This is a genomic window from Sandarakinorhabdus sp. AAP62 (assembly GCF_000331225.1).
In the GTDB taxonomy this organism is placed as follows: Bacteria; Pseudomonadota; Alphaproteobacteria; order Sphingomonadales; family Sphingomonadaceae; genus Sandarakinorhabdus.
Window position 1 is genome coordinate 1 of record NZ_ANFY01000010.1, and the last position, 113,374, is coordinate 113,374.

111 protein-coding genes and 1 tRNA gene (1 of these 112 cut by a window edge) are annotated in these 113,374 nt (G+C 65.6%); 61 read left to right on the plus strand and 51 right to left on the minus strand.

All coding sequences use genetic code 11. The features are described 5' to 3' along the window. Positions 1–333: 333 nt before the first annotated feature. A complete protein-coding gene (locus tag D619_RS0110745) occupies positions 334–1,926 on the minus strand; it encodes an isocitrate lyase (protein ID WP_017668595.1) in 1,593 nt (530 codons plus the stop codon). A 164-nt stretch (positions 1,927–2,090) separates the two neighbouring features. On the opposite strand from D619_RS0110745, the gene D619_RS0110750 reads away from it, so the two are divergent. Beyond that, positions 2,091–3,518, plus strand: a complete 1,428-nt coding sequence (locus tag D619_RS0110750) for a short-chain fatty acyl-CoA regulator family protein (RefSeq protein WP_017668596.1) — start codon at positions 2,091–2,093, stop codon at positions 3,516–3,518. Positions 3,519–3,525: 7 nt separating this feature from the next. Here the strand turns inward: D619_RS0110750 and D619_RS0110755 are convergent, their stop codons facing one another. Continuing rightward, positions 3,526–4,011 (minus strand): DUF4440 domain-containing protein, encoded by a 486-nt coding sequence (locus D619_RS0110755; RefSeq protein WP_017668597.1) that lies wholly within the window; start codon positions 4,009–4,011, stop codon positions 3,526–3,528. 51 nt (positions 4,012–4,062) lie between these two features. Here D619_RS0110755 and aceB point away from each other — a divergent pair, with 51 nt between their 5' ends. Beyond that, the gene (gene aceB, locus D619_RS0110760) at positions 4,063–5,661 is read left to right on the plus strand and encodes a malate synthase A (RefSeq protein WP_017668598.1); all 1,599 of its coding nucleotides are present in this window, start codon (positions 4,063–4,065) and stop codon (positions 5,659–5,661) included. A 345-nt stretch (positions 5,662–6,006) separates the two neighbouring features. Here aceB and D619_RS16385 read toward each other — a convergent pair whose 3' ends face one another. The 3 genes from D619_RS16385 to D619_RS0110775 form a co-directional block, all read right to left on the minus strand. Continuing rightward, positions 6,007–6,405, minus strand: coding sequence for a cytochrome c (locus tag D619_RS16385; RefSeq protein ID WP_017668599.1), 399 nt, complete (start codon positions 6,403–6,405; stop codon positions 6,007–6,009). Between the two features lie 3 nt (positions 6,406–6,408). Then, complete coding sequence (locus D619_RS0110770; protein WP_017668600.1) at positions 6,409–8,001, minus strand: flavin monoamine oxidase family protein; 1,593 nt, start codon at positions 7,999–8,001, stop codon at positions 6,409–6,411. Between the two features lie 170 nt (positions 8,002–8,171). Next, the gene (locus D619_RS0110775) at positions 8,172–9,674 is read right to left on the minus strand and encodes a replicative DNA helicase (RefSeq protein WP_081587137.1); all 1,503 of its coding nucleotides are present in this window, start codon (positions 9,672–9,674) and stop codon (positions 8,172–8,174) included. A gap of 145 nt (positions 9,675–9,819) precedes the next feature. On the opposite strand from D619_RS0110775, the gene nusB reads away from it, so the two are divergent. Both nusB and thiL read left to right on the plus strand, forming a co-directional pair. Further along, complete coding sequence (gene nusB, locus D619_RS0110780) at positions 9,820–10,272, plus strand: transcription antitermination factor NusB (RefSeq protein WP_017668602.1); 453 nt, start codon at positions 9,820–9,822, stop codon at positions 10,270–10,272. Positions 10,273–10,277: 5 nt separating this feature from the next. Further along, positions 10,278–11,210, plus strand: coding sequence for a thiamine-phosphate kinase (gene thiL / locus D619_RS0110785; RefSeq protein WP_017668603.1), 933 nt, complete (start codon positions 10,278–10,280; stop codon positions 11,208–11,210). A 236-nt stretch (positions 11,211–11,446) separates the two neighbouring features. On the opposite strand, the gene D619_RS0110790 is transcribed toward thiL, so the two are convergent. After that, the gene (locus D619_RS0110790; RefSeq protein WP_026090958.1) at positions 11,447–12,733 is read right to left on the minus strand and encodes an aminotransferase class V-fold PLP-dependent enzyme; all 1,287 of its coding nucleotides are present in this window, start codon (positions 12,731–12,733) and stop codon (positions 11,447–11,449) included. A gap of 131 nt (positions 12,734–12,864) precedes the next feature. On the opposite strand from D619_RS0110790, the gene D619_RS0110795 reads away from it, so the two are divergent. Next, positions 12,865–15,000 (plus strand): sodium-translocating pyrophosphatase, encoded by a 2,136-nt coding sequence (locus tag D619_RS0110795; protein WP_017668605.1) that lies wholly within the window; start codon positions 12,865–12,867, stop codon positions 14,998–15,000. A gap of 84 nt (positions 15,001–15,084) precedes the next feature. Here D619_RS0110795 and D619_RS0110800 read toward each other — a convergent pair whose 3' ends face one another. The 6 genes from D619_RS0110800 to D619_RS0110825 form a co-directional block, all read right to left on the minus strand. Then, positions 15,085–15,399: a phosphoribosyl-ATP diphosphatase gene (locus tag D619_RS0110800; protein WP_017668606.1), complete on the minus strand. Its 315-nt coding sequence runs from the start codon at positions 15,397–15,399 to the stop codon at positions 15,085–15,087. Beyond that, positions 15,386–16,165, minus strand: coding sequence for an imidazole glycerol phosphate synthase subunit HisF (hisF, locus tag D619_RS0110805; protein ID WP_017668607.1), 780 nt, complete (start codon positions 16,163–16,165; stop codon positions 15,386–15,388). Before hisF ends, D619_RS0110800 begins: the two co-directional genes overlap by 14 nt. Beyond that, a complete protein-coding gene (gene hisA / locus D619_RS0110810) occupies positions 16,162–16,881 on the minus strand; it encodes a 1-(5-phosphoribosyl)-5-[(5-phosphoribosylamino)methylideneamino]imidazole-4-carboxamide isomerase (RefSeq protein WP_017668608.1) in 720 nt (239 codons plus the stop codon). Before hisA ends, hisF begins: the two co-directional genes overlap by 4 nt. Beyond that, on the minus strand, positions 16,878–17,486 hold the full coding sequence (gene hisH, locus D619_RS0110815) for an imidazole glycerol phosphate synthase subunit HisH (protein WP_017668609.1): 609 nt from the start codon (positions 17,484–17,486) through the stop codon (positions 16,878–16,880). The genes hisA and hisH overlap by 4 nt, the downstream gene beginning before the upstream one ends. Then, on the minus strand, positions 17,479–18,093 hold the full coding sequence (gene hisB, locus D619_RS18220) for an imidazoleglycerol-phosphate dehydratase HisB (RefSeq protein WP_017668610.1): 615 nt from the start codon (positions 18,091–18,093) through the stop codon (positions 17,479–17,481). Before hisB ends, hisH begins: the two co-directional genes overlap by 8 nt. Positions 18,094–18,176: 83 nt before the next feature. Further along, entirely contained in the window at positions 18,177–19,421 is a 1,245-nt protein-coding gene (locus D619_RS0110825; protein ID WP_193743298.1) for a hypothetical protein, read from the minus strand. A 123-nt stretch (positions 19,422–19,544) separates the two neighbouring features. On the opposite strand from D619_RS0110825, the gene hslV reads away from it, so the two are divergent. Then, positions 19,545–20,093, plus strand: a complete 549-nt coding sequence (gene hslV, locus D619_RS0110830) for an ATP-dependent protease subunit HslV (protein ID WP_017668612.1) — start codon at positions 19,545–19,547, stop codon at positions 20,091–20,093. Continuing rightward, the gene (hslU, locus tag D619_RS0110835; protein ID WP_017668613.1) at positions 20,090–21,388 is read left to right on the plus strand and encodes an ATP-dependent protease ATPase subunit HslU; all 1,299 of its coding nucleotides are present in this window, start codon (positions 20,090–20,092) and stop codon (positions 21,386–21,388) included. Before hslV ends, hslU begins: the two co-directional genes overlap by 4 nt. A 240-nt stretch (positions 21,389–21,628) precedes the next feature. Here hslU and topA read toward each other — a convergent pair whose 3' ends face one another. Then, positions 21,629–24,193 (minus strand): type I DNA topoisomerase, encoded by a 2,565-nt coding sequence (topA, locus tag D619_RS0110845; RefSeq protein ID WP_017668615.1) that lies wholly within the window; start codon positions 24,191–24,193, stop codon positions 21,629–21,631. Between the two features lie 392 nt (positions 24,194–24,585). Between topA and D619_RS0110850 the strand changes: the two genes are divergently transcribed. Then, positions 24,586–27,171, plus strand: a complete 2,586-nt coding sequence (locus D619_RS0110850; RefSeq protein ID WP_193743299.1) for an AAA family ATPase — start codon at positions 24,586–24,588, stop codon at positions 27,169–27,171. A gap of 44 nt (positions 27,172–27,215) precedes the next feature. Here D619_RS0110850 and dprA read toward each other — a convergent pair whose 3' ends face one another. Both dprA and plsY read right to left on the minus strand, forming a co-directional pair. After that, complete coding sequence (dprA, locus tag D619_RS0110855) at positions 27,216–28,313, minus strand: DNA-processing protein DprA (protein ID WP_017668617.1); 1,098 nt, start codon at positions 28,311–28,313, stop codon at positions 27,216–27,218. Further along, positions 28,310–28,894, minus strand: a complete 585-nt coding sequence (gene plsY, locus D619_RS0110860) for a glycerol-3-phosphate 1-O-acyltransferase PlsY (RefSeq protein WP_017668618.1) — start codon at positions 28,892–28,894, stop codon at positions 28,310–28,312. Before plsY ends, dprA begins: the two co-directional genes overlap by 4 nt. Positions 28,895–28,955: 61 nt before the next feature. On the opposite strand from plsY, the gene D619_RS0110865 reads away from it, so the two are divergent. From D619_RS0110865 to D619_RS0110970, 22 genes are all read left to right on the plus strand, one after another. Continuing rightward, on the plus strand, positions 28,956–30,545 hold the full coding sequence (locus D619_RS0110865; RefSeq protein ID WP_017668619.1) for an amidohydrolase family protein: 1,590 nt from the start codon (positions 28,956–28,958) through the stop codon (positions 30,543–30,545). Further along, positions 30,542–31,657 (plus strand): L-lactate dehydrogenase, encoded by a 1,116-nt coding sequence (locus tag D619_RS0110870; RefSeq protein ID WP_017668620.1) that lies wholly within the window; start codon positions 30,542–30,544, stop codon positions 31,655–31,657. Before D619_RS0110865 ends, D619_RS0110870 begins: the two co-directional genes overlap by 4 nt. 28 nt (positions 31,658–31,685) lie before the next feature. After that, complete coding sequence (locus D619_RS0110875) at positions 31,686–33,338, plus strand: NAD+ synthase (protein ID WP_017668621.1); 1,653 nt, start codon at positions 31,686–31,688, stop codon at positions 33,336–33,338. After that, positions 33,319–34,293, plus strand: coding sequence for a hypothetical protein (locus tag D619_RS0110880; protein WP_017668622.1), 975 nt, complete (start codon positions 33,319–33,321; stop codon positions 34,291–34,293). Before D619_RS0110875 ends, D619_RS0110880 begins: the two co-directional genes overlap by 20 nt. A 121-nt stretch (positions 34,294–34,414) precedes the next feature. After that, the gene (locus D619_RS0110885; RefSeq protein WP_193743300.1) at positions 34,415–35,419 is read left to right on the plus strand and encodes a dihydrodipicolinate synthase family protein; all 1,005 of its coding nucleotides are present in this window, start codon (positions 34,415–34,417) and stop codon (positions 35,417–35,419) included. 40 nt (positions 35,420–35,459) lie between these two features. Further along, on the plus strand, positions 35,460–37,538 hold the full coding sequence (locus D619_RS0110890; protein ID WP_017668624.1) for a PQQ-binding-like beta-propeller repeat protein: 2,079 nt from the start codon (positions 35,460–35,462) through the stop codon (positions 37,536–37,538). 12 nt (positions 37,539–37,550) lie between these two features. Next, on the plus strand, positions 37,551–37,985 hold the full coding sequence (locus tag D619_RS0110895) for a c-type cytochrome (protein WP_017668625.1): 435 nt from the start codon (positions 37,551–37,553) through the stop codon (positions 37,983–37,985). Between the two features lie 18 nt (positions 37,986–38,003). Further along, positions 38,004–39,089, plus strand: coding sequence for a peptidyl-alpha-hydroxyglycine alpha-amidating lyase family protein (locus tag D619_RS0110900; RefSeq protein WP_017668626.1), 1,086 nt, complete (start codon positions 38,004–38,006; stop codon positions 39,087–39,089). A gap of 92 nt (positions 39,090–39,181) precedes the next feature. Further along, a complete protein-coding gene (gltX, locus tag D619_RS0110905; protein ID WP_026090960.1) occupies positions 39,182–40,498 on the plus strand; it encodes a glutamate--tRNA ligase in 1,317 nt (438 codons plus the stop codon). 138 nt (positions 40,499–40,636) lie between these two features. Beyond that, entirely contained in the window at positions 40,637–41,263 is a 627-nt protein-coding gene (locus D619_RS17350) for an energy transducer TonB (RefSeq protein WP_017668628.1), read from the plus strand. Positions 41,264–41,330: 67 nt separating this feature from the next. Then, the gene (locus tag D619_RS0110915; protein ID WP_017668629.1) at positions 41,331–41,870 is read left to right on the plus strand and encodes a hypothetical protein; all 540 of its coding nucleotides are present in this window, start codon (positions 41,331–41,333) and stop codon (positions 41,868–41,870) included. Positions 41,871–41,914: 44 nt separating this feature from the next. Then, a complete protein-coding gene (locus D619_RS0110920) occupies positions 41,915–42,328 on the plus strand; it encodes a hypothetical protein (protein ID WP_017668630.1) in 414 nt (137 codons plus the stop codon). A 26-nt stretch (positions 42,329–42,354) separates the two neighbouring features. Continuing rightward, complete coding sequence (gene ribD, locus D619_RS0110925) at positions 42,355–43,299, plus strand: bifunctional diaminohydroxyphosphoribosylaminopyrimidine deaminase/5-amino-6-(5-phosphoribosylamino)uracil reductase RibD (RefSeq protein ID WP_033373472.1); 945 nt, start codon at positions 42,355–42,357, stop codon at positions 43,297–43,299. A 9-nt stretch (positions 43,300–43,308) separates the two neighbouring features. Then, a complete protein-coding gene (locus D619_RS0110930; RefSeq protein ID WP_017668632.1) occupies positions 43,309–43,911 on the plus strand; it encodes a riboflavin synthase in 603 nt (200 codons plus the stop codon). Positions 43,912–43,963: 52 nt separating this feature from the next. Next, positions 43,964–45,241: a 3,4-dihydroxy-2-butanone-4-phosphate synthase gene (ribB, locus tag D619_RS0110935; RefSeq protein WP_017668633.1), complete on the plus strand. Its 1,278-nt coding sequence runs from the start codon at positions 43,964–43,966 to the stop codon at positions 45,239–45,241. A gap of 5 nt (positions 45,242–45,246) precedes the next feature. Further along, a complete protein-coding gene (locus D619_RS0110940) occupies positions 45,247–45,663 on the plus strand; it encodes a 6,7-dimethyl-8-ribityllumazine synthase (RefSeq protein ID WP_017668634.1) in 417 nt (138 codons plus the stop codon). An 85-nt stretch (positions 45,664–45,748) separates the two neighbouring features. Then, positions 45,749–47,794 (plus strand): patatin-like phospholipase family protein, encoded by a 2,046-nt coding sequence (locus D619_RS18125; protein WP_017668635.1) that lies wholly within the window; start codon positions 45,749–45,751, stop codon positions 47,792–47,794. A gap of 227 nt (positions 47,795–48,021) precedes the next feature. Beyond that, on the plus strand, positions 48,022–48,693 hold the full coding sequence (locus tag D619_RS0110950) for a pyrimidine 5'-nucleotidase (protein ID WP_017668636.1): 672 nt from the start codon (positions 48,022–48,024) through the stop codon (positions 48,691–48,693). Further along, entirely contained in the window at positions 48,690–49,511 is an 822-nt protein-coding gene (dapD, locus tag D619_RS0110955) for a 2,3,4,5-tetrahydropyridine-2,6-dicarboxylate N-succinyltransferase (RefSeq protein ID WP_017668637.1), read from the plus strand. Before D619_RS0110950 ends, dapD begins: the two co-directional genes overlap by 4 nt. 363 nt (positions 49,512–49,874) lie before the next feature. After that, a complete protein-coding gene (locus D619_RS0110960; RefSeq protein WP_017668638.1) occupies positions 49,875–51,278 on the plus strand; it encodes a M20/M25/M40 family metallo-hydrolase in 1,404 nt (467 codons plus the stop codon). Positions 51,279–51,288: 10 nt separating this feature from the next. Next, entirely contained in the window at positions 51,289–52,692 is a 1,404-nt protein-coding gene (locus D619_RS0110965; RefSeq protein WP_017668639.1) for a M20/M25/M40 family metallo-hydrolase, read from the plus strand. Positions 52,693–52,729: 37 nt separating this feature from the next. Then, complete coding sequence (locus D619_RS0110970) at positions 52,730–53,386, plus strand: YjbE family putative metal transport protein (protein ID WP_020480468.1); 657 nt, start codon at positions 52,730–52,732, stop codon at positions 53,384–53,386. A gap of 68 nt (positions 53,387–53,454) precedes the next feature. Here the strand turns inward: D619_RS0110970 and D619_RS0110975 are convergent, their stop codons facing one another. Continuing rightward, positions 53,455–54,420, minus strand: coding sequence for a quinone oxidoreductase (locus D619_RS0110975; RefSeq protein ID WP_017668641.1), 966 nt, complete (start codon positions 54,418–54,420; stop codon positions 53,455–53,457). 147 nt (positions 54,421–54,567) lie between these two features. Between D619_RS0110975 and D619_RS16395 the strand changes: the two genes are divergently transcribed. The 6 genes from D619_RS16395 to D619_RS0111005 all read left to right on the plus strand — a co-directional run bounded on the left by D619_RS16395 (position 54,568) and on the right by D619_RS0111005 (position 60,575). Then, entirely contained in the window at positions 54,568–54,816 is a 249-nt protein-coding gene (locus tag D619_RS16395; protein ID WP_017668642.1) for a DUF6489 family protein, read from the plus strand. A gap of 10 nt (positions 54,817–54,826) precedes the next feature. Next, a complete protein-coding gene (gene mnmE / locus D619_RS0110985; protein ID WP_017668643.1) occupies positions 54,827–56,131 on the plus strand; it encodes a tRNA uridine-5-carboxymethylaminomethyl(34) synthesis GTPase MnmE in 1,305 nt (434 codons plus the stop codon). A gap of 323 nt (positions 56,132–56,454) precedes the next feature. After that, positions 56,455–58,299, plus strand: coding sequence for a tRNA uridine-5-carboxymethylaminomethyl(34) synthesis enzyme MnmG (mnmG, locus tag D619_RS0110990; protein ID WP_026090962.1), 1,845 nt, complete (start codon positions 56,455–56,457; stop codon positions 58,297–58,299). Position 58,300: 1 nt separating this feature from the next. Then, entirely contained in the window at positions 58,301–58,921 is a 621-nt protein-coding gene (gene rsmG, locus D619_RS0110995; RefSeq protein ID WP_017668645.1) for a 16S rRNA (guanine(527)-N(7))-methyltransferase RsmG, read from the plus strand. After that, positions 58,918–59,694: a ParA family protein gene (locus D619_RS0111000; protein WP_017668646.1), complete on the plus strand. Its 777-nt coding sequence runs from the start codon at positions 58,918–58,920 to the stop codon at positions 59,692–59,694. Before rsmG ends, D619_RS0111000 begins: the two co-directional genes overlap by 4 nt. An 8-nt stretch (positions 59,695–59,702) precedes the next feature. Then, positions 59,703–60,575, plus strand: coding sequence for a ParB/RepB/Spo0J family partition protein (locus D619_RS0111005; protein ID WP_017668647.1), 873 nt, complete (start codon positions 59,703–59,705; stop codon positions 60,573–60,575). Between the two features lie 196 nt (positions 60,576–60,771). Here D619_RS0111005 and holA read toward each other — a convergent pair whose 3' ends face one another. The 4 genes from holA to D619_RS0111025 are packed head-to-tail and all read right to left on the minus strand — an operon-like array spanning position 60,772 to position 65,351. Continuing rightward, positions 60,772–61,842, minus strand: coding sequence for a DNA polymerase III subunit delta (gene holA / locus D619_RS0111010; RefSeq protein WP_017668648.1), 1,071 nt, complete (start codon positions 61,840–61,842; stop codon positions 60,772–60,774). After that, on the minus strand, positions 61,842–62,324 hold the full coding sequence (gene lptE / locus D619_RS0111015) for an LPS assembly lipoprotein LptE (RefSeq protein WP_017668649.1): 483 nt from the start codon (positions 62,322–62,324) through the stop codon (positions 61,842–61,844). The genes holA and lptE overlap by 1 nt, the downstream gene beginning before the upstream one ends. Positions 62,325–62,346: 22 nt before the next feature. Next, positions 62,347–64,902, minus strand: a complete 2,556-nt coding sequence (leuS, locus tag D619_RS0111020) for a leucine--tRNA ligase (RefSeq protein ID WP_017668650.1) — start codon at positions 64,900–64,902, stop codon at positions 62,347–62,349. An 8-nt stretch (positions 64,903–64,910) separates the two neighbouring features. After that, positions 64,911–65,351: a DUF3576 domain-containing protein gene (locus tag D619_RS0111025; RefSeq protein ID WP_026090963.1), complete on the minus strand. Its 441-nt coding sequence runs from the start codon at positions 65,349–65,351 to the stop codon at positions 64,911–64,913. A 236-nt stretch (positions 65,352–65,587) separates the two neighbouring features. Here D619_RS0111025 and D619_RS18325 point away from each other — a divergent pair, with 236 nt between their 5' ends. Both D619_RS18325 and D619_RS0111035 read left to right on the plus strand, forming a co-directional pair. Then, entirely contained in the window at positions 65,588–66,361 is a 774-nt protein-coding gene (locus D619_RS18325; protein WP_017668652.1) for a hypothetical protein, read from the plus strand. Positions 66,362–66,365: 4 nt separating this feature from the next. Then, positions 66,366–67,022: a YggS family pyridoxal phosphate-dependent enzyme gene (locus tag D619_RS0111035; RefSeq protein WP_026090964.1), complete on the plus strand. Its 657-nt coding sequence runs from the start codon at positions 66,366–66,368 to the stop codon at positions 67,020–67,022. 70 nt (positions 67,023–67,092) lie between these two features. Here D619_RS0111035 and D619_RS16400 read toward each other — a convergent pair whose 3' ends face one another. From D619_RS16400 to D619_RS0111105, 14 genes are all read right to left on the minus strand, one after another. Beyond that, positions 67,093–67,971, minus strand: a complete 879-nt coding sequence (locus D619_RS16400) for a nucleotidyltransferase domain-containing protein (protein ID WP_017668654.1) — start codon at positions 67,969–67,971, stop codon at positions 67,093–67,095. A gap of 98 nt (positions 67,972–68,069) precedes the next feature. Next, complete coding sequence (locus D619_RS0111045) at positions 68,070–68,993, minus strand: hemolysin family protein (protein WP_033373445.1); 924 nt, start codon at positions 68,991–68,993, stop codon at positions 68,070–68,072. A gap of 2 nt (positions 68,994–68,995) precedes the next feature. Beyond that, positions 68,996–69,505: an rRNA maturation RNase YbeY gene (gene ybeY / locus D619_RS0111050; protein WP_017668656.1), complete on the minus strand. Its 510-nt coding sequence runs from the start codon at positions 69,503–69,505 to the stop codon at positions 68,996–68,998. Then, positions 69,505–70,515, minus strand: coding sequence for a PhoH family protein (locus tag D619_RS0111055; protein WP_017668657.1), 1,011 nt, complete (start codon positions 70,513–70,515; stop codon positions 69,505–69,507). Before D619_RS0111055 ends, ybeY begins: the two co-directional genes overlap by 1 nt. After that, a complete protein-coding gene (gene miaB / locus D619_RS0111060; protein WP_026090965.1) occupies positions 70,515–71,864 on the minus strand; it encodes a tRNA (N6-isopentenyl adenosine(37)-C2)-methylthiotransferase MiaB in 1,350 nt (449 codons plus the stop codon). The genes D619_RS0111055 and miaB overlap by 1 nt, the downstream gene beginning before the upstream one ends. A 73-nt stretch (positions 71,865–71,937) precedes the next feature. Beyond that, a complete protein-coding gene (locus D619_RS0111065; protein ID WP_017668659.1) occupies positions 71,938–72,726 on the minus strand; it encodes a lysophospholipid acyltransferase family protein in 789 nt (262 codons plus the stop codon). 7 nt (positions 72,727–72,733) lie between these two features. Further along, the gene (locus D619_RS0111070; protein WP_026090967.1) at positions 72,734–73,156 is read right to left on the minus strand and encodes a Fur family transcriptional regulator; all 423 of its coding nucleotides are present in this window, start codon (positions 73,154–73,156) and stop codon (positions 72,734–72,736) included. A gap of 125 nt (positions 73,157–73,281) precedes the next feature. After that, a complete protein-coding gene (locus D619_RS0111075; protein ID WP_026090968.1) occupies positions 73,282–73,725 on the minus strand; it encodes a MucR family transcriptional regulator in 444 nt (147 codons plus the stop codon). A gap of 90 nt (positions 73,726–73,815) precedes the next feature. Continuing rightward, positions 73,816–74,454: a GNAT family N-acetyltransferase gene (locus D619_RS0111080; RefSeq protein WP_243442639.1), complete on the minus strand. Its 639-nt coding sequence runs from the start codon at positions 74,452–74,454 to the stop codon at positions 73,816–73,818. Continuing rightward, complete coding sequence (tsaB, locus tag D619_RS17355) at positions 74,384–74,947, minus strand: tRNA (adenosine(37)-N6)-threonylcarbamoyltransferase complex dimerization subunit type 1 TsaB (RefSeq protein WP_017668663.1); 564 nt, start codon at positions 74,945–74,947, stop codon at positions 74,384–74,386. The genes D619_RS0111080 and tsaB overlap by 71 nt, the downstream gene beginning before the upstream one ends. 10 nt (positions 74,948–74,957) lie before the next feature. Then, a complete protein-coding gene (locus D619_RS0111090) occupies positions 74,958–75,551 on the minus strand; it encodes a malonic semialdehyde reductase (protein WP_017668664.1) in 594 nt (197 codons plus the stop codon). 2 nt (positions 75,552–75,553) lie between these two features. Beyond that, positions 75,554–76,108, minus strand: a complete 555-nt coding sequence (locus D619_RS0111095; protein WP_026090970.1) for a NifU family protein — start codon at positions 76,106–76,108, stop codon at positions 75,554–75,556. A 97-nt stretch (positions 76,109–76,205) separates the two neighbouring features. After that, positions 76,206–76,670 carry a universal stress protein gene (locus tag D619_RS0111100; protein WP_017668666.1) on the minus strand — a complete coding sequence of 155 codons (465 nt, stop codon included), beginning with the start codon at positions 76,668–76,670 and terminating at the stop codon, positions 76,206–76,208. A gap of 37 nt (positions 76,671–76,707) precedes the next feature. Next, a complete protein-coding gene (locus tag D619_RS0111105) occupies positions 76,708–77,529 on the minus strand; it encodes a class I SAM-dependent methyltransferase (protein ID WP_017668667.1) in 822 nt (273 codons plus the stop codon). A 65-nt stretch (positions 77,530–77,594) separates the two neighbouring features. Here D619_RS0111105 and D619_RS0111110 point away from each other — a divergent pair, with 65 nt between their 5' ends. The 6 genes from D619_RS0111110 to D619_RS0111135 all read left to right on the plus strand — a co-directional run bounded on the left by D619_RS0111110 (position 77,595) and on the right by D619_RS0111135 (position 81,009). Continuing rightward, entirely contained in the window at positions 77,595–78,332 is a 738-nt protein-coding gene (locus tag D619_RS0111110) for a ComF family protein (RefSeq protein WP_243442640.1), read from the plus strand. Between the two features lie 30 nt (positions 78,333–78,362). After that, the gene (gene grxC / locus D619_RS0111115) at positions 78,363–78,620 is read left to right on the plus strand and encodes a glutaredoxin 3 (RefSeq protein ID WP_017668669.1); all 258 of its coding nucleotides are present in this window, start codon (positions 78,363–78,365) and stop codon (positions 78,618–78,620) included. Then, a complete protein-coding gene (locus D619_RS0111120) occupies positions 78,617–79,438 on the plus strand; it encodes a carbon-nitrogen hydrolase family protein (protein WP_017668670.1) in 822 nt (273 codons plus the stop codon). The genes grxC and D619_RS0111120 overlap by 4 nt, the downstream gene beginning before the upstream one ends. Beyond that, positions 79,435–79,857, plus strand: a complete 423-nt coding sequence (locus tag D619_RS0111125; RefSeq protein WP_017668671.1) for a DUF1178 family protein — start codon at positions 79,435–79,437, stop codon at positions 79,855–79,857. Before D619_RS0111120 ends, D619_RS0111125 begins: the two co-directional genes overlap by 4 nt. A gap of 64 nt (positions 79,858–79,921) precedes the next feature. Then, positions 79,922–79,998 (plus strand) — tRNA-Arg (locus D619_RS0111130). Between the two features lie 147 nt (positions 79,999–80,145). Then, positions 80,146–81,009 (plus strand): sterol desaturase family protein, encoded by an 864-nt coding sequence (locus D619_RS0111135; RefSeq protein WP_017668672.1) that lies wholly within the window; start codon positions 80,146–80,148, stop codon positions 81,007–81,009. A gap of 5 nt (positions 81,010–81,014) precedes the next feature. Here the strand turns inward: D619_RS0111135 and D619_RS0111140 are convergent, their stop codons facing one another. Genes D619_RS0111140 through hemE form a run of 4 tightly spaced genes read right to left on the minus strand, consistent with a single transcriptional unit; the run spans position 81,015 to position 85,335 of the window. Further along, a complete protein-coding gene (locus D619_RS0111140; RefSeq protein ID WP_033373482.1) occupies positions 81,015–81,398 on the minus strand; it encodes a nuclear transport factor 2 family protein in 384 nt (127 codons plus the stop codon). Positions 81,399–81,409: 11 nt separating this feature from the next. Next, positions 81,410–83,839 (minus strand): ATP-dependent helicase HrpB, encoded by a 2,430-nt coding sequence (gene hrpB / locus D619_RS0111145; RefSeq protein ID WP_017668674.1) that lies wholly within the window; start codon positions 83,837–83,839, stop codon positions 81,410–81,412. Then, on the minus strand, positions 83,839–84,288 hold the full coding sequence (locus tag D619_RS0111150; protein ID WP_017668675.1) for a CopD family protein: 450 nt from the start codon (positions 84,286–84,288) through the stop codon (positions 83,839–83,841). Before D619_RS0111150 ends, hrpB begins: the two co-directional genes overlap by 1 nt. Then, complete coding sequence (hemE, locus tag D619_RS0111155) at positions 84,289–85,335, minus strand: uroporphyrinogen decarboxylase (protein ID WP_020480471.1); 1,047 nt, start codon at positions 85,333–85,335, stop codon at positions 84,289–84,291. 371 nt (positions 85,336–85,706) lie between these two features. On the opposite strand from hemE, the gene D619_RS0111160 reads away from it, so the two are divergent. Genes D619_RS0111160 through D619_RS0111205 form a run of 10 tightly spaced genes read left to right on the plus strand, consistent with a single transcriptional unit; the run spans position 85,707 to position 91,884 of the window. After that, positions 85,707–86,546, plus strand: a complete 840-nt coding sequence (locus D619_RS0111160) for a pyruvate, water dikinase regulatory protein (protein WP_017668677.1) — start codon at positions 85,707–85,709, stop codon at positions 86,544–86,546. Beyond that, entirely contained in the window at positions 86,543–87,139 is a 597-nt protein-coding gene (locus D619_RS0111165) for a nucleoside triphosphate pyrophosphatase (RefSeq protein ID WP_017668678.1), read from the plus strand. The genes D619_RS0111160 and D619_RS0111165 overlap by 4 nt, the downstream gene beginning before the upstream one ends. Continuing rightward, complete coding sequence (aroE, locus tag D619_RS0111170; protein ID WP_017668679.1) at positions 87,136–87,948, plus strand: shikimate dehydrogenase; 813 nt, start codon at positions 87,136–87,138, stop codon at positions 87,946–87,948. The genes D619_RS0111165 and aroE overlap by 4 nt, the downstream gene beginning before the upstream one ends. Next, entirely contained in the window at positions 87,945–88,529 is a 585-nt protein-coding gene (coaE, locus tag D619_RS0111175) for a dephospho-CoA kinase (protein ID WP_017668680.1), read from the plus strand. Before aroE ends, coaE begins: the two co-directional genes overlap by 4 nt. A 37-nt stretch (positions 88,530–88,566) precedes the next feature. Next, on the plus strand, positions 88,567–89,232 hold the full coding sequence (dnaQ, locus tag D619_RS0111180; RefSeq protein WP_026090972.1) for a DNA polymerase III subunit epsilon: 666 nt from the start codon (positions 88,567–88,569) through the stop codon (positions 89,230–89,232). A gap of 43 nt (positions 89,233–89,275) precedes the next feature. Further along, positions 89,276–89,905 carry a ribosome-associated translation inhibitor RaiA gene (raiA, locus tag D619_RS0111185; RefSeq protein WP_026090973.1) on the plus strand — a complete coding sequence of 210 codons (630 nt, stop codon included), beginning with the start codon at positions 89,276–89,278 and terminating at the stop codon, positions 89,903–89,905. A 7-nt stretch (positions 89,906–89,912) separates the two neighbouring features. Further along, positions 89,913–90,407 carry a PTS sugar transporter subunit IIA gene (locus D619_RS0111190; protein WP_017668683.1) on the plus strand — a complete coding sequence of 165 codons (495 nt, stop codon included), beginning with the start codon at positions 89,913–89,915 and terminating at the stop codon, positions 90,405–90,407. A 1-nt stretch (position 90,408) separates the two neighbouring features. After that, positions 90,409–90,747 (plus strand): DUF1491 family protein, encoded by a 339-nt coding sequence (locus D619_RS0111195; RefSeq protein WP_017668684.1) that lies wholly within the window; start codon positions 90,409–90,411, stop codon positions 90,745–90,747. A gap of 33 nt (positions 90,748–90,780) precedes the next feature. Beyond that, complete coding sequence (locus tag D619_RS17360) at positions 90,781–91,365, plus strand: cell wall hydrolase (protein ID WP_017668685.1); 585 nt, start codon at positions 90,781–90,783, stop codon at positions 91,363–91,365. Positions 91,366–91,419: 54 nt separating this feature from the next. Beyond that, positions 91,420–91,884, plus strand: a complete 465-nt coding sequence (locus D619_RS0111205; RefSeq protein WP_017668686.1) for an MmcB family DNA repair protein — start codon at positions 91,420–91,422, stop codon at positions 91,882–91,884. Here D619_RS0111205 and D619_RS0111210 read toward each other — a convergent pair. The 4 genes from D619_RS0111210 to D619_RS0111225 form a co-directional block, all read right to left on the minus strand. Then, on the minus strand, positions 91,875–93,659 hold the full coding sequence (locus tag D619_RS0111210) for a DUF885 domain-containing protein (RefSeq protein WP_033373488.1): 1,785 nt from the start codon (positions 93,657–93,659) through the stop codon (positions 91,875–91,877). The genes D619_RS0111205 and D619_RS0111210 overlap by 10 nt on opposite strands. A gap of 42 nt (positions 93,660–93,701) precedes the next feature. Beyond that, entirely contained in the window at positions 93,702–94,247 is a 546-nt protein-coding gene (locus tag D619_RS0111215) for an ActR/PrrA/RegA family redox response regulator transcription factor (RefSeq protein ID WP_243442641.1), read from the minus strand. A gap of 2 nt (positions 94,248–94,249) precedes the next feature. Beyond that, positions 94,250–95,542, minus strand: a complete 1,293-nt coding sequence (locus D619_RS0111220; RefSeq protein WP_017668689.1) for an ActS/PrrB/RegB family redox-sensitive histidine kinase — start codon at positions 95,540–95,542, stop codon at positions 94,250–94,252. A 110-nt stretch (positions 95,543–95,652) separates the two neighbouring features. Continuing rightward, positions 95,653–96,228, minus strand: coding sequence for an ankyrin repeat domain-containing protein (locus D619_RS0111225; protein ID WP_017668690.1), 576 nt, complete (start codon positions 96,226–96,228; stop codon positions 95,653–95,655). Between the two features lie 98 nt (positions 96,229–96,326). Here D619_RS0111225 and D619_RS16415 point away from each other — a divergent pair, with 98 nt between their 5' ends. Genes D619_RS16415 through D619_RS16420 form a run of 3 tightly spaced genes read left to right on the plus strand, consistent with a single transcriptional unit; the run spans position 96,327 to position 98,130 of the window. After that, on the plus strand, positions 96,327–96,944 hold the full coding sequence (locus D619_RS16415) for an SCO family protein (RefSeq protein WP_017668691.1): 618 nt from the start codon (positions 96,327–96,329) through the stop codon (positions 96,942–96,944). Beyond that, positions 96,934–97,371 carry a YcgN family cysteine cluster protein gene (locus tag D619_RS0111235; protein WP_017668692.1) on the plus strand — a complete coding sequence of 146 codons (438 nt, stop codon included), beginning with the start codon at positions 96,934–96,936 and terminating at the stop codon, positions 97,369–97,371. The genes D619_RS16415 and D619_RS0111235 overlap by 11 nt, the downstream gene beginning before the upstream one ends. Positions 97,372–97,392: 21 nt before the next feature. Next, positions 97,393–98,130 carry a YgjP-like metallopeptidase domain-containing protein gene (locus D619_RS16420; protein ID WP_017668693.1) on the plus strand — a complete coding sequence of 246 codons (738 nt, stop codon included), beginning with the start codon at positions 97,393–97,395 and terminating at the stop codon, positions 98,128–98,130. Here the strand turns inward: D619_RS16420 and D619_RS0111245 are convergent. The 5 genes from D619_RS0111245 to lptB all read right to left on the minus strand — a co-directional run bounded on the left by D619_RS0111245 (position 98,127) and on the right by lptB (position 103,382). Continuing rightward, entirely contained in the window at positions 98,127–98,873 is a 747-nt protein-coding gene (locus D619_RS0111245) for an alpha/beta hydrolase (protein WP_017668694.1), read from the minus strand. The genes D619_RS16420 and D619_RS0111245 overlap by 4 nt on opposite strands. Further along, on the minus strand, positions 98,873–99,607 hold the full coding sequence (locus D619_RS16425; protein WP_193743302.1) for a DsbA family protein: 735 nt from the start codon (positions 99,605–99,607) through the stop codon (positions 98,873–98,875). Before D619_RS16425 ends, D619_RS0111245 begins: the two co-directional genes overlap by 1 nt. 32 nt (positions 99,608–99,639) lie before the next feature. After that, positions 99,640–100,986: a M48 family metalloprotease gene (locus tag D619_RS0111255; protein WP_017668696.1), complete on the minus strand. Its 1,347-nt coding sequence runs from the start codon at positions 100,984–100,986 to the stop codon at positions 99,640–99,642. A gap of 101 nt (positions 100,987–101,087) precedes the next feature. After that, on the minus strand, positions 101,088–102,590 hold the full coding sequence (gene rpoN, locus D619_RS0111260) for an RNA polymerase factor sigma-54 (RefSeq protein WP_017668697.1): 1,503 nt from the start codon (positions 102,588–102,590) through the stop codon (positions 101,088–101,090). A gap of 18 nt (positions 102,591–102,608) precedes the next feature. Further along, positions 102,609–103,382, minus strand: a complete 774-nt coding sequence (gene lptB / locus D619_RS0111265; protein WP_017668698.1) for an LPS export ABC transporter ATP-binding protein — start codon at positions 103,380–103,382, stop codon at positions 102,609–102,611. A gap of 161 nt (positions 103,383–103,543) precedes the next feature. Between lptB and D619_RS0111270 the strand changes: the two genes are divergently transcribed. Continuing rightward, on the plus strand, positions 103,544–104,299 hold the full coding sequence (locus D619_RS0111270; RefSeq protein ID WP_020480472.1) for a sulfite exporter TauE/SafE family protein: 756 nt from the start codon (positions 103,544–103,546) through the stop codon (positions 104,297–104,299). Here D619_RS0111270 and D619_RS0111275 read toward each other — a convergent pair. Next, entirely contained in the window at positions 104,296–106,647 is a 2,352-nt protein-coding gene (locus D619_RS0111275) for a DNA translocase FtsK (protein WP_152417423.1), read from the minus strand. The two genes, D619_RS0111270 and D619_RS0111275, sit on opposite strands and share 4 nt — an antisense overlap. A 178-nt stretch (positions 106,648–106,825) precedes the next feature. Between D619_RS0111275 and D619_RS0111280 the strand changes: the two genes are divergently transcribed. The 3 genes from D619_RS0111280 (at position 106,826) to D619_RS0111290 (ending at position 111,794) form a co-directional block, all read left to right on the plus strand. Further along, the gene (locus D619_RS0111280) at positions 106,826–108,049 is read left to right on the plus strand and encodes a UbiH/UbiF/VisC/COQ6 family ubiquinone biosynthesis hydroxylase (protein WP_017668701.1); all 1,224 of its coding nucleotides are present in this window, start codon (positions 106,826–106,828) and stop codon (positions 108,047–108,049) included. A gap of 48 nt (positions 108,050–108,097) precedes the next feature. Next, positions 108,098–109,879 carry an NAD(P)/FAD-dependent oxidoreductase gene (locus tag D619_RS0111285; RefSeq protein ID WP_017668702.1) on the plus strand — a complete coding sequence of 594 codons (1,782 nt, stop codon included), beginning with the start codon at positions 108,098–108,100 and terminating at the stop codon, positions 109,877–109,879. A gap of 109 nt (positions 109,880–109,988) precedes the next feature. Further along, complete coding sequence (locus D619_RS0111290; RefSeq protein WP_017668703.1) at positions 109,989–111,794, plus strand: NAD(P)/FAD-dependent oxidoreductase; 1,806 nt, start codon at positions 109,989–109,991, stop codon at positions 111,792–111,794. Positions 111,795–111,797: 3 nt separating this feature from the next. Here the strand turns inward: D619_RS0111290 and D619_RS0111295 are convergent, their stop codons facing one another. The 3 genes in view from D619_RS0111295 to trxA are tightly spaced (each overlapping or abutting the next) and all read right to left on the minus strand, a layout consistent with a single transcriptional unit that may run on beyond the window. Then, positions 111,798–111,989 carry a Trm112 family protein gene (locus tag D619_RS0111295; RefSeq protein ID WP_017668704.1) on the minus strand — a complete coding sequence of 64 codons (192 nt, stop codon included), beginning with the start codon at positions 111,987–111,989 and terminating at the stop codon, positions 111,798–111,800. After that, entirely contained in the window at positions 111,986–112,654 is a 669-nt protein-coding gene (locus tag D619_RS0111300) for an LON peptidase substrate-binding domain-containing protein (RefSeq protein WP_017668705.1), read from the minus strand. Before D619_RS0111300 ends, D619_RS0111295 begins: the two co-directional genes overlap by 4 nt. After that, on the minus strand, positions 112,651–113,374 hold the 3' portion of the coding sequence (gene trxA, locus D619_RS0111305) for a thioredoxin (RefSeq protein WP_017668706.1). Its footprint extends 182 nt past the window's final position; the window shows 724 of its 906 coding nt (coding positions 183–906); its start codon lies off the right edge, out of view — the gene reads right to left on this strand; its stop codon occupies positions 112,651–112,653. The genes D619_RS0111300 and trxA overlap by 4 nt, the downstream gene beginning before the upstream one ends.

Consider the following 113,374-nt stretch of genomic DNA (forward strand, 5'->3'; position numbering starts at 1 on the left):
CGGGCGAACGCGCGGTAACAGCTCCCCTCCCTGCTTGCAGGGAGGGGCTGGGGGAGGGTGCGTGCCATAAGCGCGGTCCACTGCCGGGCAATCCCAACTCCGCTCATGCCGAGCTTGTCGAGGCACCCCATAAACGTGGCGGCTGGCCCGTGCCCGCGCGGCCGGCGGCAAAGCCGCCGAGTCCGCTGAGTGTGCCAAGGAAGAAGGCAGAAAGAGCGTGGCGGAGCCACGCCGTCGGACGAGTCAAAAAAGGCGGGAGGAAGCTCCCGCCTTTCTCGCTCGCCGGCCGCGCTTGCGCGAGTCGGCAAATAGCTGCGCTATCTGCGCGCCGCGCTACGCGGCGAACTGATTCATCGTGTTATGCACGCCCCCAGCCTTCAACGCCGCCTCCCCGGCAAAATATTCCTTGTGATCATCGCCAATGTCGGAGCCCGACATGTTCTGGTGCTTCACGCAGGCAATGCCCTGGCGGATCTCGGCGCGCTGGACGTTCTTCACATAGCCCAGCATGCCGGCATCGCCGAAATACTCCTTCGCCAGATTGTCGGTGGACAGCGCCGCCGTGTGATAGGTCGGCAGGGTGATCAGGTGGTGGAAGATGCCCGCCTCGCGGGCCGCATCGCGCTGGAAGGTGCGGATGCGCTCGTCGGCTTCGGCGGCCAGATCGCTGCCGTCATAGTCCACGCTCATCAACCGGGCGCGGTCGTAGGCTGAAACATCCTTCCCGGCTGCAACCCAGGCATCGAACACCTGCTGACGGAAATTCAGCGTCCAGTTGAAGCTGGGCGAGTTGTTGTAGACCAGCTTGGCAGTGGGGATGACCTCGCGGATGCGGTTCACCATGCCGGCAATCTGGCCGATATGCGGCTTTTCCGTCTCGATCCACAGCAGATCAGCGCCGTTCTGCAAGGAGTTGATGCAGTCGAGCACGCAGCGATCCTCGCCCGAACCGGCGCGGAACTGGAACAGGTTCGATGCCAGCCGCTTCGGCCGCAGCAGCTTGCCATTGCGGCTGATCACCACGTCGCCGTTGCCGACCTGGCCGACGTCGATCTCGTCGCAATCGAGGAAGCTGTTGTATTGATCGCCAATGTCGCCCGGCTCGCGGCTGAAGGCGATCTGCTTGGTGAGGCCGGCGCCCAGACTGTCGGTGCGGGCGACGATGATGCCGTCCTCCACGCCCAGTTCCAGGAAGGCGTAGCGGATGGCGCGGATCTTGGCGACGAAGTCTTCATGCGGCACGGTCACCTTGCCGTCCTGGTGGCCGCACTGTTTCTCGTCCGACACCTGGTTCTCGATCTGCAGCGCGCAGGCCCCGGCCTCGATCATCTTCTTGGCGAGCAGATAGGTGGCCTCCGCATTGCCGAACCCGGCGTCGATATCGGCGATGATCGGCACCACGTGGGTCTGGAAATTGTCGATCTGGTGCTCGATCGCCTTGGCCTTCACCGCATCGCCGGCAGCACGGGCGGCATCGAGATCGCGGAACAGGCCGCCCAGTTCGCGGGCATCGGCCTGGCGCAGGAAGGTGTAGAGCTCCTCGATCAGGGCAGGCACGCTGGTCTTCTCGTGCATCGACTGGTCGGGCAGCGGGCCGAATTCGCTGCGCAGCGCGGCGATCATCCAGCCCGAGAGGTAGAGGTAGCGCTTGTCGGTGGTGCCGAAATGCTTCTTGATCGAAATCAGCTTCTGCTGGCCGATGAAGCCGTGCCAGCAGCCCAGCGACTGGGTGTAGGCGGCCGGATCGGCATCATAGGCCGCCATGTCGCGGCGCATGATCGCGGCGGTGTAGCGCGCGATGTCGAGGCCGGACTGGAAGCGGTTCTGCAGGCGCATGCGGGCAACGCTTTCGGCGCTGATCGATTCCCAGCCGGGCTTGCCATTGACGGCGGCCGCGGCGGCCTGGACTTGCGATTGATAGCTCATGGCCACTCCTTTGCACTGACAATTGGCAGGGTGTGGGGCCGCCCTGCCGGTAAAACTTGTCAACGCCCTGCGCTTGGGCTACCGCCCGGTCAACCCGATTCAGTCAAAGAATCGTGTGTAAATGTCCCTCTTTCGCTGTAATCTTTTGTGAAGTTGTAAAGATATTGACAGAACCGCCTGCCTCCGCTGCTGCTGTCGAACTGCCCGAAACCTTGGGCGGCGGGCGCAAGATCTTTGCCGGCGCGCGCGTCCGCCGTCTCCGCACGAGCCGTGGCCTGACGCAGACGCGAATGGCCAATGATCTGGGTGTTTCAATCTCTTATCTCAATCTGATCGAACGCGATCAGCGCCCGCTGTCGGCCAGTTTCCTGCTCAAGCTGGCGCAGAATTATGATCTCGATATCCGCAGCCTGACCGGAAACGACGAAGGCGAGCTGGTCGACGACTTGTCAAAGCTGTTCACCGATCCGCGCCTGATCGGCATCGACGTGCCGCGTGCCGAGCTGCGCGATCTGGCCGCCCGCGCGCCCGCCATCGCCCATGCGCTGCTGCGCCTCGCCGCAGCCACGCCCGCCACCGGGCCGGAACCGCCGCCGCCAGGCCCGATCGCGGCCGTTACCCGGATGATCGACGCCGCCGGCAATCATTTTCCCGCGCTCGACGAGGCGGCCGAGAAGCTGGCCGACGAACTGCGCCTGTCCGGCCCCGATCTCAACGCCGCCGTGGTCGAGCGGCTGCGCGCCCGCCATGCCATCACCGTCCGCGCCCTGCCGCTGGAAGTGATGCCCGGCCATCTGCGCCGGCTCGATCTCCACTCGCGCCAGCTGCAATTGTCCGAATCGCTCGACGCCGCCAGCCGGGGCTTTGCCGCCGCCGTGCAGCTGGTGCTGATCGAGTTGAAGGCGGAGATTGCCGCCACCATTGCCAGCGCCGGCATCAGCGATCCGCTCGACGTGCGCGCCGCCACCGTGGCCATGGGCAAATATGCCGCCGCCGCCACGCTGATGCCCTATGCCCGCTTCCTCGCTGCCTGTGAGGCGACGGGCTATGACGTGGAGCTGCTGCAGGCGCGTTTCGGGCGCGGGCTGGAACAGGTGGCCCACCGGCTCACCACGCTGCACCGCCCCGGCACGCGCGGCGTGCCCTTCTTCTTCCTGCGGGTGGATCGTGCCGGTACCGTCTCCAAACGCTTCGCGCCCGGTGCATCCCCACTGCCGGTCACCGGCGGCTGCGCGCTGTGGCACGTTTATCACGCCTTTGACCGGCCCGGGGAAATCCGCCGGCAACTGGTCGAACTGGAAGACGGCCAGCGCTTCCTCACGCTGGCCCGCACCATCCGCACCGCTGCCCTGCCCTGGGGCGTGCCGCGCCCCGGCTTTGCCATCGGCATCGGCTGCGACGTCGCCCATGCGTCATCCCTGTCGTGGAGCGCCGGCATCGATCTCAATGGCCCGGCCACCCCGATCGGCCCCGGCTGCGCCGCCTGCCACCGCGCCGCCTGCCGCCAGCGCGGCGCGCCGCCCGCCGGCGCCCACCTCGCCTTCGACGAGCGCCAGCGCGTGCTGACGCCGTTCCGGTTCACCGATGAATAGGCCGCGATCAGAGCTGCAGGTTGGACGCGTGCAGGTGCAGGATTCGCCAATCGCCAGCGCGCCGCACCAGCACGATGCTGCGCCGGCCCAGCCGGTTCGGGCTGTCGAAATGAAACGCGCAGATGGCCACATCGCCAACGACCTGCACCAGCAGATCATCGATCAGATCGGGCCGGTGATAGGGTGGGCCGGGCCGCTCCTTGGGCAGTTGTTCCGCGATGCGGCGCATGGTCGGCGGCATGCCGGGGTGACGCTTCATGCTGTCCTTGGCCGGCAGCGCGGCGCCGGCGCTGGCCGTCAATGCATCGAAACTGGTGGCATCGGGCGCAAAGGCGGCCTCCATCGCCGGCAGATCGCAGTTGGCAAAGCTGCGCAGGAAGGCGCGCAATGCCGCCTCCGCGCTCGCGGCGTCATTCTCGCCAGCCGCCGCGACCGGCGCGGCCGTCAGCGCCAGCCCCAGCCCGATCGCTTGGCGCCGGTTGGTTTCCGTCATCCCGCTTCCCCCTTCATTTCAACCCCTTCATCCTGACCTGAAAGGCCCATCATGACCAGCAACCCCGCTCTTGCCGGCGTCGAGATCAAGGGCGCGATGCAGCCCGGTTACGAGGCGATCCTCACAGCCGAAGCGCTGGCCTTCGTCGCGCAGCTGCACCGCATGTACAACCCGACCCGCCTCGCCCTGCTGCGGGCGCGGGATCAGCGGCAGGCGTGGATCAACGCGGAAGGCTTCATCGGCTTTGCACCCGAATATTCGTCGATCCGTGATGATCGCAGCTGGCAGGTGCGCCCCGCCCCGGCCGATCTGGCCGATCGCCGCGTCGAGATCACCGGGCCGTGCGACCGCAAGATGGTGATCAACGCGCTCAACAGCGGCGCGCAATGCTTCATGGCTTGCCTGGAAGACGCTTCCGCACCGACGTGGGACGTGATGGTGCAGGGCCAGGTCAATCTGCGCGATGCGGCTGCCGGTACCATTTCCCTTGAGGACAAGGGCAAGAGCTACAAGCTCAATGAGAAGACCGCGGTGCTCATCTGCCGCCCGCGAGGCTGGCATCTCGATGAAGCGCACATGATCGTCGATGGCGAGCGCGTCGCTGGTGCCATCTTCGATTTCGGCCTCTATTTCTTCCACAACGCCAATGCGCTGCTGGCCAAGGGCAGCGGACCCTATTTCTATCTGCCCAAGCTGGAGCACAGCCTGGAAGCGCGGCTGTGGAACAATGTCTTCATCACCGCCCAATCGATGCTCAACCTGCCGCTGGGCACCATCCGCGCCACCGTGCTGATCGAAACGCTGCCCGGCGCCTTCATGGCGGAGGAGATCCTCTATGAGCTGAAGGACCACATCACCGCGCTGAACTGCGGCCGCTGGGATTATATCTTCAGCTATATCAAGACCTTCCAGGCCGATGCGACAAAGCTGCTGCCCGATCGTGCCGCCGTCACCATGAAGGTGCCGTTCATGGCCGCCTATGCCGCGCACGTGGTGCGGGTGTGCCACCGCCGCGGCGCCCACGCCATGGGCGGCATGAGCGCCTTCATCCCGGTCAAGGATGACGAAGCCGCCAACGAAGCGGCGTTTGCCGCCGTGCGCGCCGACAAGGAACGCGAAGCCACATTGGGCCATGATGGCACCTGGGTGGCGCACCCCGGCCTCGTTGGCGTGGCGCGCGAGGTGTTCGACCGGCTGATGCCGACGCCCAACCAGCTGCACGTGATCCCCGAGGGCGAGGCGACGCTGGCCGATCTGGTGACGCCGCCCGATGGCCCGCGCACGCTGGCCGGGCTGACCAACAACATCAATGTCGGCATCGGCTATGTTGCGGCCTGGCTGCGCGGGCAGGGCGCGGTGCCGCTGCACAATCTGATGGAAGACGCTGCCACCGCCGAAATCAGCCGCACCCAATTGTGGCAATGGCGCAAGAACGGCGCGACGCTGGACAGCGGCGAGGCAGTGGATGCCGCGCTGATCACCCGCGTCACCGAAGAGCAGCTCGCCGTCTACAAGGCCCAGGTGGGCGACAATTTCTTCGCCACCGGCAAATATGCCGAAGCCGCCGACCTGTTCCGCACGCTGGTGCTGGCCGACCGGCTGGAACCGTTCCTGACCAGCCCGGCCTATGATTTCTATTTCGCGAAGTGATCGCGTGTCTTGGCGACCTTGAGCCGGAGGGCCAGGCAATGGTGCCTCCGGCGGCCAGGGGCTGAGCCCCTGGACCCGCTTTCGTTGGTGCGTGCCCCATGACGAACATTGGGCATGGAGGCCGGAAAAACAAATGGGTGCAGGCCTCAGGCCTGCCCGCCGGAGGCTATTCCTCCCTGCTTCTTCACCGTGCCAATCGAAGTCAGCAAACAATCCCAAACCCGCTCATGCCGAGCTTGTCGAGGCACGCACCGCGGTCGATCGGTGCCTCGACAAGCTCGGCATGGGCGGCTTCGTCGTTTTGGGAAGCGCGACAAGAGCTGGCGCGGCCTTCGCGGCCGGCGCTCACTGTTCGCGAAAACCGCCCTTCGGTGCCGGCAGGCCCATCTCCGCGATCATGGCGGGCGTCACCTTGTCCTTGTACTTGTTGCCGAAATTGCTGCGGACATAGTTGATGACGTCGGCAATCTGCTGGTCGGTCAACAAGCCCCGGAACCAGGGCATGGCGTTCTTGCCGCCGGTCACCACCATGATCGGATAGCCGGCCGCTTCCAGCGCGCCATTCCTTGCCAGCGCCGGGATCTTGCCGGCGCCTTCGCCGCCCAGTGCATTGGCCATGTGGCAGGCCTGACAGATATTCTGATAGACCTCGGCACCCGGATGAGGCGCCGGTGCCGGCTTGGCGGGCTTCTGGGCCAGGGCCGGGACCGCGATGAAGGCGGCAGCGAGCAGAACGAAACGCATTGATCAGGCCTCCAGGGCGCGGCTGTGCAGGCGGGTGACGGCATCGAGCGACGACAGGATCGCGCCTTCCATCCAGCAGCCAACATAGGACGCATGTTCGCCAGCCAGCACCAGCCGGTTATCGACGGCAACCAGCGTCTGATAATGTTCCTTGCGGGTTTCCTCGTTCCACATGGCGCAGCAGCCCAGCGTGAAGGGCACCCGGCTCCACGCCACGGTGGCGCCGCCGATATATTCTTCCTTGTAGCGGCCGGGGTGGAACACGCTGCCCTGCTCCAAGGCGCGCGCGATGCGCTCTTCGGGTGTCATGCCGGCGAACTTGTAGCTGGCCGGGCCGAACGTATAGGCGCCCAGAATCACCGCCGGCCCATCGCTGTGCAGCTTGCCGGACGGATAGGAGATCATGTTGATCTCCCGATCGGTGAAGCTGATGCCGCCATAGATGGCCTCTTCCTCTTCCCAGAAGCGCCGCTTGAATTCCAGGCCGACCTTCACGCTATTGGAGTAGGGGATGGCGTGGATCGCTGCATCGAGGCCGGGTGAGCAATCGACATCGATCTGGCTGAGCACCGACAGTGGGATGGTGCACACGCAATAATCGGCTTCGGTGGTGCTGGTCACGCCGGTGCCGGTATCCTTGTGCGTCACCGTTACCTTGCCGCCCTGCTGGCTGATGCTGGTGACCTTCTGGTTGTAACGGATCTTGCCTTCGACCTGTTTGGCAAAGCCGCGCCCGATCATGCCCATGCCGCCCACCGGCTGGAACATCGAATGCTGGTGATCGATGTTCATGTGCTGGGCCACGGTACGCCAGATGCCGGAATCGAGGATATCCTTGAAGGCATGGGGATCGGACGGGATGGGTTCACCCAGCACACCGCCGCCCTGCGCGCGTTCAAAGCCGCGCCGGCGCGAGGCCCGGTAGTTCTTAGTATATTTGAAATCCTGATCCAGCGCGCCCCATTCGCGCAGCGCCATGCGCAGGCGGTCGCCGTCTTCCTTGGTCATCACCGAATCGAGGCCGCGATTGTCGATCGCCTTTGACAGCAGCTCGGCCACGTTCCCGTCCCAATCGGCGTGCAGCTCGCGATAGCGCATCGGCTTGCCACCGAACGCCTCGGACGAATGCACCAGCGCCTGCTGGTTCATCTGGATGAAGGGCTCCAGCGCAACGCCGAACTTCTTGCAATAATGCAGCAGGGCGCGGTGGTGATAGGGAATGCGCCATGGGCCGGGATTGAGATAATTGCCGGGCGCAAAGCCGACCTTCTGGGTGGCGCCGCCCAGTTCGGTATAGGTGTCGCCGCCATAGAGCGACCAGTTCCGGCCACCGGGGCGGTTGTTGTATTCGAGGATCTGCACCTCATAACCGGCCTTGGCCAGTTCATAGGCCGCCAGCATGCCGGCCAGGCCCGCCCCCAGCACCACGACCTTGGTACCCGGCCGTGCGCCTTGGAGGTTGGGCGGCCCGGCAAATTGGGTTTCCTTGGCGTGGCCAAGGACTTCCATCGCCTGGTAAAGCACGGCGGTGCCCGCCATCATGCCGATAGCGCGCAAGACTTCGCGGCGCGTCGGACCGGATTCAGCCCAGTTCATTGGAGCGTACTTCCCCTTTGCCTGTCATCGGCGGCAACTCTGGCAGGCGAATGGCCCGCTGGCCAGAGCCGGCAATGATCGGACGTTCCGATGCGCCCTCATCCGCCGGCCGGATAGTGGTGAAATAGCGGGGATTTCCCCCATTTGCGGCCCCAGCGCGCAAGCTGGCCTCAATAATCCGATCCGCCAAACTCGCTTTCGGCGCGGTCGGCGAATTTGGTGTACTGCTTTATGAAGGTCAGCGGCACCGTGCCGGTGGCGCCGTGGCGCTGCTTGGCGATGATCACTTCGGCCAGGCCAAAGATTTTTTCGGCCTTTTCCCGCCACTTCATGTGCTTGTCCGCCTCTTCGGGATCGGGCTGTTTCAGGCTGTGATAATATTCCTCGCGGTAGACGAACATCACGATGTCCGAATCCTGCTCGATGGTGCCGGATTCGCGCAGATCGGCGAGCTGCGGCCGTTTGTCCTCACGATTCTCGACCGCGCGGGACAGCTGTGACAGCGCGATCACCGGCACCTGCAGTTCCTTGGCCAGCGTCTTCAGGCCGCGGGTGATCTCGGAAATTTCCTGCACGCGGTTGTCACCGCCGCTGTTCTTGGAACCGGTGAGCAGCTGGAGATAGTCGACCACGATCAGCCCGATGCCGTGCTGGCGCTTGAGCCGGCGAGCGCGGGTGCGTAGCGCCGCGATCGACAGCCCAGGCGTGTCGTCGATCCACAGTGGCAGGGCAGCCAGCTCGCTGGAGGCGCGGGCCAGTCGGGTGAAATCCTCATTAGAAATCTTGCCCATCCTGAGCGATTCGCCGTTCACTTCCGATTGTTCGGCCAGGATGCGGGTGGCGAGTTGGTCAGCCGACATTTCCAGGCTGAAAAACGCCACTGGGGCGCCCGAGGACTTCTCCGCCTCGATGCCGCGGGCCCGGTCCTGCGCGAACCGCTGGGCGCAGGCAAAGGCGATGTTGGTGGCAAGGCTGGTCTTGCCCATGGCCGGGCGGCCGGCGAGGATGAGCAAGTCGGACTTGTGCAGGCCGCCCATCTTTTCATTCAGGCCGGTGAGGCCCGTCGTGTAGCCCGACAGATGCCCGCCCGAACGCTTGGCGCGGTCGGCCTGGGCCACGGCTTCCATCGCGGCCTCGCGGAAGGTCTTGACCGCGCCTTGCACTTCGCCGGCTTCGGCAACCTTGTAGAGCGCCATTTCGGCCGCTTCGATCTGGGTGATCGGTGCGATGTCCTTGCTGGTGTCGCTGGCTTCCGTCACCATCTCGCGGCCGACGCGGATCAGTTCGCGCAGCAGGGCCAGATCATAGATTTGCTGGGCAAAATCGCGCGCCGCCAGCAGCGCTGCGCCATTCTGGGTGAGGCTGGCGAGATAGCCGGGACCGCCCAGTTCGGCGATGGCCGGATCGGCTTCGAACATGGGCTTGAGCGTCACCGGAGTCGCCGCCATGCCCTTGGCCGACAGGGTGAGCACCGCGGCATAGATGCGGCCGTGCAGTGGATCGGCGAAATGCTCGGTCTTCAGCTTGGTGATGACATCTTCCACCAGCCGATTGTCGATCATCAGCGCGCCGAGCAGGGCGGCTTCGGCCTCCAGATTCTGCGGCAGGGTCGCGCTCGCCGGGCCGCCTTCGAGAACGCGAAACGGGGTGACTGAAGGAGGAAGGCTGGCCATGGCTGCGTCATCGCGCAAGCCTGCGGCAATGCCAAGGCTCACGCCAAAATTTCGCGGTGGGCAGGCCTGTGGACAAGCCGGGGACAGCAGGGGGACAAGTCGAGCCGCTTGCCGGGGCCTCCCACAATCGCGTAAGGCCGCCGCGGTGAGCAACATTCCTGATTTTCGTGGCCGTTCGGCCGCCCGCCTCGCTGCCGTGCAGGCGCTGTACCAGCTGGAGATGCGCGGCGAGACCGTGCCAAAGCTGCTGACCGAGTTCCACAAGCACCGGCTGGGCCAGGAAATCGAAGGTGCCGAATATCTCGCTGCCGATGAACCCTTCTTCGATGATGTGGTGGCCGGCGTCGCGGCCCGTCAGGCCGAGCTGGACGAACTGATCTCCAGTGGTCTCGCCGAAGGTTGGACGCTGAACCGGCTCGACCGGCCGATGCGGGCGCTGCTGCGCGCGGCGCTTTACGAACTGGTGGCGCGGGCGGATGTGTCGGCAGCGACCGTGATCAATGAATATGTGGATGTCGCCCACGCCTTCCATGACGAGAAGGAAGCCAGGTTCGTCAACGGCCTGCTCGATGCGCTGGCGCGCCGGGTGCGCGGCTGACGCGGATGGCGGAGCGGGACTTCATCGCCCGCCTGGCAGCGACCCTGGCCACATCACCGGCCGCGCGCGCTTTTGCCGACGATGCGGCGGTGTGGACCCCGCCGCTGGGCCGCAATCTCGTCTTCACCCACGATGTGCTGGCCGCCGGCGTGCATTATCTGCCGGACGATCCGCCATCGGATGTGGCGTGGAAACTGCTGGCGGTGAACCTGTCTGATCTGGCCGCGATGGCGGCCACCCCGGCCGGCGTGCTGCTGGGGCTGGGCCTGTCGGCGGCTGAAGATGCGGCGTGGCGCGACGCCTTCATCGCCGGCCTGGCGCGGGCGCTCGCTCATTTCGGCGTCGAACTGTGGGGCGGCGACACGGTGAGCGGGCTGGGCCAGGCCGTGCTCGGCCTGACCGCCATTGGCTGGGTTGAACCGGGCCGGGCGCTCGGCCGCAAGGGGGCGCAGCCGGGCGACGCCGTGTGGGTTTCGGGCACGATCGGCGATGCCGGGCTGGGCCTGGCTGTGGCCAAAGGTGACGCGCCGTTCGACAAGCCGCTGCTCAACCGCTTCCGCCGCCCGACACCGCGCCTTGCGCTGGGGGCCGTGCTGGGCGGCCATGCGTCGGCCGGAATGGATGTGTCGGATGGATTGCTGATCGATGCGGACCGGCTGGCCGCCGCCAGCGGTGTGGCGCTGCACATTGATCTGGCGCAGGTGCCGCTCTCCCGTCCGGCTGCCGGCCTGGAAGACGTGCTGGCGCGGACGACGGCGGGCGATGATTATGAGTTGCTGTTCACGGCGCCGGCCGATGTCGATGTGGCAGCGCTGGCGGCGCCCTCCAGAACGCCGGTAACCCGCATCGGCAGGGTGACCGCGGGTTCCGGTGTGATGCTCAGCCTTGCCGGCCAGCCGGTGCCACTCCCCGCCCGGCTGGGCTGGGAACACGGCTGATAACCACATCCCGTTGATCTGAACGCATCAAGAAGAGTGCCTCCGGCGGCCAGGGGCTGAGCCCCTGGGCCCACTTTTGATGGCGCGCCCCATGACGAAATTTGGGCATGAAGGGCGGACAAACAAATGGGTGCAGGCCTCAGGCCTGCCCGCCGGAGGCTCTGCTTCCTTGTTCTTCAACCCTTTCCAACTGAAATTCCGGGAGGTTGAAGTCTCTGGCATTTGGCGTCGGACGTTCAGCGCGCGATCTGCGGCACCAGATCCTTCAGCGCCGCCACCAGCAGATCGCAATCCTGCGCCCGCGTGAACAGGCCCGGTGTCACCCGCACACAGCCGCCATCGGCCAACCCCAACCGATGCACGGTCATGATGCGATATCGATTGAACAGCGTATCGGTGATGGCAATGTTGTCCGCGGTGCTGGTGTGGCCGGCAATGCGGAAGCTGGTGATGGCGCCAAATGTCGCCGGATCATCGCCCAGCATGATTTCCAGCCCCGAAAGCCCGCGCAATGGCTTTACCCATCGGTTGCGCAGATACTGCAGCCGCGCCAGTTTCATCGGGATGGGCAGCATCTGCTCCTGGAAATCCAGCGCCGCCGGCAGGGTGAGCTGCGGCGCATAATCCAGCGTGCCCTGGTGCACCTTGGCCTGCACATTCTCCGGCTTGGCGTCGGGTTCGGCAGCGGCGGCCGCGATCATCGGCGCAGCGCCCGGCCGGATCCAGAAGCCTGCCACGCCCACCGGCGCCCCCACCCATTTGTGGAAATTCAGCACGACAAAATCCGCGCCGAAATCCGGGATCACGAACGGCCGCATGCGGAAACTCTGCGCGCAATCGACCAGCACCATGGCGCCGGCCGCCTTGGCCAGCGCGGCAATTTCCGCCACCGGCACCACCATGCCCGATTTGTGGGTGCCGTGGGTGAGCAGCACGAACTTCAACCGGGGCGTTTTCCTGATCGCTTCGGCATAGGCGGCAATCACGTTTTCCCGCGTTGGCGCGCGCGGCAGGTTCACCATCACGGGCGTCGCCCGCCGGCTGCTTGCCAGGCTCCGCATGGCATGGTGGCTGGTTTCATAATCCGAGTCCGACCACAGGATCGCGTCACCTTCCGCCACACCCTGGAACTGGCTGATCAGCGCCTGCAGCGCTTCGGCGGCGTTGCGGCAAAAGCCGATCTCTTCGGGCTGCACGCCCATCGCCTGTGCGGCGCGGGCCTTCACCACCTCCTGGTCCTTGCGCATCGCCCGGCGGGCATAGATGCTGGTCTCGCGGTTGAGCCGTTCCACGATGGCCTTGTGCGTTTCGGCGACCTGCAGCGCCATATTGCCCCAATAGCCATGTTCCAGCTGGGTCACCGGGCCGGCCATGCTGGGGTAGAGCGCAGCGATCCGCGCCCAGCCGGCTTCATCATCGGGCGCGATCGGGCCGATGGAAAGCGCCTGAACCGGCCCGGCATTCCCGGCCACAGCACTGGCCGCCGCCGCCAGCATCATCGCGTCACGCCTGGTCACTGTCATTGCGTCTGCTCCCTGTTTCGATGGGCGAAAACTGCACCAAGCGGCTTGCGTTCGCGAAATCCCATGCCATGGTGCGGCAAAATGCCCAAGCCCGATACTAGGGGTGGGGCATCAACAGGGGAAGGGGACCAATGGATAGCGTTGTTCTGGCCATCATTTGCGGGCTTGCCGCCGTGGCCTATGGAGTGATCACTTCGCGGCAGGTGCTCGGCGCCTCGGCGGGCAATGCCCGCATGCAGGAAATCGCGAAAGCCATCCAGATCGGCGCCGGCGCCTATCTCACCAAGCAATATACCGCCATCGCTGTCGTCGGCGTCATCGTCGCTGGCCTGGTGGCGATGTTCCTCGGCATCATCCCCGCCATTGCCTTCGTGCTCGGCGCCGTGCTGTCCGGCGCCACCGGCTTCATCGGCATGAACATCTCGGTGCGCGCCAACGTGCGCACCGCCGAGGCCGCGCGCCAGTCGCTGCAAGCGGGCCTCACCATGGCGTTCCGTTCGGGCGCGGTGACGGGCATGCTGGTCGCCGGCCTCGCGCTGCTTGCCATCGCCGGTTATTTCTACGCGCTGATCGGCTCCGGCCTCGAACCCACCAGCCGCGCGGTTGTCAACGCGCTGGTCGCCCTGTCGTTCGGCGCTTCGCTCATCTCCATCTTCGCCCGTCTCGGCGGCGGCATCTTCACCAAGGCCGCCGACGTCGGTGCCGACATGGTTGGCAAGAACGAACTCGGCTTTGACGAGGATGATGATCGCAACCCCGGCGTGATCGCCGACAACGTGGGCGACAATGTCGGCGATTGCGCCGGCATGGCGGCCGATCTGTTCGAAACCTATGTGGTCACCATCGGCGCCACCATGGTGCTGTGCGCCCTGCTGGTCGCCGGCCCGGATGCCACCAGGCTGATGACGCTGCCGCTGCTGGCTTGCGGCGTGTGCATCATCACGTCCATCATCGGCACCTATTTCGTCCGCCTTGGCGGCGGCTCCATCATGGGCGCGCTCTACAAGGGCCTGATCGTCACCGGCGTGCTCTCCGTGCCGGCACTGTGGTTCGCCACGGCCGCCATCTTTCCGGACATGAACGCCGTGATCGGCTTTGATGCGGCGGCGGCCACGGCGGAGGATCCGGCCACGGTCACGGTCGCCGGCGTCGAAGGCGGCTTCACCGGTGCGGCCCTGTTCTACTGCATGCTCATCGGCCTGGTCGTCACCGCGCTGATCGTGTGGATCACCGAATATTACACCGGCACCGATTATCGCCCGGTGCAATCCATCGCCAAGGCGTCAGACTCGGGCCACGGCACCAACGTCATCCAGGGTCTCGCCGTGTCGATGGAATCGACCGCGCTGCCCACGCTGGTGATCGTTGCCGGCATCATCGCCACCTTCAAACTGGGCGGCCTGATCGGCATCGCCTTTGCCGCCACCGCCATGCTGGCCCTGGCCGGCATGATCGTCGCGCTGGATGCCTATGGCCCGGTGACAGACAACGCCGGCGGCATCGCCGAAATGGCCGGCCTGGATGGCGAAGTGCGCCAGCGCACCGATGCCCTCGATGCGGTGGGCAACACCACCAAGGCCGTCACCAAGGGTTATGCCATCGGTTCGGCCGGCCTGGCCGCGCTGGTGCTGTTTGCCACCTATACCGAGGATCTGGCGCAGTTCTTCAAGGATGTTGCGGTCGATTTCTCGCTGTCCAACCCGTACGTTGTCGTCGGGCTGCTGCTGGGCGCCCTGCTGCCCTATCTGTTCGGCGGCATGGCGATGACAGCGGTGGGCCGCACCGCCCAGGCGGTGGCGCAGGATATTCGCGCCCAGTTCCGCGAAAACCCCGGCATCGCCACCCGCGAGGTGAAGCCCGATTATGCCCGCACCGTCGGCCTCGTCACCGCCGGCGCGATCAAGGAAATGATCGTGCCGTCGCTGCTGCCCGTGCTGGCCCCGATCGTGGTGTATTTCGCCATCACGGCGGTCGCCGGCCAGGGCAACGGCTTTGCAGCGCTTGGCGCGCTGCTGATGGGCGTGATCATTTCCGGGCTCTTTGTGGCCATCTCCATGACCAGCGGCGGCGGCGCGTGGGACAATGCCAAGAAGGTGATCGAACAGGGTGCCTATGGCGGCAAGGGCTCGCCCGCGCACCAGGCCGCCGTGACCGGCGACACCGTGGGTGACCCCTACAAGGACACCGCCGGCCCCGCCGTGAACCCGATGATCAAGATCACCAACATCGTGGCGCTGCTGCTGCTCGCGGCGCTGGCCGGGCACTGAGACGGCACCGCATCAGCCCAAGGACGAAGGGGCGGCCCGCAAAGGCCGCCCCTTTTTCTTGCCTGTCACTTGGCCCTGATCACCTCAAGTCGACCGCCTGGCCTTTTCCTCGATGCCCGAAACCCCTTCGCGGCGTTCCAGTTCGGCGCGCACATCATCGAACGACAGCCCGGCATCGGCCAGCAGCACGGCGAGGTGGAACATCAGGTCGGCGCTTTCCGAAACCATGCCAGCCTTGTCGTCGCCGATCGCGGCGATCACCACTTCCACGGCTTCCTCGCCCAGTTTCTGGGCCATCTTGGCGCGGCCCTTGGCGGTGAGTTTCGCCACGTACGACGTCGCCGGATCGCCGCCGCGTCGTTCGATGATGGTGGCCAGCAACTGGTCAAAGCGCTCCATGAAACACCTCGCGAACAGGCAGGCCAGCCTCAGCCAGCGCCGCGCGCGCCTCGGCCACGGTCACTTCGCCGAAATGGAAGATGGAAGCCGCCAGCACGGCCGAAGCATGGCCATCGCGCACGCCGCTGACAAGATCGGCGACGCCGCCGACACCGCCCGAGGCCACCACCGGCACCGGCACCGCGTCGGCGATGGTGCGGGTGAGCGCCAGGTCGTAACCGGCCCTGGTGCCGTCGCGGTCCATCGAGGTGAGCAGGATTTCGCCAGCGCCCAGCCTGGCGGCTTCGATGGCATAGGCCACCGCGTCGATGCCGGTCGCCTTGCGGCCGCCGTGGGTGAAGATTTCCCATTTGCCGGGGCCGACGGCCTTGGCGTCCACTGCCACCACCACGCATTGCTCGCCAAAGCGCATGGCAAGTTCGCCAATCAGCGCGGGCCGCGCCACGGCGGCGCTGTTCACCGCCACCTTGTCCGCCCCGGCCAGCAGCAGCGCGCGCGCGTCCTCCACCGAGCGCACACCGCCACCAACGGTGAGCGGCATGAAGCACTGATCGGCGGTGCGCTCGACGATATCGAGCAGGGTGCCGCGGTTCTCGTGGCTGGCGGTGATATCGAGGAAGCAGAGCTCGTCCGCACCGGCCGCATCATAGGCGGCGGCGGCCTGCACCGGATCGCCGGCATCGCGCAGGGCGACGAAGTTGACGCCCTTCACCACGCGGCCATTGGCGACATCGAGGCAGGGGATGATGCGGACGGCCAGCGTCATGCCGCCACCCTGATGGCCTCGGCCAGATCAAGCCGGCCATCATAGAGCGCGCGGCCGGTGATGACGCCTTCGATACCGTGCTTGCCGATCAGCGCATGGATGTCGGCGATGGAGGCCACCCCGCCCGAGGCAATCACCGGCAGGCTGGTCGCGGCGGCCAGCGCCACCGTGGCTTCGACATTCACGCCCTTCAGCATGCCATCACGGCCGACATCGGTGAACAGCACGGCGGCCACGCCGGCATCCTCGAACTGCTTCGCCAATTCGGCGACGGGCAGCGTCGACACATCGGCCCAGCCACGCGTCGCGACCATGCCGTCGCGGGCATCGACGGCGACGACGATGGTACCGGGATGATCCTTGGCCAGGCCCTGCACCAGATCGGGATTTTCCAGCGCCGCCGTGCCCATCACCACGCGCCACACGCCGGCGGCCAGCCAGCCTTCGACATGCGCGGCCGTGCGGATGCCGCCGCCGACCTGCACCTTGCCTTCGCCGAAACCGGACAATGCAGCCTTCACGCCGTCCGCGTTGCGGCTGTCACCAGCAAAGGCGCCATCCAGATCGACCACGTGCAGATGCGTCGCCCCGGCAGCGCGAAACAGCGCCGCCTGCGCCGCCGGATCATCGGCGTAGACGGTGGCGCGGTTCATGTCGCCTTCGGCCAGCCGCACGCACTGGCCGCCCTTCAGATCGATGGCCGGGAAGATGATCATGAGCTGAGCCAGTTCGACAGGAAGGCCAGACCATAGGCCTGGCTCTTTTCCGGGTGAAATTGAACGCCGGTGATGTGCCCGCGCTTGACGATGGCGGCAAAGCGCCCGCCGTGATCGCTCACCGCCTGCACATCGGCCGGATCGTCGGGCGTGAAGGCGTAGCTGTGCACGAAATAGGCATCACCCGATGGCACCGGCGCGCCGTTCACCGCCTCGACGCGGTTCCAGCCCATGTGCGGGATCTTCAGCGCCGGGTCGGACGGCGTGAGGCGCTCGACCCTGCCCGGCAGCCAGCCCAGGCCCTTGTGCACGCCATGTTCGTGGCCTTCGCTGGCCAGCAACTGCATGCCGACACAGATGCCCAGGAACGGCACGCCGCGCCCGTTCACCGCTTCGTTCAGCGCCGCCTCGATGCCGGTCCGTTCGCGCAGCTGGTTGATGCACTGGGCAAACGCCCCCACGCCGGGCAGCACGATGCGCGCCGCGCCCGCAATCACCGCCGGATCATCGGTGACCACCACGCGCGCACCCGCCCGCTCCAGCGCCCGCGCCGCGGAGCGCAGGTTGCCGGCGCCATAATCAACCAGCGCAACCGTGTCAGGCACCGCCCCCAGAGCCTCCCAATGTGCCCTTGGTCGACGGGATCGCGTCGCTCTTGCGCGGATCAATCGCCACCGCCGCGCGCAGCGCCCGCGCGAGCCCCTTGAAGCAGCTTTCGGCGATATGGTGATTGTTGACGCCATAGAGCGTCTCGATGTGCAGCGTGATCCCCGCACTGCCGGCAAAGGCGGCGAAGAATTCCTTGAACATCTCGGTATCCAGCGTGCCCAGCTTGGGCTGGCTGAACGATGTGCGCCACACCAGATAGGGCCGGCCCGAAATGTCGAGCGCGACGCGGGTGAGCGTTTCATCCATCGGGATCAGTGCATCACCATAGCGGGTGATGCCGCGCCGGTCGCCCAGCGCGCGTGCCACGGCTTCGCCCAGCGCGATGCCGGTGTCTTCGGTAGTGTGGTGGCCATCGATGTGCAGATCGCCCGTGGTCTTCACGGTGAGATCAATGAGACTGTGCCGCGACAATTGCTCCAGCATGTGATCGAGGAACCCGATGCCGGTCGACACGTCGTACGTGCCGCTGCCGTCGAGGTTCACATGGACCTCGACCTGGGTTTCCTTGGTCACGCGGGAAATGCTTGCCGTGCGCGCTGTCATGAGCCTGCTCCTTGGGCGCAGCGCCTAGAGCATTGCCGCACAGGCGGCAAGTTTGCCCGCCGACATGCGTCGGCCCGCCGCCCCTAACCCGCCTGCGTCGTCTGCCGCTCCACCCGTGCCGCTTCGTCCTTGCGGGCGATGGTGGAGCGCAGCTTGATCAGGTTGGACAGCATTTCATACCAGAACGGTGCGCCCAAAGAGAGCAGGCCAAGCGACAGGAACATGCCGGTCACCTGCAGGCCCCACGGCACCCAGCCCCGCTGCCAGTTGCTCAGCCATTTTTCGTGGCTGTCGGGCCAGGTCACCAGCCCCAGCTTAGTGGCCTGCGACAGGCCCATGCAATCGGCATAGCCGCCAAGCCCGGCTTCCTTTGCCGTTTTGCCGGCGATGATTGCGGCCGCCTCCTTCTCGGCAGCAACACGTGTGCTCAGCAGATGGTCTTGCGCGCATTGCTCTGCCTTGGCTTTGGCCTTGGCTGCATCGTCTCCCGATGCGGGATCGCCTGCCTCCACGGCCTTGATCGCCGATGCCACCACCTTGTCCCGCAACGCGCTATCGGCATTCAGCCGGGCCAGCAGATCGAAACTGTCCAGCTGCAGCACGAGCACCAGCGCGAAACTGATGCCCGTCGTCCAGTTGCGCACCCGCGCCGTGAAGGCAGCTTCCACCCGGTCGATGGTCTGATCATACCAGCCAACCAGCTTGGACATGAACGGCTTCACCGGGTCAGACGCCAGAAACACTTCCAGCATCGCCTGATCCGAACGCCGGCTGCTGGACCATGTCGGCTCCTGCAGCTCCAGCGCCGCCACCCGGTCGCGCACCTTCACCAACAGCGCACGTGCCTCGGCTGCCGTCTGCACACCAATCAGATCGCGCGCCTGCTGGCGCACCGGCGCCAGTTCATCCTTGGTCTGATCATCGCTCTGGGTTCCCGCAAAATCCAGCAACAGCCGCACGAACTCCTCGCGGTGCATCACGGCGGCGCGCGCACGGGCAACCGGCTTCTGCACATGGCTTGAATCGACCAGCTTGCAGAGCCACGCCCAGACATCGCGTGCCAGCACCACCAATCCAGCGCGACGGGGGGAGAGCAGCGGATCACGCAGGATATGATCAATCAGGCCACGCGCACCATCGTCCAGCGTCTTGCCGGTCGCGGGATCATGCGAAATGCGCAGCACCAGATCGATCAGGCCATTTTGCAGCGAGACGCCCTTCAGATTGCCCAGATACACCGGCACCGCCTGCACCATCGCCGTCACCGCCAGGCTGAGCACCAGCATGGTGAAGACAAAACCGATCATCACATCAAGATAATGCAGCACGATCATTCCCCCGAATGAAGTATCCCACCATAACCGGTTTGAGGACCGGCGTCGCGCGTGTCGCAGCACCCTTTTTTCGCAGCCGGCCACATCCTACATGGACCGTATGAAAGGCCTTCCCTTATGAGCGAACTTCCCCAATTTCACGGCACCACCATCGTTTCCGTCCGCAAGGGCGGGCAGGTTGTCGTAGCCGGCGACGGCCAGGTGACGATGGGGCAGACCGTGATGAAGCCCAATGCCAGGAAGGTGCGCCGTCTGGGGCCGAAGGGCGAGGTGATTGGCGGGTTCGCCGGCGCCACGGCTGATGCCTTCACCCTGTTCGAACGGCTGGAAGCCAAGCTGGAACGCCACCCCGGCCAGCTGATGCGCGCCGCCGTTGAACTGGCCAAGGATTGGCGGACGGACCGCTATTTGCGCCGTCTCGAAGCCATGATGATCGTCGCAGACGCAACCGTCACACTGGTGATCACCGGCAATGGCGATGTGCTGGAACCGGTGGGCGGCATCGCGGCGATTGGCTCGGGCGGCAATTTCGCGCTGGCTGCCGCCCGCGCGCTGGCCGATTCCGATCACAGCGCCGAAACCATCGCGCGCAAGGCCATGAAGATTGCGGCCGATCTGTGCGTTTACACCAACGAGGAACTGACCGTGGAGGCCATCGAACTGTGAGCGCCGATCTGACCCCCCGCGAGATCGTTGCGGCGCTCGATCGCCACATCATAGGCCAGGATGATGCCAAGCGCGCCGTCGCCGTTGCCCTCAGGAACCGCTGGCGCCGCCAGCAATTGCCCGACGATCTGCGCGATGAAGTGGTGCCCAAGAATATATTGATGATCGGCCCCACCGGCTGCGGCAAGACCGAGATCAGCCGGCGGCTGGCGAAGCTGGCGGGCGCGCCCTTCATCAAGGTGGAAGCCACCAAGTTCACCGAAGTCGGCTACGTCGGCCGCGACGTCGATTCGATCATCCGCGACCTGGTGGAGGAATCGATCCGCCTCGTCCGCGAAGCCCGCCGCAGCGCCGTGAAGGACAAGGCGGAAGACGCCGCGCTCGCCCGCCTGCTCGATGCGCTGGTGGGCAAGGATGCCAGCGAAGCCACGCGCCTCGCCTTCCGCCAGCGTTTCGAAGCCGGCGATCTGAAAGGCCGCGAGGTGGAGATCGAAGTGGCCGACGCGCCGCCCAGCTTCGAAATGCCCGGCATGCAGCCCGGCCAGGTTGGCATGATCAACCTGTCCGACATGATGGCCAAGGCGATGGGCGGCCGCACGAAGCGCCGCAAGCTGAAGGTGGGTGAAGCCTGGGAGGCGCTGCTGGCTGAAGAATCCGACAAGCGCCTCGATGACGAGGAAATCCAGCGCGAAGCCGTGCGCAATGCGGAAAGCCAGGGCATCGTGTTCCTGGACGAGGTGGACAAGATCGCCGTCTCCGACGTGCGCGGCGGCAGCGTTTCCCGCGAAGGCGTGCAGCGCGACCTGCTCCCCCTGATCGAAGGCACCACCGTCGCCACCAAGTACGGCCCGGTGAAGACCGACCATATCCTCTTCATCGCCTCGGGCGCCTTCCACGTCGCCAAGCCATCCGACCTGCTGCCCGAACTGCAAGGCCGCCTGCCGATCCGTGTCGAACTGAAGGGCCTGACCGAAGAAGATTTCCGCCGCATCCTCTCCGACACCGATGCCAGCCTGATCCGCCAGTACGCCGCCCTGCTCGCCACCGAAGGCGTGACGCTGACGATCACGCCCGACGGCATCGACGCCATCGCCCGCACCGCCGCCCAGGTGAACGAGACGGTGGAAAACATCGGCGCCCGCCGCCTGCACACGGTGATGGAAAAGCTGCTGGAATCCGTCAGCTTCGACGCCAGCGAACGCGGCGGCGACACGGTGACGGTGGACGCGGCGATGGTGGCGAAGGAGCTGGGCGACATCGCGGGGAATCGCGATTTGTCGAAGTATATCCTGTAAGGGGCCTCCGGCGGGCAGGGTCGCAGACCCTGCACCCGTTTGTTTTCGGGCGTCCCCCAACCAACAACACTTGTCATGCTGGCGCAGGCCAGCATCCATCGTGTCGTCGCGCGCAAGAGCCGAAATCCCGGCACCACCGTGGATGCTGGCCTGCGCCAGCATGACGACCCAATTTGAACAGGAGCCGTCCAAAATCGAAAGCGGGTGCAGGGGCTCAGCCCCTGCCCGCCGGAGGCCCGCTTACTTCTTCTTAGGCGCAGCCTTCTTCTTTGCCGCTGGCTTCTTGGCTGCTGCCTTCTTCGCCGGGGCCTTCCTGCCCTTCTTGGCCGGCGCTGCGGCTGCGCGCGCGGCCAGCAGGGCCACGGCTTCGTCCAGCGTCACTGCGGTCGGTTCCGCACCCTTGGGCAGGGTGGCGTTGGTGGTACCGTCGCTCACATACGGCCCATAGCGCCCGGCCAGCACGCGCACGTTCGCGCCTGATTCCGGATGCGCGCCCAGTTCGGCCAGCGCGGTTGCTGCGCCGCGCTGGGGCCGGCCGCCGTTGGCTTTCGCGGCGGCGGCTTCGGCCAGTTTCACCACGGCGGCGTTCATGCCGGTTTCAAACACTTCGGCCGTGCTCGACAGGCGGCCATAGGCACCGTTGTGCGCCAGATACGGCCCATAGCGGCCGATGCTCGCCGTGATCGGCTCACCGGTTTCCGGGTGGGGGCCGATGGTGCGCGGCAGGTTGAGCAGCTTGATCGCCCACTCGATGTCTTCCGGCCCGGTGATGCTCACGTCCTTGGGGATGGAGGCCCGGGCCGGCTTCTCGCCTTCGCCGCGCTGCACGAAGCGGCCAAAGCGGCCGGTGCGCACGCTGATCGGCTCGTTCGTGTCCGGATCATTGCCCAGTTCCAGCGGTCCATCGTTCGCCCCGCCTTCACTGGCAAACGGCCGCGTATATTTGCATTCCGGATAGTTGGAGCACGCCACAAACGCCCCGAACCGCCCGGTCTTCAGGCTCAGCCGCCCCGCCGCACACTTCGGGCACAGGCGCGGATCCACCCCGTCGCCCTTGTCGGGAAACAGGAACGGCGCCAGATATTCGTCCAGCGCGGCGGTCACGTCCGAAGGCCGCTGCTCCATGATCTCGGCGGTTTTCGGCTGGAAATCCGCCCAGAACGACCGCAGCAATTCCAGGTAGCTGGCATCGCCGGCCGACACATCATCCAGCTGGTTTTCCAGGCCCGCGGTGAAATCATACTCCACGTATCGCGTGAAGAACCGCTCCAGGAACGCCGTCACCAGCCGGCCCTTTTCCTCGGCGAAAAACCGGTTCTTCTCCACCCGCACATAGGCCCGGTCGCGCAGCGTCTGCAGCGTGCTGGCATAGGTGGAGGGCCGCCCGATGCCGAGCTCCTCCAGCTTCTTCACCAGCGTCGCTTCCGAAAAGCGCGCGGGCGGCTCGGTAAAGCTCTGGATCGCCTCCACCGTTTTGGACGCGCAGCGATCGCCGCCGGCCAGCCGTGGCAGGCGGGCACCATCGTCATCGTCTTCCGCCGGTTCATCGCGGCCTTCGGTATAGAGCGTCAAAAACCCCGGCGTGATCACCACCTGGCCGGTGGCCTTCAAACCGTGGCGGCCATCATCATCGAACAATTCTACCGTGGTGCGCTCCAGCTTGGCGCTCGCCATCTGGCTGGCCACCGTGCGGTTCCAGATCAGCGCATAGAGCCGCTCCGCATCCGAATCGGCGCGGCCGGGTCGGCGCGAGAAATCCGTCGGGCGAATGGCTTCGTGGGCTTCCTGGGCGTTCTTCGCCTTGGTGGCATAGAAACGCGGCTTTTCCGGCAGCACCTCGGGCTTTGCCCCGTAGTCGCGCGCGATCAGATCACGAACAGCATTCATGGCTTCGCCGGCGATCTGCACGCCGTCGGTCCGCATATAGGTGATGTGGCCATCTTCATACAGGTTCTGCGCCACCCGCATGGTGTGGCTGGCGTTGAAGCCCAGCCGGCGCGATGCCTCCTGTTGCAGGGTCGATGTGGTGAACGGCGGCGCCGGGTTGCGGCTCACCGGTTTGGTCTCCACCGTCCGCACGGTAAATCCATTCTTCTCAATGGCTTCCCGCGCAGCATTGGCTGCAGCATTGGTCAGATCAAACTGGCCCAGTTTCTTGCCGCCCAGCACCGCCAGCCGCGCCTTGAAGGTGGCGCCGTTGGGCGCAATCATCTCGGCATCGACGCGCCAATATTCGCGCGCCACGTGCGCTTCGATCTCGCGCTCGCGCTCCACCACCAGGCGCAGCGCGACCGATTGCACGCGGCCCGCGCTCTTCGCGCCGGGCAGTTTGCGCCACAGCACCGGGGAAAGCGTGAAGCCCACCAGATAATCCAGCGCGCGGCGCGCCAGATAGGCATCGATCAGCGGCTGATCCAGATCGCGCGGCGCCTGCATGGCGCGCGTCACGGCCGTCTTGGTGATTTCATTGAACGTCACCCGCCGCGCGCCGCCGGGCGGCAACGCCTTCTTGGCCTTCAACACTTCCAGCAGGTGCCACGAAATCGCCTCGCCCTCGCGATCAGGGTCGGTGGCCAGGATGACCTGGGTGCTGCGCTTGGCCGCGTCCGAAATCGCCTTCAGCTGCTTGGCGCGATCGGCCGAAACCTCCCACTCCATGGCGAAATCCTGGCCTGGGTCGACCGATCCATCGCGGGCCGGCAGATCGCGCACATGCCCGAAACTGGCGAGCACCTCATACTCACTGCCCAGATATTTATTGATGGTCTTCGCCTTGGCCGGCGATTCAACGATGACAAGCTGCATATTGGTCCTCACGTGTACGCGCGAGGGTGGGGGGCCGGAGCGAGGGGCGTCAAGGGGTGAGGGGACGCAGGGTGTTACACCGGCACCTTCAACAATTGGGACGCGAGCAGCCTGCGCGGACACAGTAATTACTGCTGCTCAATCGGCCGGAAATGCATAGCAAAAGAGCAGAAATAACACGGGCTTTCCTGTAGGCAGCTTGCATCTGCGTATAGGTAACATATCATCGTCGCTTGGATTCGTTCTGCGGGAAATTTTATACCCCCGGGGACTAAAAGCTGACATTTGGGCAGTTCCGGATTGGAGTGGTAGTGGGAAGACTGGCAGATTGGTGCGCAGGACAGCCGCCTTGGGCGGTGGATGCGATGCAGCGCGTTGCGACCTCCTCCACAGTGACGACCAATGACGTCGGCGCGCTAGTTAATCGTATCGCGCTCGTACACGGGTTGACGGTTGAGGGTTCCCACCCGTTCCTGGTGTTCGACGAGAGCTCGGTCGTTACGCTGGCGAATAGCCCAGACGACGTAATCCTGCGATCGGTTGGCCCTTTGAAAGGGCTAGATCGCTTGGTTCCCGACCAAGTCCTGAACTTCGCTATCGATGGCGTGACCGTGATCTTTGGCGAAAATGGGTCAGGAAAGAGCGGATACACCCGCGCGCTACGACAATTGTGCAGCGCAAGAAAAGAGCCCGAGTTGCAATGCGACGTGTTTGCTGACGGCACGGAGCCAGCCAAATCAATTACCTATACCTACCAGCAAGGCGCAAACGCGCCGCTATCCGAAACCTGGGCTGAAGGCGAAGTGAAGCCTAACCCGCTGGCAGGAATCACGTTGCTCGATACCGATAACCTGCGCGTCTATGTTGAGAGCAAAAATGAGATTCTTTATTTGCCACCCGAGGTGGCATGTGTTGGTCGGCTCGCTGACCTGTATAGAGCGGCGGCCGCTCAATATCGAACTTGGATCGATGCAAATACACAGCAATATGGTGCGAATTTTGGAGCGCATTATCAACAGGGCACAACAGCTGCTCAACTGAGTGCACGTCTTCAGATCGGAACGCCTGAAAGCAAACTGCCTACAGAGGAAGAATTGCGGACTGCCGCCGTTTGGACGCAAGAGCTTGAAGCCGAGTTAGGGCGCTTGAGAGAGCAAGTCGTTCAAGGCCCGGCAGCAGTGGCTAGCCAGTTTGATCGCATTGCCGCTGCTTGCACTTCGGTGGTCGACGACTTAAGCCGCAGCGCGCCGCCTCTAGCTGACATGATGATCGGCCTAGACGCAGTTGCCATTCAGACACATGAGGAGAAAAGGCGAATTGCCGACACGTTGCGTGCCGAGCAGATTGGGTCACAACCGATTTCGGCTACGGGATCGGATTCATGGAAGGCATTGTTTCAGTGGGCCAGACACTTCGCGGCTGAAGCGGGCGTAAGACAAGCGGGTGAGCCATTCGAAGCAGGCGATCCGTGCCCGCTCTGCCAGCAAGGCTTGAGTGCAGATGCTGCGAAGCGGCTCGCTGCTTTCGATTCGTATGTGGAAGGACGGGCGGCTCAGGAGGAAGATGCCGCGCATAAGGCTATCCAAAGCCGCGTTGCGGCATTGCGCGATCTGACTTTCAAGAACCAATCGGAACTGACTGCCTTGCTTGGCGAGACGGCAACTTACGGTCCAGAAGCCGCATTGCTCGTACAACAAGCCGTCGCGTTTAGCGCTGAGCTACAGGCTCGACGCGACAAACAGGTCCAATATCTGGAAGCGGGTCGCCTGCAACCATTGTCCCCATTGCCTGCGTCGCCAATCGAAGGGTTACGCAACTTTAGCGCAATGCTAACCACGCAGGCTGCCGCGCTTCGCTCTGGGGACGATCAGACAGTTAGGATCGCGGCCCGGATCGCCGAATTGAGCGCGCAAAGGCAGTTTCACGCACAGCTCGACGAAGCAATCGTGAGACGACGCGCCCTTTTTGCGACTCTCCGCTACAAGGAATGTGAAGCGGCACTCAATACGGGTCCGCTATCGCGCCTCATCTCGTCGTTACGGAAGGAGCTGACATCGCCAGATCTGAAAGCGAGAATCGAAGCTGAAATTGCCGGCTTCGCCCTTACACACATTCCCTTGAAGTTTTGCGACGAAAGCGAAAAAGGGGTGAGCTTCTTCGAAGTCGAACTGGCGACGGATAGAAAAGCGAAAAAATCGCGGGTCTTGAGCGAGGGTGAACAGCGCGCCTTAAGTCTCGCCTGCTTCCTTGCTGAAACACACGTGGCGGGAAAGCGTTCAGGAATCATACTTGATGATCCCGTCACCAGCCTAGATCATGGCCGGGTTCGTCGTGTAGCACGCCGCTTGATCGACGAGGCGGCCAAGGGCCGGCAGATAATCATTTTTACTCACAACTTGGTTTTTTACCATGAACTGATGCTGGCATGTATCGACAGAGCAAATCCTGTGGCTGCTCTGCCATGTTTGATCCAACAGGGTGGGCCTGGTGAGTTTGGTGTGGTCTCAGTAGGCGACGAGCCTTGGGTAGCGCGCAAAGTCAAGGATCGTGAACTGACCCTCAAAGCCATGATCGACGCCATCCCGGATGATTTAGTAACGACGAGCGAGGAGTATCGCCGCCGCTGCACCGCCTTCTACGCTGCTCTCCGTGAAACTTGGGAACGCGCAGTGGAAGAATTAGTCTTGAACGATGTTGTGCGGCGTTTTGGATCAGATGTCGGCACGTTGCGGCTTGCTGGCGTGGAAGTGACCGACGATGACTTCATGTCGGTCTATCGCGCCATGAAACGCGCTTCAGAGTTCTCGGGCCACGATCAAGCGGCGGGCCGTCAAATCGAGACGCCGTCAAAGGATCAGATGAAGGCCGACCGGGATGAGCTGATCGCGTTCAGGGTAATCAAGGCAAAGACAAATAACGCCGCCGACAAGCGCCGCAAAGATATGGCATCAGGACCACCCATGGCGACTATAGGCTAGACTACCAGTGATTACTCTGGCGCTATCTAGCCGAAAACACCCCCTCACCCCAACGCCACCCGCGCACCGGCGTGGCGCACCAGCGCGCCTTCCAGTTCCAGGTCCAGCAGCACGCTCGCCACTTGCGCAGGCGGCAGCCTGGTGAGGCGGATGAGATCGTCGATGGGCACGGCCGTGGGGGAGAGCAGGGCGAGAAGCGCCGCGCGGGCCGCCGGATCGGGGGTGAGGGCGGGGCCGAAGTCTGGCAGCGGGAGCGGCTCGGCGACGTTCAGGGGCAGCGCGGGCTGGCCGGAGAGGGTGGAGAGCGCCTCCAGCACGTCGGCCGCCGTCTGGATCAGCGTGGCGCCTTCGCGGATGAGCAGGTTGCAGCCCTGCGCGCGCGGATCGAGCGGGGAGCCGGGCACGGCCATCACCTCCCGCCCCAGATCGGCCGCGATGCGCGCCGTGATCAGGCTGCCCGATTTGGGCGCGCCTTCCACCACGATGGTGCCGGCCGAAAGCCCCGCGATGATGCGGTTGCGGCGCGGGAAATGGCGGGCCTGCGGCTCGACCCCCGGCGGCTGTTCGGCGATCACCAGGCCTTGATCGGCGATGCGCGCCATCAGATCGGCGTGATCGGGCGGATAGGGCACGTCCACCCCGCCGGCGACCACCGCGATGGTGCCGCGATCCAGCGCCGCCGCGTGCGCCGCCGCATCGATGCCGCGCGCCAGGCCGGAAACGACGACATAATCCGCCTCTGCCAGATCCATCGCCAGTTGCCGGGCAAAGCGCGTGCCCGCCGCGCTGGCGTTGCGGGCGCCGACGATGGCCACCGCGGGCCGATCGAGCAGGGCGAGGTCTCCCCGGGCATAGAGCACGGGCGGGGCGGTTTCGGTGCCGGCCAGCAGCGCGGGATAATCCGGGGTGCCGAGGAAGAGCAGATCCGCGCCCAAAGTGGCGGCGGTTTCGAGTTCGGCGAGGGCTTCGGATTCGGGGTGCAGCGCGAGGCTGCGATTGCCGCGCCGGGCGAGATCGGGCAGCGCCTTCAGCGCGGTTTCGGCATCGCCAAAGCGTGCGATGAGCTGGCGATAGGTGACCGGGCCAATCGAATCGGTGCGGATCAAGCGCAGCCGGGCGACTGCATCCGACGGCAGGCTCATTTGGCCTTTTGCCCGATTTTCGATTCGGTGCCGGCGGCGAGGCGGCTGAGGTTATCGCGGTGCTGGAAGATCAGCAGCGCCGCCAGCGCGGCCAGGTGCGTGGCCCAGCCGAGATTGCCGGTGAGGAACCAGACGGCGATCGGGCAGGCGATGGCGGCGAGCATGCCGCCCACACTTGAATAGCGCGTGGCCAGTGCGCCGCCGAGCCAGGTTGCCAGCGCGATGACGCCGGCGAGCGGGGCAGCGGCCAGAGTCACCCCCAAAATCGTCGCGACGCCCTTTCCTCCACGAAATTTGAGCCAAATAGGAAAACAATGGCCCACGAAAGCCGCTGTGCCGGACACGACCGCCCCCACTTCGCCACCCAGCCACCGCCCGATGGCCACCGCCGCCACCCCTTTGCCAGCGTCCAGCAGCAAAGTGGCCGCCGCCAAGCCCTTGTTTCCGGTGCGCAAGACATTGGTGGTGCCGATGTTGCCGCTGCCCACTTGCCGGATATCGATGCCGATCATCCGGGTGAGCAGGAGCCCGAACGGGATCGAGCCGAGGAAATAGCCGATGGCGAGAGGAATCCAGTCCATAGCAGCAGCCTAGCGGGCGGGCCGGGCTGCGTCTATGCTTCACGCCAAGAGGGGGAAGTGCATGAAAACGTTGATCGCCATCGCGCTGGGACTGCTGGCCAGCACCGCAAGCGCCCAGATGAAGCCCACCCCGCCGCGCGACACCGCGCTGGCCGCTGGACCGTATGAAACGCTGGTGATCCGGGGCGCCACCATCATCACCGGCAACGGTGGCCCGCCGCAGGGGCCAGCCGATATCATCATAAGTAGCGGAAAAATCACCGATATCCGCCCTGCTGGCACCCCCGGCCTGCCGATGAAGGCCAATCGCCCGCCGCAGAACCCCACCCGCGAGATCGACGCCACCGGCATGTATGTCCTGCCCGGTTTCGTGGACATGCACGGCCACAACGGCGATCCCGACAAGATGGACGACCCCAGCTACGCCTGGCGGCTGTGGCTGGCGCACGGGGTGACGACGGTGCGCGGCGTGTCCTTCTTTGGCGGCGACGTTTCGCGCGCCTTTGATGAGCGCAAGCGGGCCGCGGCGGGCGAGATCATCGCACCAAGGCTTTATGTTTATCAGACACTTGGTAGTGGCGCCAACGCCGGCTGGAAGGGCGGGCGCGTGACGACGCCGGAAAAGGCGCGCGAGTGGGTGCGCTGGGCGGCGAGCGCGGGCATCGACGGCATCAAGTTCTTCAACCGCGGCGACGAGACTCCGGAGATCGACCGTGCCGCCATTGCCGAGGCGAAGAAACTGGGCCTGGGCACGGTCGCGCACCTCAGCCAGCCCAACATCGCCGAGTTCAACGCCCGCGATGCCGCCGCCGCCGGCCTGGGCACCATCACCCATTTTTACGGGCATTTTGAAAGCCTTCTGAAGGATCGCCGCGTGCAGGACACGCCGGCCGATTACAACTTCAACGATGAGCAGAAGCGTTTTGGCGGCATCGCCGAGATCTGGAACCAGATCCACGAACCCGGCGGGCCGGAGTGGGTGGAGTATCTGAAGGCGCAGAAGGCCGCCGGCGTGGTTTTCGATCCCACCTTCAACATCTACAGCGCCAGCCGCGATCTGATGCGCGCCAAGCGGGCCGAATGGCACGATCGCTACACGCTGCCGAGCCTGACCGGCTTCTTCGAGAGCAACCGCGACAACCACGGCAGCTATTTCTTCGACTGGACCAGCGAGCGCGAATATGAATGGCGGCGCTTCTACACGCGCTACATGCAATTGGTGAATGATTACAAGAATATGGGCGGCCGGGTGACGACCGGCAGCGACCCGGGTTTCATCTGGCAGACGTGGGGTTTCGGTTACATCCTGGAGCTGGAACTGCTGCGCGAGGCCGGCTTTGCGCCACTGGAGGTGATCCAGTCTGCCACCATCAACGGCGCCCGCACGCTGGAGGAGCCCAAGGGCCACGAGCCGGATTTCGGCTTGGTGCGGGTGGGCATGCGCGCTGATCTGATCGTGGTGCCGGAAAACCCGCTGCATAATCTGAAGACGCTCTATGGCACCGGCTTTGCCCGGCTGGATGAAGCGACGCAGAAGACGGTAGTGAAGGGCGGCATCCGCTGGACCATCCGCGATGGCATCGTGCACGACGTGCCGGCGCTGCTGAAGAGCGTGGAGGACCAAGTGGCGGCGGCGAAGGCGAAGCCGTGAAGCTGGCCAGCATCGCCGATTACCGGGCAGCGTCCCGGCGGCGGGTGCCGCGGTTCCTGTTCGATTACACCGATGGCGGCAGCTATGCCGAGCAGACGCTGGCGGCGAATGTCGGCGATCTGGCAGCAGTGCAGCTGGATCAGCGGGTGCTGGTGGATGTGTCGCGCGTCGAGACGCGGGTGAAATTGCTGGGGCAGACGCTGGCAATGCCGGTGATTCTCGCGCCGGTCGGGCTGGCGGGGCTGCACGCAAGGCGCGGCGAAGTGCAGGCGTGGCGCGCGGCGCGGGAAGCGGGGGTGGCGATGGCGCTGTCCACCGTGTCGATATGCAGCCTGGCAGAAGTGACGACGGGCGGCGGCGCGGCGCCGTGGTTCCAGCTTTATCTGACCAGGGACAAGGGCGCGAACGCGGCGATGATCGCCGAAGCGAAAGCGCAGGGCTGCCCGGCGCTGATGCTGACGGTGGATCTGCCCACCCCCGGCGCGCGCTATCGCGATGTGCGCTCCAGCCTCACCGGCGCGCCGGGCCTCGCTGGCACACTGCACCGCGCGGCCCAGGTGGCGGCGCGGCCGCGCTGGGCGGTGGATGTGGGGCTGTTTGGCGGGCCGGTGGCGATGGGCAATCTCACCCGGCTGGTGGGGGCAACCGCGCCGCTGTCGGACTATCTGGGCTGGCTGGCGCGCAATTTTGATGCCAGCGCCGATTGGGACCGGTTTGCCTGGGTGCGATCGCTGTGGCCGGGGCCGCTGATCGTGAAGGGGATCCTGCACCCCGATGATGCCGCGCTGGCGGTGCAGCACGGCGCCGATGCCATCGTGGTGTCCAATCACGGCGGCCGGCAGCTGGATGGCGCGATATCGGCGGTGCGCGCCCTGCCGGCGATCATGGACCGGCTGGGCGGCTGCATTCCCGTGCTCGCCGATGGCGGCGTGCGTTCCGGATTGGATGTGCTGCGCTATCACATGCTGGGTGCGGCGGCGGTGATGATCGGCCGGCCCTGGGTGTGGGGGCTGGGCGCCGGCGGGCAGGCCGGGGTGGCGCATGTGCTGCAGCTGATCCGCGCCGAGCTGGAAACCGCAATGGCGCTCACTGGTCGCACCCGGCTGGCCTGATGGCCAAATCCGCTGTATCGCGCCCGATATGACCGACCGGTTGACCATCGCCTTTGCCCAGTTGAGCGCCAGCGTCGGCGATCTTGCCGGCAATGCCGACGCCATATTGGCCGCCCGTGCCAAGGCGGCGGGGGCCGATCTGCTGGTGACGCCCGAATTGTCGGTGGTCGGCTATCCGCCGGAAGATCTGGTGCTGAAACCAGCCTTTGTCGCGGCCGCGCGGCAGCAGGTCGAGCGGCTGGCGGCAGCCACGGCGACAAGCGGCCCGGCGCTGCTGGTCGGCGCGCCGTGGGCCGAAGAAGGCCATGTCTACAACGTGATGGCAATGCTGGATGGCGGCCGCATCGCCGGGATCACCCGCAAGCATGATCTCCCCAATTATGGCACGTTCGATGAAAAGCGGGTGTTTGCCGCCGGGCCGCTGCCCGGCCCGCTGGTGTTTCGCGGCGTGCGGCTGGGCGTGCCGATCTGCGAGGATATCTGGTCGCCCGAAGTGTGCGAGTGCCTGGCCGAAACCGGCGCCGAGTTGCTGATTGCCCCCAACGGCAGCCCGTTCGAGCTGGGCAAGGACGATATTCGCCTCAACGTGGCGGTGGCGCGCGTGGTCGAAACCGGCTTGCCCTTGGCCTATCTCAACCGCGCCGGCGGGCAGGATGAACTTGTGTTCGATGGCGCGTCGTTCGTGTTGAATGCGACACGCACCCTGGCCCACCAACTGCCGATGTGGGACGATGAAGTGCGGCTGACACATTGGCAGCGCGGGCCGCAAGGCTGGCACTGCACGCCGGGTGAAATCACCGCGGCCGATGACGAACTGGCCGCCATCTATCACGCGATGCTGGTGGGCCTGCGCGATTATGTGAACCGCAATCGCTTCCCCGGCGTGGTGCTCGGCCTGTCGGGCGGGATTGATTCGGCGCTGTCGGCGGCCGTCGCGGTCGACGCACTGGGCGCTGATCGCGTGTGGTGCGTGATGATGCCCAGCCCGTTCACCAGCAACGAGAGCCTGGACGATGCGGCGCAATGCGCAGCGATGCTGGGCTGCCGGCTCGACACGGTGCGCATCGAACCGGCGATGACAGCGTTCGACACGATGCTGGCGCCACTGTTCGACGGCCGCCAGCGCGACATTGCCGAAGAAAATATCCAGTCGCGCATCCGTGGCCTTACCCTGATGGGCCTTTCGAACAAGTTCGGCCCGATGCTGCTCACCACCGGCAACAAGAGCGAGATGAGCGTCGGCTATGCCACCATCTATGGCGACATGGCCGGCGGCTATTCGGTGCTGAAGGACCTGTACAAGACGACCGTGTTTCGCGTGTCGGAATGGCGCAACGCCAACACGCCGCGGCTGTCGATCGGCCCCGCCGGCCCGGTGATGCCGGTACGCGTCATCACCAAGCCGCCCACCGCCGAACTGCGCGAGAACCAGAAGGACGAAGACAGTCTGCCGCCCTATGATCTGCTCGATCGCATCCTCTACGGCCTGGTGGAGCAGGAACGATCGGCCAGTGATCTGGTGGCCGAAGGGTTGGATGCCGCCACCGTCGCCCGCATCGAACGGCTGCTGTATATCGCCGAATACAAGCGCCGGCAGGCGCCGCCCGGCGTGAAGATCGGCCGCCGCAATTTCGGCCGGGACCGCCGCTATCCGATCAGCAATGCGTTTCGCACGGCCTGAACTGCTGGCGGCACTGCTGCTGGCGGCCACGCCGGCGCTGGCGGCGCGCAAGCCCAGAGTGCCGCCTCCGCCGCCATTGCCGCCGCTGGTGCTGCCGGCCGCAGCACCCGTGATCGACGCGCAGATTGCCGGACAGCCTGTACGGCTGACAGTGGACTGGGGCGGCGACCCGATGGTGCTGGTCAGCCCCGAGGCCGCTGCGCGCCTGCAGCTGGCCAGCAACAGCCGCGCCGGCGGGCAGGAGGTAAGCCGCGGCCGCTTCCGGGTTTCGGTGGGGCAGACCCACGTGGCCGTGCCGTTCAGCCGCGAATTGCTGGCCATCGCCGGGCGGTCATTGACGGTGCCGGTGTTGACCCCGGTGGCTCCGCCAGCCGGCCAGGCCCCTGGCAGCGACGGCGTGATCGGCCTGCCGCTGCTGCCGCATGACGAGGTGCAGCTGGTCTATCGAGCGGCCACAGCGCGGGACCGGCTGACCGGAGTCAACGCCGGCACCAGCGATCGCAGCAGCAGCCTGACGTTTGAATGGCCGCTCCCGGGCCAGCCGCCCATCGAGGTGGAACTGCACCAGCTGCGCCCCGCCAGCGTGGCCAGCGTGTCTGCGGCCAGCCGGCTGGCCGCAGCGGGCGACGGCAAGCTGACCGGCGCGGTACGGCGGGTGGCCATCGGGTTTGGCGTGGCCCGACCGGTGCGCACGCTGGTGCTGGCGAGGCCATTGCCGGTTGCCGGCATCATGCTGGCCAAGGTGGATGTGCGGCTGTTCGATTGGGCCGGGCGTGCCGATCTGCCGCCCGATGCCGATGATAGCGAAGGGGCGATGGTGACGGCCAGCCGCGGCCGCCAGAGCGGCTGGCCGATCCTGAAACTGGGCCGTGATGTGCTGGATGGCTGTGCCAGCATCACCTGGCGCCGCGATGTCGGCACGCCGGGCCGCGGCAGTTTTGATCTGCACTGCTGAAACCCTCGCATTTCCACTTGGTCAGATCAAATTGCGCGCAAAATTCTTGCCGCACGGCCCCAGCAGCGCAATGATGCAGCAAAAGGCCCGCAAATCTGGGCCAAATGGGGAGGAAGCGAACATGGACATGAACCGCAGAGACACGCTTGGTCTGGCTGCCAGCGCCGCCGCCATCGGTGCCTTGGGTGCGGCCGCACCGGCCGCCGCGCAGATGGGCGCGCGCCGGCTGGGCTCCAAGGAAAAGGTCGCCTATTGGGTGGCCACGGTCACGCCTTGCGATGCCAGGGGCATGTTCGATCCCGGCGCCATGAAAGCGGTGATGGAATGGCACCAGAAGTGCGGCGCCGATGGCGTGGTCGTGCTCGGCACTTCGGGTGAGTTCCCCAGCTTCTCGGTGGCGGAACGCAAGCTCGTCACCGAAACCGCCATGAAGCACAAGGGCAACATGAACATCATGGTCGGCCCCGGCACGCCCAACATCGTCGAGACCATCGATCTGGCGAAGCACGCCCAGTCCGTGGGCGCCGATGGCCTGCTGGTGATCCCGCCCTTCTATTTCAACCAGCCGCCCACCGAAGGCCTGATCCACTATTACACCCAGCTGTTCGAAGCTGTGTCGATCCCGATCAACCTCTACCATATCCCCGGTACGTCAGAGGTGGCGATCACCATCGAGCTGCTGAAGGCCATGATGAAATATCCGCACCTGGCCGGCATCAAGGATTCATCGGGCAACGCCGAAGGCTTTGCCGAATTCCTCAAGGGCTTCCCGGAACTCAACATGCGCTGCGGCACGTCGAACAACCTGATCCCGGCCGTTGAAGCCGGCATGGGTGCCATCCTGGCCGACGGCAACATGTTCAGCGACAAGAGCGCCGACATCTTCAAGACCTACCGCGCCAAGGGCGACTGGAAGGCCAAGCTGAACCATCTGCGCGCCGCCGGGGCGATGATGCGTGATCACCACATGGGCGCCAACACCTATGCGGCGATGAAGTACGTCCTGTCGCTGCGCATGGGCGGCCCGATGATGTATGCGCGCACCCCCTATCCGCAGCTGACCGACGCGCAGAAGGCCAGCCTGAAGGCGGGGCTCGACAAGGTGATGCAGATGCCGGCGGCCTGACGGTCAACACCGCGCGCATCATCCATCAAGGGGCAAACACATGAAGATCATTTCCACCCTGCCGCTGTCGGTCGCTGCGGCGCTGATGCTCACCACCTCTGCACTGGCGCAGACGCCGGGCAAGGAAGGCGTCGCTGCCGCGCGCACCACCAACGGTGTCGCCAACTGGACCACCTACAACGCCGATCTGAAGGGCAGCCGCTATTCGCCGCTCGATCAGATCAATCCGGACAATTTCAAGGATCTTGAGATCGCCTGGCGCTTCAAGACCGACATTCTGGGCAGCCGCCCGGAATACAAGCTGGAATCGACCCCGCTCGCCGTTGATGGCGTGATCTACACCACCGGCGGCACCCGCCGCGCCGTCGTCGCGCTGAACGGCGCCACCGGTGAGCTGTTGTGGCAATATGCCATGCACGAAGGCAAGCGCTCGGCCGAAAGCCCGCGCGCCCTCTCCGGCCGCGGCCTGTCCTACTGGACGGACGGCACCAGGCGCCGCATCCTCTATGTCACCATCGGCTATCGCCTCGTCAGCCTTGATGCTGACACCGGCCGCCCCGATCCGGACTTCGGCACCAATGGCGTGGTCGATCTGAAGACCGATTTCGATCAGGATCTGGGCGATCTCGATACCGGCGAAGTCGGCGTTCACTCTGCGCCGGCGGTTTCGGGCAACACCATCATCATCGGCGCCGCCTTCCGCGAAGGCTTCACGCCCAAGACCCACAACAACACCAAGGGCTATGTGCGCGCCTTCGACGTGCGCACCGGCAAGCGCATGTGGACCTTCCACACCGTGCCGAAGAAGGGCGAGTTCGGCTATGAGACCTGGCTGAACAATTCGGCCGACGTGAACGGCAATACCGGTGTGTGGACGCAGGTGTCGGTCGATGAGGATCTGGGCCTGGCCTATCTCGCGGTGGAATCGCCGACGTCGGACTTTTTCGGCGGCAAGCGCCCCGGCCCCAATCTGTTCGGCAACAGCCTGGTCGCGGTCGATCTGAAAACGGGTGAGCGCCGCTGGCACTTCCAGCTGATCCACCACGAGATCTGGGATCTCGACAACAGCAGCGCCCCGCTGCTGATGGACGTGACGGTGGACGGCAAGCCACGCAAGGTTGTCGGCCTGCCATCAAAGCAGGGCTTCTTCTACGTTTTCGATCGCGCGACCGGCGTGCCGGTGTGGCCGATCAAGGAAACCAAGGTGGCCAAGGGCAATGTGCCCGGCGAATGGTACAGCCCCACCCAGCCGATCCCGTCGAAGCCGCCAGTCTACGCCCGCAACGGCGTCGAGGAGAAGGACCTGATCGATTTCACGCCTGACATGAAGAAGAAGGCGCTGGAGCTGACCAGCAACTATGTGCTCGGCCCCGTCTACACCCCGCCCATCGTCTCCACGCCGGAGAAGTTCGGGGTGATCAACAACTGGGCGCAGGGCGGCACCAACTGGCCGGGCGGCTCGTTCGATCCAGAAACCGGCATCGCTTACGTTTATGCCTGCGGCGCCTGCATCTCCTCGACCGGCCTGTTGCCGCCGCCGGCCGGGCTTTCGGACATTCCGCTGGTGGTGGGCGTGGCCGGCCAGCCGGTGGTGATGATCAAGGGCCCCGGCGAAGGGGCGGGCGCCGACAGCCCGGCCCCGTCCACGCCCGTTGGCGCCAGCAGCGGCCCGCCGCGTCTGGCCGTCGACGGCCTGCCGCTGGTGAAGCCGCCCTATGGCACGATCAGCGCCATCGATGTGAACAATGGCACCATCAAATGGCAGGTGGCCCATGGTGAAACACCGGATTTCGTGCGCAATCACCCGGTGATCAAGGCGATGGGCGGCATCCCGCGCACCGGCCAATCCACCTACCAGATCGGCACGCTGGTGACGAAGGGCCTGGTGATTGCCGGTGAAAACCAGTTCACCCGCACCGAAGACCGGCCACGCGGCGCCATGCTGCGCGCCTATGACAAGCAGAGCGGCAAGGAAGTGGGCGCGGTTTTCATGCCATCCACCCAATCCGGTTCGCCGATGACCTATATGGTGAACGGCAAGCAGTATATCATCGTGCCGACCAGCGGCGGCAATGCATCGGGCGAATTCCTCGCCTATGCACTGCCCAGCAAGCGATAAGGAACCAGTGACGTGAAGATTGCCCTGCCCCTTTTGATTGCGTTCGGCCTTGCTGGTGCTGCTGTCGCCCAGGATGCCGGCAAATCGGTGTGGCAGGGCATCTACACCAGCGAACAGGCAGACCGTGGCGCTGGCGTCTATGCCCAGCGCTGCGGTGCCTGCCACGGCGCGGCGCTGAACGGCACCGGCGAAGCGCCGCCGCTGATCGGCGGCGAATTTGTTTCGCATTGGGACACGATGACGGTGGGCGACCTCTATGACCGGGTGCGCACCACCATGCCGCAGAACGACCCGATGTCGATGACGCGCGAAGAATATGCCGATGTGCTGGCCTTCCTGTTGAAGAACAACGGTTTCCCAGCCGGTAGCCAGCCAATGGACAAACGTTCGGAAGTGCTGGCGACCATCGGCATCACGGCAGAAAAACCCGCCAGCAGCGGCGGCTGAACAAGCAAGGGGGACGCAATGAAGCGGATCATCACAGCGGCGCTGCTGCTGGCCGGCAGTGTCGTGCACGCGCAGCAGGCGACGTCTCCGCCCGCGCCCCCGCAGCGCCCGGTGTGGACGGTCGAAACCCTGCCCAAGCCGGCGCCGCTGACGCCCGAAACCAACAGGCAGCCCAACCCCTATCGCAGCGAACTGGGCTTCCTGAAGCTGCCCGCAGGGCGCGCGATGGGATCGACCAGCGCGGTCGCGGTGGACAGCAAGGGCCATATCTGGGTCGCCGAACGGTGCGGGGCCAATCTGTGCGCCACCAGCGCCATCGATCCGATCATGGAGTTCGACGCAGCGGGCAATTTCATCAAGGCCTTCGGCGGCGGCCTGACCGTGTTCCCGCACGGTTTCTATATTGATGCGCAGGACAATGTCTGGCTCACCGATGCCCGGGTGGCGGCCGGCAAGGGCGCGACGGTGATGAAGTTCTCCCCGGAAGGCAAATTGCTGATGACGCTCGGCAAGCCCGGCGTGCAGGGCAAGAGCACCGACCTGTTCACCGAGCCCAATGCCGTGATCGTCGCGAAGAACGGCGATATTTTCGTTTCGGATGGCCATGAGGCCGATCGTGGCGTCGCCCGCATCCTGAAGTACGACAAGACCGGCAAGTTCCTCCTGCAATGGGGCCAGCCCGGCAAGGGCCAGGGCGATCTGGAAGTGCCGCACGCGCTGGCGATGGATTCGAAGGGCCTGCTCTATGTCGGTGACCGCTGGAACAACCGCGTGCAGGTCTACACGCAAAAGGGCAAGTTGCTGAAAAGCTGGACACAGTTCGGCCGCCCGTCGGGCCTGTTCATCGATCAGAATGACATTCTTTACAGCGGCGATTCGGAAAGCCGCCGCCCGGTCGGCTATGGCTACAACCCAGGCTGGCAGCGCGGCATCCGCATCGGCAGCGTGAAGGATGGCAAGGTGACGGCCTTCATCCCCGATCCCGATCCCAACCCCGACGCCGGCGCCACCAGCGGCGCCGAAGGCCTGTGGGTGGACAGGAACGGCGTGATCTACGGCGCGCAGGTGAAGGAACGCACCGTCGCGCGGCATATCCGCCAGTAACGGCAACGCCGTCCCCGCAGCCGAAGGCGACCGAAGGTCTGCGGGACGGGAGTTGGTTCCATCCGCTGGCAATCGCGGCTATGGCCAGCGCCATGATCGTCACCCGCTTCGCTCCCTCGCCCACTGGCCGCCTCCACGCCGGCAATATCCGCACGGCGTTGGTCAACTGGCTGCTCGCCCGTTCGGCGGGTGGCCGCTTTGTGCTGCGGCTGGATGATACCGATCTGGCGCGCTCGACCGCGGAATCGGCCCAGTCCATCCGCGACGATCTCGCCTGGCTGGGCCTGACGCCGGATGTTGAGGTCAAGCAGTCTGATCGGTTCGACCGCTATGAGGACGCGTTGGCCCGGCTCGCCGCGCAGGGCCGGGCCTATCCCTGCTATGAAACCGCCGAAGAGCTGGAACTGAAGCGCCGCGTTGCCCTGTCGCGCGGGCTGCCGCCCATTTACGACCGCGCCGCCCTGGCGCTGAGCGACGCCGACAAGACGAAGCTGGAGGCCGAGGGCCGCAAGCCACACTGGCGCTTCAAGATGGACGAAACCGCCGATGTCGAATGGCAGGACGGTGTGCGCGGCCACTGCCATTTCCCGGCTGGCGCGTTGGCCGATCCGGTGGTGCGCCGCGCCGATGGCTCGTGGCTCTACATGCTGCCGTCAGTGGTGGATGATATCGATCTGGGCATCACCGATATCGCGCGCGGTGAAGACCATGTCACCAACAGCGCCGTGCAGCTGCAGATGTTTGCCGCGCTGGGTGCCACGCCCCCACGCCTCGCCCACATGGCGTTGTTCACCGGCAAGGATGCGGCGCTGTCAAAGCGGCTGGGTTCGGAAGGTGTCGATGCGTGGCGGGAACAGGGCATCGAGCCGGTGGCCGTCGCCGCCCTGCTCGCCCGCCTGGGCACTTCGCAGCCGGTGGAGCCGATGGCCCGCCTGGCCGATCTGCTGCCCGGCTTTGCGCTCAGCCACTTCGGCCGCGCCCCGGCCCGCTTTGACCCGGCGGACCTCACCAGCCTGTCCGCCCGCTGCCTGCATCACATGAACCACGCCGATGTTGCCGATCGCCTGCCGGCCAGCATTGGCGAACGGGAATGGCTGGCGATCCGGCCCAACCTCACCCGCCTCGATGAAGCCGAAGCCTGGCACGCCATCATCGCCGGCCCGATCAACGCCGAAGCCGAAGAGCCCGCGTATCTCGCTGCGGCTGCCGCCACCCTGGCCGAACTGGCATGGGGCGACGATATCTGGAACCGGCTGATCGAAGCGCTGAAGGCCAGCACCGGCCGCAAGGGCAAGGCCCTGTTTCTGCCGCTGCGCCTGGCGCTGACCGGCCAGCCGCATGGGCCGGAAATGGCGGCCCTGCTACCGCTGATTGGGCGGGAGGAGGCCCTGCGGCGACTGGGCGGCTGAGCGCCGCAGCGGGCCAAAGATTCTCCTATCGAAAATAACAGTCCATGTTATTCTATAACGGCACCGCAGACATGGCGGAACGCCGGCACAGTGCCTGAAGGGGGCGGCCCCCGTCCCCTCTTCTTGGGAGGACTGCACATGGACAGACTTACGACCCGCGCATCCGGTTTCGTCGCCACCGCCGCCGTGCATGTCGGCATCGCCGCCCTGCTGCTGGCCGGCTGGCAGGTGACCCGACCCAAGCCGCAGCCAAAGCCGATCATCGCCGTTCCGATTCCCGTTCCCGTTGATCGCCCCGATGTGGTGGCGCCGCGTACCAGCGAACTGCCGGTCAGCATCGACATCGCCCAGCCGGTCTGGGACGAAGCCCAGCCCGACCGGGTGGTGACTCCGCCGATCGACCGGGCGACCGGCGGCACCGAGAGCGACAACACCGCCATCGCCCAGCCGCCGCTGCCACCGCCCGTCGCCAGCGGACCAACGCGGGGCGCCCGGCTGATCGCCGCCACGACCATGCAGCCGCCCTATCCGTCCGCCTCGCGCGCACTGGGGGAAGAAGGCAGCGTGGAACTGATGGTGAGCTTCGACGAGCGCGGCCAGGTGACGGGCGTGAACCTGCTGCGATCATCGGGCCACGCAAGGCTGGACGCCTCCGCCATCGCCTTTGCCCTGAAACGCTGGCGCTTCGAAGCCGCGCTGGAAAACGGCAAGCCGGTGGCCGCCAACCGGCGCTTCACCATCCGCTTCAGCCTGTCTGCGGGCTGAACCCAGCGCAGGGGCGGCCGCAAAAGGCCTGGATTGACCATGGCCGCCCCTGTGCCAATCTGCGGCCATGAAGCTGCTCTTCCTCCACGGCCCGCCCGCCGCCGGCAAATATACCATCGCCCGCGCCGTCGCGGATGCCACTGGCTTGCCGCTGTTCCACAATCATCTGATCGTGGATGCGGTACATGCTGTCTTCCCGTTTGGTTCACCCGCATTCGTCGCCCTGCGCGAGCGTTTCTGGCTGGATGTGATCCGCGCGGCGGTGGCGGAAGACCGCTCGCTGATCTTCACCTTCCAGCCCGAATCCAGCGTGTCGCCGGGCTTTGCCGAACAGGTGGCGCGCATCGTCAACGATGCCGGCGGTCAGTGCCTGTTCGTGGCGCTGCGGCTCGATCTGGCCGGGCAGCAGGCGCGCATCGCCAATGATGATCGCGCCCGTTTCGGCAAGCTGCGCGATGTCGCCCTGCTCGAACAGCTCCACGCCGATTTCGCCGCCTGTGAAGCCGCCATGCCGCCATCGGCGCTGAACATCGACACCGCCACCACGACTCCCGCCGACGCCGCCGCCCGCATCATTGCCCTGCTGACGGCCCCCTCGTCGAATTGACGCCCCTCTGGCCAAGCGCGCCGCGCCCCCCTATCTTGACCGCCATGGCCTTTCTTGATCCCCCTGATGCCACCCAGCGCCGCCGGCGTTACTGGATTGCCGCCGGCGCCGTGCTGGCCACGACGATCCTGATGACGATGTTCCTGATCGAATCGCGCTGGGGCTATTCCAAGCAGGACCCGATCATCATCTATGCGCAAAGCTGGAAGGCCGACCGCAGCCGGGAGGATGCGATCGCAGATGTGAAGGCCACGAAGGCCGCGCGTGAAGCCCGGCTGGCAGAAGCCCGCGCCGCCATTGCCACGCTCTCCGGCCAGGCCAAGATCGACGCGCAGGCGCAATATGATGCCTATGTGGAGGGCGGCGGCTTCAAGCGTGATCTGCCCTATGTCGCCGCCGAGCCGAGCGTGGAGGGCATCGTGCGCGTGCCGGCCCCGGCCGAACCGCCGATCGAGTGACCGGCACCACCGAAGACTGGCGCTGCATGGGCGCGGCGCTGGCGCTGGCCAGCCGCGGCATCGGCACGACCTTCCCCAACCCGTCTGTTGGCTGCGTGATCGTCAATGGCGGCCGCGTGGTCGGTCGCGGCTGGACGCAAGCTGGCGGGCGACCCCATGCCGAAGGCGTGGCACTGGCGCAGGCCGGCGCGGCCGCCGCGGGCGCCACCGCCTATGTGACGCTGGAGCCCTGCGCCCATGTGTCCCCCCGCGGCCCGGCCTGCGCCGACAGCCTGATCGCCGCCGGCGTGGCGCGGGTGGTGATTGCCGCGCACGACCCTGATCCGCGCACCAATGGCGATGGTGCCGCCCGCCTGCGCGCTGCCGGCATTTCGGTTGCGAGCGGCGTGCGCGCCGCCGAAGGCGAACAGCAACTGGCCGGCTTCCTGACGCGGCTCAACCTTGGCCGCCCGCACATCACGCTGAAACTGGCCGTGTCGCTGGATGGCGCCATCGCCATGGCCAATGGTCGCAGCCAATGGATCACTGGCGACCGTGCCCGCGCTGCCGCCCATCTGGAACGCGCCCGCGCCGATCTGATCGTTGTTGGCCGTGGCACCTGGGATGCCGATGCGCCCACGCTGGACGTGCGCCTGCCCGGCCTCGAATCGCGCAGCCCCCGTATTGGCGTTGTCGGGCGCGGAGACGGCCTGCCGGGCCATGTCTCGCATTTCCCCGATCTGGCCGCGCTCACTGCCGATCCGGCGCTTGCCGTTCTGGTTGAAGGCGGCATGGGGCTGGCCGCCAGCCTGTGTGCCGCCGATCTGGTGGATGCGCTGCTGTTGATGCGGGCGCCGATCCTGATCGGGGCGGGGCGCACACTGGGCGATATCGGCCTGGCTGATCTGCCGCACGCCCATGGCCGCTGGGCCATCGGACCGGCGATGACGCTCGGCCCCGACCGCATTGAACGTTACACGCGGACACGTTAGGGCAACCCCATGTTCACCGGCATCATCACCGACATCGGCACCATCACCCACGTAGAGGAGCGCGGCGATCTGCGCGTGACGGTGCATACCGCCCATGACACCAGCGGCATCGCCATCGGCGCTTCGGTGGCCAACAGCGGTGTGTGCCTCACCGTTGTCAGCAAGACCGCGAACAGCATCAGCTTTGACGTGTCGGCCGAAACCCTGCGCTGCACCGCCAAGGGCATGTGGGACCAGGGCGCGCGGCTCAATCTTGAGCGCGCACTCAAGGTGGGCGATGAACTCGGCGGCCATATCGTCACCGGGCACGTCGATGCTGTCGGCCGCATCACCAGCATCGAGGCCGAAGGCGATAGCAAGCGCTTCACCTTCCAGATGCCGGCCAGCGTCGCGCCCTATGTGGCGCCCAAGGGCAGCATCTGCCTGAATGGCGCGTCACTCACGGTCAACGAGGTCAGCGATGACGATCTCGGCCACTGGTTCACGGTGAACATCATCCCGCACACCGCCGAGTGGACGACGTTCGGCACGGCAGCGGTGGGCGACGAGGTGAATATCGAGATCGACGTGCTGGCTCGCTATCTGTTCCGGATGAACCAGCTGAAGTCTTGACAGCGCAATGTGATGGGCGCATCGCAACTTCACATTCTGATGTGAGGTCCAAATGAGCGAGTCCCTGATTGCCCGGCTGCGTGACCTTGTCGCCAGCGGTGAGGAGAGCAAAGCCGGCATGGCCCGCGCCGCCGGCCTGCACGCCAACAGCCTCCGCGCCCTCGACGAAGCCGATTGGAACCCGACCACCGACACGCTGCGCAAGCTGGAGAACTGGCTGGCCGATCGCAGCAGCGGCCCGGCGCTTTCCCCGATCGAGGATATCATCAACGAGGCCCGCAACGGCCGCATGTATATCCTGGTTGATGATGAAGACCGCGAGAATGAAGGGGATCTGATCATCCCCGGCCAGATGGCGACGCCGGATTCGATCAACTTCATGGCCAAACATGGCCGCGGCCTGATCTGCCTGGCCATGGCATCGGAACGCGTGAAGGCGCTGGGCCTGCCGCTGATGGCGCAGCACAATGGCACCCGCCATTCGACCGCCTTCACCGTTTCGATCGAGGCGAAGGAAGGCGTCACCACCGGCATTTCGGCGGCAGACCGCGCCCGCACCATCGCGGTGGCCATCGATGCCGCCAAGGGCCCGGAACATATCGTTTCGCCTGGTCACGTGTTTCCGCTCGTCGCCCGCGATGGCGGCGTGCTGGTGCGCGCCGGCCATACCGAGGCCAGCGTGGATATCTCGCGCCTGGCCGGCCTCAGCCCGTCGGGCGTGATCTGCGAGATCATGAACGACGATGGCACCATGGCGCGCCTCCCCGATCTGATTCCCTTCGCCCGCCGCCACGGCATGAAGATCGGCACCATCCGCGATCTGATTGCCTATCGCCACGCCCACGACCGGCTGGTCAAATGCGTCGCCGAAACCAGGCTGGAAAGCTGGCACGGCGGCGAATGGACGGCGAAAACCTATGCCAACACCGCCGAATATGGCGAGCATATGGTGCTGCAGAAGGGCCGTGTCGAACCCGGCAAGCCCACGCTGGTCCGCGTCCACACCCAATCCATGTTCACCGACATGTTTGCCGAAAAGGGCGAGCGCGCCGGCCAGCTGCAGCGTGCCATGGACGTGATCGGCGAAGAAGGCGCCGGCATCATCGTCATCATCCGCGACGGCAGCCCCACCGCCATTTCCGAACAGATGCGCGCCAAGGGCCAGGGCGAATCCATCGTGCTGCGCGATTACGGCATCGGTGCGCAGATCCTGGTCGATCTTGGCGTGACCGACATGATCCTGCTCACCAACCAGCATCGCAACATCGTCGGCATCGAAGGCTATGGCCTGCACGTGGTTGGCGAACGCGCCATCCCGCCCCGGAGTTAAGCCCCATGCACATCCTGATCGTCGAAGCCCCGTTCTACACCCACATCGCCGACATGCAGCGCGACGGCGTCACCAGCGCCCTGAAGGCCGCCGGCGCCACCTGGGACGTGATCACCGTGCCCGGCGCGCTGGAAGTGCCGGCCGCCATCGCCTTTGCCGACGCCAGCGGCGAATATGATGGTTATGTCGCGCTAGGCTGCGTGATCCGCGGCGAGACCTATCATTTCGAAGTCGTCGCCGGCGAATCCGCCCGCGCCATCATGGCCCTGACGCTGGACGGGCTGGCCATCGGCAACGGCATCCTGACCGTGGAAAACGAAGCCCAGGCCATCGCCCGGGCCGACAAGAGCCAGAAGAACAAGGGCGGCGAAGCGGCGGCCGCCGCACTGGCCATGGTGGCGCTGAAACAGCGTTTTGCCTGAACGCGGCTTTGCCGGTGGCGCAGCGGCGCGGCTGATGGCACAGTGATGCCAGGGTCAGCCGCCGCTTCCGGGGGGAATTGCCGTCATGACCATTGGTGACAAGACAGGCCGCAGCCTCGATTGCGACCTGATCATGAAGGGCGGGGTGACGAGCGGCATCGTCTATCCCGGGGCCATCGGCGCCATCACCCAGCGTTATCGCCTGCGCAACATCGGCGGCACATCGGCCGGGGCTATCGCCGCGGCGGCGGCAGCCGCGATGGAATATGGCCTGCGCAGCGGCCGCAACCCCGAGGCCCGCGAACAGATGATGTGGCTGAGCCAGCAGACGGCGCAGCGCACTTCCACCGGCGGCAGCTATCTGCAGGCGCTTTTCGAACCGGATCCCGCCACTGCGCCGCTGCTGCACTTTCTGATGCCGGGGCAAGGCGGACGCAGCGCCGCGGCGCTTGCCCTGTTCGGCCGGCCCTTCGCGGGCTGGCTGGCGCTGGCGGTCGCCCCCGCCATCATCGTGGGCCTGGCCTTTGCCAGGGGGCCGCTGCACTGGTCGCCCGCAGCGGCAACATTGGTTGGCCTGTTCTGTGCTGCGCTGATGATGCTGGTCACCATCGGGGCGCTGCTGCACCGGACACTCAACCAGCTGGCCGGCCGCGTGGTGGATAACGGGCTGGGCATCATGACCGGCATGGCTGCCAGCGGCGCCAGGGTTGATGGCGTGGCCGTGCCGGGGCTGACCCAATGGCTGCACGACAATGTGCAATCCCTGGCGGGCCGCACCGGCGGCACTGCCGACGACGTGCTGACCTTTGGCGATCTGTGGACGGTGGACAGCGGCGGGGTGCCCAGCGCCCGAAACGAACGCGGCATTGATCTGGTCCTGGTGTGCAGCGATCTCAACCGGCTGGAATCGGTCAGCTTTCCCTTCCTGCCGGAAAACCACCGCCTCTATTATGATCCGCGCGCCTGGGCCCGGCTGTTCCCGGCCGATGTGCTCGCCGCGATGGCGCCCTGTTCCTGGAGCGTGCACGACGAGGGCATGCCGCCGGGGCTGGGCTATACCGCCGACGAGATCTGTGCGGCGGCCGCAGCCTGCGGCGAGGTTGGCCGACATCTGCGACTGCTGCCCAAGGGCAAGGATCTGCCGATCATCGTCGGCGCGCGCGCCTCGATGGCGTTCCCCGGCCTGTTCACGCCGCTGCCACTGTGGCTGCTGCGCTGGGTGGGCCAACCCGAAGTGCCCGACGAACGCCGTCCCATCCTGTCACCGGTCTTTCTGTCGGATGGCGGCATCACCTCCAATTTTCCCATTCACCTGTTCGATGGCGCCGTGCCCAACCGGCCAACCTTTGCGGTCAACCTGCTCTATCCCGGCGATGATCTGTCGATCGAGGAATATCGCGATATCGACGCCAGCCGCAGCCGGGCGGTGCCGGGCAATGTCCGCACCCTGGGCGGCACCAATGAACGCGTGGCCGAAACCGGCCTGATCGATCTGATCATGCCCTTCGCCAACAGCGATCGGGTGCGATTCTACAAGGCACCGGCCAGCGGCGCTCCCGTCGCCCAGCTGGCCGGGCTGGCGATGCGCGTCGTGGAAACCGCCCGCACCTGGGCCGATGTCAGCCATTATGATCAGACCGGCACGCGCGATCGCGTCATCCACATCCGCCTTTCTGGCGCCGAAGGCGGCTTCAACCTCAACATGGACAAGGCCACCATCGAAAGCATCGACAACAAGGGCAGCATGGCCGGGACCGTTCTGGCCAGCCGCTTTGACCCGCGCCAACCCACCGACCCGCTGGATGATCCGGAACGGCCGCGCTTCCAGCTCGACTGGATGAACCATCGCATGGTGCGAATGCACGGCTTCATCGCCGCGCAGGATCTGCTGGCCGACCGGTTCAACGATTGTTTCTGGCCCAGGGGCAATCCCGGCCTGCAGGTCAGCAACCCGCTCTATCGCGATCTGCTCACCCCGGGCACGCATTTCCACGATGTGTCGTTGCGGCTTGATGCCATGGGCGCGCTGCCAGTGCCGGATCCCGATCCGCTGGATCGCGTGCTGCGCCCGATGGCGGTGTTGCGGATGCGACCGGCCACCAGCGATCCGCGCTCCACGCAGCGGCCCTGAACGCGCCGCGCCCGCGACAGTCTGAAGCGCGGCGCTCATGCCGCAGTGCAACATCGGCCGCCACGGCCCATAGCGGCGCCAGCCTGTTCCTCCGTTCAGGTTGGCGCGGGTGCGGTTCTGGCGATCCGACCCGCCTGCTCTGCACCCGCGCCCCCTGCCGCCAGGCGTCCCCCGTCACCCAATTTGCCACCATGACAGCGCGGCTTGTTCCGCCTATGGCATGCCGCATGACCGGCCTGGGCCACATTGATCACTGGATCTTCGATCTCGACAACACGCTGTACCCGGCGCACTCGGCGCTGTTTCCGCAGATCGATCAGCGCATGGGCCTGTATATCCAGCGCCTGCTGAACGTTGACCCACAAGAGGCGCATCGCATCCAGAAGGAACTCTATCACAGCCACGGCATGACGCTGCCCGGCCTGATGGCGCTGCACAATGTCGATCCGCACGATTTCCTGGCGCAGGTCCACGATGTCGATATCGAGGTCCTGCGCCCGCATCCGGAACTCGGCGACCTGATCAGCCGCCTGCCGGGCCGCAAATATATCTTCACCAACGCCGATGCGCCTTATGCCGAACGCGTGCTGGAACGCCTTGGCCTCACCCATGCCTTTGATGCGCTGCACGACATCCACGCGCTGGATTATGTGCCGAAACCGCAGCCGCCGGCCTACACCCACATGTGCGCCGCCCACGGCATCAACCCGAAACGCGCGATGTTCGTCGAAGACATGGCGCGCAACCTGACGCCCGCCAAGGCCATCGGCATGACAACCGTGTGGATCGACAACGGCTCCGAACAGGGGCCGGGCAGCGACCGCAATCACATCGACTTCATCATCAACGACCTCGCCGCCTTCCTGGCCGAGGTGCTGGAACAGGTGGAAAGCCCATGAACATCGAAGCCATCATCAACGCCGGCTGGGAAGAGCGCACCAGCGTCACCAGCGCCACCCACGGTGAATTGCGCACCGCCGTCAACGCCGCCCTCTCGGCCCTCGACGCCGGCGAATTGCGCGTGGCGGAGCCCGACGGCACCACCCACCAGTGGCTGAAGAAGGCCGTGCTGCTGTCCTTCCGCTTGGCTGACAATGTCGTCATGCCGGGCTTTGGTCAGGCAGGCTTCTACGACAAGGTGCCGCTGAAGTTCGACGCCTGGGGCGACAACCAGTTCCGCGCCGCCGGCTTCCGCGCCGTCCCCGGCGCTGTCGTCCGCCGTGGTGCCTATATCGCGCCCGGCGCCGTGCTGATGCCCAGCTTCGTCAACATCGGCGCCCGCGTCGGCAAGAACAGCATGGTCGATACCTGGGCCACCGTCGGTTCGTGCGCCCAGATCGGCGAGAATGTCCACATCTCCGGCGGCGCCGGCATCGGCGGCGTGCTCGAACCGCTGCAGGCCAACCCGGTCATCATCGGCGACAACGCCTTCATCGGCGCCCGCGCCGAAGTCGCCGAAGGCGTCATCGTCGGCGAAGGCGCCGTGCTCTCGATGGGCGTCTACCTCGGCGCCTCCACCAAGATCATCGACCGCGCCACCGGCGAAATCCACATGGGCCGCGTGCCGCCCTACGCCGTCGTCGTCTCCGGCAGCCTGCCCGGCAAGCCGCTGCCCGACGGCACCCCGGGGCCGAATTTGTACTGCGCGGTGATCGTGAAGACGGTGGACGCCCAGACCCGCAGCAAGACCGGCATCAACGAACTGCTGCGCGACTGAGAAAAGCGGCCTCCGCACTGGCCTTCGCCAGTGTGACTGGGCAGGGTCGCAGACCCTGCACCCGTTCGATTTGGCGGATCCTTGCATTACAAGTTGATCGTCATGCTGGCGCAGGCCAGCATCCATCGCGGCGCGCGCACTCGCTTGGTTTTCTTTGGCCCCGGACTCTCCGTGGATGCTGGCCTGCGCCAGCATGACAATGACCCAGGGGAAGCAGGACTGAAACGACGAAAGTGGGTGCAGGGCCTCAGGCCCTGCCCAGTCACACTGGCGAAGGCCAGTGCGGAGGCTCCTGCCTATTCCCTTTGCCCCTTGCCATCGCGCACCCGCCCCGCTTTGATGCCCGCAACAAGGGGACACATCATGCGCACATTCATCGCTGCACTTCTGGCCGCCACCATCGCCGTTCCGGCCGCTGCACAAGCGCTTCGGCCTGATCAGCAGGCGTTTCGCGCGCTCTACAAGGAGCTGGTGGAGACCAACACCACCGTCTCCACCGGCAGCTGCAACCTGGCGGCCGAGCGGATGGCGGCGCGATTGAAGGCGGCGGGCTATCAGGATGCGGATATCAGGCTGTTCCAAGGCTCAGCCGAACGTCCGCAGGATGGCGGCATGGTGGCCACGCTGAAAGGCAGCGACCCCAAGGCCAAGGCCATATTGCTGCTGTCCCACCTGGATGTCGTGGAGGCCAAGCGGGCGGATTGGGAGCGGGATCCGTTCACCTTCATCGAGGAAGGCGGCTTCTTCTATGGCCGCGGCGTTTCCGACGACAAGGCGCATGGCGCGATCTTCACCGATGCAATGATCCGGCTGAAGCAGGGCAAGGCGCCGAAGCGCACGGTGAAGCTGGCGTTGACCTGTGGTGAGGAAGGCGGGCCGCACAACAGCGCCAAGTGGCTGGTGGAGGAGCATCGCGACTGGATCGAGGCGGAGTTCGTCCTGAATGAAGGCGGTGGCGGCAAGGCCGACGCCACGGGCAAGCCGATCAGCCTGGCCTTTCAGGCCGGCGAGAAAGTCTACCAGGATTTCACACTCGAAACCCGCAACCCCGGTGGGCACAGCAGCCGCCCGCGGCCCGACAATGCCATCTATGAACTGGCCGCCGGGCTGGTGCGCCTGTCGCGCAATGATTTCCCGGTGATATTGTCGGACACGACGCGCGCCTATTTCGCCGAGATGGCCAAGCTGAGTGATGCGCCGACGGCAGCGGCCATCCGTGCCGTGCTGGCCAATCCGGCCGACGCGGCTGCCGAAGCCATCGTGTCGAAGGATCCGGGCTGGCACAGCACGCTGCGCACCACCTGCGTGGCGACGATGCTGGACGCCGGCCATGCGCGGAATGCCCTGCCGCAGCGCGCCCAGGCCAATGTGAACTGCCGCATGTTCCCCGGTGAGAGCGTGGAAAAGGTGCGCGGGCAGATCGTGGAGCGGCTGGGTGACCCAACGATCACCGTCACCCCGCGTGCCAGCGAAAACCCCGAAAAGGCCGCCCCGCCGCCGCCGCTGTCGGACATGGTCTATGGCCCCGCCGTCGCGCTCGCCGCCAAACATTTCCCCGGCATCCCGCTGATCCCGACCATGTCCACCGGCGCCACCGATGGCCGCTACCTCAACGCTGCCGGCATGCCGACCTATGGCATGCCCGGCCGGTTCGGCATGCCCGACGGCAATGGCGTCCACGGCCTCAATGAACGCATCTCGGTGGCCGGCGTGATGAAGGAACGCGATTATCTGTTCGATCTGATCACCGTCTACGCTGGCAAGTAAGGATTCCAGGATGCGCGCGCTCTTCCTCACCGCTGCCCTGCTCGCCAGCACCGCAGCCCAGGCCCAATATGTCAGCCAACAGCCCGGCGAGCCCGCGTTCCGCGCGCTGTTCAAGGAAATGGTGGAGACCGACACCAGCCTGACCACCGGCAGTTGCACGGCGGCGGCAGAAAAACTCGCCGTGCGCTTCAAGGCCGCCGGCTTCGCCGATGCCGACATCACCCAGTTCAGCGTGCCGGAGTTTCCGAAGGAGGGCGGCATCGTCGTCCATCTGAAGGGCGCTGACCCCAAGGTGAAGCCGATGCTGCTGCTCGGCCACCTCGACGTGGTCGCCGCCAAGCCGGAAGACTGGACGCGCAGCCCGTTTAAACTGATCGAGGAAGACGGCTATTTCTATGGCCGCGGCACCTTTGACGACAAGGCGCAGGCCAGTATCTGGGCCGATCTCCTCATCCGCATGAAGGCCGGCAAGGCGCCGAAACGCACCATCAAGCTGGCGCTGACCTGCGGGGAGGAGACCACCTACGCCTTCAACGGCGCCGATTGGCTGGCCAGGAACCGCCCGGAACTGATCATGGCGGAATTCGCGCTCAACGAAGGCGGCGGCGGCCGCAACGGCCCCGATGGCAAGCCGCAGGGCCTGGCCGTGCAGGTAGGCGAAAAGACGGTGCAGAATTTTTGGGCAGAGGCCACCAACCCCGGCGGCCACAGCAGCGTGCCCCGGCCAGACAACGCCATCACCGATCTCACCGCCGCCGTGGTCGCCGTGAACCGCCACGAATTCCCGGTGCAGTTCACCGATACCACCCGCGCCTATTTCGCCACGCTGGCCAAGGTGATGCCCGATCCAGTTGGCCCCGCCATGGCCCGCCTGCTCAGCAATCCCGATGATGCAGAGGCCAATCGCATCGTTTCGATGGACCCCACCAATCACAGCGTGCTGCGCACCACCTGCGTCACCACCCTGCTGGAAGCCGGCCACGCCGAAAACGCCCTCGCCCAGCGCGCCCGCGCCAACGTGAACTGCCGCATGTTCCCCGGCACCGATCCCAATGCGCTGAAGGCCGATCTGGAAAAGATCATCGCCAATCCCAAGGTGAGCATCAGCCTGAAGCCGCCGATCCGCCCGGTCGCCAAGCCCACCCCGATGAACCCCGCCATCATCGGCCCGATGCAGACCGTCGCCGCCAAACATTTCCCCGGCGTGCCCATGCTGGCGATGATGAGCACCGGCGCCACCGATGCCATCTTCATCACGCCCATAGGCATTCCGGTCTATGGCGCACCCGGCACGATGATCGATGCCGATGGCAACGGCATTCACGGCCTCAATGAACGCATCAGCGTGCGCAGCCTGATGCAGGGCCGCGATTATCTCTCCGATCTGGTGGCCGTGCTCGCCAATCCCAAATAGTCTGGCACTCTGGCCCGCAACACCCTACATGCCGGCCATGGACCTCGCCCACCTGCTCACCCCGGAAGCCCTGTCCGCCTTTGGCCAGGTGGTGCTGATCGATGTCGTGCTGGCCGGAGACAACGCCATTGTTGTCGGCGCGCTCGCCGCTGGCCTGCCGGCGGCGCAGCGCAAGAAGGTGATCCTGATCGGCATCATCGCCGCGCTGGTGCTGCGTATCGGCTTTGCGCTGGCCGTGACGCAATTGCTGCAGATCGTCGGCCTCATCCTCGCCGGCGGCCTGCTGCTGCTGTGGGTGGCGTGGCGCATGTGGCGCGAAATCAACCCGCGCACTGCCCTGATCGACGCGCCGGGCAGCGACAGCGATGATTTCGTCGCCACCGATGCGCCGCCGCCGGCCAAGAGCTTCGCCGCCGCCGCATGGTCGGTCGCGCTGGCCGACGTATCGATGAGCCTTGATAACGTGCTCGCCGTCGCCGGTGCCGCCCGCGAACACCCCGATATCCTCATCGCCGGCCTGGTGCTCTCGGTCGCGCTGATGGGCATCGCGGCCAACATCATCGCCCAATATATCGAACGCTACCGCTGGATCGCCTATGTCGGCCTGATCGTGATCGTCTATGTCGCCTTCAAGATGATCTGGGAGGGTTTCAACGAAGTCGCCCCCATCGTGCAGCCGATGGTTGGCATGTAATCACCCCTCTCCCCCTGCGGGAGAGGGTCGACTTGGCACAGCCGAGCGGGGTGAGGGGGCAACGCCCCCTAAGGCACCAGCACCGTCGATCCCGTCGTCAGCCGCGCCGCCAGATCCTCGTGCGCCTTCGCGGCATTGGCCAGCTTGTAGCGCTGGTTGATCGCCAGTTTCAGGCCCCCAGAGGCCATCAGGCCCAGAACGCGACCCGCATGCTGCAGCCGCTCTTCGGTGCTCGCATAATAATCAAACAGCGTCGGCCGCGTCGCAAACAGCGATCCCTTGCGCGCCAATATGCCCAGATCCACACCCGAAACCGGGCCGGATGCATTGCCGAAGCTGATCATCAGCCCGCGCCGCTTCAGGCTGTCCAGGCTCGATTCCCAACTGTCCTTGCCCACGCCGTCGAACACCACATCCACACCGCGACCGCCGGTCAGCGCCCGCACCTGCGCCGCCACATCGCTGCCATCCAATATGCCATGATCGGCCCCGTGCGCCGCCGCCAGTGCCAGTTTCTGCGGCGTGCCGGCCACCGCGATCACCGTCGCCCCCACCAGCTTCAGCCATTGCATCAGCAACAGGCCCACACCACCCGCGGCTGCCGGCACCAGTGCCCAGTCCCCCGGCCGCACCTTCGCGCAGCGCTCCACCAGGAATTCCGTGGTGCAGCCCTTCAACAGCCCGGCCGCGGCCATGTCGTCCGATACGCCATCCGGCAACGGCACCAGCATCGCTGCGGCAATGTTGCGGTGCGTGGCATAGGCGCCGATTGGCCCCCAGCAATAGCCCACGCGTGTGCCCACCGGGATCGTCACACCCTCGCCCACGGCCTCCACCACGCCAGCCGCTTCCAGCCCCAGACCAGACGGGTAGGCAATCGGATAGAGGCCGGACCGGTGATAGGTATCGATGAAATTCAGCCCGATCGCCGTATGGCGCAGCAGCACCTCACCCGGCCCCGGCGGCGGCAGCGTGATATCCTGCCACTGCATCATTTCCGGGCCACCACTCGCATCGATCCGGATCGCCTTCATGCCCACTCCCCTTATGCTGCACTTATGTTGCGCGGTAACTGATTGTTTTTGCTCAAATGGCGGTTCGACTCAGCATCACCTTGCCGATTGCCACTTCCCGCCGCTACACTAACGCGAACAGAGCCAAGGAAAAGAGGCATTGCGGCCATGAAGATCAGCTTCGACATCGATTGCACGCCGGAAGAAGCCCGCGCCTTCTTCGGCCTGCCCGATCTGCAGCCGCTGCACGATGTCTATCTTGATCGCATGAAGACCGCGATGACCGAAGGCATCACGGCCGCCGATTGGCAGCGCATGATGCAGAACTGGGCGCCCGGCATCGCCGGCGGTTTCGAACAATGGCAGAAGCTGATGATGGCCGGGCTCAGCGCCGCCGCCGGCAAGTCGCAAGGCTGAACGACAAGAGATGACCGCCACCATCGCGGCGCTGGCCAGCGGCCGTCCGCCGGCAGCGCTCGCCGTCATCCGCCTGTCTGGCCCGGCCGCCCTTGCCGCCGTGCAAGCCCTGGCTGGCCGCATCCCGCCACCGCGCCGCCTCAGCCTGTGCCGGCTCCACGCCGGCGATACACTGCTCGATGAAGCCCTCGTCGTCATCTTCCCCGGCCCCAACAGCGCCAGCGGGGAAGACCTGGCCGAATTCCACCTGCACGGCGGCGCCGCCGTCGTTTCCGGCGTGCTCGCCGCCCTCACTGCCCTGCCCGGTGTGCGCCTCGCGGAACCCGGCGAATATACCCGCCGCGCCTTCGCCAATGGCCGCATGGATCTGGCGCAAGTCGAAGGCCTCGCCGATCTCGTCAGCGCCGAAACCGCCAGCCAACGCGATCAGGCCCTCGCCCTTGCCGGCGGCGCCCTCGGCCGCCTGGCTGATCAGTGGCGCGAACGCTGCCTGATGCTGCTGGCCGAAGCCGAAGCCGGCCTCGATTTCGCCGAAGACGAAGCAGATGTCGCCGAACGCCTCGATGAAGCCGCTCGCCACCAATTGTTCGCCATGGCCGAGGAGCTGGCCGGCCTGATCGCCGATTCCGCCCGCGCCGCACGTATTCGTGAAGGCCTCTCCATCGCCGTCACAGGGCCGCCAAACGTGGGAAAGTCCAGCTTGGTCAATGCCTTATCCATGCGTGACGCTGCCATCGTCACCCCCATCGCCGGCACCACCCGCGACGCAATCGAAGTCCCTGTGGATCTTGGCGGTATCGCCGCGGTCCTCATCGATACCGCCGGTCTGCGCGACACCACCGACCCAATCGAGGCAGAAGGCATTGCCCGCGCCCGCCGCCGCGCCGCCGCCGCCGATCTCGTCATCAGCGTCGCCAGCGCCGACGCGCCCGCTTGGCCCACGCCCCCCGCCAACGGCCCGCCCCACCTCCAGCTGCTCAACAAATGTGACCTCGGCCAGCCCGAACTGCCACAAGCTACCCTCGCGGTCTCCGCCACCACCGGTGCCGGCATGGCCGCCCTGCGTGACTGGCTCGCCGCCTGGGCCCACACCACCACCCGCCCCGGCGAGCCCGCACTCCTGGCCCACGCCCGCCACCGCGCCGCCTTCGCCGACGCACAAACCGCCCTGCGCGACGCCGCCGACGCCCCTGAACCCGTCCTGCGCGCCGAGTCCCTCCGCGCGGCCGCCCACGCCTTCGGCCGCATCGCGGGACGGATCGGCGTGGACGACGTGCTGGACCGCATATTCAGCCGCTTCTGCATCGGGAAGTAGTTTCCCTCTCCCCTTGCGGGAGAGGGTCGACTCGCCGCAGGCGAGCGGGGTGAGGGGTTGTTGAAGTTGATGATTGAAGAATGCCTCCGGCGGGCAGGGACTCTGTCCCTGCACCCATTTGTTTTCGTGCGCGCTTTGCGTGAAGCGCGCTCATCGGCGCCGCAGGCAATGAAAAGTGCCTGCGGCGCTGCCTTTCGAACCTGAAGCACCGCCTCAAACGAAAGTGGGTGCAGGGGCTCAGCCCCTGACCGCCGGAGGTATCCTTCTCTCCTGCTCGAATGTTTCACGTGAAACATCACCAACGAATCGCTATGGACAACCCCATGCACGATTACGACGTCATCATCGTCGGCGCCGGCCACGCCGGTTGCGAGGCAGCCGCAGCCGCTGCCAGGCGCGGCGCGCGTGTGGCGTTGGTCACGCTGCGCGCCGATGATCCCGGCACGTTGAGCTGCAACCCGGCGGTGGGTGGCATCGGCAAGGGCCACCTGGTCACCGAGATTGATGCGCTGGGCGGCATCATGGGGCGGGTGACAGATGCGGCTCGCTTGCAGTCGCGCTTGCTCAATCGCTCCAAGGGCCCGGCCGTCCACGGCCCACGCGCGCAGGTGGATCGTGCGCTGTATCGCACGGCGATGGCCGAGGTGCTGGCCACGTTCCCGACCCTGTCTGTCATTGCCACTGCTGTGGAGGGGCTGGTTCTGGAGCAGGGCCGCATCACGGGTGTCGAGACCGCACACGGCCGATTGAATGCGCCGGCCGTGGTGTTGACCACCGGCACCTTCCTGGGTGGCATGATGCACATTGGCAGCCAGCGCGAAGCCGGTGGCCGGGTTGGCGCGCAAGCGAGCGATCTTGGCGCGGCGCTGCGGGCGATGGGCTTGCCGGTGAGCCGCCTTAAGACGGGCACTCCGGCCCGGCTGGATGGCCGCAGCATCGATTGGGCGGTGCTGGACTGGCAGCATGGCGATGCCGATGATCCGCGCTTCAGCCGATTTGGCAAGGCCAATGGCCGGCCGCCGATCCCCTGTGCCGTGACACGGACCAATGCCGAGACGCATCGCATCATCCGTGATCACCTGGGCGAATCGGCCTTGTATGGGGGCCATATCGATTCGGTCGGCCCGCGTTATTGCCCGTCGATCGAGGACAAGGTGGTGCGCTTTGGCGATCGTGACGGCCACCAGATTTTCCTGGAGCCGGAGGGTTATGATGACATCACCATCTATCCCAACGGCCTTTCGACGTCGCTGCCGCTACATGTGCAGGAAAAGTTCATCGCCTCGATCAAGGGACTTGAGCGCGCCCGCATTCTGCGCGCCGGCTATGCCATTGAGTATGATCATGTCGATCCCCGCGCTTTGACGCCGGGCCTGGCCGCCAAGGATGTGCCGGGCCTGTTCCTGGCGGGCCAGATCAACGGCACTACTGGCTATGAGGAAGCCGCCGCACAGGGCCTTGTGGCCGGCGCCAACGCAGCGGCGACTGCGCTTGGCCTGCCCGCGCTCAACGTTGACCGCACTTCTGCCTATATCGGCGTGATGATCGACGATCTCACCACGCACGGTGTGGCTGAGCCCTATCGCATGTTCACCAGCCGCGCCGAGTATCGCCTGCGGTTACGGGCCGACAATGCCGATCAGCGGTTGACACCGCTGGGCCTTGATCTCGGCCTCATCCCCGCCGCGCAAGCTGCTGACTTCGCAAACCAACAGGCCTCGCGCGAGGCCGCCCGCGCCCTGCTCGACAAATTATCGGCCACACCGCATCAACTGGCCAACCACGGTATCGAAGTTCGTCAGGACGGCCAATTGCGTTCCCTGTTCGACTGGCTGCGCTTTCCGGCTGTCAGCCACGAGGCGGCTCGCCGCGTCTGGCCGGAACTGGCGCAAGTGCCCGATGATCTGCTCGCCAGCCTTGCTGTGGATGCCAACTACGCCGCGTACATTGCCCGGCAGGAAGCCGAAGTCGCCGCCTTGCGCCGGGACGAAGGGCTGACATTGCCCGCCGATCTTGACTACGCGGCTGTGGCGGGACTTTCCAGGGAGATGACCGAGCGCCTCAGCCGTGCCCGTCCTCTCACCCTCGGCGCCGCCAGTCGCGTGCCGGGCATCACACCCGCCGCCTTGATCGCCCTGCTCCCATACACCACCCGCAGGGCCGCCTGAGATGAGCGATGATGCCCGCGCCGCCTTTGCGGGCGAGTTTGATGTTTCACGTGAAACATTGGCCAAGCTTGATCGCTATGCCGAGCTGCTCACCGAATGGCAGCAGCGCATGAACCTGGTCGGCCCGTCCACCCTACCGCATATCTGGGATCGGCATTTCCGTGATTCGGCGCAACTGCTGGCCATTGCTGGCACTGGCAAGTCATGGCTCGATATTGGCGCCGGTGGCGGCTTCCCTGGCCTGGTGCTCGCGATCCTTGATCCTCAATCCAACATCACGCTCGTGGAATCCATCACGAAGAAATGCCGCTTTCTGGACACGGTGGCCCACGAAACGGACACCGTCGGCCACGTGACAATTGCCAATGTCCGCGTCGAGACACTGGCCGGCAGCAAATTCGACATCATCACGGCCCGCGCCGCCGCCAGCCTGGAAACGTTGTTCGATTGGGGCCTGCGCTTTGCCGGCAGCGGTACACGCTGGATCCTGCCAAAGGGTGCCCGGGTGCAGGAAGAGCTTGCCAGCGCCGCCAACCGGTTCCACTTTGCCCACCAGCTGATTCCCAGCCGCACCGATTCCGATGCCCGTATCGTGGTCGCAACAGGGGTGAAACGCCGATGATCATCGCGGTCGCCAACCAGAAAGGCGGAGTCGGCAAGACTACCACGGCGGTGAACCTCGCCACGGCCCTGGCCGCCATCGGCAAGCGCGTGCTGGTGGTGGACAGTGACCCACAGGGCAATGCCTCCACCGGTTTCGGCGTTGGTCGCAAGGATCGCGACCCGTCCATCTATCAGGTGCTGGTCGATGGCGTGCCCGCCGCCGACGCTGTGCGCGATACGGTCATCCCTGGCCTTTCCATCCTGCCCGCCACCCCGGCCCTCGCCGGCGCAGAAGTCGAACTGGTGGATGCCGATCGTCGATCCAACCGGCTGGCGGATGCCCTCGCCAGCCTGCCGGCCTTCGACTTTGTGCTGATCGATTGCCCGCCCTCGCTCGGCCTGATCACGGTCAACGCACTGGTCGCCGCCGATGCCGTGCTGGTGCCACTGCAGAGCGAATTCTTTGCCCTGGAAGGCCTGAGCCAGCTGCTTGGCACCATCGAACGGGTCAAGGCCGGGCTCAACCGCCGGCTCGAACTGCTCGGGATCGTGCTGACCATGGTCGATCGCCGCAATCGCCTGTCTGATCAGGTTTGCGCCGATGTGCGAGCCGTGATGGGCGCCAAGGTATTGAAAACACAGGTCCCGCGTAATGTCCGCCTGTCGGAAGCGCCCAGCCACGGCCTGCCGGCTCTGATCTACGACAGCCGCTGCGCCGGCTCCGAAGCCTATCTGGCGCTGGCCCGTGAGCTCCTGGACCGATTGGATACCCCGCTGGTCGTGGCCAACTGACGAGAGAGATGATGACCGACACGAAGCGCAAATCCGGTCTTGGCCGCGGGCTTTCGGCCTTGCTCGACGACATTGCGGCGCCACCCACCGCCACTGCACCTGGCGTTGTCCGCCTGCCCGTCGCCGACATCGTGCCCAACCCCGGCCAGCCGCGCCGCCAGTTCGACGAAACGGCGATGGCGGAACTCGTGGCCTCGGTGAAAGCCCATGGCGTGCTGCAGCCGATCCTCGTGCGCCCCCATGAAGGCCGTCACCAGATCATTGCCGGTGAACGCCGCTGGCGCGCCGCACAGGCTGCCGGGCTGCATGAAATCCCCGTGGTGCTCCGCCGGCTGGATGATCGGCAAGTCTCTGAAATCGCGCTGATCGAGAATATCCAGCGCGCCGATCTCAACGCCATCGAAGAAGCGCGCGGCTACCAGAAGCTCATCGCCGATTTCGGTCATACCCAGGCCGCGCTCGCCGAAATCGTCGGCAAGTCGCGCAGCCATGTCACCAACCTGCTGCGCCTGCTCGATCTGCCGGCCACGGTGCAGACGCTGGTGGAATCAGGCGCCCTCTCCATGGGCCACGCCCGGGCGCTGGTTGGGGTGGCCAATGCCGAAGCGTTGGCCGAACGCGCTGTAAAACAAGGTCTTTCGGTCCGCGCCCTCGAAGCCCTCGTCGCCGGCGGCAAGGCCAAACCGAAATCCAACCGCACCGCACCAACACCCGCGGCCAACGATCCCAACAGCGACGCGCTTGAAGAGCAACTCGCCGAAGCCCTCGGAATGCCGGTTGCCCTGCAGGTCGCCCCCGGTGCCAGCAGCGGCAGCCTGACCATCCGCTTTGCCGACCTCGATCAACTCGACATGTTGTGCAGCAAGCTGGGCGTGGCTTGAGGCATCAAGAGAACTGCCTCCGGCGGGCAGGGTCGCGGACCCTGCACCCGTTTGTTTTCGGGCAGCCCATCACACAAGGGACAGCGCCGCAGGCAATGTGAACTTGCCTGCGGCGCTTTCCTTGATTTCACGCTCAAGGCAAATTCGAAAGTGGGTGCAGGGCCTCAGCCCCTGCCCGCGGCGGGTCCCATCGAAACTATGTTTCGATGGGTGCCCTCGGAGGCCCACTTCTTCCCCTCGAACCAGCCACGGCCGCCCGTCGCGTCAGATCGAGCAACAATTGCTGCGCCCCGAGATCGGCCAGGCTGCCAGTCGCCTTCACCGCGCGTTCGGCGGCCAGGATGTCGCCCATGGCCGCCGCCAGGGCCGGCTGCGTCCACAGCGACAGCGCCTTGATAATGATCGGCTTTTCCTTCCAGAAAATCGCCTTGCCCTGGCTTTCGACGACGGCGGCCGGGGTGTCTCCGCCATCGACTTCGATGCGCAATTGGGTGAGCTGGGCGAAGCGGCGTTCGAGGGCGCGCAGCAAGGGTATGGCGGTGCCGTCGGGCAAGCGGCCGATGAGGTCAGTGGCTTGTGCGACGTCGCCGGTGGTGATGGCCGCGATGGGAGCGAAGAGCTCGGCTTCGCCGGTGGCGATGCCCAGCGCGGCAAGATCTTCGGCGGTCAGCTGCTGCGGGCTTTGCGGGCTGGCATCCTTGTAGAGGGCGTATTTTTCCAGTTCGCGGCGCATGATCATGCGATCACCGCTGGCGCTTTCGAACAGGGCTTCGGGCACGCCGCGATCCAGCCGCAGCCCGAGCGGTGCTGCCATCTCGGCGAGCAGGCGGCCAGCGTCGCGAAGGGAGGCTTCGTAATTGATGCAGGCGGCAATGGCGGGGTGCTTGTCGGCGAGAGTCAGCAGCTTGCTGCCCTTCTTGAAACTGCCGGCGACGGCCAGCACCGGGTGGCCGGGCGGCCCTTCCAGCAACGCTTCGACGGCCGCCAACGCATCATCATCGAGGCCATCGACGCGCACCAGTTCGCGATCCCCGAACATGGAGAGGCTGGTGGCGGCGGCCATCAACGCTTGCGGATCCGATCTCAGCGTGTTGCCGGCGAGTTCGGTGATGGTGATGCCCCCACCCATCCCGGCACCCAGCCCGGCGGTGACCTGGCCGGCCATGTCGCGCGAGGTGGATTCATCGGGGCCGTGCAGCAGTACCAGCCGCACATCCGCAGGCCAGGCGCGGGCGATGGCCGCAATCCGGGCCGCGTCGGCCTTCATCAGCCTTTTGCGGCGCGGGCGTAGCGGGCGAGCCGCGCGCTGATCTGGCGGGCGATATCGGTCGACAGCCGCTCCAACGCCGTGGTTTCGGCGGCGACGACGGCAAAATTGGAGCTGACACGATCGATGCCGGCGTCGGCGGCGGCGGTATCGTCCACCAGCACGGTGCCGGTGGCAGCGTCGATCAGGCGGTAACGGGCCCGCAGGGTACGGCGTTCCCGCGCGGCCGAGGAGTCGCCGCGCACACCAAAGGCGGTAATCTGATCATCCAGCGCGATTTCGAGGCGATAGCGCGGGTTGGCGACACCAAGGCCGAACTGGTCCGCCAGTGCCTGCCGCACCATGAAACCGGCTCGTTCCGGGATGGGCGCGATAGCGATATCGGCCAGCAGGGTTGCAGGAGCAGAGGTGCTGCCACCGGCATAGACCGGGGTGAGCTGACAGCCGCCCAACAACAGCATGGAGGCCAGCATCGCCGGCATCAGGAGCAGAAGAGGGCGGGTATCAGGCAACGATATTCACCAGGCGATCGGGAACCACGATGATCTTCTTTGGCGCGGCGCCGTCAAGGGTACGGATCACGCCCGGCAGCGCCAGTGCGATGGCTTCCAGCGCGGTCTTGTCGCTGCCCTTGGCGGCGGTGAAATCACCTTTCAGCTTACCGTTGACCTGCACGGCAATGGTCACCTCGTCGTCCACCAGCAGCGCCGGATTGGCGACAGGCCAGGCGGCATCGCACACCAGGCCATCCTGCCCAAGCAGCGCCCACGCCTCTTCGGCCAGGTGCGGCGCCATCGGCCCCACCAGCTGCACCAACGTGATCACCCCGGCGCGGCGGCTGGGGCCGGCAGCACTGCGTTCCAAAGCACCCACCAGCTCATACAGGCGGGCGACAGCCTTGTTGAACTGCAGCTTGTCGATATCGCTGGTGACGGCGGCGATGGCGCGGTGCACGCTGCGATCCAGCTTCACGTCGGCGGCGCCACCGGCCGCGGTCGCCGTGTCTTCGGCCAGGCGCCACACGCGCTGCACGAAGCGCCAGGCGCCATCGATGCCTGCTTCCGACCAGGCGAGATCGCGTTCCGGTGGACTGTCGGACAGCACGAACCAGCGCACGGCATCGGCGCCATAGCGGCCCAGAATGGCATCGGGATCGATGACATTCTTCTTGGATTTCGACATCTTGATGACGCGCCCGATCTCGACGGGCTGGCCGTCATCCTTCAGCGTCGCCTCGGTCCCGGTGCGCTCCACCTCGTCCGGCGAGAACCAGATTGGCGGCAGGCCTTCTCCCTGCGGCCGGCTGTAGGTTTCGTGCGTCACCATGCCTTGCGTGAACAGGCCGGCGAACGGCTCCGCCACGTCGAGCATGCCGATATGCTGCAGGGCGCGCGTCCAGAAACGGGCATAGAGCAGGTGCAGGATGGCATGCTCCACCCCGCCGATATACTGGCCGACCGGTAGCCATCCTGCCGCCACGGCCGGATCGAACGGACGATCATCGGGCGCGCTGGCAAAGCGGATGAAATACCACGATGAATTGGTGAAAGTGTCGAGCGTGTCGGTCTCGCGACGGGCCGGCTTGCCGCATTGCGGGCAATCCACATGCTTCCACGTCGGGTGGCGATCGAGCGGGTTGCCCGGCACGTCGAAGGTCACGTCTTCGGGCAGGATCACCGGCAGCTGCTTCTTTGGCACCGGCACCGCACCGCAGATCTCGCAGTGAATGATCGGGATCGGCGTGCCCCAATAACGCTGGCGGCTCACGCCCCAATCGCGCAGGCGATATTGGGTGACGCCCTCGCCCCAGCCCTCGGCCTCGGCCCGCGCGATCACGGCGGCGCGGGCCTCGTCGGCGCTCATGCCGTCCAGCCAGCGCGAATTCACCATACGGCCGGGGCCGGTGTAGGCCTCGTCGTGAATGGGGGCATTCTCCTCGCCCTCTTCGGCCACCACGCGGATCACCGGCAGCTGATATTTGCGGGCGAAATCCAGATCGCGCTGGTCATGGCCGGGGCAGCCGAACAGGGCGCCAGTACCATAATCCATCAGCACGAAATTGGCGACGAACACCGGCAGGCGGATGGCGGGATCAAGCGGGTGGATGACGCTCAAACCCGTGTCAAAGCCCAGTTTTTCCTGGGTTTCGATATCGGCGGCCGCCGTACCGCCGGCTTGGGCAGAGGCGATGAAAGCGGCCAATGCCGGGTTGTTTTCCGCGCACTGGCGCGCCAGCGGGTGATCGGCGGCGATCGCAGCGAAACTGGCACCGAACAACGTATCGGGCCGAGTGGTGAACACGTCGAAACTGCCGCCGGAACCACCTTGATCCTCTCCGTCAAGCGGAGAGGGGGCAACCCTAAAGGTGAAGCGCAGCCCGGTTGAACGGCCGATCCAGTTTTCCTGCATCAGCTTGACCTTGTCAGGCCACTGATCGAGCGACTTCAGCCCGTCGACCAGATCGTCGGCAAAATCGGTGATCTTCAGAAACCACTGGTTCAACTTGCGGCGCTCGACCAGCGCGCCCGATCGCCAGCCGCGGCCATCGATCACCTGCTCATTGGCCAGCACGGTCATGTCGACCGGGTCCCAGTTCACCGCCGATTCCTTGCGATACACCAGCCCGGCCGCCAGCATGTCGAGGAACAGCGCCTGTTCCTGGCCGTAATAATCCGGCTCGCAGGTGGCCAGTTCGCGTGACCAATCGAGCGCAAAGCCCAGCCGCTTCAGCTGGGCACGCATCGCGGCGATATTGGCGCGGGTCCAGCCGCCAGGGTGAACGCCCTTTTCCATCGCGGCATTTTCGGCCGGCATGCCGAACGCATCCCAGCCCATCGGGTGCAGCACTTCAAAGCCCTGCGCCCGGCGCGTGCGCGCCACCACGTCGCCCATCGTGTAGTTGCGCACATGGCCCATGTGGATGCGCCCCGAAGGATAGGGAAACATCTCAAGGACATAGCTCTTGGGCTTGGCGCTGCCGTCGTGCGCGGCAAAGCTCTGCCGTTCGTCCCAAAGCGCCTGCCACCGCGCTTCGGCGGCCTGGTGGTCAAACCGGGGCATGAACGGACTCAGCGATCAGGGGAAATGGCGCTGCGGCGCAGATCGCGCGCCTTGCCCAATATGGTTTCTTCCAGCCGCTGCACGGTGCCGGCACGCACGGTGGCTTCGGTCCAACCGGTGGCACCCAGCGTCTGGCGTTGCACCGCCACGCGCACGGCATCGGCGCGCAATTCGGTATCCAGCACCGTCACGGTCACCTTCACGCGTTCATTGGCGCTCTGCGGGGAAACATACCAATCGGTGATGATCACACCGCCATTGGAATCGACCTGAGCCAGCGGCATGAAAGCAATGGTATCCAGCGCGGCGCGCCACAAATAAGTGTTGATGCCAAGCGTGGTGACGCGGGCCGGGGCTTCGGCGGAAAGCTTTGGCCGCTTGCTCTTGCCACAGGCCGGCGTCAGCACCGCCAGCGACGTCAGGAAAACCAGGGTTGCAATTCGCCGCATGGCAGAACCTTCATCACGAAAAACCGGCCGGAAACGGCCGCTGACCGGCCTGCCTTTTGGCATGTTGCACCCGCCCCGCCAAGCCCGCAGCGCCACGGAAATCCGCCGCAACGCATCGCAACTGTGTGCATGCCGCCACACGGACAATGAAAACGCCCGGGCCGTGGCCGTTCAGGCAAAGGCTACGCTTATTGTCATATGGGATTCATGTCCCGGTGTTGATAGGACAAAATTGTATGAAACCGTGTGCCGATTCGCTCGCGCTGGCAGGCGCGCCGCAGAATCCAGCCAAGACCTTTGCGGGGGCCTGGCTGGCCGTTGCCGCCCTGTGCGTGGCGGCGATGGTTTCGGCAACGCCGGCAATGGCTGCCCGAACACCCGCAAAGGCCCAGAAACAGCGCCTGGTCGTCGAAACCCCGCTCACACCCTTCCAGCCGCAGATCGGCGAAGTTGGTCGTTTTGCCTTCACCGCCCCCGGCGCGCCGGCCATGCCGCAATCGCTGGGCAGCGCCTTCCGCTTCACCCCATCGGGCCAGGCCGATAACCGCCGCGCCCTGTCGCTTGGCGTCGCCGCCCGCGTCACCACCCCGGTGGTCGATCGCTCGCGCGCCGCCGCCCCGACCGACAGTTTCGTGGTCCCCGCCGGCTATGGCGTGAACGTGTCGCTGGGCTGGAAGGGCTTTGCCATCGATACCGGCTTTGCCCACGCCGAACCGGTGCTCGCCACACCGCTGTCCGGCCGCATGACCGACCAGCTCAACCTGGGCCTGTCCTACGGTGGCCGCAACTGGCGCACGTCGCTGCAAGGCACCGCCGAACAGAGCCAGCCGCTGGCCTTCGCTCCGCTCACGCGCCGCTATGGCGTCGAATTGGGCGGCGCCTATCGCGTGGCGCCGCGCTTCTCTGTCACTGGCGGCATGCGCTATCGCATCGCGCCGGAACCGCCGTCGCTGGTGCTGCCCAACCGCGACGATCAAGCCGTCTATCTCGGCACCAGCATCGCCTTCTGATCCGGTGAGTGACGCGCAGCAGCGGCTTGCAGACGTGCAGGCAGGCCTGGACCGGGCCTGCCGCGATGCCGGTCGCACGGAAAAACCGCTGCTCGTCGCCATCTCCAAAACCTTCGACGCCGATGCCATCCGCCCCCTGATCACCGCCGGCCAACGCCACTTCGGCGAGAACCGCGTGCAGGAAGCGGCGGCAAAATGGCCGGAGATGCTGGCGGAAACACCGGGAATCACGCTCCACCTCGTCGGCCAGCTGCAATCCAACAAGGCCGCCGAAGCGGTTGCCCTGTTCGACGTGATCCACAGCGTCGACCGCCCGTCGCTGGTGACGGCGCTGGCCAAGGCGCAAACCGCCACCGGCAAGCACCCGGCCTGCTACCTGCAGGTCAACATCGGCGACGAGGCACAAAAGGGCGGCTGCGCGATTGCCGAATTGCCCGCCCTGCTGGATCTGGCACGCACCGCCGGCCTGAACGTGGTCGGCCTGATGTGCGTCCCCCCGGCAAACGTCGAACCCGCCCCCTACTTCGCCCTGCTCGCCGAACACGCCAAGCGGCTGGGCCTCTCCGGTCTGTCGATGGGCATGTCGAGCGACTACGAAACGGCGGCATTGCTGGGCTCGACCGTGGTGCGCGTGGGCAGCGCGCTGTTCGGCAGCAGATGAAGCCTCCGGCGGGCAGGGTCACAGACCCTGCACCCGTTCGTTTTCGGGTGGTCGCGGCGATGCGGGCCGGTCAGAAATTCCAGGTTGGTCGATAAAGATCGCCCGCCAGCGTGGCCGTCGCCTCGAACAGCTTGGCCATGTCGGCCATTGATTGGCCAAGCTGGAGCGGTTCCGTGCCAGCTGTGCCAAGGACAGTCGACAGGCGATCCGAAAAATCTGGTACTGTCAGCGGGAACTCACTGATCTCGGTCATGGCGGTCTTGTCGTTCAGCAGATACACGCCGTTCAGCGCAAACAGCGACAGCGCCAACGCGTTGGCAAAGCGCGTGAAGCAGCCGACGGCGCCATAGACATTGCCGGCGGCAACAAATTTCGGTGCAAAGGCGCGCAAGCCGAAGTCCACGCTCCACAGACATTGCTGAACCACGGCTCGGCGCAAGGCATCGGGCATGGGCATCACTTTGGTCTTGAGCTCGGCAACCAGCCCAGCCGGATCGAAAAGCGCTTTGGCGATGGCAACTTCGCCAAGCACCGTCGGACCAAAGAAACCAAAGGGCGGCTGCTGGGCGAAATCCACTTCAAAGCGCCCGCACAGGGCCTCTGCCAGCGTGTGCTCGACCATGTCGATCTGCCGGTAGAGCAGATCAACCCGCTGCCCGCCCACTGTCAGCCAGGCGCCGCCATCGACCCAGCGCCCCCATTCGCCAAAGCCGGAGACCACGGGTTCCGGCGTGTCGTTGCAGCGGGCGGCGAGGTCGCGAATGGCCGAAATCGCGAAGGGTTGGCGCTGGCGATAATAAAGGGCGATGTCGATGTCGGAATCCGGCCGCGCCCGGCCGCGGGCGTGCGACCCACCCAGCACGACCGCTGCGACGCCAGTGATGCGCGCCAAGCCCGCGCTGACGTCGGAAATCAGCGCGTCCTGCTCACGTGACAAGGCGGTACCCATGGCCCGAATATAAAACGGCGCGCTATACAAGGCCAAACCAAAACAAACGGGTGCAGGGACTGCGTCCCTGCCCGCCGGAGGCCCCACTTCTTCCTGAATCAAGCCGCCAGCGGTTGTATCCGCAGTCGCTTCACCATCCGTGGATCGCCGTCGATCACCTCGAAGCGCCAGCCCGCCGGGTGGTCGACGAATTCGCCGGGGGCAGGCACGCGGCCGGCGAGCATGAAGACGAGGCCGCCAAGGGTATCAACGTCTTCGCCCACTTCGTCGTCGGCCAGATTCACGTCCAGCGTCTGTTCGAGATCGTCGATGGCGAGACGGGCGTCGGCTTCCCAGAGGCGTTCGCCGACTTCCTGGATCAGCGCGGCTTCCACCTCGTCGTGTTCGTCTTCGATGTCGCCGACGATCTCTTCCACGAGATCTTCGATCGTCACCAACCCGTCGACACCGCCATATTCATCGATGATGATCGCCATGTGGGTGCGGCCGGCGCGCAATTGGGCGAGCAGATCGACGATGCGCATCGATGCCGGCACGAACAGCACTTCGCGCAACAGCGGCTCGATGGGCAAATCGTGCAACGGGGCGGAGCTGACCGCGTCGTTGAACGTATCGGCGATGCGGGAATAGACATCCTTGATGTGGATCATGCCGATGATGTTGTCGCGGTCGCCGCGCCACACCGGCATGCGGCTGTGGCCGGCATCGCGGAAGCGCGCCACCAGCGCCGGGAAGCCGGCATCGGCATCAAACATCACCATATCGGCGCGCGGCACGGCGCTGTCGCCCGCACAGGCATCGCCCAGGTGCAGCATGTTGCGCATCATGGCGCGTTCCACCGGGCCCAGATCATCGCCGTTCTTGCCATTGGCGGGCGCGTCTTCGGCTTCGTCGATCGCCTCTTCCAGGCTTTCGCGCAAACTATGTTCGGGGGTGCGGCTGATCAACTGGCGCAGCTGCCGCCACCAGCGGCTGCTGCGCAATCGAGAATGGCTGTCGCCGCTACTGTCGCCCTCGGGCATGGTTACTGATCTTCCTCATACGGGTCGGGCAGGTGCAGCCGGGCGCAGGCGGCGCGTTCCAGCGCCTCCATCTGCTCGGCGTCCCAATCACCGGTTTCGTGATCATACCCTAGCAGGTGCAACGTGCCGTGGACAACCAGATGGCCCACGTAATCCGTCACGCTCCAGCCTTTCTCGGCCGCTTCGCGCACCACGGTTTGCGCTGCCAGCACCAGATCGCCCACCAGCACTTCGCCATCATCGCTGTTGGCCAGACTGACCAGCATGTCGGGGGCGAGCATCGGGAAGGAGAGGATGTTGGTCGGCTTGTCCTTGTCGCGATACTGGCGGTTGAGCGTGTGCACTTCGGCATCGTCGGACAGGCGCACCGCCACTTCCACCGCCATGGGCGCATCGGCCAGTTCGCCATAGGGCGTTTCGGCCAGCGCGGCCGCCACGGCCGACCGCGTCAGGGCCGGCCAGTCCGCCGCGGGCCAGTCGCCCGCCACCACATCGGTTTCCACAACCAGCATCAACCGTCCTTGGCCGGGCCTTCATACGCCTCGACAATGCGGCCAACGATCGGGTGGCGCACCACTTCCTTGACCGAGAAGCGCAGGGTGCTGATGCCTTCCACCCCGTCCAGCCGGCGCACGGCATCGGCCAGGCCGGAGGAACCCGCCACCGGCAGATCGACCTGGTTGGGATCGCCGCAGATCACCATGCGGCTGCGCTCACCGAAGCGGGTGAGGAACATCTTCATCTGCAGCGGCGTGGTGTTCTGCGCTTCATCGAGGATGATGAAGGCATTGGCCAGGGTGCGCCCGCGCATGAAGGCCAGCGGCGCAATCTCGATCTCGCCACTGGCCAGGCGCCGCTCCACCTGTTCGGCGGGCAGCATGTCGTACAAGGCGTCGTAAAGCGGGCGCAGATAGGGATCGACCTTTTCCTTCATGTCACCGGGCAGGAAGCCCAACCGCTCGCCGGCTTCCACGGCGGGGCGCGACAGGATCAGCCGGTCCACGCTGCCGGCGATCAGCTGGCTGACGGCCTGTGCAACGGCGAGATAGGTCTTGCCGGTGCCGGCCGGGCCGAGGGCAAAGATCACGTCCGACGAGCCCAGCGCCTCGATGTAGCGGACCTGGGTGGGCGAACGCGCCACGATGGTCTTGCGGCGGGTACGGATGGCAGCGGTGGTGGGCGCAGCGCCGCTATCGGCGCGAATCAGCCCGTCCAGCGACGGGTCGGAGGCGATGGACACGGCACCGAGAACGTCGCCAGTATCGATCTGCTCGCCTTTCACCAGCCGGCTGTAGAGCGTGGTCAGCACATCGCGGGCGCGGGCCGCGGATTCAGCCTGGCCTTCCACCACCACGCGATTGCCGCGGGCACTGATATAGACACCCAGCTGGCCTTCGAGCGCGATCAGATTCTGATCATATTGGCCAAACAGCGGCCCCAGCAATTGCACCTTGTCGAACTCGATCTCCAGCCGGACACGATCGGTGGCGATGAGCGGTCCGCGCGGGGCTTTTTTCGACATCAGGCAGCTGCACTTTCCTGCTTGGAGGGCGTTACCGGAACGGCTTCGACACTATTGGGGTGGGCATCGACAATGTCCACCTCGACCAGATCACCGATGGCGGCGCCGGGGATGGAAACCACGGCGGACTGGAGCCAGGGTGTCTTGCCGATCAGCTGACCCGGTTTGCGGCCCGGCCGTTCCAGCAGGACCATGCAGCGCCGGCCAATGGTGGAGCGGTTGAAGGCGAGGCTGCCTTCGGTGATGGCGGCCTGCAGACGGGCAAGGCGTTCGTCCTTCACAGCCTCCGGCACCTGATCGGCCATGGTCGCTGCCGGCGTGCCGGGACGGATGCTGTATTTGAAACTGTAGGCCGCAGCATAGCGCACCTCGCGCACGATGCTCAGCGTGTCCTCGAAATCGGCCTCGGTCTCGCCGGGGAAGCCAACGATGAAATCGCCCGACAGTGCGATATCGGGACGGGCCGCGCGCAGGGTGGCCAGGGTTTCCAGATAGGATTCACGGGTGTGAGCGCGGTTCATGGCTTTCAGGATGCGGCTGGAACCGGACTGCACGGGCAGGTGCAGATAGGGCATCAGCTTGGCCACCTCGACATGCGCGGCAATCAGATCGTCATGCATGTCGCGCGGGTGGCTGGTGGTGTAGCGGATACGCGCCAGCCCCTCGATTTCCGCCAGCGCCCGGATCAGGCCGGACAGGCTGAGGCCACCGTTGTAGGCGTTCACATTCTGGCCAAGCAGGGTGATCTCGCGCACACCACGTGCCACCAACGCCTGCGCTTCGGCAATCAGATCCGCCGCAGGCCGGCTGATCTCCGGTCCGCGCGTGTAGGGCACCACGCAATAGGTGCAGAATTTGTCACAGCCTTCCTGCACGGTGAGGAAGGCGCTGGCCCCGGATTTCCCCGGCGTGATGCGGCGCTGGGGCAGGGAATCGAACTTCGGCACCGTCGGCATGTCGATATCGACAGCCCGGCCGGATTCGGATTGCTTCAGCAGTTCGGGCAGGCGGTGATAGGCGAGCGGGCCAACAATCACGTCCACCGCTGGCGCGCGCCTGCCAATTTCCGCGCCTTCAGCCTGGGCCACGCAACCAGCAGCCACGATGGTCGGACGGCTGCCATCCGCGCGCGGCTGGCGCAGGCGGCCAATATCCGAATAGAGTTTCTCGGCGGCCTTCTCGCGGATGTGGCAGGTGTTGAGCACCACAACGTCGGCAGCTTCGGGCGACTCCACGGCGGTCAGCCCCTGGCCGGCCAGCACATCGCCCATGCGCTCACTGTCATAGACGTTCATCTGGCAGCCGAAGGACTTGACGTGAAAGGTCTTGGGGCTGGGTCGGGACGTCAAGTGGGGGCTCCGGTGGCTTGCTGTCTCTCCATAGCCATTTTGCCCCGCCGGGTCACCTGTCATCAGCCCATCATCACCCGCCGCGCATCAGCCGGCGGTAACCGGCGGCAATCAGCGTGTGGCAATGGCGGGCCAGCTGCTTGCGATCGGGAAAATTGGCCGGATCGATGGGATCGTGGAACAATATTTCTGCCGTGATTTTCCCCAGCCCCATGAAGCCGATGGCGTGCGGGCCCAGTTCGGTATCGCCCACCCAGGCCAGATCGGGGAGTTGCCGGCGCGTGACGGGCAGGCCGTTGACGCGGGTATAAGCCAGGGTGACCGGCTGGATGATCAGGCCCGGCACATCGCCCACCACCGAGAACAGCGCCGATTTGAACGGCAGCACACCGGTGCCATCACTGTTGGTGCCTTCGGGAAACAGGATGATCGAGCCGCCCTTGTTGAGCCGATCGGCAATCTCGTTTTTCTGTGCGACGGCCGTCGAACGGCGTTCCCGCGCCACATAGACCGTATGAGCAAAGCTGGCGAACCAGCCCACAGGGCCCCAGCCGGCCACTTCGGATTTGGCGACGAAACTGGCGTTGATGCGGGCACCCAGCACTGGAATATCCGTCCAGCTCAGGTGATTGGCGATATACAGCACCTTGCCGTGCGTGGGCGGCAGGCCATGCATGTGAATGCGCAAGCCCAGCGATCGCGACAGGCCGCGGTGAAACCAGATCGGCAGATAGGGCCGGTTGCGCAGGGTAATCGCGCGCAGCAGCAACTCGGCCGGCACAGTAGCAGCGGCAGTGGCAACCGCGCCAAGTGCGGTGCGGGTCTTCCCCAGGCGCCTGGCCGATGGCGGGCGGCGTTGCATCGGAGGTTCAGGCTGGCTTCTTGAGGGCCTGGCCATAAAGCTCCATGCGGTGATCGACGAGACGATAGCCCAGCTTTTCGGCGATGCGGCGCTGCAGATCCTCGATCTCCGGATCGTGGAATTCGATCACGTCGCCAGTGTCGATATCGATCAGATGATCATGATGGCCATCGGCCACGGTTTCATAGCGCGAGCGGCCGCCCTGGAATTCATGGCGTTCCAATATCCCGGCTTCTTCAAACAATTTCACCGTGCGATAGACGGTGGCGATGGAAATGCGCGGGTCCACCTCCGCCACCCGTCGGTGCAGCGATTCCACATCGGGGTGATCGGTGACTTCGCTCAGCACGCGGGCGATCACCCGGCGCTGCTCGGTGATGCGCAGGCCCTTCTTCAGGCACAGCGCTTCGATATCGATGGGCGTGGTCACTGCCATTCTCCCGCTGTACCCATTGGCTGCCCTGCCCCTTCAATTAGGGGCCAACGCGGGCTGGAGCAAGCGGGGTAATTGCCGGGCGCGACCCTCCCGCGCCCGGCAATCGACTCTGGCCGGATTCAGGCCGGGTTCTTGCGCGGGCGACCGCGCGGCTTGGACGTGCGCTTGGTGCCGAGGCCGATCGACTTGGCGAGCGTGCGGCGCTGTTCGGCATAGTTGGGCGCAACCATCGGATAATCGGCCGGCAGGCCCCACTTGGTGCGATAATCGTCGGGCGTCATGCCATAACGCGTCATCAGGTGACGCTTCAGCATCTTCAGCTTCTTCCCGTCTTCCAGGCAGACAATATAGTCCGGCTTGATCGACGAGCGGACGGCCACGGCCGGCTCCTGCTTCGGCGCCGGCGCTTCGACGGGCGTGCCCAACCGTGCGAGCGTGGCGTAAACGCTTTCAATCACACCGGGAACTTCACCGGGTGCAACCGTGTTGTTGGCAAAATGCGACGAGACAATATCGGCGGTGAGTGCCAACAACTCGGCGTGAGATTGTGAACTTTCTGTCATGTTGATGTCCTTGACCCTTGAACATTTGCGGTCTTGTTAGCCGCAACTGTCCCATTGAGCTTTGGGAAAGGGTTTTGCAACCCAAAAACCTCAGCCTATCAACTGTTCGAGACTAAATCTCATGGTAATCGCGGCGCGGCGGCTGCCATCCTTTGCCGTATAATAGTCAGCGCGCCGGCCAACCTGCACAAAACCTGCGCGATTATACAGATACTTGGCCGGTTCATTATCCTCGCGCACCTCAAGGAACAATTCGCTGGCCCCGCGCACAATCGCGTCTTCCTGCGCACGCATCAACAAGCGTCCGGCAATACCATTGCGCCACTGTGCCGGTGCAACTGCTATCAACAACAGCTCCACTTCCGGCCCCGCCGCACGGCACAGGCTGAAACCGGCAGCCTGGCTGCCCATCAGCGCCAACCGGCCCCAACAGCCCGGCAATGTGAGCGTGGCCGCCAGCTGCGCCGCCGACCAGGCTTCGCCATAAAGAGGATCAAAGGCCGCGTGCATCACGGTCATCAGCGCATCAAGATGGCGCTCATCCGCCGGGATGATGACCAGGTCGGAAGTCGGGCCAGGATTGGGGCCAGAGTTCAAACCGGCGTTCGAAGTCGGTTCCGGGGCGGCGGCGGTGTCCACAGGCGCTGGGATAATCGGCTCAGTCGCCGGCGTAAAGCGCCTGCGGCAAGCCGAGCGCCGCTGGCGGCACGTGCCCGGCAAATGCCGCATCGGGATGATCAGGGCACAACGCGGCAACACCCGGCAACAGGGCGGCACCAGCGCCCGTCACGGCGACCCCCGCCGGCAGCACTGTGACCATGGTCGGCAGCGGTGCCAGCAATCCCGGGCCGAGCACCGCGCCCGCCGCATGGCCACGCCCGGCATCGATCAGCGCCAGCACTGCGCCCAGCGACGGATCGGCGGCAAAGGCCTGCGCCGCCACCAGCGACAGCGCCGAGACGCCGTGCACCGGCACGCCCCAGGCCACTCCCAGCGCCCGCGCCGCGGCAATGCCGATGCGGATGCCAGTGTAGCTGCCCGGACCAATGTCGACGATGATGGCAGCAGCGCGCCGATCGCCCAGCAGATCCGCGATCGCCGGCACCAGCGCTTCGGCATGGCCGCGTCCGATGAGTTCATGATGGCGAGCCAGCACGCGCACGCCCTCGACCAGCGCAATCGACAGCGCGGGCGACGACGTGGACAGGGCGAGGATGGTCACACCCGCGCCGCTACAGGATTTGCGCGGCATCCTCAAACGCCAAGCGCGGCAGGCGTGGGAAGACGCCCTGGCCATTGCCTTTGCCCAGCGAGCAGATGAAGTTGGTCTCGATGCCGGTATCTGCCCAGAAGGCGGCGTCCACGGTCTTCTTGTCAAAGCCCGACATGGGCCCGGTGTCCCAGCCCAGTGCGCGCGCCGCCATGATCAGATAGGCGCCCTGCAGGCTGCTGTTGCGGAAGGCGGTCTCGCGGGCAAAATCGGCGCTCCAGTTGAACCAGGGCCGCGCGTCGACATGCGGGAAGAGTTCGGGCAGCCGGTCATAGAATTTGGGATCAAAACCGATGATCACCGTAACCGGGGCGGCCATCACCTTTGGCTGGTTGGCGGCGCTGACAGTGGCCGCCAGTTTCGCCCGCGCGTCTGGTGAATGGCAGAAGATGAAGCGCGCCGGCGACGCGTTGGCCGAGGTCGGCCCCATCTTCACCAGATCATAAAGTTGGCGCAGCTGGCTTTCCGAAACCGGCGTTTCGTCCCAGCCATATTGGGTGCGGGCATCGGTGAACAATTGCGCCAATGCGGCGCCGTCGAGTGGCGATCCGGCCACGATCAGACCGCCCGCACGTCAAGAACTTCGGGCACATAATATTTCAGCAGCGATTCAATGCCCATCTTCAACGTCATGGTGCTGGACGGGCAGCCGGAACAGGCGCCCTGCATTTCAAGGAACACCGTGCCCTGGCGAAAGCCGCGATAGACAATGTCGCCACCATCTTCGGCCACCTGCGGGCGCACCCGGGTTTCGATCAGCTCGCGGATCTGCATCACGATATCGGCATCGGCCGGATCATCATCGGTCACCGCTTCAGCAACCGTGCCGGTAAACAGCGGCGCACCGCTGGTGAAATGATCGACCAGCACGCCCAGGATCTGCGGCTTCAGCGCCGGCCAGTCAGCACCGGCCGGATTGCGGGTGACCGAAACGAAATCATGGCCCAGGAACACACGGTCCACATCGCCCAACGCAAACAGAGCGGCGGCCAGCGGTGAGGCTTCGGCGGCTTCGGGGGTCGGAATGTCCACACCGTCCGCGCCGGTCACCTTCTGGCCGGGACGGAACATCAGGGTCATCGGATTGGGGGTCTGCTCGGTTTCGATGAACATGGGCACGGCCTTTCCTTCGCTTGCCAGCGATATGGCCCAGCCGCCCGCTGCCTTCAAGACAAGTCAGACGATTTCTGTCGTAATTCGGTGATCAGGCTCAGGCTATGGTGGCCAGTCGGTCGGTATCAAGGCTGCCCGGCACCAGCATCAGGATGCAGGGCAGGCTGCCGGCGTGCTCCCCGGCAAAGAAACTCACCAATGGCCCCGGCGTGCCGCGGCTGGCCGTGCCAAGCACCAACGCGCGGATGGATGGATTGTCCTTTACATGCGTCAGGATCAGCGCCGAAGGCTCCCCTTCCAGCACCAGCACATCGGGCCGGGCACCTTCCATTGCTTCGGCCTCGCCGGCCAGTTGCGCCAACAGCGCCTCTGCCTCGGCGCGGGCTTCGGCGGCCATCATCGATTGCACGGCGCCGAAATGCATGAACTCAGTGGGCCGCACCACGGTCACCAGCCGCACATCGGCGCCCACATGCGCTGCCCGCAGCACGGCAAAGCGCATCGCCACCCGGCTTTCCGGGCTGTCGTCGATCACGACGAGATAGGTGGCGGCAGCACTCACCCGTCAAGCGTAGGGCGATTTGGCGCGAAGGAGCAAGTCAAACCCGGCTCTTCAATGCGTCGGCCAGGCTGGTGGTGGCACTGCCCGGTGCCTTCGGGCTGGGCTGGCCCGGGCCGGGCGCCCAGCCGGCGACGTGCAGTATCTCGATGGTCACGCTGGTCTTGCCATCGCCATCGGCCATGGCGGCAAAGCGCTGGGCGGCAGCCATCAGGACGTCGCGGCGCAGGGGCCTGCGCCGGCGCAAGACTGATCGCGCGCCCATGGCGGTCAGATCATCAAACAGGCCGAACAGGCTGGCATAGCGCAGGCTGATACGCTCGACATCGGCGACCGGCATGGCAAAGCCGGAGCGGGCCAGCAGGCCGGCGGCCGCATTGGCCTCCACCATCGGCGCCGTATGACTGCCGGCACCGCCGGTGATGGCCACTTCCGCCTCGAGCAGGCAGGCGCGCAGTTCCACCAGGCTCATGCCGCCCACGAACGCCGCAACGAACAGGCCATCGGGGCGCAGCACCCGCCTGATCCCGGACATTGCTGCGGGAAGATCATTCACGGTGGTAAGTGATCCGGCCGACACCACCAGATCGAAGCTGGCATCGGCAAACGGCAATCGATCCTCGTCCGCGATCGTCACACCGGGTTCATTGGCACTCAGCGCCGCCCGCGTTGCGCCAGGCCAGATGGCGCGGGGCCCGCCCAGATCGAGCACATCCGCAAACGGCCGCGCCACCATCGCCACGCGTTCGCGCAGTTCATCGGCCATCAGATCGTGCAGGAAAGACACCTTGCCAAAACCCGCAGCGGCGCGGGCATGGCGATGGCGGCGCAGCGCGGCATCAAAGGGCAGGGCATCCGTCATCACCCTCTCTTTACGCCGCGCGAGGCGAGGCGCAAACTCGCCAGATGGTTGCAGTTCTGGCCTTGGTGACGACTCCCCTTCGCGCGGTGATCGACGTCGTGCTGCCGCCGCGCTGCCCGGCCTGCGGCGAGATCGTCGATGGTGATGATCGCTTCTGCGCTGCCTGTTTCGGCCAATTGCAGGCGCTGGGGCCGCCGCAATGCGCCTGCTGTGGCATACCGCTTCCTCACGAAGGCGACATCGCGGCCCAATGCGGCGCCTGCCTCGGCGAACCGCCCCCCTTTCAGCGCGCCCGCGCACCTTTCACCTATGGTGGCCCGACCCGGCATCTGGTGCTTGCGCTGAAGCACGGCCGCCGCCTGCATCTGGCGCGGATGATGGCCCGCGCCATGCTGCGCGTGGCAGGTGATCTGCCCGAAGATGCCGTGATTGTGCCTGTGCCCTCCCATGCCCTGCGGCTTTGGCAGCGCGGCTTCAACCAGGCGGCCGAAATTGCCCGCCAGCTGTCGCGGCAATCCGGCCGGCCACTGGCGGTGGACGCGCTTGCCCGCATCAGGGCCACGCCCAGCACCAAGGGCCTGACCCGCAAGGCCCGCCAGAAGAATGTGCAAGGCGCGTTCCGCGTGGCGCACGCCGATCAGATCAAGGGTCGCACCGTCGTGCTGATCGACGACGTGATGACCACCGGTGCTACGGTTTCCGCCTGTGCCGCGAAACTTGCCAGGGCAGGGGCGCGACAAGTGGAGGTCTTGACCTATGCCCGCGCCGTGCGCGAGGAGCAGGCTCACGTGTCAGTTCGATGACAGAAATGGCTTGATCAGGGATGGGATGCCATGGCCACGATTGAAATCTATACCAAATTCCTGTGCCCCTTCTGCACGCGTGCCAAATCGTTGTTGAAGGCCAAGGGTGTGGACTTTGAGGAAATCGACATTTCCATCGGCGGCCCGCGCCGGACCGAGATGCTGGAACGCTCCGGCGGCCGCCAAACCGTGCCGCAGATCTTCATCGATGGCCGCCACATCGGCGGTTGCGATGATCTGCAGGCGCTTGATCGCGCCGGCCGGCTGGACCCGCTGCTCGCCGCATGACGCTCACGCTCGCCATACTGCAGACCAATACAGGCATTGATCCCGACGCTGAGGCCCGGCAGCTTGCAGCGCAGATCGGCGATGCGGCCAGCCGCGGCGCACAAATCGTCTTTACCCCCGAAATGAGCGGCCTGCTCGATCGCGATCGGGCGCGGGCGAGTGGCAAGGTGCGTCAGGAAGCCGATGATGTGGTGCTGGCTGCCGTGCGCACCGCTGCAGCCCGGCATAATGTGTGGGTGCAGCTGGGCAGCCTGGCGCTGCGCGGCACGGGCGAGAAATTCGTCAACCGCGGTTTCCTGATCCGGCCGGATGGCGAGATCGCGGCGCGCTATGCCAAGATCCATCTGTTTGATGTCGCGCTTGGCACCGAAAGCTGGCGGGAATCCGCCGCCTATGATGCCGGTGAAGAAGCGGTGGTGGCGGCCACGCCGTGGGGGCCGCTGGGGCTGACCATTTGCTACGACCTGCGCTTTCCAGCCCTGCACCGCGCCTTGGCCGAGGCCGGTGCACAGATGATTGCAGTGCCGGCGGCGTTCACCCGCCCCACCGGCCAGGCCCATTGGCATGTGCTGTTGCGCGCCCGCGCCATTGAAACCGGCTGCTGGGTGATCGCAGCGGCGCAGACCGGCGTACATGCCGATGGCCGCGCCACTTTTGGCCACAGCCTGGTGATCTCGCCATGGGGCGACGTGGTGCTCGACATGGGCGAAGCACCCGGCATCGGGCTGGCGACGATCGACCTTGGCGAAGTGGCAGCGGCGCGCGGCAAGGTGCCGGCCCTCGAACATGCCCGTCCCTTCCGCTTGGTCGGCCCATGATCGTCTATGATCTGGTGTGCGACGCGGCGCACCGGTTTGAAGCCTGGTTCGGATCGAGCAGCGACTATGAAGACCAGCTGCAGCGTGGCTTGCTGTCATGCCCGCTGTGCGGCAGCGCCAAGGTGGGCAAGGCGGTGATGGCGCCCGCCGTTCCGGCCAAATCCAACCAGAAAGCGGCCACCCAGAGCCTGGCCACTGATGATGCGATGGCTCGATTGCTGATGCTGCAACGCGCCTTTGAAGCCAACAGCGATTATGTCGGCGATCGCTTCGCTGCCGAAGCCCGCGCCATCCACCAGGCAGGGGAAACCCGCAGCGTGCACGGCGAAGCCACACCGGAAGAGATCAGGGCCCTGCGCGAGGATGGAGTGTCGCTGTTGCCCTTGCCATTCCGCCCGCGCGGCCGTTCGGACGCCTGAAACAGGATGTTTGCCAAAGTTTTTTCTTGAACAGCGCCAAACATCATGGCCTTGAAAATCCGGCGCACCCGTAGCTCAGCTGGATAGAGCGACGGTTTCCTAAACCGTAGGCCGCAGGTTCGAACCCTGCCGGGTGCACCACTATTGTTTGCGCGTTGCCGCCCACCAACCCAACGCGCGGGTTTGCGCATTGCCGCCGGCCAGCCCTTTTGCCGCATCACATTGTCAGCATGGGCTTGCCATGGTTTACTGGTCGCCAGCTGAGAGGCTCCAGCGCGGGGAAAACGTGTGAAGCAAACGCTGCTCAATCTACTGCCGCCGGCATCCGTGGCAGCGCTGCTGCTGTTCTGGGGCAATGCGCCTGCCAGCCTCGTCGACAGCCCCTATACGCTGGTGACGGTCATCCTGATCGTGGTTGGCTTCGTGCAGCTGCTGGAACTGGGCTTTGAACGCCATGAAGGCTGGCGCATCACGGGCCGTGAGCTGGCCACCGATGCCTTCTATGTCGTGCTCAGCTTCACCATGATCAACTGGATGACCGAGAATCTGGCCAATGGGCCGATGGGCGCCGCCAAGGCCGCGCTTGGCCTGTCCACACCCTGGGTGAAGGCGCTGCCCTTTCTGGCGCAGGTCGCCTTTGCCACGCTGTTGTTTGAATTCGGCCAATATTGGATGCACCGGCTGATGCACAACAATGGGCTGTTCTGGTCCACCCACGCCCCCCATCATCACATCACCCAATTGAACGCCGCCAAAGGCTATGTCGGCAATCCGATCGAGCTGTTCCTGATCACGCTCAGCGTGCTGGTGCTGTTCGATTTCGACAAGGCGGCCGTGTTCGCCTCCGCCTCCATCGGCACGGCCGTCTCGACCTTTGCCCATGCCAATGTGCGATCGGACCCGCCGGCGTGGTACAGTTTCTTCTTCACCACCATCCGTCATCACAGCCTTCACCATACGGCGCTGAGCTATGAGGATACGCGCTGCAACTATGGCAATGTCGTCATCCTCTATGACCGTCTGTTCGGCACCTATCGCGAAGGCGAATCCGCAGTGGTGGGCCAGGACGAACGCCGCCGCCTGAGCATCCCCGAACAATGGCTGTTCCCATTCCAGCCGCTGCTGGCCCGGTTCAAGGCCCAGCGCGGCTGAGGCGATCAGCGCGGGCGAGCCAGGGCCACGAGCAGCGGCGCCGCGATCGCGCTGTCAAAATATTCGCGCACATGGGTCACACGGCCCACAGCCACATCGGCCACCACACACACCGGCAGGCGCAGCACATGCCCATCCGGCATGGGGCCGCCGGCCGTGTGTTCCTCCACAAAGCCGGTGGCTGTGGCGGCGCGCACCGCATCGCCATAGCCCCAGCCGGGCACCGCGGCGTGCACCACCGCGTTGAACTTCAGCAGCGCTTCGAGGTTCATCGGCGGCGCACCATTCTGCACCAGCTGAAAATCCGGTGCGCAAAGGTCGCGCACGGCAGCGGCATCATTGGCCGCCAGCGCGGCAAACAGGGCTTCGGCGATCTGGGCGTTGTCCATCACGGGTTCCTTCATTGGCCGGGCCGCTTGGCGCGCAAGGTGGGCGGCGCATCCAGAGGATTATCCGGCCACGGATGTTTGGGATAGCGGCCTTTCAAATCCTTCTTCACATCGGCCCAACTGCCCGCCCAGAAGCCCGGCAGATCCTTGGTCACCTGGATTGGCCGACCGGCTGGCGATGTCAGCCGCAAGGTCAGCGGCACCCGGCCTTCGGCCAGCGTCGGATGGCGGGCAAGGCCAAACAAGGTCTGCACCCGCATGTCGGCGGCCGGCCCGCCATCGGCGGCATAATCAATCGCGTGGCTGCTGCCCGCCGGGGTGGTGAAACGGGCCGGCGCGAACCGGTCGAGCTGCTGGCGCTGGTTCCAGTCGAGCCGGTTCAGCAGCGCTTCGGCCAATTGTGCATCCGACAGATCAGACAGGCGGCGGCCAAGCGACGGGGCCAGCCAATCGGCCAACCCGGCAAGCAACGCGGCATCGTCGCTGGCCGGCAGATCAAGACCGTGTGCAGCCGCAAAACCAAGGCGGGCACGCAGCGCCAATGCGGCTTCACCCCAAGGCAACAAGCCCAGGCCAGTGGCCGCCACCGCATCGAGCAGGGCGGCGCGCACGCGGGCCGGATCGGGCCGCTCCATGGGCTGACGCGCCAAAGTGATGGCACCAAGCCGGCGCTGGGTTTCGGCGGTCACCCCGGTGGTGGCCGGATCATAGCCAAATACCACCCGGCTTTCGATGCGGCTGGCCAGCAGCTTTTCCACATCCCCGTGCAACGGCGCGCCCAACAGCAGCCGCGCCCCGGCCGCACTGCCGCTGGCATCTGCCACCACGATCCATTCGCTGCGCGCCAACGGCGAATCCGGCGGCGCTGCGACAGCACGACCATTGGCCATCAGAAACGCTGCTCCGCGCCGCCTGGCAACCCGGTCGGGCAGGCCCAGCGCCAGCACTTCGCCAGCGGATTCGACGTTGATATCCGTCTCGGTCGCTCCCACCGCGCGGGCCCAGCGCTGTGCCAGCTTGCGCGCGGCATCAGCCCGCTGGCCACGTTCACGCGCCCAGCCGGAAAGCCGCTGTTCCAGATCATCGCTGCGCCCGCCCAGCCCGCGTTCGCCCAGCAGAACGGCGATGCGTGCCGCCAGCAGGCCATGGCCGCGTGCCGCAGCCTTGACCAGCATATGGGCCTGTTCGGGCGCCATTGGCAGCGCGGCCAGCTTCTCGCCGTGCGGGGTCACGCGGCCTTGATCGTCAATGGCGGCCAGCGCCTTCAGCCGGGTCTGAGCTTCGGCGACCGCCACGGAAGGCGGCGGATCACGCCAGGGCAATATGGCGGGATCCGGCACGCCCCAACGGGCGCAATCCAGCACCAGACCGGCCAGATCGGCCTCCAAGATCTCGGGCGGATCAAAAGGCGCGCGGCCCAGGGTCTCGGCGGCTTCCCACAGGCGGATCGCCACGCCGGGTGCAGTGCGGCCGGCACGGCCAGCGCGTTGGGTCACGGCGGCCTGGCTGGAACGCACGGTCACCAGCCGCTGCAAGCCCACACTGCGATCCAGCTGCGGCCGGCGCGACAGGCCGGAATCGACCACCACCCGCACGCCATCGATGGTGATGCTGGTCTCGGCAATCGACGTCGCGAGCACGATCTTGCGGCGGCCTGGCGCTGCGGGCGCGATGGCGACGCGTTGATCGGCAGCTTCGCGGGCGCCGTGCAGGCGGAACAGATCGGTATCGGCCGGCAGCCGGCCTTCAAGCCGCTCGGCAGTGCGTTCGATTTCGGCAACCCCTGGCAGGAAAGCGAGGATCGAGCCGGTTTCGCTGGCGAGCGCCGCGCGAATGGCGCCGGCCATGGCATCTTCCAGCCGCTCCGCCGGGTTGCGGCCAATGTGGCGCTGTTCAACCGGGAACATCCGGCCTTCGGATTCGATCTGGACCAGGCCAGGAATGATGGCGGCAAAGCCGGCGACATCGAGCGTGGCCGACATCAGCACCAGGCGCAGATCGGGGCGCAGCGCGGCGCGGGCCTCGAGGGTGAGGGCCAGCGCGAAATCGCTGTCGAGGCTGCGTTCATGCACTTCATCGAACAGCACGCCGGCCACACCTGCCAGTTCCGGATCGCTGACCAGCATGCGGGTGAAGATGCCTTCGGTCACCACTTCGATGCGGGTGGCGGCAGAAGTGCGGGCATCGAGCCGGGTGCGATATCCGATGGTCTGGCCCACCGCTTCGCCCATTTCCTCGGCCATGCGTTCGGCGGCAGCGCGGGCGGCAAGGCGGCGCGGCGAGAGCAGGATGAGCTTGCCACCTTTGACCCAGTCTTCGCCAAGCAACGCCGGTGGCACGGCAGTGGTCTTGCCAGCCCCGGGCGGCGCCACAAGCGCAACAGGTGAATTGCTGGCCAGCGCCGCCTGTACCTGCGGCAGCACGGCGAGCACCGGCAGCATCAGAACGGCTTGACGATCACCAGCACCGCCACCGCCAGCGTGACCAGCGACGGGATTTCATTCATCAACCGCAGCCGACGCTCGGTGACATTGCGGTCACCAGCCGCAAAGCGCTTGGAGGTGACCACGCTCCAGTGGTGGAACCAGGTCAGCAGGCAGACAAAGGCGAATTTTGCGACCAGCCACAGGGGCCAGCCAAGGTGGAAGCCCAGCGAAAGACCGGCGATCCAGCTCACCACCATGGCTGGTGACAGGATGATGCGGCGCAGGCGGCGGCAGCGTTCATCCCACAGCGCGGATTCCGCCGCTTGTGGCGCCACCGGATGCCAATAGACCAGGAATCGCGGGATCATGAACAGGCCGGCCATCCAGAAGATGACGAAGGCCACATGTAGCGCCTTCACCCACAGATAGGCGTCGCCAAGCCAGCCTGCGCCCCACTCGATCACTTACAGCGGCTTCCGCAGCAGCGCGAACAGCTGTTCAACATGTTCGATCGGCGTATCTTGTAGGATGCCGTGGCCCAGATTGAAGATGTGCGGGCGACCCGACAGCGCGTGGCGAATGCGCAGCGTCGCCTGTTCCAGCGCTTCCCCGCCGGCAATCAGCGCCAGCGGATCGAGATTGCCCTGCACGGGCATACCCGGCGGCAGCATGGCATCGGCCCAGGCCGGATCGACGGTTTCATCAAGGCCCACCGCATCCACACCGGTTTCGGCCGCATAGGCTGCCAGCTTGGCACCGGCACCCTTGGGGAAGCCGATGATCGGCACATCGGGGTGGCGCACCATCAGGCGGCCTACGATATCGGCGTTGGGTGCGATCACCCAGCGTTCGAACTGGGCCGGGCTGAGCGTGCCGGCCCAACTGTCAAACAGCTGGATGGTCTGGGCACCAGCTTCGATCTGCCCCGACAGATAATCAACGGTCACCGCCACGATGCGATCGATCAGCGCCTGGAACCGCGCCGGATCCTTGTAGGCAAGGCGGCGGGTTTCGGCCTGATCCTTGCTGCCATGGCCGGCGACCATATAGGTGGCGACCGTCCACGGGCTGCCGGCAAAGCCCAGCATCGTCACCGACGGATCGATCGCCTTTCGTACCTTGGCAACGGTTTCATAGATCTTGGCGAAATACAGCGGATTGGGCTGTAGCTGCGAGAAATCGCCATCGTGCAGCGCCGGCGTGAGCTGCGGGCCTTCGCCGGGACCAAAGGTAAGGCCCTGGCCCATGGCGTGCGGCACGATCAGGATATCGGAAAACAGGATGGCGCCATCCATCCCGAAGCGGCGCAGCGGCTGGATGGTGATTTCGGCGGCGGCATCACTGTCGTACACCAGTTCCAGGAAGCCGCCCTTTTCGGCGCGCAGGGCGCGATATTCGGGCAGATAGCGCCCGGCCTGCCGCATCAGCCACACCGGCGGAGGGTCCCGCATTTCGCCCTTCAGCACGGCGAGCAGCGGCGGGTCTTTCGGAGAAGATTTCAGGTCAGCCATGTCGCTCCCTTTCGGGCCAGCGCCAAGGCCGGTCAAGGCCTCGCTTGGCTTCCACTGACTGAAAAGAATCTGGAAAAATTGTGGGTAGTAGTAGGCGGCGGAATCGTGGGGATAAAAATGCGCCCGCCGATCCATCCACAGATGGTGGCTGATGCGACTCGCCGGAATCGCGCGAGTCGCCGGCCTTGTCCCCGTTATCCACACCCCGGCCTGTGCATATTTCCGCAGCCCCATGATCTGGGCGGGGGCGCGGGGACGGATGGGCCCAATTGCCGCTTGCCCGAAGCTCCACAGCAGCGTTAACGCTTTGCCCTGATGCTTATCCACAGAGTCATACGGGTGAAATATTCCCGGCCGGGGCGGGCGTGACCATGACGGACACGCTGCACCTGCATCTGATCAGTGATTCCACCGGCGAAACGCTGGAATCGGTGGCGAAGGCCAGCCTGGCGCGATTCGAGGGCGCACAGGCGGTGAAGCATTTCTGGCCGATGGTGCGCAGTGAAGGCCATCTTGATCGCATCATCGAGGAAGTGGCGAAGAAACCCGGGCTGGTCATCTATACGCTTGTTGATGGTGCCGTGCGCGATCGGCTGGAAACCCGCTGCGCCACGCTTGGGCTGCCGATGGTGTCGCCGCTTGATCCGACGATCTCGGCGCTGTCGGAACTGCTCGGCCAGGCCGCCACCCGCCGGCCGGGGCGTCAGCACGTGATGGACCAGGCCTATTTCCGCCGTGTCGACGCCATCAACTACACGATGGTGCATGACGATGGCGCGATGACCGCGCTGGAGGAGCTGGAAGAGGCCGATATCGTGCTGCTCGGCGTGTCGCGCACCTCGAAAACGCCGACCTCCATCTATCTGGCCAACCGCGGCTACAAGACGGCCAATATCCCGTTGGTGCCGCAATCGCCGCCGCCAGCCCATGTCTGGACGGTGAAAGGCCCGTTGCTGGTTGGCCTCACCACCGCGCCCGACCGGTTGCAGTCCATCCGCCGCAATCGGCTGCTCACGCTGGGGCAGACGCCCGACACCGATTATGTCGATGTCGAGCAGATCGAAGCCGAAGTGGCCTTTGCCCGCCGGCTGTTTGCCGATCGTGATATTCCGGTGATCGATGTTACCCGCCGCAGCATCGAGGAAACGGCTGCGGCCATCATCAACCTGCATCAGGCCAGGCTGGAGACAAGGGGAGACACGGGGGCATGATGCTGGTGCTGGCCAGCCAGTCGGCCGCGCGTCGCGCGATGTTGACCGCAGCTGGCGTGCTGCACGAGGCGTTGCCGGCGCATGTCGATGAAGAGGCGATTACCGCCGGTCTGGTCGCCGAACAGGCCAGCCCGGAACGCATTGCCGACGCGCTGGCCGAAGTGAAGGCGCTGAAGATCAGCCGCCAGCATCCCGGTGCGCTGGTGCTTGGCGGGGATTCGGTGGTGGTCACGGCAGATGGCAGCATGGTGGTCAAACCTGAAACCCGTCCGCGTGCCGAAGCGCAGCTGCGGCAATTGTCGGGCACCACGCACCGGCTGATCTCCGCTGCGGTAATCTGCGAAGCCGGCAAACCTGTCTGGCGCAATGCGGGTGCAGCCACGCTGACCATGCGCCGCCTGAGCGACGCCTTCATTGCCGCCTATCTTGATGAAGAAGCCGAGGCCGTGCTGGGCTGTGTCGGCTGCTATCGGATCGAAGGGCTGGGCGCCCAGCTGTTCAGCCGGATCGATGGTGATCAGTTTGTCATTCGAGGCCTCCCGCTGCTCGCCGTTCTGGACTATCTGAGGGTCAGGGGAGTGCTGGCCACATGAGGGAACCTGCCGTTGCGGGCGTGATCGGCTGGCCGATCAGTCATTCGAAATCACCGCTGATCCATCGTTTCTGGCTGGGAAAACTCGGGCTGGATGGTGATTACAGCCGGTTTCCAGTGCGGCCCGAACAGCTCGGCACCTTCGTGCGGGCACTGCCCGTCATGGGCTTGCGTGGTGTGAATGTGACGGTGCCGCACAAGCTGGCCGTGATGGCGCACCTCGATGGCCTCGCGCCGGAAGCGGTCGCGGTGGGGGCGGTCAACACCATCCTAGTTGGCGAGGATCATCGCCTCATTGGCCATAATACTGATACCGCGGGCATCACCGGGCCGGCCGGCGCGATCATGGCCGGGCGCACTGTTCTGGTGATTGGCAGCGGCGGTGCGGCGCGGGCAGCGGCGGCGGCCGCGCGCGACAGCGGCGCCGCGGCCCTGTGGGTGATGGCCCGGAACTACAACGCTGCCGGCGCCTTGCTGGCGGCATCGAGCTTGCCCGGCGGCGTGATGGCGATGGGTGACGTGCCGCCGGCCGATACCGGGCTGGTGTTCAACGCCACCACGCTGGGAATGGCCGGCCAGCCGGCGCTCAATATCAATCTTTCGGCTTTGCCGGCCGATGCCGTGGTGTTCGATGCCGTCTATGTGCCGCTGGAAACCCCCTTGCTGGCGGCCGCCCATGCGCGCGGGCTCGTCACCATCGACGGGCTGGACATGCTGATCGGCCAGGCGGCCGAGGCGTTTCGGCTGTTCTATGGCGCCGATCCGCCGCGCCGTCACGATGGCGAACTTCGGGCGATGCTCACCAAATGAGCCGCACGATCATCATCGGCCTCACCGGTTCCATCGGCATGGGCAAATCCACCGTGGCTGCCATGTTCCGCAAGCTGGGCGTGCCGGTGTTTGATGCTGATGCGGAGGTGCGGCGCGTGCAGGGGCCGGGTGGACGAGCGCTGGCGGCGATCGAGGAGCTGTTTCCCGGCACCACCCACGCCGGCGGCCTGCACCGGGAAAAACTAGGCGCCGCAGTCTTTGGTGATCACGCCAGGCTGCGCGATCTGGAGAAGATCCTGCATCCGCTGGTGGCCGAAGCTCAAAGCGAATTTCTTGGCGCGCACCGGCTGAAGCCTGCCATCGTGCTCGATGTGCCGCTGTTGTTTGAAAAGGGCGGCTGGCGGCGCTGTGATGTCAGCGTGGTGGTCTCGGCGCCCTATCGCGTGCAGCGCGCCCGCGTGCTGGCCCGGCCAGGCATGACGCCCCAGAAATTCGCCGGCATATTGAAAGGCCAGATGCCCGATCGCGAGAAACGCGCCCTGGCCGATGTGGTGATCGAAACCGGTCGCGGCCGTCGCCAAACCTGGCTGGCGGTGAAACGGCTGATTTCATCGCTCTAGGGCTTGCTCCACCGGCCATCATCGCTACATGGGCGCCATGCGCGAAATTGTCTGGGATACCGAAACCACTGGCATCATGCCGGGTGATGGCCACCGCATCGTCGAGATCGGTGCGGTGGAAATGATCAATCGCACCGTGACGGGGCGGACCTTCCACACTTATATCGATCCGCAGCGGCCGATGCCCAAGGATGCGGAGCGCGTGCACGGCCTGTCGAGCGACTTCCTCACCGGCCAGCCGATCTTTGAACAGGTGGTCGATGATTTCCTCGCCTTCATCGGCGATGCACCGCTGGTTGCCCACAATGCCGCCTTCGACATGGAGTTCCTCAACTGGGAACTGAAGCGCGCCGGCATGCCCATCGTGCCCATGACCCGCGCCATCGACACGCTGGAAATCAGCCGCAGGGCCAACCCGGGCGCCAAGCACACGCTCGATGCGCTATGCACCCGCTATGGCATTGATCTTTCGGCCCGCACCAAGCACGGCGCGCTGCTCGATGCCGAATTGCTCGCCCGTGTCTATATCGAGCTGACTGGTGGCCGGCAGATCGGATTCGACCTTGCCAGCGACGCAGCCGGGGACGACACTCAATATGAGCGGGTGAGTCTTGCCGCACGGGCGCATGAGGCCAGCGAGGAGGAGCTGGCACGGCACGCCAGTTTCGTGGCCGGCCTGAAGGACCCGCTCTGGCTGTCGTGACACTCAGGTGAGAGTGCACGGCCGAGCGAGGAGAAACAGGAACATGGATATCCGTATTTCAGGGCACCAGGTCGATACCGGGGTTGCCTTTGGCGAACATGTGCACGAACGATTGGGCGCAATGGTGGCGAAATATTTCCCGCGCGCGCTGTCGGCCCATGTCACGCTGGGCCCCGCCCCCTATGGCCATTTCTCGTGCGATATCGTGATGCACGTGATGGCTGACCTTATCCTGAAGGGATCGGCCCGCGCCGGCGACGCGCATGTGGCGTTTGATGCTGCCGCCGAGCGGATCGACAAGCAATTGCGGCGTTACATGCGCCGGCTGAAGGACCGCCACTCACCGGCCGCCGGCCGCACCACGCCTGCGCTGGCGGAACTGCCGCCGCTCGACAATGCCGAATACAAGGTGTTCGCCGCCGCGCCCGAGGATGCGGAAGCGGAAGGCGATGCGCCGCTGATCATTGCCGAAACCCGCGTCGATATCCCCACGACCAGCGTAAGTGATGCCGTTATGATGCTGGATCTTCGCAACACCACGGCCCTGTTGTTCGTCAATAGTGCCACGGGAACGCACAACATGGTCTATCGCCGGGAGGATGGCACCATCGGCTGGGTTGAACCCCGTGCCGAAGTGGCCGCCCGCCCACGGGAAGCTGCACTGGCAGGATAGGACGGCAATGAACGCAGCATCTTCGGCATTTGGCCAGGCTGGCAGCTTTGTCGGGCTGGTATCGGCAGAGGGCGTGATTCCCGCGCTGCCGGTGCTGGCCAAGGATGCGGCCCTGCTGGCGCTGGCCCGCCACGCATCGGCGCTGGTGGGCCAATCGGCCATGCTGATCCTGGAACGGCTGCGCATGCGGGAAGCCCTGGGTCCGACCGGCTTCGGCGGCGGTGTGGCCATTCCGCATGTGCGGCTGGCCGATCTGCCCGCCTGCCTGGCCGTGGTGGCCAGGCTGCCGGAACCCATTGAATGGGGTGCGGTGGACGGGCAGCCGGTTGACATATTGGTGCTGCTGCTGTCGCCGGAAGGGGCTGGCGCCGATCATTTGAAAGCCTTGGCCCGGGTCAGCCGCGCGCTGCGTGATCCGGAAACGCTGCCGGCCCTGCGGGCCGCCACCGACGCGGATGCGATGCTCGCCGTGCTGGCCGGGCAAAGCGCCGTCGCCGCCTGACGTGCACGATGGCGATCCCTTGCCCCGGCTGGCCAGCCGGGTGCGGGTGGATGCGCTGTTGCGCCGGGTGAGCGCGGCCGGCGGCTTCGCCACCGTGCTGGCCCGCGGCGATGATGAAGCCGGCGCCATTGCCGTGGTCACGCGTGAGGCGGGTGAGGAGGCCTTGCGCGCCGCCGTGCCGGGTGGTTCCGGCCGTTATGAATTTGCCGAACTCGCCCGCGGAGACGCCGTGCCGGCCTGGATCGAGCGGGCGCGCCGCCGCGATCCCGATCTGTGGGTGATTGAACTGGATATCCCGCAGGCAGGGCAGTTCGTCGCCGAAATGCTCGACGGCGGTTGATTGCCAAGCAGCATTTACGCTTGAACCTCGTCCATGGTTTCACGGGGCATCCACAGCATCGGCAAGACGGCTGCGCGCATCGCGGCGCTGGTCGTGCTGGCGCTTGCGGGCCCGGCGCTGGCGGAAACGAGCCTGCCCGTCCTGCCCGGTGAAGATGATCGCGTGATGGCGCAGACCGTGGCGCCGTCGTCCGCTGGCCTGCCGGCCCTCGTGCAGATGGTGGCGGCTGCGCCCGCCGCTGATGCCACCGATGCCGGACTGGCCAGCGCCTCTGAACTCGATTGCCTGGCCACCGCCGTGTGGTTCGAAAGCCGCGGAGAAACCCTGGAAGGCCAACTCGCCGTGGCCCAGGCCGTGGTCAACCGCGCCAAGTCCGGCCGCTGGGGCAAGGGTGTGTGCGGCGTGATCAAGGCGCCGCGTCAGTTCAACTTCAATGCCTCCCGCGTGCAGCGCTCCACGGCCACCTTCACCACCGCGCTCGCCGTGGCCCGCATTGCTGCTGCCGGCCTGTGGCACGATATCGCTGAAGGCGCCCACAGCTTCCATGCCGCTCGTCTCAATCCAGGCTGGCGCCTCGCCCGCGTCGCCAGGATCGGCAACCACGTCTTCTATCGCTGATCGCAGCGCCGTTCAGGGGTTTGGTGACCCTGATTTTCCGCTAGAGTCGCCAGCATGGCGCATGATCTGACCGCGACCGATGTGCTGCGCGGCACCTGCCGCTGGCTGCTGCGTGCCGGCGTCAGCCCGCTCGCCGAAGTGCCGCTGGCCGGTGGTCGCCGTGCCGATATCCTGGGGGTTGATGCCGCTGGCCGGCTGACCCTGGTGGAAATCAAGATCAGCCTGTCGGACCTGCGCGGTGATCGCAAATGGCCGGACTATCTGGATCATTGCGACCGTTTCTTCTGGGCGGTGCCGGCCGGGCTGCCACTGGATGATCTGCACACAGCAGCGTTTCGGCCCGACGAGACCGGCCTGATCATCGCTGATCGCTTTGACGCCGAAGCGGTGCGCGATGCGCCGTGGCGGGCGCTGAACGCCGCCCGCCGCAAGGCCATCACCCTTGCGCTTGCCCGCCGCGCGGCCAATCGCTGGCTGGGGCTGATCGATCCAGATGCCGTGACGGTCGACTACGATTGACGCCCGCCGCCACGCGCAATCCAGTCCTTCACCTTGGCGTCCAGCACGGCCAGCGGCAGCGCGCCGGTATTGAGGCAGACTTCGTGAAAATCGCGGACATCGAACTTCCCGCCCAATGCGGCCTGCGCCTCGCGGCGCAGCCGTGCAAAACTCAGCTCGCCGATCTTGTAGGCGCAGGCCTGGCCGGGCTGGGCGATGTAGCGGTCAATCTCCACGGCCACATCGCGCGGCGCCATTGATGTGTTGTCCAGCATGTAGCCGATGGCGCGGTCGCGGCTCCAGCCCAGCGCGTGCAGGCCGGTATCGACCACCAGCCGCACCGCGCGCAGCATCTCCATGTCGAGATGGCCGAACCAAGCCCAAGGATCGGTGAACATCCCCAGTTCTCGCCCCAGTGATTCGGCATAGAGACCCCAGCCTTCGGTATAGGCGGTGCTGCCGCCGCGTTTGAGGAAGGCCGGCAGCACCGGGTCTTCATTGACCAGCGTCACCTGGAAATGATGGCCAGGGATGCCTTCGTGCAGGGTGAGCGTTTCCAGCGTCGGGATCGGCCTGGTGTCGAGCATCGCCATGTTGAAGAACAGGATCCCCGGCGAGACGCCGTCGGGCGGGCCAGCGCGATAATAGCCGGTGCCGCGCTGATCGCCGAGCGCCGGCAAGGGCGCAACCTTGAACGGCGCTTTCGGCCGGCAATGGAACAGGCGCGGTATCGCCGGCCAGATACGGGATTCAATCTCGGTGAACCGCCCGATCAGCTCCTCCTGGGTCTTGCAGTAAAATTGCGGGCTGGTGCGGACATGTTCGAACAAGGCCTTCAGATCGCCGGCAAAGCCCAGTTCGGCGCGGGTCTTCTCGAATTCGGCGCGGATGCGGCCCACTTCGCCAAGGCCGAGGGCATGGATATCGGCCGCCGCCATGGGCAGGGTGGTGTGGCGTTCCAGTTCGGCGGTGTAAAGCCGCAGGCCATCGGGAATCGCGGCCCGGCCCGGCCCGGCCGGCGTGCGCGGCAGATAGGTTTCCCGCAGAAAGACCAGCCAGCGCCGATAGGCCGGCAGCACGGTTTCGCCGACCATGGCGCGATAGTCCGTCGCCCAACGCGCGCGATCGCTGGCCAGCGTCGGCGGCAGGCGCCGGATTGCCGACATGAAGGCCGTATCGTCCACCGGCTGCGCCAGTAGCGCCTCGACCTGATTGATCACCTTTTCCACCAGCACGCGCGGCTGGACATGGCCGGCCGCCAGTCCCTCGCGCAGCCGCACCAATGTCATGTCCATATGGCCGGCAAACAGGCGTAGCCGCTCCAGCCCGATCTGATAATCGGCGCCCGTTTCGAACAGCGCGCCGCTGCCCGCGACGAAATCCGGCATCTCGATGTGCAGGCCAAAGCTGGGATTGAGCGCCAGCTGGCGCTGGATGGCAAACAGCCCGCTGCCGTGGAAGCTGATGGCCTGGTTCAGGCTGCGGGCGAACACATCATGGGCAATGCGTTCAGCCGTGGCGAGGGCGTTGCGGTCGATTCCCGCCAGTTCCGCGGCGGCGCGGCGCTTGTTGGCCAGCGTGGCGGCGGCCCATTCATCCGAAAGCGGATCGATGAACGCCGGTTCGCCCGCCGGCCGGCGCTGGCCGGGTGGCCCGGTTGGCGACAGCGCTGCATCGTCGGCCGCCGCACGCGCGATCAGCGCGGCAAATCGCGCCGATGCGGATTCAGCAATCGCCAGGGCAGGGGTGGCAGGAACAGCGGCCAGCAGGCCAAGCGCGGTGCGACGGTTCAGCATGCCCGCATCCAACCAGCTTGGCGCGGGAATGCAAGGGGCGGCCTATTTGGGAGACCGCTTGGCCAGGATCCGCTGCAGCGTGCGCCGGTGCATCTTCAGCCGCCGTGCGGTTTCCGACACATTGCGATCGCACAGTTCATAGACACGCTGGATATGCTCCCAGCGCACGCGATCGGCCGACATCGGTTCCGGCGGCGCTTCCGGGCGGGCGCTGCCATCGGCGGAAAGGGCGCGCACAATGTCTTCCGGGTCGGCCGGCTTGGCCAGATAGTCGATCGCGCCGGCCTTCACGGCGGCAACGGCGGTGGCAAGATTGCCATAACCGGTGAGCATGACGATCCGCACATCCGGGCTGGTCGCGCGCAGTTCGGCCACCAGATCGAGGCCGTTGCCGTCTTCCAGCCGCATGTCGACTACGGCATGGGCCGGTTTCAGCCGGGCGGCTTCCACCCGGGCTTCCTGCAGGCTGCCAACGGCGGTGACGGCAAAGCCCTTGCGGGCCAGCAGAACGGAAAGCCGCTGCCGGAACGGCGCATCATCATCCACCAACAGCAGCGGGCGGCCTTCTGCTTCGGGTACACTGGCCATGGTCATTGCTCCTCTTCGCCCTCGTCGGCGTCATTAAACTCAAACTCTTCCCTTGGCCAGCGCACCTCCACCCGGGCGCCGCCTTCGGGTCGGTTGGAAAAGGCCAGCCGGCCGCCGGTGCGCTCGATCAGCGTGGTGGCGATGAACACGCCAAGACCAGTGGAATCGGATTTTGACCGGCTCGGCCCCAATATGGGTTCACCCAGGCGCGGCAGCAGATCGGGCGGAAAGCCAAAGCCATCATCCAGCACGGCCACCCGGATTTCAGATGGCGTGATGGCGGTTTCCATCCGCACTTCGGTGCCGGCATGGCGCACCGCGTTGGCAACCAGATTGTTCAGCGCGTGCAGCAGTTCCGGCGAACGTTGCACCAGCGGCTGCTTGCCCGAAACCACCACCTTCACCGGTACGCGGGCCGGCAGCACACTCTGCGCCACTTCGTGCAGCAGCAGGTCGAGCGTCAGGATGGCAAACGGGTCCTCGGCTTCGGCGCGGGTGGAAAGATCCTTCATGATCCGCCGACTGCGCGCCGCTTCGGCCGCCAGCAGGCGAATATCCTCGCCAAAATCCGGATCGTCGCCCAATTCTTCAAGCAGGCTGTGCGCAATCAGGCTGATCGAACCGAGCGGCCCGCCCAGTTCGTGGGCCGCGGCGGCCGCCATGCTGCCCAGCGCATTCATGCGTGCTTCGCGGGTCAATGCGGCTTCAGTGGCAACCAGTGCGCGGGCCCGGTCACGCCCTTCCGCCGACACCATCCACAGATAGGCCGCCAGAAAACCGATGGCCAGTCCATAGGCGATGACATCGCCGATACGATAGACTAGCGGAAATTCCGGCGGCGGGCCGCTCCACGGCAGCGGTTGCGCCCACATCCAGATGACCGCCAGCACGCCCATCGCCAGCGCCAGCAGCGGCGCCATTTCGCGGGCGGTGAGCAGCGTGGCTGCGATGGTGACCGGCACGATCAGCAGCAGCGAGAAGGGATTGGCCAGTCCGCCGGTGAGGAACAGCAGCACGCCGGCCTGGATCAGATCGAACGAAAGATGCAGCGACAATTCGCGGCCGGTCATCCGATCGCTGCGCTCATACAGGGTGGAAAGGCCGACATTGAGGATGACCGACGCGCCCACGGCCGCCAGCATCGAGCCCCAGGGCAGCGGATAGCCAAACCACAGGCCAACCACCAGCAAGGTGGTGAACTGGCCCAGGATCGCGATCCAGCGGATGCCGGCCAGGGTGCGCACGCGCACCCCGGGGCGATCAAAGGCGGAAGCCGCGATGGAGGGCCGTTCCATCCTCATGCCCTAGCGGTCACAAGCGGCTTCGCCCATGCGGCGTGTCGTTCCACGTGCCGGCAACCGATTGAACCGGCAAGTGTTGCCTCCTGCCGGAGGGGCAGAGCTGCTCAGAGCGACGGCCCCTGCACGCGGCCGGTGGCCTTGACCGGCACGTCCTTCAGCAATTTGGCGATGCTGATGGCGCGCGGATCACTGTTGGCCGCGGCGCGCGCGCTGATGCCGCTGTTATCGGCAATATCGGGATTGGCCCCGGCATCGATCAGCGCCTTGGTCAGCGCCAGGTCGCGCGCCTGCACGGCTTTCAGGATGGCGGTTTCCCCCAGCCGGTTCTGGGCATTTACCTGCGCCTTCAGCCGGATCAGGGTGCTGATGCCTTCGTTCCAGCGGCTGATGGTGGCCAGGATCAACGGCGTATTGCCATCACGGTCCTTCAGATTGAGATTGGCGCCCTTCTGGTAAAGCAGTCCCAGCCAGCCGAGATCACCGCGCCGGGTGACAATGTGGATGCCGGCTTCGCCGCTGTCAGCGTCGCGGGTGTTTACCACGGTGGTGCCCGGCTGGTCAGCAAGTTCGATAGCCTTGTTGACGTCGCGATCCTTCACCGCCTTGATGAAATTGTAGCTGTCGGAAAACTGCGCGGCGGCGGGGCTTGCCCCAACCGTCACCAGCATCGCCAGCACCATCAGTCGTTGCAGAAGTCGTTGGCACATCATCGACAAGCCACCATCTTTTCCCTTATGCCCCTCGAGACCATGATAGCGCATACAAACAACAACCGTCCATGAACAGGGCCAAGAATCTGCGGCTCTCGGCCGTGCTGGCCATCGCGGTGGTGCTGGCAGCCGGCCTGGGCTGGATGCGCTTTGCCGCCTCGCCCGCGCCGCAGGGCAATCTGGCCGGCGCCAGCATTGGCGGACCGTTCACGCTGATCGATCAGGATGGGAAATCCGTGCGCGACACGGATTTTGCTGGCCGCTGGCGGCTGATGTATTTCGGCTATGGCTTTTGCCCGGATGTCTGCCCCACCGATCTCGCGCAGGTCGGGCGTGGCCTCGCGGCGTTCGAAGCGGCGGCACCGGCGCTTGGCGCCAAGGTGGCGCCGATCTTCATCACCATTGATCCGCAGCGCGACACGCCGGCCACGCTCAAGCCCTTTGTTGCTGCCTTTCATCCCCGCCTTGTCGGCCTTACCGGCACGCAGGCGCAGATTTCCGGCGTCACCAGGGCCTATGGCGTCTATGCCAGGCGCATGGATACGGGTGACCCTGAAAATTATCTGATGGACCATAGCGCCATGGTCTATCTGTTCGATCCCGACGGCAAGCCGGTGGCCTTCCTGCCACACGAGGGGTTGACGGCTCAGGCCATCACGGCGCTGTTGACCACCCATGTCCGATAAGCCGTTCTGGGAAACCACGCCGTTCCATCACATGACGCGCGCGCAGTGGGAAAGCCTGTGCGACGGCTGCGGCAAATGCTGCGTCCACAAGCTGGAAGACGAAGACACCGGCGAGGTGTTTCCCACCAATGTCTGCTGCCGCCTGCTCGATACGCGCACGGCGCAGTGCAGCGATTATCGCAACCGCAAGGCGCTGGTGCCGGAATGCGTGCGGCTGACGCCGGGCAGGCTCGATGATCTCGACTGGCTGCCGGAAAGCTGTTCCTATCTGCGCGTCCACCGCGGCCAGGGCCTGGCGCCCTGGCATCACCTGATCACCGGTGATCGCGAATCGATCCACCGCGCCGGCCAATCGGTCGCCGGCCGGGTGATCAGCGAGGATCATATCGGTGATCTGGAAGACTTCATCATCGACAAGCCGCTGTAGGCCCGGCCCATGCTACCCCGGATGCTCCGCTTCCGACGCTCCGAACTGCCCGAAACCCTGAATGTCGCTGGTCGTACGGTGGCCGTGGTGACGACCCGCCGGCCAACCGCGCGTGGGGTGCGGTTGCGCGCCAGCGCCATCAGTGGCCGCATCGAGGTCAGCCTGCCGGCCCGCGGCGGCGAGGCGGCGGCGGCGGCTTTGCTGCAGTCCCACCACGACTGGATCGCAGCCCAGGTGGCGAAATGGCCGGCGCCAACACCCTTTGCGCCAGGCGGCGTCATCCCCTTCAACGGCACGCCGGTGCTGATCGACTGGCAGCCGGATCATCCGCGCTCACCGGCCCTGTTTGGCACCAGCTTGCGGGTGGGCGGGCCGCTGCCGCTCCTGAATGGCCGGATTGAACGTTGGCTGAAGGCGCAGGCGCTGGCCGATCTGGAGCCCGTGACCCGTCGCCTGGCCGATCAACTGGGCCGGCCGTTGTCGCGGGTGTCGGTGGGCGATACCAGCAGCCGCTGGGGCAGCTGCGCCGGGGCGCGATCAGGGGAGGGCGCACGCATCGCTTATAGCTGGCGGCTGATCCTCGCTCCCGATTGGGTGCGTTTTGCCATCGCCGCGCACGAGGCGGCACATCTGGTGCACCAGGATCACAGCCCGGCTTTCCACGCGCTCAACCGCCAGCTCGATCCCCGGGCCGGCGAGGCGCGGCGCTGGCTGGCGCGCCATGGCGCCGCCCTGCACTGGGTAGGGCGCGAAATCTAGAGTGGATGGCCCAGCCAGGCGGCGATGGCGGTGCCGAAATCGGGCTTGGTGACGGCGCTCATGTGGTTGCCGGCGATTTCCACCAGCGCGGCGTTGGGCAGTTCCAGTGCCAGCGCCGGCGCCGAGCCATTGTCAGAATCGTTGCGGCCGCACAGCACCAATATACGGGTTTCAAAACCGCGGAGCACGTCGATCGGGGTAGATGTCTGGCTGCCGATCAGCAAGCTTACCGCGAGTCTGTCGATATTGTTCTGCCGGATGAAAGCGGCGGCATGGGCCTCTGGGCTGCCGGCTGGCCAGCCATCGGGCTGCGCAAGGATCGCCTGAAAATGGGCCGCTCGCGCCGCGCCGCCGGTCAGTCCCTCCAGGCCCATGCCTGCCAGAATGGCGCGGCCCGGCTTCAGGCCGCGCGCCAGCAGCCGCGCCAGCGTGCGGGCACCCATCGAATAGCCGGCAACATCGAAATCGCTCAGGCCCAGCTGGGCAATCAACGCCTCGATATCCATGGCCAGCACATCGGGCGGATAGGCCGCCGGATCGTGCGGAGCGGCGCTTTGGCCGTGGGCGCGGAAATCCGGCATGATCACCCGGTAACCCGCACTGGCAATCTCGGCCGCCGCGCCATAGCGCCGCCAGTTCATCTCGCCTGATGAAAACAGCCCGTGCAGCAGCAGGATCGGCCGGCCTTCACCCAGTTCGACAACCGCAAGCTCGGCCCCGTCAAACCCGGAAAAGCGCGCCATCACCGGCCCTTCTCGGCGCGGGCGGCGGCCACCGCTTCCTTCAACCGCTCATAGCCCACCGCGCCTGACATGATGCGATCGCCAACCACATAGCTGGGCGTTCCGGTCAGCCCGAGATCGCGACCCAGCACCAGGTTGCGATCCAGCTCGGCCTTCAGCGCGGCATTCTTCAGATCGGCAGTCACCTTGTCTTCCGACAGGCCAACACCCTTCACAATGCCCATGGTGCGCACCAGGCTCACCCGGCCGGGACTGTCGAACATGGCGTCGTGGAACTTGCGATACTGGCCTTGCGTCGCCGCCGACAGGCTGGCCATCGCCGCCTCGGTGCTGGCCGGCGACAGCACCGGGAAATCGCGATAGATCACCTGCAGCTTCGGGTCCTCGCGCAGCAGGCGCGCCACATCGGCATGGCCCTGCCGGCAATAGGGGCAGGCATAATCAAAGAACACCACCAGCTTCACATCACCCTGGGGGTTGCCGGAAACCGTACCGGGGAACGGCGTTTCCAGGGCGGTGCGGTTGGCGGCCAGCGCCTTGCGGCCCTCGGCCTGCTCCAGCCGCGCGACGGCCTCGGGAATGATCTCCGGATGGCTCAGGATATACTCACGCACAATGGCTTCGATCTCGGCACGGTCGGCGCGCTGCGGCTTGGCAGCCTGACCGCCAGCAGCCATGGCCGTGCCCGCACCCAGGCCCGCACCCATCAGGCCGATGGCGAGGGCCGCAGCCATGCTGAGCTGCCGATTCCAGAATCCCGCCATCATCACCTCTTCTTGCGCTTCTGCTGTTCCAGCGCATCGCCGGCCACCAGCATGATATCGTCTGCCCGGATAAAGTCGGGCGTCCCTGTCGGCAAGCCTGCCCGTGCCAGTCGGGCATTCATCATCGCGCCCATGGCATTGCCTTCCAGGCTGAAGCGCTCGGCGGCCGCCAGTGCGGCGCGTGGCTTGTCGCCGCGCCGATCATAGATCACGCCCAATTGGTACCAGGTGAAGGGGTTCTCCCGGTCCAAGCTCACGGCCTTGCGCAACAGCGGCTCCGCCTCGGCTTGCAGCTTGGGGTCTTCACTGGTCACCAGCGCATGGCCGAGTAGGGTGATGATCATCGGTTCGAACGGCGCGCGATCCACCGCGCGGCGCAGCAGCGGCAGGCTTTCCTCCACCTTGCCCGATTCCAGCAAGATCTGGCCTTCCAGTTCGAGGAAATAGGGGTCGTTGGGGTTGAGCGCGACCAGTTTCGCCGCTTCCATCATGGCCTGATCGGGATGGCCAGAACGATGCCAGGCATAGGCGCGGGCATAGAGCGCGGCGGCCGTGTTGGTGCCTTCGGGATATTGCTGCATCACCCGCGGCGGTTCTTCAACAAAGCCGACCAGCTTGCCCTTGATGCGTTCGAACTTGGCCTGCAGCGCCTTGTCGGGCGGAGTGTTCCAGGCCGGGTCCTTCTCGTAAACCGCAATCAGATTGGCAACGCGCGTGGACGACAGCGGGTGGGTGCGCGCATATTCATTGTCCTGCGGGATGGCGAGGCGGAATTCCTGTCCCTGCAACTTGCGGAAAAATTCGATGCTGCCACGCCCCGAAATCCCGGCCTTCGACAGGAACACCGCGCCTGCCTGATCGGTGCGGCTTTCCTGATCGCGGGTAAAGGCAAGGAACTTGCCCTGCGCCGCCGCCGTGCCGAGGCCCAGGATCGCCATGCCAGCCTCTCCCGCCCCGGCCGCGACCGCCAGCGCCGCCCCCACCAGGCTGAGCAGCGAGATGCGGCTGGCCGGACCGGCACCTTCGCCAAACCGCACATTGTGGCCAGCCGCGATGTGGCCCAGTTCGTGCGCGATCACGCCCTGCAGCTCGTTCACATTGTCAGCCGCTGTGATCAGGCCGGAATGGATGAACACGTTCTGCCCGCCGGTCACAAAGGCGTTGATGCTCGGATCACCTACCAGCACGAACTGCACGCTGCGCGGATCAAGCCCTGCCGCATCGACCAGCGGCCGTGAAATCTCGCGGAAAAAAGCCTCCGTCTCGGCATCACGCAGGATGGACTGCGCCCATGCCGGGCCAGGAAGCAGCGCCAGGGCCAGCGCCAGCAAGGAAACAAGGATGCGCATGCGTCTTCCCTTGCCTAGCATAGTTGAACTTGCGGTGAAGGGGTGCGGCCACAACAAACGGGTGCAGGGATGAGCCCCTGCCCGCCGGAGGCCCGCCTTTTTCAAGCCGCGCGCAGCGCCCGCGCCCGCCGGCGTTGCACGGATGATCCCAGCCCCAACGCCTCACGATATTTGGCCACGGTGCGACGGGCAATGTCGAAGCCCTCGCCGATCAGCAGCTCGACCAGCTTGTCATCCGACAGCACGTCGTCGCCTTCCGCTGCAATCAGCCGGGCGATGCGGTCCTTCACGGCCAGCGCCGACGCCGCCTCGCCGTCGCCGGAGCCGACGCCGGACGTGAAGAAGAATTTCAGTTCGAACTGGCCGCGTTCGCACAGCAGATATTTGTTGCTGGTCACCCGGCTCACGGTGGATTCGTGCATTTCGATGAATTCGGCTACCTGGCGCAGGGTGAGCGGCTTCAGGTGGCTGACGCCGTTTTCGAAAAAGCCCTGTTGCAGGCGCACGATCTCGGTGGCGACGCGGATGATGGTGCGGGCGCGTTGATCGAGCGCCTTCAGCAGCCAGTTGGCGCTGGCCACGCATTCGTTGAGAAAGCCGTTGGTTGCCTTGTCTGCGCCGGCGGCGAGTTCGGCGTGATAGTCGCGATCGATGATCAGGCGCGGCAGCGTGGCCTGATTGAGGCTGATCTGCCAGCTGCCATCGGCTCCGCGCGTCACGAACACATCGGGCACCACCGGCGTCGCCTGTTCGCCGCCATAGCGCAGGCCGGGCTTGGGGTCATAGCGTTTCAGCTCGTGGATCATGTCCACGATATCCTCGCGCTCCAGCTTGCACAGGCGGGTGAGGCCATGAAGATCGCCGCGCGCCACCATGTCGAGATTGTTCAGCAATTTCTCCATGGCCGGGTCGCAGCGATCGGCGGCGCGGGCCTGGGCGATCAGGCATTCCGACAGGCTGCGCGCTGCCACGCCAACCGGATCGAACATCTGCACGCGGCCCAGCACCGATTCCACCTGCGCCGGTGGCACATCGAGCCGGTCGGCAATTTCGTCCACCGGTTCGGCCAGATAGCCGCATTCATCCAGCCCATCGATGATGAAGCGGGCGATGGCGAGATCAATGCCATCGAAGGCAGCGCTGGCCTGGGCTTCCAGTACCTCGGACAGGCTGGCCTCGCCGCCGGCCATGCGCTCGAAATCCGGGCCGTCGTCCGCGCCGCCGGCTTGCACGACGCGTTCGCCCCAATCAGCGGGCTGATCGGAACCGCAGTCATGGTGAAAACGCTCACCCGTGTAATCCGCTTCCAGCGGGCTGTCGCCGCCCCCGATGCCATCGCGCAGCAAGGTTTCCAGCCCGGCGCTGCTGGCATCGTCAAAGGCGGGCAGGGCATCGGGCGGCGCGTCCACCCCGCTTGGCCCGGCCGGTTCCTGCGGTTCGGCGGCGTCGCCACTGGCCAGCAGCGGATTGCGTTCCAGTTCCTCGGCGATCCAGCCTTCCAGTTCGACATTGGTCAGCGTCAGCAGCTTGATCGCCAGCTGAAGCTGCGGCGTCATCACCAGCTGCTGGGATTGCCTCAGTTCAAGGCGCGGCCCCAAACCCATGTCAGGCGCTCATCAGCCTCACAGGCTGAAATCCTCGCCCAGATAGACGCGGCGCACGGTTTCATCGGCCACCAGCGCTTCCGGCGTGCCTTCGAACAGCACGCGACCATCATAGATGATGCAGGCGCGGTTCACGATTTCCAGTGTTTCGCGCACGTTGTGATCGGTGATCAGCACGCCGATATCGCGGGCGCGCAACTGCACCACCAAGGCGCGAATATCGGCGATGGAGATGGGATCGATGCCGGCAAACGGCTCATCGAGCAGCATGATCGACGGGTTGGCGGCCAGCGCGCGGGCGATTTCGACCCGCCGCCGCTCCCCGCCCGAAAGCGCCATGGCCGGGGCGGCGCGCAGGCGGGTGATGTTGAATTCGCCCAGCAATTCCTCCAGCCGTGCTGAACGGGCGGCGCTGTTGGGCTCGGCCACTTCCAGCACGGCCATGATGTTCTGTTCCACGGTCATGCCGCGGAAGATGCTGGTTTCCTGCGGCAGATAGCCCAGGCCCAGCGCTGCCCGGCGATACATGGGCAGGCCGGTGATATCGTGGCCGTCGAGCAGGATGCGGCCCGAATCCGGCATGGCCAGGCCCATGATTGAATAGAAACAGGTGGTCTTGCCGGCGCCATTGGGGCCCAGCAGGCCAACAACCTCGCCGCGCCGCACCGAAAGCGAGACATCGCGCAACACGACCCGCTTGTCATATTTCTTGCCGATGCCATCGACCGACAGGCCGCGCAGCACGGGGCCGCCTGCCACTTCCTGCTGCTCCATCACTTCTGTATCGGCCATAATCGAATCTGCTCCCGCCAATTGGCGCGAAATTTGCATGTCGGCGCGCAAACTATCGTGAAAGCAGCGTCGCGCCAAGACGGCTCTGCGGCGAAGCCCGTGATTTCTGTTGCCAATCCGGCGCTTTTCCGGGAACAGCCCCAGCCATCATGGGCGCGACGATGCTCTTATCCGATCCTGCCATGCTGGCTTTGCTGCTGGGCGCGGGCCTGTGGGCGGGCGCCCAGAATGCGCTGGCCGGGGGCGGCAGTTTCATCACCTTGCCGGCCCTGATTGCCGCCGGGCTGGATCCGAAACTGGCCAATATCACCTCCACCATGGCGCTGTTCCCTGGCCAGATCACCACCGGCATTGCTGGCCGCAAGCTGGTCGCCGGGGCCGAACGCCTGTCGTTCAAGGCGCTGGCCGCCATTGCGCTCACAGGCGGCGTGGCGGGTGCGCTGCTGCTCAATGCAACGCCCACCCGCGTCTTTGCCGCCATGGTGCCGTGGCTGGTGCTGCTCGCCACGGCCGTCTTTGCCTGGGGCAGTTTCGGCCCGAAGAAATCTGCCGACCGTCCGCCACCGCCGGCCTGGGTGACGGTGCTCACCCAATCCACGATCGGCATCTATAGCGGCTTCTTCGGCGGCGGCGCCGGCATCATGACGCTGGCCAGCCTCACTATCGCCGGCCTGCCGGTGCGCAACGCCGGCGGCACCAAGAATGTGCTGGTCTCCCTGTCCAACACCACGGCCGCCATCCTGTTCGCGCTGACCGGCAATGTCGCGTGGCTGCATGCGCTGGTGGTGGGTGCTGGCGCGATGGCCGGCGGTTACGTGGGTGCCAAGGCGCTGGCAGTGGTGCCGGAAAAGGCCCTGAAAATCGCCGTGATCCTTATCGGGCTTGGTCTCACAGTCGGGCTGTTCCTGCGCGCCTAGCGGCGCTGGCCGAACTCGTCGATCAGCACTTCCCGCCGGCCGACATGATCCGGACGCGAAACAAAACCATCCTGCTCCATCCGCTCGATCAGGCGGGCGGCGTTGTTGTAGCCGATGCGCAGATGGCGCTGGATAAAGCTGGTGCTGGCCTTCTGTGCCTTCGCCACCACGTCGATGGCCTTGGCATACACATCGGCTTCCTCGTCGCCGCCGCGGCCGCCAGTCAGGCCGGCGCTGGCCAGATCGAGCTGGCCATCCATATCGGCCGGCTCTTCGGTAACAGCTTCAACATAGTCCGGCACGCCTTGGGCGCGCCAGAAATCGGCCACGGCCTCTACTTCGCCATCCGAAACGAACGGTCCGTGCACGCGCACCAGCTTGCCGCCAGCCATCCAAAGCATGTCGCCCTTGCCCAGCAACTGCTCGGCGCCGGGTTCGCCCAAAATGGTGCGGCTGTCGATCTTGCTGGTTACCTGGAAACTGATGCGGGTGGGCAGATTGGCCTTGATGACACCGGTGATCACGTCCACCGACGGGCGCTGCGTCGCCATGATGAGGTGGATGCCGGCGGCGCGCGCCTTCTGGGCGATGCGCTGGATCAGGAATTCGACTTCCTTGCCGGCCGTCATCATCAGATCGGCCAGTTCGTCGACGACCACCACGATCAGCGGCATCGGCTCGAAATCGAGCACTTCCTCCTCGATGATCGGCATTTCGGTTTCCGGGTCCCACCCGGTCTGGACGCGGCGCACGAACGGTTTGCCGGCGGCCTGGGCTTCCTTCACCTTCTGGTTGAAGCTGGCGAGGCTGCGGACGTTCAATTCGCTCATCTTGCGATAGCGATCTTCCATCTGCTCCACCGCCCATTTCAGCGCGCGGATGGCCTTGGGCGGATCGACGACGACGGGCGCCAGCAGATGCGGGATGCCGTCATACATCTTCAGTTCCAGCATCTTGGGATCGATCATGATCAACCGGCACTGCGCCGGCGTCATGCGATACAAGAGCGACAGGATCATGGCGTTGAGGCCGACGGACTTGCCCGAACCGGTGGTGCCAGCGATCAGCAGATGCGGCATCGGCGCCAGATCGGCGACCACCGGCACGCCGGCGATATCCTTGCCCAGGACCAGCGGCAGGGTGACGGACTTGCTGTCGAAATCGGCGCTGCCCAAAAGTTCCGACAGCGACACCGTTTCGCGCACCGGGTTGGGCAATTCGATGCCGATCACGTTCTTGCCCGGCACCACGGCGACTCGTGCCGATTGCGCGCTCATCGAACGGGCGATGTCGTCGGCGAGGCCGATCACCCGGCTGGCGCGGATGCCCGGCGCCGGTTCCAGCTCATACATGGTGACAACCGGGCCGGGGCGCACTTCGCCGATGCGGCCGCGCACGCCGAAATCTTCCAGCACGCCTTCCAGCAACCGGGCATTCTGTTCCAGCGCCGCGGCATCGATGCGGGCGCGCGGCGCAGAAGGCGGCGGCGCCAAGAGATCCAGCCCGGGCAGCACGGCGGCATCGCCCAGATCGAGCGACTTCTGCTTGTCGCGCACGTCACGCCCGCTGCGGCTGGGCCGCTCTGGCCGCTCCAGCACCACCAGCGGGCCGGGTTCGGGATCGGTGGTCAATTCGGCTTCGGCCTTCGGGCGCGGGCGCGTCGGCTTGGGCAGGTTCAGGCTGCCGGGTTCGGCTTCGGTATCCGGGTTCCACAGGCGCTGGCCGGCAGCGATGGCATCGCCCACGGCTTCGCGGCTGATGGCGCTGCCCCAGGCCAGCAGCGCCAGCCCCAGTGGTGCCAGCAATATGGCCAAGAAGCTGCCCACCGATACATCGGCCAGTTCCGGAATGGCTTCGGCACTGGCGGCGGCGGCCGCCAGGCCCTGGCCCAGCAAACCGCCCGGACCAGCCGGCGCCCCCAAGTCTGAAAGGCCAAAGCCGCCCGCGGCCAGCGACAACAGCACCACGCCGCCCAGGCTGGCACCGGCCATGCGCGCAACCGGTACGTCTTCCTCGCGCGCCACGCGCCATCCGGCCAGCACCAGCGCGGGGCTGAGCAGCAGCATCGGCCACCCGGCCAGTTGCAGCAGCAGATCGGCGACATGAGCGCCGACACTGCCCATCCAGTTGCCGGCATCGCGCGCGGTGGCGGTGTTGAACGAAGGATCAGCCGGCGAATAGCTCAGCAGCGCCAGCACCAGCGCCACGCCGATCAGCGCCACGGCAAGGCCGGCCGCGATACGAACAGCCACCCGCAGCCCGAGCACCAGCGCCACGCGCAGCCGCACCAGCCACACGGGCCCGCCGGAGCGGCTGCGCTTGGGGGCAGTTGCTGCCCGAGTGGCCATGGCGGTTGCGCCTTTCGCGGGGGACAAGTTCGACGCCCGCAGGATGTTCACCATTTGGGCACGCCCCTAAAATGAATCAGGCCATGACTCCGGTCAAGCATAGTCTTGGCAAAACCACCTCCGCCCCGGACATCATGTCCCGCTTGGGGGAATCGCCGCGTTGCGCTAGGACCACGGCATGACGATGGATGCAGACGTGATCATCATCGGTGGCGGCCTGGTGGGTGCCACGCTGGCGCTGGCTCTGGCCAGGCACGAGGTGATGAGCATCGTCGTTGATGCGCAGGATCTGGACGCGACCACCCTCCCGGCCTTCGATGGCCGCGCCACTGCCGTGGCCAGCGCGTCGGCGCGCATGCTGCAGGCGCTGGGGCTGGGCGATATCCTCGATACGCACGGCTGCCCGATCCGCGAGATCCGCGTGACGGATGCCGCCCACCCGCAGTTCCTGCACTTCGATGCCGGCGAGGGCAATGATCCGCTCGGCACGATGGTGGAAAACCGCTGGCTGCGCACCGGCCTGCTGCGCGCCGTGCGGCAATGCCCGGAAGTGACCTTGCTGGCTCCCGTCACTGTCGCCAGCCTGGCGCGCGATGATCATGCCGCCACCCTTGTCCTGGCCGATGGCCGCAGGTTCAAGGCGCCGCTGGTGGTGGCCTGCGATGGCCGCCGTTCCGCCACCCGCGATGCCGCCGGCATCCCGCTTTCGACCTGGCAATATGATCATGCCGCGCTGATCACCATGGTGGCGCACACGGTGCCGCACGAGAATATCGCCTGCGAACTCTTCTACCCGTCGGGCCCGCTGGCGCTGCTGCCGATGCGCGACACCGATGATGGCCGCCCGCGCACCGCCATCGTGTGGACCATCGACCGCACGCACATGGCGGCTGCGAAGAAACTCGGCCGCAAGCAGCTTGCCGCCGAAATCGCTGCCCGCATCGATGGCACCATGGGCGAGATCGAGGTGATCGCACCGCAAGCCGTGTGGCCCTTGGGCTACCACCACGCCGCCCGTTATACCGATACCCGCCTGCTGCTGCTGGGAGACGCGGCGCACGGCATCCACCCGATTGCCGGGCAGGGCCTCAACATGGGCTTCCGCGATGTGGCGGCGGCCGCCGAAGTGCTCACCAACGCGGCGCGCTCTGGGCTTGATCTCGGCAGCCCCGATGTGCTGGCACAAATCTCGGCGTGGCGCCGCTTTGACAACAGCCTGGTCTGCGCTGTCACCGATGGCCTCAACCGCCTGTTTGCCATCCCCGGCCGCACCCCCAGCCTGGTGCGCCGTTTTGGCCTGTCCACCGTTGAACGCCTGCCGCCGCTGAAGCGCTTCTTCATGAATCAGGCCCGCGGCGAGACGGGCAAGTTGCCGGCGCTGCTGAAGGGTGAACTGGTCTAGCAGATTGCAGTGTTGCAGCGATGCGAAGCTGTCGACACGTTGCCCTCCATGATCGATCGTGACGCTCTCCTCGAAAAATACCGCATTGAACGCGACAAGCGTCTGCGCCCCGATGGCAACGCCCAATATGTGCGGGCGGCCACCCATTTCCCGCAAATGCTGGGCGATCCCTATACGCCGCGGCAAGAGCGCGCGCCCGTCACCGATCATGTGCGCTTTGCCATGGTCGGCGCCGGTTTTGCCGGGCTGTGCACGGGTGCGCGGCTGGCACAGGCCGGCATCACGGATTTCCGCCTGATCGATGCCGGCGGCGATGTCGGCGGCACCTGGTATTGGAACCGCTATCCCGGCGCCCAGTGCGACACGGCCTCCATCATCTACATGCCGCTGCTGGAGGAAACCGGGCATATCCCGACCGAAAAATATGCTCACGCCCCTGAAATCCAGGGCCAGGCCAGGAAGATCGCGCAGACGTTCAACCTCTATGAAAAGGCGCTGTTCCATACCCAGGTGACCAGTTGCACCTGGGATGAAACAGCCAGCCGCTGGGTGATCGAGACCGACCGCGGCGACCGGTTCACGGCGGATTTCGTCGGGGTTGGCACTGGGCCGCTGAACGTGCCGAAACTGCCCGGCATCCCCGGCATTGATCGCTTCAAGGGCCATCAGTTTCACACCAGCCGTTGGGATTATGAGTATACCGGCGGCTCCGCCGAAGGTGCGCCGATGGACAAGCTGGCGGGCAAGCGCGTCGCCATCATCGGTACGGGCGCCACCGCCGTGCAGTGCGTGCCGCATCTGGCCCGGGATTCCGGCCACTTGTTCGTGTTCCAGCGCACCCCGTCTTCGGTGGACGTGCGTGCCAATGAACCCATTGATCCCGAATGGTTCAAGTCCATCGCCACGCCCGGCTGGCAGACGCGCTGGCTGGAAAATTTCGCCGGCAATGTCGGCATGGGTGGCGCATCGGAAGACTGGGTGAAGGATGGCTGGACCGACCTGTCACGCCGCATCCGCAGCCGGGTGATGAGCCTGCCGCCATCCGAATGGAACCCGGTCAACATGATGAAGGCCTGGGAAATGGCCGACCATGAGAAAATGGAGGAAATCCGCAACCGCGCCATGACCGTGGTGGAAGACCGCAAGACCGGCGAAGCGCTGCAGGCCTGGTATCGCCAGCTTTGCAAGCGCCCATGCTTCCACGATGCCTATCTGCAGGCCTTCAACCGGCCCAGCGTCACGCTGGTCGATACCGATGGCCAGGGCGTGAGCCGCATCGATGAAACCGGCATCTGGGTGGGCGATGCGCATTACGAGGTGGATTGCATCATCCATTCCACCGGCTTTGAAGTTGGCACGCCCACCGAGCAGCGCGCCGGCTTTGATCCGGTGGGCAAGGGCGGCCAGAAGCTTTCGGAGGCTTGGGAAGCGGGCATGCGCACGCTGCACGGCTTGAACAGCGTCGGCTTTCCCAATTTGTTCCTGGTGCAATTTGCCCAGGCTGCGGCTTTCGTGGTCAACGTGCCGCACAACTGGATGGAAACCGGCACCAGCATCGCCGCCATCGTGCGCCACATGACCGATCATGGCCTAAGCACACTGGAGCCTGATCCCGAGGCGCAGGAAGCCTGGGTCAAGCTGCTGCTCAACAATCCCGGCATGATGACCAACAACCCGGATTGCACGCCCGGTTACTACAACAACGAAGGCCAGCCGATGGACGAGCGGGCCAAATATGCCGTTGGCTATCCGGCCGGGCCCAATGCCTTTTTCAGTTACATGAAGGGCTGGCGCAGCAGCGGCGAGTTCAAGGGGCTGCGCTTCGGCTGAACGCCCCGTCGCCGGCTTGATCGCGCGTGGTGAAACCGGAAAACTGTCAGCTATCCGCAAAGGCAAACGCGTCTAGTCTTCCCGTCATCAAAGGGGGAGCGGAACGATCATGGCCAGCGCAGCCGCCACAATCGACAAGGACGCCATTCTGGCCCGCTACAAGGCCGAGCGCGACAAGCGGCTACGTGCCGACGGCAACGACCAATATGTCGAGGTCGCCGGCAAATATGCCCATTATCTCGACGATCCCTACATGCCGGTGGTGCCGCGGGCACCGCTGACCGATCATGTTACCTTCGCCATGGTGGGCGGCGGCTTTGCCGGGCTGTGCGTTGGCGCCCGGCTGGTCGAGGCCGGCATCACCGATGTGCGCATCATCGACAAGGCCGGTGATTTTGGTGGGAACTGGTACTGGAACCGCTATCCCGGCGCCCAGTGCGACACGGCCTCGATCATCTATCTGCCGCTGCTCGAAGAAACCGGCCATATGCCGACCGAGAAATATGCGCATGCGCCGGAAATCCTCGAGCAATCGCGCCGCATCGGCCGCACCTTCGGCCTGTATGACAAGGCGCTGTTCCACACCCGGGTTGACGATATCGTTTGGGATGAAGCGCGCAGCGTGTGGGTGATCACCACCGACCGCGGCGACAAGTTCACCGCAGATTATGTCGCAACCGGTACCGGGCCACTGCATGTCCCGAAGCTGCCTGGCATCCCGGGCATCGACAGTTTCAAGGGCCACAGCTTCCACACCAGCCGCTGGGATTATGCGTACACCGGCGGCGACACCAACGGCGCACCGCTGGACAGACTGAAAGACAAGCGTGTGGCCATCATCGGCACTGGCGCGACCGCGGTTCAGGTTGTGCCGCACCTCGCCCGGGCCGGTGGCACCGTCTATGTGGTGCAGCGCACCCCGTCATCGGTCGATGCGCGCGGCAACGCGCCGACCGACCCGGAGTGGTTCAAAAGCATCGCGACACCGGGCTGGCAGAAGCGCTGGCTCGACAATTTCGCCCGCAATATCGCCATCGGGTTACCGCCGGAAGAAGATCTGGTGCAGGACGGCTGGACCGACATCATGGGCCGCATCCGCGAGCGCGTCCTGACCCTGCCGGCCGACCAGATCACCACAGCCAGCATATTGGCAGTGTATGAAGACGCCGAAATCGAGAAGATGTCGGAAATCCGCGCCCGTACCGAAGCGATCGTTCACGATCAAAATACCGCCGAAAAGCTGAAGGCCTGGTATCGGCAATGGTGCAAGCGACCCTGCTTCCACGATGCCTATCTGCAGGCTTTCAACGAACCGGGCACCCACCTGATCGATACCGACGGCAAGGGTGTCGAGCGCATTGATGAAACCGGCTTCTGGGTAAACGGCACCCACTATGAAGTGGATTGCATCATCTATGCGTCGGGCTTCGAAGTTGGCACATCGCACCAGCGTCGTGCCGGTTTCGATATGGCCGGGGTTGGCGGCAAGCGACTTTCCGAAGCCTGGGCAGATGGCATGCAGACGCTGCACGGCCTGCATGTGCACGGCTTTCCCAACGCCTTCATTGTCCAGATCGCACAGGCCGCCAATTTCGCCGCCAACGTGCCGCACAATTGGACTGATGCCGGCGACACCATTGCCGCCGTGGTCAGCCATGCGCGCGACACGGGCAAACGCATCGTTGAGCCGACGGCGGAGGCGCAGGCCGAATGGGTCGCGCTGATCAAGACCGGAATGCCCAGCTTTGTTGGTGCGGTCGCCGAATGTACGCCCGGCTATTATAATCTCGAAGGCACCAGCGCCGATATCTCCGGTTTTCTGCCCAGCGGTTATCCGCTCGGGTCGGTGGCCTATTTCGAATATATCGACAATTGGCGGCGCAGCGGCGACTTTGCAGGTCTGGCCTTCAGCTGAGCCTCACCCCGTCGCCGGCAAAAACTCACGCGCCGCGTCGGCCAGCAGGATCGGCACGCCGTCGCGGATCGGATAGGCCAGCCCGGCGGTGTCGTTGACCAACTCTTGACGCTCCCGGTCATGGCGCAGCGGCTGTTTCGTCTGCGGGCAGACCAGCAGGGCCAGCAGGCGCGGATCGAGCGCGGAACCGCTCATTGCAGACGGCCGCCGCCGCTGCCCCCGATGCCATTGGGCCCCACGGCAAAACTCATCAGCGTGGCCAGCGTCTGCGCCCGATCAGCCAGGGTCGGGGCTTCCAGCAGCGCCTGTTTTTCGGGCGGATCAAACGGCAGGGCGCCGGCCAGCGCTGTCACCAACCCTTCGTCATCAGCCGATTGCACCGCATCCCAATCCGCGGCCAGCCCGCGCGCATCGAGATAGGGGCGCAATGCCTCCTCCAGGCTGGCGCGGCTGGTGGCATCCAGCGATTCTTCCTCGTGCCGATCATCGGCAAAGCCGTGATAATCCGTCATCACCTGGCGATAGAGCGTGTCGCGCTCCAGTTCAGCGCCCACGCGGAAACGACTGATGCCGGCCAGCGCGATCAGGATGCGGCCATCGTCGGTCTCGCGATAATCGGTGATGCGGCCCAGGCAACCAACCTTGTAGAGTGGCGGCGGATCACCTTTCCCCTTGGGCTGGATCATGCCGATGATGCGGTTGGCAGCGCCGGTGGCGGCCATGGCGTCGCGCACCATCGCCAGATAACGCGGTTCAAAGATGTTCAGCGGCAGCGATCCGCGCGGCAGCAATATGGCGCCGGTGAGCGGGAACACCGGCACGGCCGCCGGCAGTGGTTCAAGGGCTTCGCTCTCGCTCATGCAAACCAGATGGCACGCAAGGCGGCGCGGGTCTTGATGCTCCATGGATCGGCGAGGCCCGCCGCTTCGAACATGGTCAGCAATTTCTCGCGCGCGGCGCCTTCGTTCCACGTGCGATCGGCCTTGATGATGGCCAGCAGATGCTCGGCCGCTGCATCGCGGTCGCCCCGCCCAGCAAGGGCACCCGCCAGCTCGAATCGCGCGGCATGGTCATCGGGGGCCTTGTTCACCTGGGCGATCAGAGCGGCCAGTTCGTCGTCGGCCGGCGCTTCGGCAGCCAGCGCCAGCCCGGCGCGGGCGCGGATCACCAGCTCGTCCTTGCTGTCGGCCGGCAGCTGCGCCAGCACGGCGGCGGCCTCCTCGCTGCGGCCGGCAGCCAGCATGGCCAGCGCCAGCCGCGCGGCAAGGTCGTGGCGCTCGGGAATCTCGTTGGCAACTGCGCCCAGCATGGCGATGGCATCATCATGGGCGCCGGCCGCCGTGGCTTCATCGGCCGCCACGATCAACTGGGCGATCTGTTCTTCCAGTGCAGCTTCGTCTTCGCTGGCGGGCACGCCGGCCAGCAACCGATCGATGAACTGCGCCAGCTGTGTTTCCGGCAGCGCACCCTGGAAGCCATCGACCGGGCGGCCATCCAGAAAGGCATAGACGGTGGGGATGGACTGGATGCGGAACTGGGCAGCCAATGCCTGGTTCTTGTCGACATCGATCTTGACCAGC

Coding starts and splice junctions, on each gene's coding strand:
- D619_RS0110745 (WP_017668595.1), bottom strand. CDS start 1,926: ATGAGCTATCAATCGCAAGTCCAGGCCGCCGCGGCCGCCGTCAATGGC.
- D619_RS0110755 (WP_017668597.1), bottom strand. CDS start 4,011: ATGACGGAAACCAACCGGCGCCAAGCGATCGGGCTGGGGCTGGCGCTG.
- aceB (WP_017668598.1), top strand. CDS start 4,063: ATGACCAGCAACCCCGCTCTTGCCGGCGTCGAGATCAAGGGCGCGATG.
- D619_RS16385 (WP_017668599.1), bottom strand. CDS start 6,405: ATGCGTTTCGTTCTGCTCGCTGCCGCCTTCATCGCGGTCCCGGCCCTG.
- D619_RS0110770 (WP_017668600.1), bottom strand. CDS start 8,001: ATGAACTGGGCTGAATCCGGTCCGACGCGCCGCGAAGTCTTGCGCGCT.
- D619_RS0110775 (WP_081587137.1), bottom strand. CDS start 9,674: ATGGCCAGCCTTCCTCCTTCAGTCACCCCGTTTCGCGTTCTCGAAGGC.
- thiL (WP_017668603.1), top strand. CDS start 10,278: ATGGCGGAGCGGGACTTCATCGCCCGCCTGGCAGCGACCCTGGCCACA.
- D619_RS0110790 (WP_026090958.1), bottom strand. CDS start 12,733: ATGACAGTGACCAGGCGTGACGCGATGATGCTGGCGGCGGCGGCCAGT.
- D619_RS0110795 (WP_017668605.1), top strand. CDS start 12,865: ATGGATAGCGTTGTTCTGGCCATCATTTGCGGGCTTGCCGCCGTGGCC.
- D619_RS0110800 (WP_017668606.1), bottom strand. CDS start 15,399: ATGGAGCGCTTTGACCAGTTGCTGGCCACCATCATCGAACGACGCGGC.
- hisF (WP_017668607.1), bottom strand. CDS start 16,165: ATGACGCTGGCCGTCCGCATCATCCCCTGCCTCGATGTCGCCAATGGC.
- hisA (WP_017668608.1), bottom strand. CDS start 16,881: ATGATCATCTTCCCGGCCATCGATCTGAAGGGCGGCCAGTGCGTGCGG.
- hisB (WP_017668610.1), bottom strand. CDS start 18,093: ATGACAGCGCGCACGGCAAGCATTTCCCGCGTGACCAAGGAAACCCAG.
- hslV (WP_017668612.1), top strand. CDS start 19,545: ATGAGCGAACTTCCCCAATTTCACGGCACCACCATCGTTTCCGTCCGC.
- topA (WP_017668615.1), bottom strand. CDS start 24,193: ATGCAGCTTGTCATCGTTGAATCGCCGGCCAAGGCGAAGACCATCAAT.
- dprA (WP_017668617.1), bottom strand. CDS start 28,313: ATGAGCCTGCCGTCGGATGCAGTCGCCCGGCTGCGCTTGATCCGCACC.
- plsY (WP_017668618.1), bottom strand. CDS start 28,894: ATGGACTGGATTCCTCTCGCCATCGGCTATTTCCTCGGCTCGATCCCG.
- D619_RS0110865 (WP_017668619.1), top strand. CDS start 28,956: ATGAAAACGTTGATCGCCATCGCGCTGGGACTGCTGGCCAGCACCGCA.
- D619_RS0110875 (WP_017668621.1), top strand. CDS start 31,686: ATGACCGACCGGTTGACCATCGCCTTTGCCCAGTTGAGCGCCAGCGTC.
- D619_RS0110880 (WP_017668622.1), top strand. CDS start 33,319: ATGCGTTTCGCACGGCCTGAACTGCTGGCGGCACTGCTGCTGGCGGCC.
- D619_RS0110885 (WP_193743300.1), top strand. CDS start 34,415: ATGGACATGAACCGCAGAGACACGCTTGGTCTGGCTGCCAGCGCCGCC.
- D619_RS0110890 (WP_017668624.1), top strand. CDS start 35,460: ATGAAGATCATTTCCACCCTGCCGCTGTCGGTCGCTGCGGCGCTGATG.
- D619_RS0110900 (WP_017668626.1), top strand. CDS start 38,004: ATGAAGCGGATCATCACAGCGGCGCTGCTGCTGGCCGGCAGTGTCGTG.
- gltX (WP_026090960.1), top strand. CDS start 39,182: ATGATCGTCACCCGCTTCGCTCCCTCGCCCACTGGCCGCCTCCACGCC.
- D619_RS17350 (WP_017668628.1), top strand. CDS start 40,637: ATGGACAGACTTACGACCCGCGCATCCGGTTTCGTCGCCACCGCCGCC.
- D619_RS0110915 (WP_017668629.1), top strand. CDS start 41,331: ATGAAGCTGCTCTTCCTCCACGGCCCGCCCGCCGCCGGCAAATATACC.
- D619_RS0110920 (WP_017668630.1), top strand. CDS start 41,915: ATGGCCTTTCTTGATCCCCCTGATGCCACCCAGCGCCGCCGGCGTTAC.
- ribD (WP_033373472.1), top strand. CDS start 42,355: ATGGGCGCGGCGCTGGCGCTGGCCAGCCGCGGCATCGGCACGACCTTC.
- D619_RS0110930 (WP_017668632.1), top strand. CDS start 43,309: ATGTTCACCGGCATCATCACCGACATCGGCACCATCACCCACGTAGAG.
- ribB (WP_017668633.1), top strand. CDS start 43,964: ATGAGCGAGTCCCTGATTGCCCGGCTGCGTGACCTTGTCGCCAGCGGT.
- D619_RS0110940 (WP_017668634.1), top strand. CDS start 45,247: ATGCACATCCTGATCGTCGAAGCCCCGTTCTACACCCACATCGCCGAC.
- D619_RS18125 (WP_017668635.1), top strand. CDS start 45,749: ATGACCATTGGTGACAAGACAGGCCGCAGCCTCGATTGCGACCTGATC.
- D619_RS0110950 (WP_017668636.1), top strand. CDS start 48,022: ATGACCGGCCTGGGCCACATTGATCACTGGATCTTCGATCTCGACAAC.
- dapD (WP_017668637.1), top strand. CDS start 48,690: ATGAACATCGAAGCCATCATCAACGCCGGCTGGGAAGAGCGCACCAGC.
- D619_RS0110960 (WP_017668638.1), top strand. CDS start 49,875: ATGCGCACATTCATCGCTGCACTTCTGGCCGCCACCATCGCCGTTCCG.
- D619_RS0110965 (WP_017668639.1), top strand. CDS start 51,289: ATGCGCGCGCTCTTCCTCACCGCTGCCCTGCTCGCCAGCACCGCAGCC.
- D619_RS0110970 (WP_020480468.1), top strand. CDS start 52,730: ATGGACCTCGCCCACCTGCTCACCCCGGAAGCCCTGTCCGCCTTTGGC.
- D619_RS0110975 (WP_017668641.1), bottom strand. CDS start 54,420: ATGAAGGCGATCCGGATCGATGCGAGTGGTGGCCCGGAAATGATGCAG.
- D619_RS16395 (WP_017668642.1), top strand. CDS start 54,568: ATGAAGATCAGCTTCGACATCGATTGCACGCCGGAAGAAGCCCGCGCC.
- mnmE (WP_017668643.1), top strand. CDS start 54,827: ATGACCGCCACCATCGCGGCGCTGGCCAGCGGCCGTCCGCCGGCAGCG.
- mnmG (WP_026090962.1), top strand. CDS start 56,455: ATGCACGATTACGACGTCATCATCGTCGGCGCCGGCCACGCCGGTTGC.
- rsmG (WP_017668645.1), top strand. CDS start 58,301: ATGAGCGATGATGCCCGCGCCGCCTTTGCGGGCGAGTTTGATGTTTCA.
- D619_RS0111000 (WP_017668646.1), top strand. CDS start 58,918: ATGATCATCGCGGTCGCCAACCAGAAAGGCGGAGTCGGCAAGACTACC.
- D619_RS0111005 (WP_017668647.1), top strand. CDS start 59,703: ATGATGACCGACACGAAGCGCAAATCCGGTCTTGGCCGCGGGCTTTCG.
- holA (WP_017668648.1), bottom strand. CDS start 61,842: ATGAAGGCCGACGCGGCCCGGATTGCGGCCATCGCCCGCGCCTGGCCT.
- lptE (WP_017668649.1), bottom strand. CDS start 62,324: ATGCCGGCGATGCTGGCCTCCATGCTGTTGTTGGGCGGCTGTCAGCTC.
- leuS (WP_017668650.1), bottom strand. CDS start 64,902: ATGCCCCGGTTTGACCACCAGGCCGCCGAAGCGCGGTGGCAGGCGCTT.
- D619_RS0111025 (WP_026090963.1), bottom strand. CDS start 65,351: ATGCGGCGAATTGCAACCCTGGTTTTCCTGACGTCGCTGGCGGTGCTG.
- D619_RS18325 (WP_017668652.1), top strand. CDS start 65,588: ATGAAACCGTGTGCCGATTCGCTCGCGCTGGCAGGCGCGCCGCAGAAT.
- D619_RS16400 (WP_017668654.1), bottom strand. CDS start 67,971: ATGGGTACCGCCTTGTCACGTGAGCAGGACGCGCTGATTTCCGACGTC.
- D619_RS0111045 (WP_033373445.1), bottom strand. CDS start 68,993: ATGCCCGAGGGCGACAGTAGCGGCGACAGCCATTCTCGATTGCGCAGC.
- ybeY (WP_017668656.1), bottom strand. CDS start 69,505: ATGCTGGTTGTGGAAACCGATGTGGTGGCGGGCGACTGGCCCGCGGCG.
- D619_RS0111055 (WP_017668657.1), bottom strand. CDS start 70,515: ATGTCGAAAAAAGCCCCGCGCGGACCGCTCATCGCCACCGATCGTGTC.
- D619_RS0111065 (WP_017668659.1), bottom strand. CDS start 72,726: ATGCAACGCCGCCCGCCATCGGCCAGGCGCCTGGGGAAGACCCGCACC.
- D619_RS0111075 (WP_026090968.1), bottom strand. CDS start 73,725: ATGACAGAAAGTTCACAATCTCACGCCGAGTTGTTGGCACTCACCGCC.
- D619_RS0111080 (WP_243442639.1), bottom strand. CDS start 74,454: ATGCGGCATTTGCCGGGCACGTGCCGCCAGCGGCGCTCGGCTTGCCGC.
- D619_RS0111095 (WP_026090970.1), bottom strand. CDS start 76,108: ATGTTCATCGAAACCGAGCAGACCCCCAATCCGATGACCCTGATGTTC.
- D619_RS0111105 (WP_017668667.1), bottom strand. CDS start 77,529: ATGACGGATGCCCTGCCCTTTGATGCCGCGCTGCGCCGCCATCGCCAT.
- grxC (WP_017668669.1), top strand. CDS start 78,363: ATGGCCACGATTGAAATCTATACCAAATTCCTGTGCCCCTTCTGCACG.
- D619_RS0111120 (WP_017668670.1), top strand. CDS start 78,617: ATGACGCTCACGCTCGCCATACTGCAGACCAATACAGGCATTGATCCC.
- D619_RS0111125 (WP_017668671.1), top strand. CDS start 79,435: ATGATCGTCTATGATCTGGTGTGCGACGCGGCGCACCGGTTTGAAGCC.
- D619_RS0111140 (WP_033373482.1), bottom strand. CDS start 81,398: ATGGACAACGCCCAGATCGCCGAAGCCCTGTTTGCCGCGCTGGCGGCC.
- hrpB (WP_017668674.1), bottom strand. CDS start 83,839: ATGCTGCCGGTGCTCGCCGTGCTGCCGCAGGTACAGGCGGCGCTGGCC.
- hemE (WP_020480471.1), bottom strand. CDS start 85,335: ATGGCTGACCTGAAATCTTCTCCGAAAGACCCGCCGCTGCTCGCCGTG.
- D619_RS0111160 (WP_017668677.1), top strand. CDS start 85,707: ATGACGGACACGCTGCACCTGCATCTGATCAGTGATTCCACCGGCGAA.
- D619_RS0111165 (WP_017668678.1), top strand. CDS start 86,543: ATGATGCTGGTGCTGGCCAGCCAGTCGGCCGCGCGTCGCGCGATGTTG.
- aroE (WP_017668679.1), top strand. CDS start 87,136: ATGAGGGAACCTGCCGTTGCGGGCGTGATCGGCTGGCCGATCAGTCAT.
- coaE (WP_017668680.1), top strand. CDS start 87,945: ATGAGCCGCACGATCATCATCGGCCTCACCGGTTCCATCGGCATGGGC.
- dnaQ (WP_026090972.1), top strand. CDS start 88,567: ATGCGCGAAATTGTCTGGGATACCGAAACCACTGGCATCATGCCGGGT.
- raiA (WP_026090973.1), top strand. CDS start 89,276: ATGGATATCCGTATTTCAGGGCACCAGGTCGATACCGGGGTTGCCTTT.
- D619_RS0111190 (WP_017668683.1), top strand. CDS start 89,913: ATGAACGCAGCATCTTCGGCATTTGGCCAGGCTGGCAGCTTTGTCGGG.
- D619_RS17360 (WP_017668685.1), top strand. CDS start 90,781: ATGGTTTCACGGGGCATCCACAGCATCGGCAAGACGGCTGCGCGCATC.
- D619_RS0111205 (WP_017668686.1), top strand. CDS start 91,420: ATGGCGCATGATCTGACCGCGACCGATGTGCTGCGCGGCACCTGCCGC.
- D619_RS0111210 (WP_033373488.1), bottom strand. CDS start 93,659: ATGCTGAACCGTCGCACCGCGCTTGGCCTGCTGGCCGCTGTTCCTGCC.
- D619_RS0111215 (WP_243442641.1), bottom strand. CDS start 94,247: ATGGCCAGTGTACCCGAAGCAGAAGGCCGCCCGCTGCTGTTGGTGGAT.
- D619_RS0111220 (WP_017668689.1), bottom strand. CDS start 95,542: ATGGAACGGCCCTCCATCGCGGCTTCCGCCTTTGATCGCCCCGGGGTG.
- D619_RS0111225 (WP_017668690.1), bottom strand. CDS start 96,228: ATGGTGCTGGCGATGCTGGTGACGGTTGGGGCAAGCCCCGCCGCCGCG.
- D619_RS16415 (WP_017668691.1), top strand. CDS start 96,327: ATGAACAGGGCCAAGAATCTGCGGCTCTCGGCCGTGCTGGCCATCGCG.
- D619_RS0111235 (WP_017668692.1), top strand. CDS start 96,934: ATGTCCGATAAGCCGTTCTGGGAAACCACGCCGTTCCATCACATGACG.
- D619_RS16420 (WP_017668693.1), top strand. CDS start 97,393: ATGCTCCGCTTCCGACGCTCCGAACTGCCCGAAACCCTGAATGTCGCT.
- D619_RS0111245 (WP_017668694.1), bottom strand. CDS start 98,873: ATGGCGCGCTTTTCCGGGTTTGACGGGGCCGAGCTTGCGGTTGTCGAA.
- D619_RS16425 (WP_193743302.1), bottom strand. CDS start 99,607: ATGGCTGCGGCCCTCGCCATCGGCCTGATGGGTGCGGGCCTGGGTGCG.
- D619_RS0111255 (WP_017668696.1), bottom strand. CDS start 100,986: ATGCGCATCCTTGTTTCCTTGCTGGCGCTGGCCCTGGCGCTGCTTCCT.
- rpoN (WP_017668697.1), bottom strand. CDS start 102,590: ATGGGTTTGGGGCCGCGCCTTGAACTGAGGCAATCCCAGCAGCTGGTG.
- lptB (WP_017668698.1), bottom strand. CDS start 103,382: ATGGCCGATACAGAAGTGATGGAGCAGCAGGAAGTGGCAGGCGGCCCC.
- D619_RS0111270 (WP_020480472.1), top strand. CDS start 103,544: ATGCTCTTATCCGATCCTGCCATGCTGGCTTTGCTGCTGGGCGCGGGC.
- D619_RS0111275 (WP_152417423.1), bottom strand. CDS start 106,647: ATGGCCACTCGGGCAGCAACTGCCCCCAAGCGCAGCCGCTCCGGCGGG.
- D619_RS0111280 (WP_017668701.1), top strand. CDS start 106,826: ATGACGATGGATGCAGACGTGATCATCATCGGTGGCGGCCTGGTGGGT.
- D619_RS0111285 (WP_017668702.1), top strand. CDS start 108,098: ATGATCGATCGTGACGCTCTCCTCGAAAAATACCGCATTGAACGCGAC.
- D619_RS0111290 (WP_017668703.1), top strand. CDS start 109,989: ATGGCCAGCGCAGCCGCCACAATCGACAAGGACGCCATTCTGGCCCGC.
- D619_RS0111295 (WP_017668704.1), bottom strand. CDS start 111,989: ATGAGCGGTTCCGCGCTCGATCCGCGCCTGCTGGCCCTGCTGGTCTGC.
- D619_RS0111300 (WP_017668705.1), bottom strand. CDS start 112,654: ATGAGCGAGAGCGAAGCCCTTGAACCACTGCCGGCGGCCGTGCCGGTG.